Origin of the sequence: Bacillus sp. NEAU-242-2 (assembly GCF_027853835.1) — a bacterium.
In the GTDB taxonomy this organism is placed as follows: domain Bacteria; phylum Bacillota; class Bacilli; order Bacillales; family Bacillaceae; genus Bacillus; species Bacillus velezensis.
This window is the reverse complement of sequence record NZ_JAPNNY010000002.1, coordinates 115,343-228,585: the sequence shown is the minus strand read 5'-3', so window position 1 is coordinate 228,585 and position 113,243 is coordinate 115,343. Positions and strand designations below refer to the sequence as shown.

The 113,243-nt window shown below is 47.1% G+C and carries 122 protein-coding genes, 3 pseudogenes and 1 riboswitch (2 of these 126 running past the window's edge); of the genes and pseudogenes, 93 read left to right on the top strand and 32 right to left on the bottom strand.

Annotated features, from left to right (window positions below; translation table 11 throughout):
• The 3 genes from OWN49_RS06120 to OWN49_RS06110 all read left to right on the top strand — a co-directional run.
• Positions 1-594 carry the 3' portion of a response regulator transcription factor gene (locus tag OWN49_RS06120; RefSeq protein WP_071392261.1) on the top strand. Its footprint begins 126 nt before the window's first position, so 594 of the gene's 720 nt are visible here — the last part of the coding sequence; its start codon lies beyond the left edge, outside the window; its stop codon occupies positions 592-594.
• Positions 591-2,333 carry a HAMP domain-containing sensor histidine kinase gene (locus tag OWN49_RS06115; RefSeq protein ID WP_070082351.1) on the top strand — a complete coding sequence of 581 codons (1,743 nt, stop codon included), beginning with the start codon at positions 591-593 and terminating at the stop codon, positions 2,331-2,333. Before OWN49_RS06120 ends, OWN49_RS06115 begins: the two co-directional genes overlap by 4 nt.
• Before the next feature lie 63 nt (positions 2,334-2,396).
• Positions 2,397-3,275 (top strand): SMP-30/gluconolactonase/LRE family protein, encoded by an 879-nt coding sequence (locus OWN49_RS06110; RefSeq protein WP_077722823.1) that lies wholly within the window; start codon positions 2,397-2,399, stop codon positions 3,273-3,275.
• A 51-nt stretch (positions 3,276-3,326) separates the two neighbouring features.
• On the opposite strand, the gene OWN49_RS06105 is transcribed toward OWN49_RS06110, so the two are convergent.
• Positions 3,327-4,118, bottom strand: coding sequence for an SDR family NAD(P)-dependent oxidoreductase (locus tag OWN49_RS06105; protein WP_017418937.1), 792 nt, complete (start codon positions 4,116-4,118; stop codon positions 3,327-3,329).
• Positions 4,119-4,305: 187 nt separating this feature from the next.
• Here OWN49_RS06105 and OWN49_RS06100 point away from each other — a divergent pair, with 187 nt between their 5' ends.
• From OWN49_RS06100 to OWN49_RS06050, 11 genes are all read left to right on the top strand, one after another.
• Positions 4,306-5,250 (top strand): ABC transporter substrate-binding protein, encoded by a 945-nt coding sequence (locus OWN49_RS06100; RefSeq protein ID WP_017418938.1) that lies wholly within the window; start codon positions 4,306-4,308, stop codon positions 5,248-5,250.
• Positions 5,213-6,259: a FecCD family ABC transporter permease gene (locus OWN49_RS06095; RefSeq protein ID WP_077722821.1), complete on the top strand. Its 1,047-nt coding sequence runs from the start codon at positions 5,213-5,215 to the stop codon at positions 6,257-6,259. Before OWN49_RS06100 ends, OWN49_RS06095 begins: the two co-directional genes overlap by 38 nt.
• The gene (locus OWN49_RS06090) at positions 6,256-7,482 is read left to right on the top strand and encodes an ABC transporter ATP-binding protein (protein WP_077722820.1); all 1,227 of its coding nucleotides are present in this window, start codon (positions 6,256-6,258) and stop codon (positions 7,480-7,482) included. The genes OWN49_RS06095 and OWN49_RS06090 overlap by 4 nt, the downstream gene beginning before the upstream one ends.
• Positions 7,479-8,048, top strand: coding sequence for a cob(I)yrinic acid a,c-diamide adenosyltransferase (locus OWN49_RS06085; RefSeq protein WP_077722819.1), 570 nt, complete (start codon positions 7,479-7,481; stop codon positions 8,046-8,048). Before OWN49_RS06090 ends, OWN49_RS06085 begins: the two co-directional genes overlap by 4 nt.
• 163 nt (positions 8,049-8,211) lie before the next feature.
• Positions 8,212-9,480 carry an MFS transporter gene (locus OWN49_RS06080; protein ID WP_077722818.1) on the top strand — a complete coding sequence of 423 codons (1,269 nt, stop codon included), beginning with the start codon at positions 8,212-8,214 and terminating at the stop codon, positions 9,478-9,480.
• A 166-nt stretch (positions 9,481-9,646) separates the two neighbouring features.
• Positions 9,647-10,027 carry a protein liaI gene (locus OWN49_RS06075; RefSeq protein ID WP_015387734.1) on the top strand — a complete coding sequence of 127 codons (381 nt, stop codon included), beginning with the start codon at positions 9,647-9,649 and terminating at the stop codon, positions 10,025-10,027.
• 13 nt (positions 10,028-10,040) lie between these two features.
• Positions 10,041-10,718: a stress responsive protein LiaH gene (liaH, locus tag OWN49_RS06070; RefSeq protein WP_003151791.1), complete on the top strand. Its 678-nt coding sequence runs from the start codon at positions 10,041-10,043 to the stop codon at positions 10,716-10,718.
• Between the two features lie 105 nt (positions 10,719-10,823).
• On the top strand, positions 10,824-11,693 hold the full coding sequence (liaG, locus tag OWN49_RS06065) for a LiaG family protein (protein WP_077722817.1): 870 nt from the start codon (positions 10,824-10,826) through the stop codon (positions 11,691-11,693).
• 26 nt (positions 11,694-11,719) lie between these two features.
• The gene (gene liaF, locus OWN49_RS06060; protein ID WP_003151794.1) at positions 11,720-12,451 is read left to right on the top strand and encodes a cell wall-active antibiotics response protein LiaF; all 732 of its coding nucleotides are present in this window, start codon (positions 11,720-11,722) and stop codon (positions 12,449-12,451) included.
• A complete protein-coding gene (gene liaS, locus OWN49_RS06055) occupies positions 12,448-13,530 on the top strand; it encodes a two-component system sensor histidine kinase LiaS (RefSeq protein WP_003151796.1) in 1,083 nt (360 codons plus the stop codon). Before liaF ends, liaS begins: the two co-directional genes overlap by 4 nt.
• Positions 13,508-14,140 carry a response regulator transcription factor gene (locus tag OWN49_RS06050; protein ID WP_003151798.1) on the top strand — a complete coding sequence of 211 codons (633 nt, stop codon included), beginning with the start codon at positions 13,508-13,510 and terminating at the stop codon, positions 14,138-14,140. The genes liaS and OWN49_RS06050 overlap by 23 nt, the downstream gene beginning before the upstream one ends.
• A 42-nt stretch (positions 14,141-14,182) precedes the next feature.
• Here the strand turns inward: OWN49_RS06050 and OWN49_RS06045 are convergent, their stop codons facing one another.
• The 3 genes from OWN49_RS06045 to OWN49_RS06035 are packed head-to-tail and all read right to left on the bottom strand — an operon-like array spanning position 14,183 to position 17,809.
• On the bottom strand, positions 14,183-15,295 hold the full coding sequence (locus OWN49_RS06045; protein WP_077722816.1) for a Ger(x)C family spore germination protein: 1,113 nt from the start codon (positions 15,293-15,295) through the stop codon (positions 14,183-14,185).
• Positions 15,292-16,392 (bottom strand): spore germination protein, encoded by a 1,101-nt coding sequence (locus OWN49_RS06040; protein WP_070082343.1) that lies wholly within the window; start codon positions 16,390-16,392, stop codon positions 15,292-15,294. Before OWN49_RS06040 ends, OWN49_RS06045 begins: the two co-directional genes overlap by 4 nt.
• Entirely contained in the window at positions 16,367-17,809 is a 1,443-nt protein-coding gene (locus OWN49_RS06035) for a spore germination protein (RefSeq protein ID WP_039253912.1), read from the bottom strand. The genes OWN49_RS06040 and OWN49_RS06035 overlap by 26 nt, the downstream gene beginning before the upstream one ends.
• A 116-nt stretch (positions 17,810-17,925) precedes the next feature.
• Between OWN49_RS06035 and OWN49_RS06030 the strand changes: the two genes are divergently transcribed.
• Both OWN49_RS06030 and fumC read left to right on the top strand, forming a co-directional pair.
• Positions 17,926-18,111 (top strand): YvzF family protein, encoded by a 186-nt coding sequence (locus tag OWN49_RS06030; protein ID WP_003151806.1) that lies wholly within the window; start codon positions 17,926-17,928, stop codon positions 18,109-18,111.
• Positions 18,112-18,178: 67 nt separating this feature from the next.
• Positions 18,179-19,567, top strand: coding sequence for a class II fumarate hydratase (gene fumC, locus OWN49_RS06025; RefSeq protein ID WP_077722815.1), 1,389 nt, complete (start codon positions 18,179-18,181; stop codon positions 19,565-19,567).
• A 36-nt stretch (positions 19,568-19,603) separates the two neighbouring features.
• Here the strand turns inward: fumC and OWN49_RS06020 are convergent, their stop codons facing one another.
• Complete coding sequence (locus OWN49_RS06020; RefSeq protein WP_077722814.1) at positions 19,604-20,479, bottom strand: TetR/AcrR family transcriptional regulator; 876 nt, start codon at positions 20,477-20,479, stop codon at positions 19,604-19,606.
• Between the two features lie 178 nt (positions 20,480-20,657).
• On the opposite strand from OWN49_RS06020, the gene spxO reads away from it, so the two are divergent.
• A complete protein-coding gene (gene spxO / locus OWN49_RS06015) occupies positions 20,658-20,822 on the top strand; it encodes an anti-adapter protein SpxO (protein ID WP_003151811.1) in 165 nt (54 codons plus the stop codon).
• A 27-nt stretch (positions 20,823-20,849) separates the two neighbouring features.
• Here the strand turns inward: spxO and OWN49_RS06010 are convergent, their stop codons facing one another.
• The gene (locus OWN49_RS06010) at positions 20,850-22,205 is read right to left on the bottom strand and encodes a sensor histidine kinase (RefSeq protein WP_077722813.1); all 1,356 of its coding nucleotides are present in this window, start codon (positions 22,203-22,205) and stop codon (positions 20,850-20,852) included.
• Positions 22,202-22,879, bottom strand: coding sequence for a response regulator transcription factor (locus tag OWN49_RS06005; protein ID WP_007410069.1), 678 nt, complete (start codon positions 22,877-22,879; stop codon positions 22,202-22,204). The genes OWN49_RS06010 and OWN49_RS06005 overlap by 4 nt, the downstream gene beginning before the upstream one ends.
• 276 nt (positions 22,880-23,155) lie before the next feature.
• Here OWN49_RS06005 and OWN49_RS06000 point away from each other — a divergent pair, with 276 nt between their 5' ends.
• Positions 23,156-24,517 (top strand): S1C family serine protease, encoded by a 1,362-nt coding sequence (locus tag OWN49_RS06000; RefSeq protein WP_003151814.1) that lies wholly within the window; start codon positions 23,156-23,158, stop codon positions 24,515-24,517.
• 46 nt (positions 24,518-24,563) lie between these two features.
• Here the strand turns inward: OWN49_RS06000 and OWN49_RS05995 are convergent, their stop codons facing one another.
• Positions 24,564-25,028, bottom strand: coding sequence for a Dps family protein (locus OWN49_RS05995; protein WP_007410071.1), 465 nt, complete (start codon positions 25,026-25,028; stop codon positions 24,564-24,566).
• Positions 25,029-25,116: 88 nt separating this feature from the next.
• The gene (locus OWN49_RS05990; protein ID WP_173612825.1) at positions 25,117-25,959 is read right to left on the bottom strand and encodes an oxidoreductase; all 843 of its coding nucleotides are present in this window, start codon (positions 25,957-25,959) and stop codon (positions 25,117-25,119) included.
• Positions 25,960-26,091: 132 nt separating this feature from the next.
• Here OWN49_RS05990 and OWN49_RS05985 point away from each other — a divergent pair, with 132 nt between their 5' ends.
• The 4 genes and pseudogenes from OWN49_RS05985 to OWN49_RS05970 all read left to right on the top strand — a co-directional run bounded on the left by OWN49_RS05985 (position 26,092) and on the right by OWN49_RS05970 (position 29,680).
• Complete coding sequence (locus OWN49_RS05985; protein ID WP_173612826.1) at positions 26,092-27,873, top strand: M3 family oligoendopeptidase; 1,782 nt, start codon at positions 26,092-26,094, stop codon at positions 27,871-27,873.
• A 119-nt stretch (positions 27,874-27,992) separates the two neighbouring features.
• Entirely contained in the window at positions 27,993-28,430 is a 438-nt protein-coding gene (locus tag OWN49_RS05980; protein ID WP_070082336.1) for a YusW family protein, read from the top strand.
• Between the two features lie 155 nt (positions 28,431-28,585).
• The gene (locus OWN49_RS05975; protein WP_003151820.1) at positions 28,586-29,410 is read left to right on the top strand and encodes an ABC transporter ATP-binding protein; all 825 of its coding nucleotides are present in this window, start codon (positions 28,586-28,588) and stop codon (positions 29,408-29,410) included.
• 2 nt (positions 29,411-29,412) lie between these two features.
• Positions 29,413-29,680 (top strand): annotated as a pseudogene (locus tag OWN49_RS05970) (YusU family protein).
• Between the two features lie 176 nt (positions 29,681-29,856).
• On the opposite strand, the gene OWN49_RS05965 reads toward OWN49_RS05970, so the two are convergent.
• Together OWN49_RS05965 and OWN49_RS05960 are read right to left on the bottom strand one after the other, a co-directional pair.
• Positions 29,857-30,897: a ketopantoate reductase family protein gene (locus OWN49_RS05965; protein WP_146284091.1), complete on the bottom strand. Its 1,041-nt coding sequence runs from the start codon at positions 30,895-30,897 to the stop codon at positions 29,857-29,859.
• A gap of 13 nt (positions 30,898-30,910) precedes the next feature.
• The gene (locus OWN49_RS05960) at positions 30,911-31,657 is read right to left on the bottom strand and encodes an acetoacetate decarboxylase (protein WP_176283520.1); all 747 of its coding nucleotides are present in this window, start codon (positions 31,655-31,657) and stop codon (positions 30,911-30,913) included.
• A gap of 121 nt (positions 31,658-31,778) precedes the next feature.
• Here OWN49_RS05960 and OWN49_RS05955 point away from each other — a divergent pair, with 121 nt between their 5' ends.
• Positions 31,779-32,666 carry a LysR family transcriptional regulator gene (locus OWN49_RS05955; RefSeq protein ID WP_101562408.1) on the top strand — a complete coding sequence of 296 codons (888 nt, stop codon included), beginning with the start codon at positions 31,779-31,781 and terminating at the stop codon, positions 32,664-32,666.
• A gap of 108 nt (positions 32,667-32,774) precedes the next feature.
• Here OWN49_RS05955 and OWN49_RS05950 read toward each other — a convergent pair whose 3' ends face one another.
• The 5 genes from OWN49_RS05950 to OWN49_RS05930 form a co-directional block, all read right to left on the bottom strand.
• Complete coding sequence (locus tag OWN49_RS05950; protein WP_007410079.1) at positions 32,775-34,370, bottom strand: MDR family MFS transporter; 1,596 nt, start codon at positions 34,368-34,370, stop codon at positions 32,775-32,777.
• Positions 34,371-34,389: 19 nt separating this feature from the next.
• Positions 34,390-34,851: a MarR family winged helix-turn-helix transcriptional regulator gene (locus OWN49_RS05945; protein ID WP_003151828.1), complete on the bottom strand. Its 462-nt coding sequence runs from the start codon at positions 34,849-34,851 to the stop codon at positions 34,390-34,392.
• Positions 34,852-34,988: 137 nt separating this feature from the next.
• Entirely contained in the window at positions 34,989-35,321 is a 333-nt protein-coding gene (locus OWN49_RS05940; RefSeq protein ID WP_003151830.1) for a spore coat protein, read from the bottom strand.
• Positions 35,322-35,332: 11 nt separating this feature from the next.
• Positions 35,333-35,590 carry a hypothetical protein gene (locus OWN49_RS05935; protein ID WP_003151832.1) on the bottom strand — a complete coding sequence of 86 codons (258 nt, stop codon included), beginning with the start codon at positions 35,588-35,590 and terminating at the stop codon, positions 35,333-35,335.
• Positions 35,591-35,785: 195 nt separating this feature from the next.
• A complete protein-coding gene (locus tag OWN49_RS05930; protein ID WP_077722806.1) occupies positions 35,786-37,411 on the bottom strand; it encodes an MDR family MFS transporter in 1,626 nt (541 codons plus the stop codon).
• A 588-nt stretch (positions 37,412-37,999) separates the two neighbouring features.
• Between OWN49_RS05930 and OWN49_RS05925 the strand changes: the two genes are divergently transcribed.
• Complete coding sequence (locus OWN49_RS05925) at positions 38,000-38,908, top strand: proline dehydrogenase family protein (RefSeq protein WP_024085770.1); 909 nt, start codon at positions 38,000-38,002, stop codon at positions 38,906-38,908.
• Between the two features lie 29 nt (positions 38,909-38,937).
• Here OWN49_RS05925 and OWN49_RS05920 read toward each other — a convergent pair whose 3' ends face one another.
• Positions 38,938-39,078, bottom strand: a complete 141-nt coding sequence (locus tag OWN49_RS05920; protein ID WP_003151836.1) for a YuzL family protein — start codon at positions 39,076-39,078, stop codon at positions 38,938-38,940.
• Between the two features lie 190 nt (positions 39,079-39,268).
• Between OWN49_RS05920 and OWN49_RS05915 the strand changes: the two genes are divergently transcribed.
• The 19 genes from OWN49_RS05915 to sufB all read left to right on the top strand — a co-directional run bounded on the left by OWN49_RS05915 (position 39,269) and on the right by sufB (position 56,053).
• A complete protein-coding gene (locus OWN49_RS05915; RefSeq protein ID WP_015387743.1) occupies positions 39,269-41,638 on the top strand; it encodes a 3-hydroxyacyl-CoA dehydrogenase/enoyl-CoA hydratase family protein in 2,370 nt (789 codons plus the stop codon).
• A gap of 10 nt (positions 41,639-41,648) precedes the next feature.
• The gene (locus tag OWN49_RS05910) at positions 41,649-42,824 is read left to right on the top strand and encodes an acetyl-CoA C-acetyltransferase (protein ID WP_003151841.1); all 1,176 of its coding nucleotides are present in this window, start codon (positions 41,649-41,651) and stop codon (positions 42,822-42,824) included.
• A gap of 18 nt (positions 42,825-42,842) precedes the next feature.
• On the top strand, positions 42,843-44,627 hold the full coding sequence (locus OWN49_RS05905; protein ID WP_176283519.1) for an acyl-CoA dehydrogenase family protein: 1,785 nt from the start codon (positions 42,843-42,845) through the stop codon (positions 44,625-44,627).
• A 113-nt stretch (positions 44,628-44,740) separates the two neighbouring features.
• On the top strand, positions 44,741-45,097 hold the full coding sequence (locus tag OWN49_RS05900; RefSeq protein ID WP_070082331.1) for an arsenate reductase family protein: 357 nt from the start codon (positions 44,741-44,743) through the stop codon (positions 45,095-45,097).
• 59 nt (positions 45,098-45,156) lie between these two features.
• A complete protein-coding gene (gene gcvH, locus OWN49_RS05895) occupies positions 45,157-45,540 on the top strand; it encodes a glycine cleavage system protein GcvH (RefSeq protein WP_003151844.1) in 384 nt (127 codons plus the stop codon).
• Positions 45,541-45,594: 54 nt separating this feature from the next.
• Positions 45,595-45,831, top strand: coding sequence for a YusG family protein (locus OWN49_RS05890; protein ID WP_003151845.1), 237 nt, complete (start codon positions 45,595-45,597; stop codon positions 45,829-45,831).
• Positions 45,832-45,900: 69 nt separating this feature from the next.
• Positions 45,901-46,266 (top strand): toprim domain-containing protein, encoded by a 366-nt coding sequence (locus tag OWN49_RS05885; RefSeq protein ID WP_017418962.1) that lies wholly within the window; start codon positions 45,901-45,903, stop codon positions 46,264-46,266.
• 2 nt (positions 46,267-46,268) lie between these two features.
• A complete protein-coding gene (locus OWN49_RS05880) occupies positions 46,269-46,589 on the top strand; it encodes a thioredoxin family protein (RefSeq protein ID WP_003151847.1) in 321 nt (106 codons plus the stop codon).
• A 96-nt stretch (positions 46,590-46,685) separates the two neighbouring features.
• Positions 46,686-47,036, top strand: a complete 351-nt coding sequence (locus OWN49_RS05875) for an SCP2 sterol-binding domain-containing protein (protein ID WP_003151848.1) — start codon at positions 46,686-46,688, stop codon at positions 47,034-47,036.
• A 110-nt stretch (positions 47,037-47,146) separates the two neighbouring features.
• Positions 47,147-47,253: riboswitch (SAM riboswitch) on the top strand.
• A gap of 105 nt (positions 47,254-47,358) precedes the next feature.
• Positions 47,359-48,384: a methionine ABC transporter ATP-binding protein MetN gene (gene metN, locus OWN49_RS05870; protein ID WP_003151850.1), complete on the top strand. Its 1,026-nt coding sequence runs from the start codon at positions 47,359-47,361 to the stop codon at positions 48,382-48,384.
• Positions 48,377-49,045 (top strand): methionine ABC transporter permease, encoded by a 669-nt coding sequence (locus tag OWN49_RS05865; RefSeq protein WP_003151851.1) that lies wholly within the window; start codon positions 48,377-48,379, stop codon positions 49,043-49,045. The genes metN and OWN49_RS05865 overlap by 8 nt, the downstream gene beginning before the upstream one ends.
• Before the next feature lie 13 nt (positions 49,046-49,058).
• Positions 49,059-49,874 (top strand): methionine ABC transporter substrate-binding lipoprotein MetQ, encoded by an 816-nt coding sequence (gene metQ / locus OWN49_RS05860; RefSeq protein ID WP_003151853.1) that lies wholly within the window; start codon positions 49,059-49,061, stop codon positions 49,872-49,874.
• A gap of 93 nt (positions 49,875-49,967) precedes the next feature.
• Positions 49,968-50,345, top strand: a complete 378-nt coding sequence (locus tag OWN49_RS05855) for a carboxymuconolactone decarboxylase family protein (protein WP_370649024.1) — start codon at positions 49,968-49,970, stop codon at positions 50,343-50,345.
• 192 nt (positions 50,346-50,537) lie between these two features.
• Positions 50,538-50,690, top strand: a complete 153-nt coding sequence (locus OWN49_RS05850) for a hypothetical protein (protein WP_003151857.1) — start codon at positions 50,538-50,540, stop codon at positions 50,688-50,690.
• 176 nt (positions 50,691-50,866) lie between these two features.
• On the top strand, positions 50,867-51,652 hold the full coding sequence (gene sufC / locus OWN49_RS05845) for a Fe-S cluster assembly ATPase SufC (RefSeq protein ID WP_003151872.1): 786 nt from the start codon (positions 50,867-50,869) through the stop codon (positions 51,650-51,652).
• A gap of 17 nt (positions 51,653-51,669) precedes the next feature.
• The gene (gene sufD / locus OWN49_RS05840) at positions 51,670-52,983 is read left to right on the top strand and encodes a Fe-S cluster assembly protein SufD (protein ID WP_003151874.1); all 1,314 of its coding nucleotides are present in this window, start codon (positions 51,670-51,672) and stop codon (positions 52,981-52,983) included.
• Entirely contained in the window at positions 52,983-54,203 is a 1,221-nt protein-coding gene (sufS, locus tag OWN49_RS05835; RefSeq protein ID WP_007410089.1) for a cysteine desulfurase SufS, read from the top strand. The genes sufD and sufS overlap by 1 nt, the downstream gene beginning before the upstream one ends.
• The gene (sufU, locus tag OWN49_RS05830) at positions 54,193-54,636 is read left to right on the top strand and encodes a Fe-S cluster assembly sulfur transfer protein SufU (RefSeq protein ID WP_007613601.1); all 444 of its coding nucleotides are present in this window, start codon (positions 54,193-54,195) and stop codon (positions 54,634-54,636) included. Before sufS ends, sufU begins: the two co-directional genes overlap by 11 nt.
• A gap of 19 nt (positions 54,637-54,655) precedes the next feature.
• Positions 54,656-56,053, top strand: a complete 1,398-nt coding sequence (gene sufB, locus OWN49_RS05825; RefSeq protein ID WP_003151878.1) for a Fe-S cluster assembly protein SufB — start codon at positions 54,656-54,658, stop codon at positions 56,051-56,053.
• A gap of 35 nt (positions 56,054-56,088) precedes the next feature.
• On the opposite strand, the gene csn is transcribed toward sufB, so the two are convergent.
• Complete coding sequence (gene csn / locus OWN49_RS05820) at positions 56,089-56,925, bottom strand: chitosanase (RefSeq protein ID WP_176283518.1); 837 nt, start codon at positions 56,923-56,925, stop codon at positions 56,089-56,091.
• A 135-nt stretch (positions 56,926-57,060) separates the two neighbouring features.
• Positions 57,061-57,522, bottom strand: a complete 462-nt coding sequence (locus OWN49_RS05815) for a DUF2691 family protein (RefSeq protein WP_173612831.1) — start codon at positions 57,520-57,522, stop codon at positions 57,061-57,063.
• 77 nt (positions 57,523-57,599) lie between these two features.
• On the opposite strand from OWN49_RS05815, the gene OWN49_RS05810 reads away from it, so the two are divergent.
• The 3 genes from OWN49_RS05810 to OWN49_RS05800 all read left to right on the top strand — a co-directional run bounded on the left by OWN49_RS05810 (position 57,600) and on the right by OWN49_RS05800 (position 59,895).
• A complete protein-coding gene (locus OWN49_RS05810) occupies positions 57,600-58,301 on the top strand; it encodes a class I SAM-dependent methyltransferase (protein ID WP_094247516.1) in 702 nt (233 codons plus the stop codon).
• 37 nt (positions 58,302-58,338) lie between these two features.
• Positions 58,339-59,454, top strand: coding sequence for an NAD(P)/FAD-dependent oxidoreductase (locus OWN49_RS05805; RefSeq protein ID WP_077722798.1), 1,116 nt, complete (start codon positions 58,339-58,341; stop codon positions 59,452-59,454).
• 66 nt (positions 59,455-59,520) lie between these two features.
• A complete protein-coding gene (locus tag OWN49_RS05800) occupies positions 59,521-59,895 on the top strand; it encodes a nucleotide excision repair endonuclease (RefSeq protein WP_007410094.1) in 375 nt (124 codons plus the stop codon).
• Positions 59,896-59,933: 38 nt separating this feature from the next.
• Here OWN49_RS05800 and OWN49_RS05795 read toward each other — a convergent pair whose 3' ends face one another.
• Positions 59,934-60,206: a DUF1648 domain-containing protein gene (locus tag OWN49_RS05795; protein ID WP_077722797.1), complete on the bottom strand. Its 273-nt coding sequence runs from the start codon at positions 60,204-60,206 to the stop codon at positions 59,934-59,936.
• 125 nt (positions 60,207-60,331) lie between these two features.
• Here OWN49_RS05795 and OWN49_RS05790 point away from each other — a divergent pair, with 125 nt between their 5' ends.
• Genes OWN49_RS05790 through OWN49_RS05780 form a run of 3 tightly spaced genes read left to right on the top strand, consistent with a single transcriptional unit; the run spans position 60,332 to position 62,386 of the window.
• Positions 60,332-60,862, top strand: a complete 531-nt coding sequence (locus OWN49_RS05790; protein WP_077722796.1) for an SdpA family antimicrobial peptide system protein — start codon at positions 60,332-60,334, stop codon at positions 60,860-60,862.
• Positions 60,859-61,803 carry a sporulation-delaying protein SdpB family protein gene (locus tag OWN49_RS05785; RefSeq protein WP_058906331.1) on the top strand — a complete coding sequence of 315 codons (945 nt, stop codon included), beginning with the start codon at positions 60,859-60,861 and terminating at the stop codon, positions 61,801-61,803. Before OWN49_RS05790 ends, OWN49_RS05785 begins: the two co-directional genes overlap by 4 nt.
• A complete protein-coding gene (locus tag OWN49_RS05780) occupies positions 61,796-62,386 on the top strand; it encodes a sporulation delaying protein family toxin (protein WP_077722795.1) in 591 nt (196 codons plus the stop codon). Before OWN49_RS05785 ends, OWN49_RS05780 begins: the two co-directional genes overlap by 8 nt.
• 33 nt (positions 62,387-62,419) lie before the next feature.
• Here OWN49_RS05780 and OWN49_RS05775 read toward each other — a convergent pair whose 3' ends face one another.
• On the bottom strand, positions 62,420-63,346 hold the full coding sequence (locus OWN49_RS05775) for a MerR family transcriptional regulator (protein ID WP_071392251.1): 927 nt from the start codon (positions 63,344-63,346) through the stop codon (positions 62,420-62,422).
• Positions 63,347-63,542: 196 nt separating this feature from the next.
• Between OWN49_RS05775 and OWN49_RS05770 the strand changes: the two genes are divergently transcribed.
• The 5 genes from OWN49_RS05770 to OWN49_RS05750 all read left to right on the top strand — a co-directional run bounded on the left by OWN49_RS05770 (position 63,543) and on the right by OWN49_RS05750 (position 68,539).
• Positions 63,543-64,529, top strand: coding sequence for an SIS domain-containing protein (locus OWN49_RS05770; protein ID WP_071392250.1), 987 nt, complete (start codon positions 63,543-63,545; stop codon positions 64,527-64,529).
• A gap of 73 nt (positions 64,530-64,602) precedes the next feature.
• Positions 64,603-65,868: an ABC transporter substrate-binding protein gene (locus tag OWN49_RS05765; protein ID WP_154066756.1), complete on the top strand. Its 1,266-nt coding sequence runs from the start codon at positions 64,603-64,605 to the stop codon at positions 65,866-65,868.
• A gap of 24 nt (positions 65,869-65,892) precedes the next feature.
• Positions 65,893-66,783 carry a carbohydrate ABC transporter permease gene (locus OWN49_RS05760; RefSeq protein ID WP_370649023.1) on the top strand — a complete coding sequence of 297 codons (891 nt, stop codon included), beginning with the start codon at positions 65,893-65,895 and terminating at the stop codon, positions 66,781-66,783.
• Positions 66,784-66,786: 3 nt separating this feature from the next.
• Positions 66,787-67,671: a carbohydrate ABC transporter permease gene (locus tag OWN49_RS05755; RefSeq protein ID WP_003151895.1), complete on the top strand. Its 885-nt coding sequence runs from the start codon at positions 66,787-66,789 to the stop codon at positions 67,669-67,671.
• Positions 67,672-67,684: 13 nt separating this feature from the next.
• On the top strand, positions 67,685-68,539 hold the full coding sequence (locus OWN49_RS05750) for a PfkB family carbohydrate kinase (RefSeq protein WP_077722793.1): 855 nt from the start codon (positions 67,685-67,687) through the stop codon (positions 68,537-68,539).
• Positions 68,540-68,563: 24 nt separating this feature from the next.
• Here the strand turns inward: OWN49_RS05750 and OWN49_RS05745 are convergent, their stop codons facing one another.
• Positions 68,564-69,292 carry a GntR family transcriptional regulator gene (locus OWN49_RS05745; RefSeq protein ID WP_012118372.1) on the bottom strand — a complete coding sequence of 243 codons (729 nt, stop codon included), beginning with the start codon at positions 69,290-69,292 and terminating at the stop codon, positions 68,564-68,566.
• A gap of 155 nt (positions 69,293-69,447) precedes the next feature.
• Between OWN49_RS05745 and OWN49_RS05740 the strand changes: the two genes are divergently transcribed.
• Positions 69,448-70,554: an ABC transporter ATP-binding protein gene (locus OWN49_RS05740; RefSeq protein WP_077722792.1), complete on the top strand. Its 1,107-nt coding sequence runs from the start codon at positions 69,448-69,450 to the stop codon at positions 70,552-70,554.
• Positions 70,555-70,602: 48 nt separating this feature from the next.
• Here OWN49_RS05740 and OWN49_RS05735 read toward each other — a convergent pair whose 3' ends face one another.
• A complete protein-coding gene (locus OWN49_RS05735) occupies positions 70,603-71,472 on the bottom strand; it encodes an endonuclease I family protein (protein WP_077722791.1) in 870 nt (289 codons plus the stop codon).
• 219 nt (positions 71,473-71,691) lie between these two features.
• Here OWN49_RS05735 and allC point away from each other — a divergent pair, with 219 nt between their 5' ends.
• The 5 genes and pseudogenes from allC to OWN49_RS05710 all read left to right on the top strand — a co-directional run.
• Positions 71,692-72,933, top strand: a complete 1,242-nt coding sequence (gene allC, locus OWN49_RS05730; RefSeq protein ID WP_077722790.1) for an allantoate deiminase — start codon at positions 71,692-71,694, stop codon at positions 72,931-72,933.
• A 60-nt stretch (positions 72,934-72,993) separates the two neighbouring features.
• Positions 72,994-74,205 carry a pyridoxal-phosphate-dependent aminotransferase family protein gene (locus OWN49_RS05725; RefSeq protein ID WP_217904225.1) on the top strand — a complete coding sequence of 404 codons (1,212 nt, stop codon included), beginning with the start codon at positions 72,994-72,996 and terminating at the stop codon, positions 74,203-74,205.
• Positions 74,206-74,326: 121 nt separating this feature from the next.
• Entirely contained in the window at positions 74,327-75,523 is a 1,197-nt protein-coding gene (locus tag OWN49_RS05720; protein WP_102422539.1) for an MFS transporter, read from the top strand.
• Positions 75,524-76,806: 1,283 nt separating this feature from the next.
• A complete protein-coding gene (locus OWN49_RS05715) occupies positions 76,807-77,085 on the top strand; it encodes a hypothetical protein (RefSeq protein ID WP_077722787.1) in 279 nt (92 codons plus the stop codon).
• Between the two features lie 61 nt (positions 77,086-77,146).
• Positions 77,147-77,281 (top strand): annotated as a pseudogene (locus OWN49_RS05710) (XkdF-like putative serine protease domain-containing protein); the annotation flags it as partial.
• 108 nt (positions 77,282-77,389) lie between these two features.
• Here the strand turns inward: OWN49_RS05710 and OWN49_RS05705 are convergent.
• Positions 77,390-78,985 carry a PucR family transcriptional regulator gene (locus OWN49_RS05705; protein ID WP_039253981.1) on the bottom strand — a complete coding sequence of 532 codons (1,596 nt, stop codon included), beginning with the start codon at positions 78,983-78,985 and terminating at the stop codon, positions 77,390-77,392.
• A gap of 179 nt (positions 78,986-79,164) precedes the next feature.
• Between OWN49_RS05705 and OWN49_RS05700 the strand changes: the two genes are divergently transcribed.
• The 6 genes from OWN49_RS05700 to yunB all read left to right on the top strand — a co-directional run bounded on the left by OWN49_RS05700 (position 79,165) and on the right by yunB (position 84,968).
• Entirely contained in the window at positions 79,165-80,526 is a 1,362-nt protein-coding gene (locus tag OWN49_RS05700) for an allantoinase (protein ID WP_176283517.1), read from the top strand.
• 72 nt (positions 80,527-80,598) lie between these two features.
• Positions 80,599-80,952: a YunG family protein gene (locus tag OWN49_RS05695; protein WP_039253986.1), complete on the top strand. Its 354-nt coding sequence runs from the start codon at positions 80,599-80,601 to the stop codon at positions 80,950-80,952.
• 26 nt (positions 80,953-80,978) lie between these two features.
• A complete protein-coding gene (locus tag OWN49_RS05690) occupies positions 80,979-81,830 on the top strand; it encodes a DUF72 domain-containing protein (protein WP_039253989.1) in 852 nt (283 codons plus the stop codon).
• Positions 81,831-81,849: 19 nt separating this feature from the next.
• Entirely contained in the window at positions 81,850-82,671 is an 822-nt protein-coding gene (locus tag OWN49_RS05685) for a sulfite exporter TauE/SafE family protein (RefSeq protein WP_003151913.1), read from the top strand.
• A gap of 17 nt (positions 82,672-82,688) precedes the next feature.
• On the top strand, positions 82,689-84,083 hold the full coding sequence (locus OWN49_RS05680) for a bifunctional metallophosphatase/5'-nucleotidase (RefSeq protein ID WP_077722785.1): 1,395 nt from the start codon (positions 82,689-82,691) through the stop codon (positions 84,081-84,083).
• Between the two features lie 126 nt (positions 84,084-84,209).
• Positions 84,210-84,968, top strand: coding sequence for a sporulation protein YunB (gene yunB / locus OWN49_RS05675; protein WP_014305752.1), 759 nt, complete (start codon positions 84,210-84,212; stop codon positions 84,966-84,968).
• 37 nt (positions 84,969-85,005) lie between these two features.
• Here the strand turns inward: yunB and lytH are convergent, their stop codons facing one another.
• Positions 85,006-85,983, bottom strand: coding sequence for an L-Ala--D-Glu endopeptidase (gene lytH / locus OWN49_RS05670; RefSeq protein WP_003151918.1), 978 nt, complete (start codon positions 85,981-85,983; stop codon positions 85,006-85,008).
• Between the two features lie 201 nt (positions 85,984-86,184).
• Between lytH and lipA the strand changes: the two genes are divergently transcribed.
• The 4 genes from lipA to OWN49_RS05650 all read left to right on the top strand — a co-directional run bounded on the left by lipA (position 86,185) and on the right by OWN49_RS05650 (position 88,839).
• Positions 86,185-87,081: a lipoyl synthase gene (gene lipA / locus OWN49_RS05665; protein ID WP_003151923.1), complete on the top strand. Its 897-nt coding sequence runs from the start codon at positions 86,185-86,187 to the stop codon at positions 87,079-87,081.
• A 218-nt stretch (positions 87,082-87,299) separates the two neighbouring features.
• Positions 87,300-87,575 (top strand): YutD family protein, encoded by a 276-nt coding sequence (locus OWN49_RS05660; RefSeq protein WP_003151928.1) that lies wholly within the window; start codon positions 87,300-87,302, stop codon positions 87,573-87,575.
• Between the two features lie 25 nt (positions 87,576-87,600).
• Complete coding sequence (locus OWN49_RS05655) at positions 87,601-88,035, top strand: DUF86 domain-containing protein (protein WP_003151930.1); 435 nt, start codon at positions 87,601-87,603, stop codon at positions 88,033-88,035.
• Between the two features lie 33 nt (positions 88,036-88,068).
• Complete coding sequence (locus OWN49_RS05650) at positions 88,069-88,839, top strand: TIGR01457 family HAD-type hydrolase (protein WP_070082312.1); 771 nt, start codon at positions 88,069-88,071, stop codon at positions 88,837-88,839.
• Positions 88,840-88,865: 26 nt separating this feature from the next.
• Here OWN49_RS05650 and OWN49_RS05645 read toward each other — a convergent pair whose 3' ends face one another.
• On the bottom strand, positions 88,866-89,366 hold the full coding sequence (locus OWN49_RS05645; RefSeq protein ID WP_070082311.1) for a phosphatidylglycerophosphatase A family protein: 501 nt from the start codon (positions 89,364-89,366) through the stop codon (positions 88,866-88,868).
• 154 nt (positions 89,367-89,520) lie between these two features.
• Between OWN49_RS05645 and yutH the strand changes: the two genes are divergently transcribed.
• The 5 genes from yutH to OWN49_RS05620 all read left to right on the top strand — a co-directional run bounded on the left by yutH (position 89,521) and on the right by OWN49_RS05620 (position 96,098).
• Positions 89,521-90,537, top strand: a complete 1,017-nt coding sequence (gene yutH / locus OWN49_RS05640; RefSeq protein ID WP_162008369.1) for a spore coat putative kinase YutH — start codon at positions 89,521-89,523, stop codon at positions 90,535-90,537.
• A 201-nt stretch (positions 90,538-90,738) separates the two neighbouring features.
• Positions 90,739-92,040: a homoserine dehydrogenase gene (locus OWN49_RS05635; protein ID WP_003151938.1), complete on the top strand. Its 1,302-nt coding sequence runs from the start codon at positions 90,739-90,741 to the stop codon at positions 92,038-92,040.
• Complete coding sequence (gene thrC, locus OWN49_RS05630) at positions 92,040-93,098, top strand: threonine synthase (protein WP_176283647.1); 1,059 nt, start codon at positions 92,040-92,042, stop codon at positions 93,096-93,098. Before OWN49_RS05635 ends, thrC begins: the two co-directional genes overlap by 1 nt.
• On the top strand, positions 93,095-94,024 hold the full coding sequence (gene thrB / locus OWN49_RS05625; RefSeq protein ID WP_077722782.1) for a homoserine kinase: 930 nt from the start codon (positions 93,095-93,097) through the stop codon (positions 94,022-94,024). The genes thrC and thrB overlap by 4 nt, the downstream gene beginning before the upstream one ends.
• 103 nt (positions 94,025-94,127) lie before the next feature.
• A complete protein-coding gene (locus OWN49_RS05620; RefSeq protein ID WP_077722781.1) occupies positions 94,128-96,098 on the top strand; it encodes a S9 family peptidase in 1,971 nt (656 codons plus the stop codon).
• Between the two features lie 40 nt (positions 96,099-96,138).
• Here OWN49_RS05620 and OWN49_RS05615 read toward each other — a convergent pair whose 3' ends face one another.
• A complete protein-coding gene (locus OWN49_RS05615) occupies positions 96,139-96,474 on the bottom strand; it encodes a NifU family protein (protein ID WP_169510385.1) in 336 nt (111 codons plus the stop codon).
• 79 nt (positions 96,475-96,553) lie between these two features.
• Here OWN49_RS05615 and OWN49_RS05610 point away from each other — a divergent pair, with 79 nt between their 5' ends.
• Positions 96,554-96,880, top strand: a complete 327-nt coding sequence (locus tag OWN49_RS05610; protein WP_044052935.1) for a YuzD family protein — start codon at positions 96,554-96,556, stop codon at positions 96,878-96,880.
• Between the two features lie 37 nt (positions 96,881-96,917).
• Here OWN49_RS05610 and OWN49_RS05605 read toward each other — a convergent pair whose 3' ends face one another.
• A complete protein-coding gene (locus OWN49_RS05605; RefSeq protein WP_007613539.1) occupies positions 96,918-97,985 on the bottom strand; it encodes an NAD(P)/FAD-dependent oxidoreductase in 1,068 nt (355 codons plus the stop codon).
• Positions 97,986-98,251: 266 nt separating this feature from the next.
• On the opposite strand from OWN49_RS05605, the gene OWN49_RS05600 reads away from it, so the two are divergent.
• The 6 genes and pseudogenes from OWN49_RS05600 to OWN49_RS19505 all read left to right on the top strand — a co-directional run.
• Complete coding sequence (locus OWN49_RS05600; RefSeq protein ID WP_007408721.1) at positions 98,252-98,488, top strand: YuzB family protein; 237 nt, start codon at positions 98,252-98,254, stop codon at positions 98,486-98,488.
• 134 nt (positions 98,489-98,622) lie between these two features.
• Complete coding sequence (locus tag OWN49_RS05595) at positions 98,623-99,840, top strand: NupC/NupG family nucleoside CNT transporter (RefSeq protein ID WP_024085753.1); 1,218 nt, start codon at positions 98,623-98,625, stop codon at positions 99,838-99,840.
• Between the two features lie 123 nt (positions 99,841-99,963).
• The gene (gene dapF, locus OWN49_RS05590; protein WP_077722780.1) at positions 99,964-100,818 is read left to right on the top strand and encodes a diaminopimelate epimerase; all 855 of its coding nucleotides are present in this window, start codon (positions 99,964-99,966) and stop codon (positions 100,816-100,818) included.
• 77 nt (positions 100,819-100,895) lie between these two features.
• Entirely contained in the window at positions 100,896-101,258 is a 363-nt protein-coding gene (locus tag OWN49_RS05585) for a HesB/IscA family protein (RefSeq protein WP_003151967.1), read from the top strand.
• Positions 101,259-101,707: 449 nt separating this feature from the next.
• Positions 101,708-102,073: a hypothetical protein gene (locus OWN49_RS05580; RefSeq protein WP_176283516.1), complete on the top strand. Its 366-nt coding sequence runs from the start codon at positions 101,708-101,710 to the stop codon at positions 102,071-102,073.
• Positions 102,052-102,192 (top strand): annotated as a pseudogene (locus OWN49_RS19505) (iron-sulfur cluster assembly accessory protein); the annotation flags it as partial. The gene OWN49_RS05580 and the pseudogene OWN49_RS19505, both read left to right, overlap by 22 nt.
• A 143-nt stretch (positions 102,193-102,335) precedes the next feature.
• Here the strand turns inward: OWN49_RS19505 and OWN49_RS05570 are convergent.
• Positions 102,336-103,097 carry an SDR family oxidoreductase gene (locus tag OWN49_RS05570; RefSeq protein ID WP_176283515.1) on the bottom strand — a complete coding sequence of 254 codons (762 nt, stop codon included), beginning with the start codon at positions 103,095-103,097 and terminating at the stop codon, positions 102,336-102,338.
• Between the two features lie 283 nt (positions 103,098-103,380).
• Complete coding sequence (locus OWN49_RS05565; protein ID WP_232213124.1) at positions 103,381-103,437, bottom strand: hypothetical protein; 57 nt, start codon at positions 103,435-103,437, stop codon at positions 103,381-103,383.
• Positions 103,438-103,845: 408 nt separating this feature from the next.
• Between OWN49_RS05565 and OWN49_RS05560 the strand changes: the two genes are divergently transcribed.
• The 6 genes from OWN49_RS05560 to OWN49_RS05535 all read left to right on the top strand — a co-directional run bounded on the left by OWN49_RS05560 (position 103,846) and on the right by OWN49_RS05535 (position 108,017).
• A complete protein-coding gene (locus OWN49_RS05560) occupies positions 103,846-104,418 on the top strand; it encodes a hypothetical protein (RefSeq protein ID WP_017419448.1) in 573 nt (190 codons plus the stop codon).
• 66 nt (positions 104,419-104,484) lie between these two features.
• Positions 104,485-104,820 (top strand): uberolysin/carnocyclin family circular bacteriocin, encoded by a 336-nt coding sequence (locus OWN49_RS05555; protein WP_003151973.1) that lies wholly within the window; start codon positions 104,485-104,487, stop codon positions 104,818-104,820.
• Positions 104,821-104,902: 82 nt separating this feature from the next.
• Positions 104,903-106,558, top strand: coding sequence for a hypothetical protein (locus OWN49_RS05550; RefSeq protein ID WP_003151974.1), 1,656 nt, complete (start codon positions 104,903-104,905; stop codon positions 106,556-106,558).
• Positions 106,551-107,255 carry an ABC transporter ATP-binding protein gene (locus OWN49_RS05545; RefSeq protein ID WP_003151975.1) on the top strand — a complete coding sequence of 235 codons (705 nt, stop codon included), beginning with the start codon at positions 106,551-106,553 and terminating at the stop codon, positions 107,253-107,255. Before OWN49_RS05550 ends, OWN49_RS05545 begins: the two co-directional genes overlap by 8 nt.
• Positions 107,252-107,779 carry a stage II sporulation protein M gene (locus OWN49_RS05540; RefSeq protein WP_176283514.1) on the top strand — a complete coding sequence of 176 codons (528 nt, stop codon included), beginning with the start codon at positions 107,252-107,254 and terminating at the stop codon, positions 107,777-107,779. Before OWN49_RS05545 ends, OWN49_RS05540 begins: the two co-directional genes overlap by 4 nt.
• Before the next feature lie 16 nt (positions 107,780-107,795).
• Positions 107,796-108,017, top strand: coding sequence for a DUF5970 family protein (locus tag OWN49_RS05535; protein ID WP_003151978.1), 222 nt, complete (start codon positions 107,796-107,798; stop codon positions 108,015-108,017).
• A gap of 62 nt (positions 108,018-108,079) precedes the next feature.
• Here the strand turns inward: OWN49_RS05535 and guaC are convergent, their stop codons facing one another.
• A complete protein-coding gene (gene guaC / locus OWN49_RS05530; RefSeq protein ID WP_102422009.1) occupies positions 108,080-109,060 on the bottom strand; it encodes a GMP reductase in 981 nt (326 codons plus the stop codon).
• 217 nt (positions 109,061-109,277) lie between these two features.
• On the opposite strand from guaC, the gene OWN49_RS05525 reads away from it, so the two are divergent.
• Complete coding sequence (locus tag OWN49_RS05525; protein WP_003151982.1) at positions 109,278-109,421, top strand: hypothetical protein; 144 nt, start codon at positions 109,278-109,280, stop codon at positions 109,419-109,421.
• A 40-nt stretch (positions 109,422-109,461) separates the two neighbouring features.
• On the opposite strand, the gene yumC is transcribed toward OWN49_RS05525, so the two are convergent.
• Positions 109,462-110,457 carry a ferredoxin--NADP reductase 2 gene (gene yumC / locus OWN49_RS05520; protein WP_031378399.1) on the bottom strand — a complete coding sequence of 332 codons (996 nt, stop codon included), beginning with the start codon at positions 110,455-110,457 and terminating at the stop codon, positions 109,462-109,464.
• A 311-nt stretch (positions 110,458-110,768) separates the two neighbouring features.
• Between yumC and OWN49_RS05515 the strand changes: the two genes are divergently transcribed.
• The 4 genes from OWN49_RS05515 to OWN49_RS05500 all read left to right on the top strand — a co-directional run.
• Positions 110,769-111,989 carry an NAD(P)/FAD-dependent oxidoreductase gene (locus OWN49_RS05515; protein ID WP_176283513.1) on the top strand — a complete coding sequence of 407 codons (1,221 nt, stop codon included), beginning with the start codon at positions 110,769-110,771 and terminating at the stop codon, positions 111,987-111,989.
• A 174-nt stretch (positions 111,990-112,163) separates the two neighbouring features.
• Positions 112,164-112,289 carry a YuiA family protein gene (locus tag OWN49_RS05510; protein ID WP_007408708.1) on the top strand — a complete coding sequence of 42 codons (126 nt, stop codon included), beginning with the start codon at positions 112,164-112,166 and terminating at the stop codon, positions 112,287-112,289.
• A gap of 68 nt (positions 112,290-112,357) precedes the next feature.
• Positions 112,358-112,678 carry a YuiB family protein gene (locus OWN49_RS05505; RefSeq protein ID WP_003151989.1) on the top strand — a complete coding sequence of 107 codons (321 nt, stop codon included), beginning with the start codon at positions 112,358-112,360 and terminating at the stop codon, positions 112,676-112,678.
• 100 nt (positions 112,679-112,778) lie between these two features.
• Positions 112,779-113,243: the 5' portion of a 3D domain-containing protein gene (locus OWN49_RS05500; RefSeq protein WP_003151990.1), read on the top strand. Its footprint extends 177 nt past the window's final position; only the first 465 of its 642 coding nucleotides appear in the window; the start codon lies at positions 112,779-112,781; its stop codon lies off the right edge, out of view.

Sequence of the window (113,243 nt, the reverse complement as noted above, 5' to 3'; positions counted from 1 at the left end):
TTTGTTAAACATGAATCCGCGGATCTGCTCGTGCTGGATGTGATGATGGAAGGCATGTCCGGTTTTGAAGCATGCACCGAAATCCGGAACTATACCGACGCTCCGATCTTTTTTCTGACTGCCCGTTCTTCTGATGCGGATAAGCTGTCAGGATTTGCATTGGGAGCTGACGATTATATAACAAAGCCGTTTAATCCGCTCGAATTGGCGGCGCGGATCAGAGCGACGTTAAAGAGAACCTATAAGCGCGAAGAGAAAGCGGCGGTAAAAACGTATTCATACAGCCATTTTTCCTATTCGCCGCAAAACGCCGAGCTGATCGTCGGGGGCGAGCCCGTCAGCTGCTCCGCACAGCTTCTGCAATTGCTTCAATATTTCTGTGAACACCCTGATGTGGTGCTCTCAAAAGATCAGATCTATGAAAAAGTGTGGGGATATCCGTCTTACGGCGATAACAACACCGTCATGGTGCATATCCGCAAGCTCAGAGAAAAGATTGAAAAAGACCCCAGCAATCCGTCTTATATTGTAACGGTGCGCGGCCTCGGCTATCGGTTTATTCCCGATCAAGGAGAAAAAGGAACCCGCTCATGAGAATGCGCGGAAAATTTCTGCTCCACTTTTTCGGACAGCTTCTGCTTGTCATCCTGCTGATGTCCGTTTTGGCCGTCGCTTCTTTCTTCTATTTGGATTGGCGTTTCAGCGAAGCGGAAGCCAATGCGGGACTGACCAAAGCGACGGCAGACTCGTTTGAAGCGTGGCTTGATAAAAACGAAGACGGCACATGGGATGTCGATGAATTTTTAAAGATGTCGGTCAGAAAGCAGAAGGGCTGGCTGCAGATCATTAATGACAAAGAAAAAACGGACTACGCGTACAGAGTGCCGAAAGACGTCCCGAGCCATTACAGCAGAAAAGACCTCTTATCCATTTACCAGTACCGGAATTTTGACAACTACAAGCTGAATTACTGGACGGTCACGATAAATGATGAGACCTATTTGATTCTGTTCGGCTGGAAATCCGCCAGTGAGCAGCTTCTCACTTACATCGAATCACAGGAGCCATCCCTCGCTTCCCTTTCTCAATATAAAAAAAGCACGGTTGATTATATTAAACGGGAAAAAGGGGCGGTCTACCTTCTCGAAGACAGCGGCAGACTGCTCGGGGATATCAACAGCACGAAAAAAGAACGGAACACCGTCAATGAGCTTGAATTGCTGAAATACAGTTCCAAGCCGTGGAATTACAAACGGGAAATTTCTTTTAAAAGACTCGATAAAACGAAATGGATGGTCGCGTCGGTGCCGAACCCCGTGTACATCCCCGATCACGAGTTTAACAAATCATTTTTGAGAAATGTGATGAAAACCCTCTTCCTCTTGATCGGAATCCTGGTATTTATGATCTGCATCCTGACCATTTGGTACTCTTTCCGTTTCGGCTGGCCGCTGTTTCATACCATCAAATGGCTTGTCAATTTATCAAAGGGCCGGCTTGAAGAGCCGAAGAACCGCAAAGGACAGCCGGTCAGCAAAAACAAAAAAGGCAAAACAAAACAGCCGTTCCGCTTTTTCGCCGAGATTTTCGAATCGATGGATCAGCTGACCGACACGCTGAAGCGGGATAAGAAAAACAGAGAAAAAATCCAGGCGACAAGGGAAGAATGGATCGCCGGGCTGAGCCATGACTTAAAAACCCCGCTGAGCACGATTTACGGCTACAGCATGATGCTTGAATCGAAGCAATACGACTGGACACCGGAAGAAGTCAAAGAAATGGGGCAGATCGTCCGGGAAAAATCAGAATATATGTCGAAGCTGATTGAGGACTTAAACTTAACATACCGCCTCAAAAACGCGGCCCTCCCGATCGAACGGCGGCTGATCAACGTCGTGCCGTTTATCAGAAACGTCACGAACGATTTCACGAAAAACACGTTCTCGGAAGGCTATGACATCGCCTTTGAAACCAAAAAGGAAGACATTCTTTTCGCCATTGATGAAGCGTGGTTCCGCCGTATTCTGGAGAATCTGCTGGCAAACGCGGTTAAGCATAATAAGAAAGGGACCGCCATTCGGGTCGTGCTTGAAGAATCAGCCGAACAGCTCATTCTGAAGGTGAAAGATAACGGAAGAGGAATGGACGATGAAACGATTCACCAGCTGTTTAACCGTTATTACCGGGGAACGAATACGAAGGGGCCGTCAGAAGGAACTGGACTCGGGCTCGCCATTGCCAAAGAGCTGGTTCACCTTCATAACGGAACCATCCATGTCAACAGCAGAATCAGCGCCGGAACGGTGATTACGATTCTTTTTAAAAAAGATTGAGTTTGGACGCCGCTTTGTCGGGAATAACAATAGAAGACTGACAAGCAAAAGAGGTGTTCACACATGGAAGCAGCATTACGAGCAGATACGAGAGCAGTTATCGGAGAAGGCCCTTTATGGGATAAGGATAAGGAATGCCTGTACTGGGTGGATATACTGGGCAGCCAGCTCCATATCTTCACTCCGGCTGACGGAATCAACCGTTCCGTTAAATTCAAATCATTTGTCACGGCTCTGGCCTTGTATTCAAAAGAAGAGCTGGTGATGACGATGAAAGACGGGTTTTACCTGTACAATCTGCGGGAAGACACATTGACGAAGATGAAGCAGCCGAAAGACATGCGGGAAGATATCCGTTTCAATGACGCAAAATGCGACCCGTCCGGCAGATTATGGGCGGGAACGACGAGCATGGAAGGCAAAGAAGAGGAGGCTTCGCTGTACCGTCTGAATACGGACGGCAGCCTTGCCAAAATAAAAGACCAGGTCTCTACCTCGAACGGTTTGGATTGGGATCGGGACCGAAACCTGATGTACTATATTGATACTCCGACGCAGGAAATCGTTTGTTATGCATATTATCCTGAAACCGGAGCCGTATCAGATCCGAAAACGGTCTACCGCTTTCCGGAGTCGCAAGGATCTCCCGACGGAATGACCATTGACCGTGACGGAATGCTGTGGGTGGCTCTGTTCGGAGGCGGCCGTGCCGTCCGGATTGACCCGTTTTTGCATAAGGAAATTGCATCTATCGAAGTTCCGGCGAAATACGTCACCTGCTGCGCGTTCGGAGGCAGAGATTTGAACACGTTATACATTACGACCGCGACGGAAAAATTGACGGAAGCCGAAAGACTTGAGCAGCCGCATGCGGGCGGCCTGTTTTCAGCAGAGCTTGAGACGGGCGGCTGGGAGCCGGTTCCGTTTGCAGGCATGATGTAAAAAAAAGCCCTGGCATATGGGGAAGTTCCCATTGTGCCGGGCTTTTTTGTGTTAAATGGAGCGGATGATGCCGCCTTCAACCCGCTGTGCGGTGCCGTTAATGGCAGAAGCAGCTGATGAAGCGAGAAATACAATCGTATTGGCGACTTCTTCCGGGGTTGCATAGCGCTGAATCAAAGATGTCGGTTCATTCACTTTAAAATAATCCCGGACGAAGCTGTCCGTGTCTTCTCCGGCAGCCTTTGCGGCTCCTTCCATGTAAGAAGCGACGCCTTCGGTCCATGTCGGTCCCGGCAGCACGGAGTTGACCGTGACATTTGTGCCTTTCGTCATTTCCGCCATTCCCCGGGACAAGCTGATTAACGCCGTTTTCGTCATTGAATACGGAATCATTTGCGCAAGCGGTTTGACTCCGGCTTCACTGGAAATGTTCAAAATCCGTCCGCTGTTTCTTTCAAGCATTTGCGGCAGAAAACGCCGGCACAGGCGCACGGCGCTCATAACATTCACTTCAAAATACCGAGTCCATTCATCATCAGACACCTCAGCGAAGTCCTTTACTTCAAAAAAACCGAGATTATTGACGAGAACATCGACTTCCCCGATTCCGCCGGCGCGCTTGATCAAGTCATCCGCCTCATCCTGACGCGATAAATCCGCAGCGATGCCGTGAACCGTTCCGTAAGCGGAAAGCTCCTCAACCGTCCGTTCCACGGTTTCTTTTTTTCTTCCGTTTACAATCACCTCGGCGCCTTCGGCTAAAAAGCTTTTTGCCGCGGCTTTTCCGATCCCTGAAGTTGATCCTGTAATCAACACGAGCTTTCGTTCAAGCTGTAATTCCATGATAATCCTCCTTTTTACACCATTGTGTAACAGTATACATGATGAATTTTAGTGTGTACGAACAATTTGCTTTCATGCAAAAAGGGCGGATATACAAGCCTTAAAGACTTATAGTATAATTACTGCGAAAAAAGGATACGAATGTCAAAGAGACAATCGTTTACCATAATCAGGGGGAGTTAAAAGAATGAAGAAGATCACTGCCGTCTGGGCGGCGCTCTTGGTCACCGCCTTTGTGATCGCCGGCTGTTCCGGCGCACAGGGAGAAGGAAGCGCGGCCAAACAAAAAGCCGTCTCAACCGAAGCATTCCCGGTAACCATTAAGGATGCCGCGAACGAAAAAGTAACCATAAAGCAGGCACCGGAAAAAATCGTTTCCCTCATGCCGAGCAATACGGAAATTACATACGCGCTCGGACTGGGAGATAAGGTCGCAGGCGTCACGACAAATGATACATATCCGAAAGAAGCCGTAAAAAAACCGAAAGTCGGAGATATGAATGTGAACGCTGAAAAAGTCATCGCGCTGAAGCCGGATCTCGTGCTTGCCCACGCGTCCTCTATGTCCGCTTCCGCCGATGCGATGAAGCAGCTGAAAGATGCGGGCATCACCGTCTTAACGGTCAATGATGCGCAATCGTTCCAAGATGTGTACAAATCAATCAGCATGATCGGAAAAGCGGCCGGCAAAGAAAAGCAGGCGGATCAGCTGATCCAATCGATGAAATCCGACCTTTCCGGCATAGAAAAGAAAGCGGCTGCCATTTCTGAAAAAGACGAAAAGAAAGTATTCGTCGAAGTGTCTCCTGACGGCTACACGACGGGGAAAGGCACGTTTATGAACGAAATGCTTGAAGATATACATGCGAAAAACGCCGCCGGCAGCCAGACCGGCTGGGTGCAGCTGACGGATGAAGCGATTGTCAAAATGAATCCGGACGTCATCATTACGACAGACGGCGTAAAGGCCGCTGAAGTGGAAAAACGCGCCGGCTGGGGTGCCGTCAATGCGGTCAAACACCACAATGTCTATTCTGTTGATCCTGACCTTGTCACACGCTCAGGCCCGCGCCTTGTCAAAGGGGTCGAGAAGCTTGCAGAAAGCGTTTATCCTGAAACGTTTAAAAAGTAACCGCCCGCTGGCCTACACGGTCAGCCTGCTGTTTTTAGCCGTTTGTACGGCACTCGGCATTTCAATCGGCAGTCTGCATATTCCTTTATCCGACGTTTTTTGGATCGGGATCGGCCGGACATCCTCTGTTGATCCCATGAATGTAAATATTATGATCAATATCCGCCTGCCGAGAGTCGTTCTGGCCGCTCTGGTCGGAGCCGCGTTATCCATTGCGGGGGCGGCGTTTCAGGGACTTCTGAAAAATCCGCTCGCCGATCCTTATACACTCGGGGTATCTTCGGGAGCCTCGGCGGGAGCTGTTATCACCTTGTTTTTCGGCATTCAGATTCCCGTCATCGGCCGGTTCACACTTCCGGTTGTCAGCATCGCCGCTGCCATTGCGGTTATGGCGGCGGTTCTGTTTTTCAGCCGCCTCGTTCATACGTCGATGTCGGTTTCGACGCTCATTTTGACAGGCATCATTATGAATTCTTTTCTCGGGGCTCTCATTTCGCTTGTGATTGCTTTAACGGGAAATGATCTGCTCCCGATTGTCCGCTGGCTGTTGGGAAGCGTGTCAATGAGGGGCTGGGGCTATGTCGCGCTGTTTCTGCCTTTTTTTCTGGCCGGGACGGCGCTTCTGCTTATCAATGGCAGAGAATTAAACATTATGACTTATGGAGAAGAAAAGGCAAGGCTGTTAGGCGTCAGTACGGGAAAAAGAAAACTGCTGATGATCGCCGCCGGATCTCTGCTGACGGGAGGCGCGGTTGCCGTCTCGGGGACGATCGGGTTTGTCGGCCTTGTCATTCCCCATGTGACTCGGCTTTTGTGGGGGACGGATCATCGCCATTTACTGCCGCTGTCAGCATTGACGGGCGCCGGATTTCTCATTTTGGCGGATTTGTTTTCCCGCACCGTCATTGAGCCTGTCGAATTGCCGATCGGCATTATGACGGCCTTGGCGGGATCGCCTGTTTTTGCCTTGATTCTGCTTCGCCAGCATCATGGAGGGAACCGCTTATGATCAGAGTGAGCAGCCTGTCCGGCGGGTACGGAGGCCGGATGATTGTAGAAGATGTCAGTTTTACCGCCGGAAAAGGTGAATTTGTCGGCATACTCGGTCCGAACGGCTCGGGAAAAACAACGCTGATGAAATTGCTGACGGGAATGCTCTCTCCCTCAAAGGGCGAGGTGCTCGTCGCAGGCAGGCCCGCGGGCAGATACAAGCCGCGTGAGCTTGCGAAAATTATGGCCGTTTTGCCGCAGCATACGGAGCAAGCTTTTACATTTACCGTTAAGGAAACAGTGTCCTTCGGCAGATACCCGTATCAAAAAGGACTCTTCAGACAGATGGATCAACATGACGAAGACATTGTCCGGGAAGCAATGGAAATGACGGGCATCGACCGATATGCGCAGCAATCCGTCCGCAATCTGAGCGGAGGGGAGCGGCAGCGCGTCTATCTGGCGCAGGCGCTGGCTCAGCAGCCTGAGGTGCTCTGTCTGGATGAGCCGACGACTTTTCTTGATCTCAAATATCAAAAAGACCTGCTTGATACGGTGAAGCGGCTGACGAGAGAAAGAGGCCTGACGGTCATCAGTATTTTTCACGACCTCAACGCCGCAAGCCAATATTGTGATCAGCTCCTGATGATGAAAAACGGACGCGCTTTTCCGAAGCAGCCGCCGGATCAGGCTTTGAAAAAAGAGACGATTGAAGACATTTACGGCATCACCGTCAGCGCTGTTGCCCTGCAATCGTCGCCGAAACCGCTGATCGCTTTCATGCCGGAAGCGCGGGAGGAAAGAGAGCCCGCCTGCGTTCCGTTCGCCTCTCTGATAAACAAAAGCGGAAATACCGTAACGCTTCATACAGAACGGCCTTTCAGAATGCTGTCAACCGCATCTGACGGCCCGGGCTTTTCGTGGAGCCGCCGGCTTTCCGGCTCAGCGGCAGCTGGTTTGATCTGCCGTACGTTTGATTCGGTTACGATAGCCGTGACTGCGCAGTATACCGTTTGGGTGCTGATCAGCGGACGTTTATCGGAACAGGGATTTGTTCGGCTGTTAACGGCAGCGGCTGAAGCGAGAATGCAGGCCCTTTCCGGCAGACAGGCAAAAGGCGACATTGTCATTTGTGCCTTGCAGACAGGAGAGACAATGGACGTCCCTCACGCGGAAAGAGCCGTCAGAAGAGGAACCGCGGCATGTGTAAAAGCGGCGGAAGAAGGAGGAATACAACGATGAAGCTGTATACGAAAACCGGCGATCAAGGACAGACAAGCCTGATCGGCGGCAGAACGGATAAAGACAGTCTGCGGGTTGAAAGCTACGGGACGATCGATGAGCTGAACAGCTTTATCGGGCTTGCGCTTGCGGAGCTAGATGATTGTGAGAATTGCGGTGATGTGAAAGCCGAACTCCGAAACATTCAGCATGAGCTGTTTGACTGCGGCGGCGACTTGGCGACGGTCACTGAACATAGAAACTATACATTAAGAGAGACATCTATTTCCGTATTGGAAGACTGCATAGACCGTTACACGGCTGAAGCGCCCCCGCTTGAGAAATTTATTCTTCCGGGCGGGCATAAGGCGGCTGCTCAGCTTCATATCGCGCGGACCGTCACAAGACGGGCTGAGCGTCTCGTCGTGAAACTGGGCAAAACAGAAGAGATAAACGATACAGTGATGCGTTACTTGAACCGCCTGTCTGATTATTTTTTCGCGGCGGCAAGAGCAGTTAACGCAAGACAGGGCGTTCAGGATATAGAGTATGAAAGAAGCGCCGCGGTATTCCGTGATGATGAATAACGTTTTGTTCAGCCGGCAGCAGCAAGCCGGCTGTTTTTTATAGAGATATCCATCAATTGAACCTTTATTGACAGAAGGAAAATGTATCTTATGCATTATTGACTGAAAAATTAAAAAATGAGATATTATAAGAAACATTGTAAAATAATGGGGGATTTGATAGATGGATACATATAATAAGAGCGAGAGCATCTGGAATAAAAATTTCACCCTTCTGTTTATCTCGAGGCTTGTTAAATTGTCGGGCGACGGTTTTGCCTTTAATTCCATTATGTGGTTTTTGATTTTTGACGGGGAAGGCGCGATCGGCACGTCCCTGCTCATTGCGGTCACGTTCCTTCCGGAGGCGATGCTGGCGCCGATTACCGGGCCTTTTATGAAGCAGCATACGCTGAAATTCTGGATGTATTTCTCCGATCTCACGCGCGCGGCGGTCGTGTTGATCATTCCGGTCTGTTACTTTAACGGTTTTTCTCCTTTATGGTTTGTCATGCTTCTCATGATTTTGCATTCAGCCACGGGAGCCGCTTATAATCCTGCATCTATCTCATTAATCCCCAATATTGTCGGAGAAAACAGCCTGCAGAAAGCGAATGCGGTCATCCAGTCATCAGGCCAGATCGTCAGACTTGCCGCCATTACGCTGAGCGGGGTGTTCTTAACATTTATCAGTCCCGCTTATTCTTTGTTTATCGCTCTTATATTCTATCTTCTATCAGGTTTTCTCGTACTCTTTATGTCATACCAAGTCCAGCATGCCAAAGAGGATGCCGTCGCCGTCAGACAGCGTGGGACGTATTTCGGAAGGCTCAAACGGGGTTTCGTTCTTGTCAGGAAACACCAGATTTTATACCCGCTCGCCATCTATTGTATCTTCATGAATTTTGCGGCCGCTCCGTGGGAGGCGCTCTCTGCCGTTTATGTCGCCGAAGATTTAAACATGCCGCCGATCATCTACTCGCTTTTGAAAGCGACAGGCACGGGCGGAGCCTTTTTAATGGGTTTTATTTTGGCTAAGGTGAAGGTGAACAAATACGGTCTCCTGTTTGTGTCAGCGGGAATCATAGAAGGGGCGGCATTTTTCATCACCGGCCTCAACACTTTTCTGCCGCTCGTCTTCCTCGCCGCGTTTGCGTTCGGATCTGCCGTCAGCGCGATTAATGTGCCGGAATATACGATTATTCAGACGTCTGTGGACCATGATGACCAGCCGCAAGTCTATGCCGTCATCCACATGATCTCAAACATATCCATTCCGCTCGGCGCGGTTCTTTGCGGATACGCGGCTAATGCCTTCGGTCCCGGAAAAGTCATTGCCGCCGGCGGTCTCGTTGAAGTCCTGTCCGGTCTCGGAATATTGATCTTTACGAAGCTGGCCAAAGCTGAACGCTCAGATCTCATCAGGGAAAAAGAAGCGAGCATCAGAATATAGATTTTTCGTGAAACGCCCTGCGCCGTCCGGTGCAGCGGCGTTTTTTTATGCGAAGGTCCGGGGGGTTATACGACTCCGGTCTGATATGAAAATCAATCTCTGACTCGTTTTGCCGGCCGCGGGATTTGTTTATAGTAAAGACAAGGAAAACGAAAGGAGGATCTGCATGAATATAAATGTAAAAACGGCAGGCGGCTTTCTGCTGATTGTGTTCGGACTTTCTGTCTTTTTCGGAGGAGGCCATTTCGCATTTATCATCCCGCTGGCGATCGGAGGCCTGATGCTTTACTGGGGAATCAAACGTTTTTCAAAAGGCCGGGCGGTATCGGGTATCATCGCGGGCTTCATCGGAGCTATGATTCTCGTCGGTTCTCTTCCATTTATCGTTGCCATCGGACTGGCCGGCGCCATGGTGTATTTCGGGTGGAAGATGATGAAGCAGGGCGGCTCAGACACCGCTTCCCGCCAGTATGAACCGGAAGCGGCGTCACCGGGCTATCAATCCGGATTTGACTCTGAATGGGAAGAATTTCTGAAGAAAAAATAAGGAGGAAGACAAAATGGTCTTAAAAAGAATAAGAAATATGTTCGTCGCATCTGTTAACGAAGGGCTTGATAAATTAGAAAATCCGAAAGTCATGCTGAATCAATATGTGCGTGATATGGAAAGTGACATCGCTAAGGCGAAACAAACAATTGTCAAACAGCACACGATCGTCCATCAGTTTAAGAAAAAACAGGAAGACGCCTCCGAAACGGCGGCAAAACGGAAAAATCAGGCTCAGCTTGCTTTTGATGCCGGGGAAGAGGAGCTTGCGAAAAAGGCGCTGACTGAAATGAAATACCTTGAGGGAAAAGCGGCCGAACATGAAAAAGCGTATGAACAGGCGAAAACACAGCTGGCAGAGCTGAAAGAGCAGCTGGAAACTTTAGAAACGCGCCTCCGCGACGTAAAGGATAAAAAACAGGCGCTCATCGCCCGTGCCAACGCGGCAAAAGCGAAGGAACATATGAACGCTTCTTTCGACAAAATTGACAGTGAAAGCGCCTATAGAGAGTTCCTTCGAATGGAAAGCCGCATTGAAGAAATGGAAGTCCGCGTCAAATACGGCACTTCAGCTGAGGCGAACACAGAATACAGCCGCTCCCAATATTCAGATGAGGTGGAAGCCGAGATCGAAAAAATGCGCTCGCTTTCTCTGGAGAAAACAGAGCATCAAAAAGCGGCTCATGAATAATGTGCACAAGGGAAGATCGGCGCTTTTACGCCTCTTCCCTATACGCACGTATCAATTCTCCGGCTTTTCCTTTATAATAAAATGAATGAAAAAGGATGGAACGTAATGAAGCGTAAGATGGCCAAAGGACTGATGGCGGCGTCCGTTCTGATCTGCTGTCTGTTTTTGGTGAAAGAAGTGTTTGCCGGGCGTTTTTTTCCGCTGTACGAAACAGAAGCGGAATCGGCAAGCATACCGCCGCGTGCCGTCAACAGCCTGTCGGTTTCATCGGAACAGACGGATGTAAAAATCATCGCGGAAGCGCGGAATGATATCGCGGCAAACATGGCGGGACCGGCGGGGAAAATGTTTGTCCAAAGCAGGGGAAAAACCCTCAATCTCAAAGCGAAGGAGAAAGGGTTCCAATTTCTGAATCTCTTTCAGCGTCCTCTGCTGATTGTCCGCATTCCGTATGATTATCATCGGGACATCACCGTCCATACGTCAAGCGGCACCATTGCCGTTGACGGAAACAAGGGGCTGTCTCTTGCGTACCTCGGCGTCCGTTCTGTAAGCGGGAATATGTCGCTGAAGCACGTGAAGACGGATGTGTTTGAAGCGAAGGGGCTGTCGGGCAACCTCACAGCATCAGGCCTTGCGGCGAAAACGGGGGATATCCGCTTATCCTCCGGACATGTCGGGCTTCAACATGCGGCGGGCGCCCTTGACGTGCGGGTCGCTTCCGGCAGTGTCGACGCCTCGCTTGAGACGGCGGATGCTCCCGTATCCGTCAGGCTTGCGAGCGGCAGCGCAGCGATCAGCCTGCCGAAAGACGGAAGTTTTACGGTGAACGCCGAGACGGCAAGCGGAAGGATTCAGCCGTCTTATTCCTTTGAGAAAACGAGTAAGGACGGCGGGGCATTCACCGGTATGAAGGGCAGCGGCGCCAGGCCGATTGATATAAAAGTGACGAGCGGCAATATTGCACTGCAATAGTCAAGGAAAGGAGGGGCAGGCAGCTGATGGCAAAAAAACAGATTCTCGGACTTATCATCGCCTTATTAGGCGTCAGCATGTTTTTGCGTATTATCGGCATCGGCGACTTCTTGTTTTGGCCGCTCTTTTTTCTGATTACAGGCTATATTTTTAATAAATATTCCCGCGGCTGGCTCGGCTCCGTCCTGTATATCTTCGCCGCTTTTTTATTTTTGAGGAACCTGTTCAGCGCCACCTTTAACCTGTTCGGCTATGCCTTCGCCGCCTTTCTCATATACGCGGGCTACAGGCTCCTGAAAGGAAAGCGCGTGTATGAACATAAAGAGAAGAAAATCAATCTTGAAAAAGAAGAGCAGCCAAAGCCTTCCGCCCAGACGGAAAGCAGACAGCCGGATCTCCGCAGCTTTTTTATCGGCGAGCTGCGGATGATGAAGGACCCATTTGAGCTGAATGATTTAAATGTTTCCGGATTCATCGGCGATGTGAAAATTGATTTGTCAAAAGCGATGATTCCCGAAGGAGAAAGCACGATGACCATCAGCGGTGTCATCGGCAATGTCGATGTGTACGTCCCGCCGGATATCGAAGTGTCCGTCAGTTCATCGGCTTTTATCGGCGATATGAACCTGCTCGGCTCTAAGAAAAGCGGCATGAGCCCGAATCTTTATAAAGTATCGTCTGAGTACGGCGACTCGCCGCGGCGGATTAAAATTTCAATTTCGTTATTCATCGGCGATGTGGATGTGAAGTATTTATGAGGAAAAAATTACTCGCCAATATTCAGTGGCGCGCCATGCGGATGACCGCGGGGCTCAGTCTGCTCCTTTGCGCGGTGTTTATTACGCTGATGCTGCTGTATTACGGGCTTGACCCGATGCTGCTGTTTTCTTCCGGCTGGTTCGGTATTCCGTTTGTGGTCATCCTGCTTCTGGCGTCACTTTCGGCCGGATTGATTTCCGGTTATGTATACGGAGGCCGCCTGAAAACAAGAATGGATACACTGATTGAAGCGGTTTTGAAATTTGAAAACGGCAATTTTGCTTATCGGGTGCCGCCGCTCGGCGATGATGAAATCGGTCTGGCGGCAGATCAGCTCAACGAAATGGCCAAGCGGGTCGAGCTCCAAGTCACATCGCTGCAAAAGCTCTCCAACGAGCGGGCGGAATGGCAGGATCAAATGAAAAAATCGGTCATCACTGAAGAACGCCAGCGGCTGGCGCGCGATCTGCACGATGCCGTCAGCCAGCAGCTCTTTGCCATTTCTATGATGACATCCGCCGTCTTAGAGCAGGTGAAAGATGCGGATGACAAAATCGTCAAACGGATTCGCATGGTTGAACATATGGCGGGGGAAGCGCAAAACGAGATGAGAGCGCTGCTATTGCATCTGCGGCCCGTCACTTTAGAAGGAAAAGGCTTAAAAGAAGGGCTGATTGAGCTGTTAAAAGAGTTCAAAGCGAAGCAGCCGCTGGATATTGAGTGGGACATCAGCGATACGGGTGTGTCAAAAGGCGTTGAAGACCATCTGTTCCGCATCGTGCAGGAGGCGCTTTCCAACGTTTTCAGACATTCAAAGGCGACCAAGGTCACCGTCAGACTCGGCGCGAAACATCAAAAGCTGCAGCTTAAAGTCATTGATAACGGGGCGGGTTTTACGATGGATCAAGTGAAAGCATCCTCATACGGCCTGCATTCCATCAAGGAAAGAGCGAGTGAAATCGGCGGCATAGCGGAAATTATCTCCGTAAAGGGAAAAGGCACGCAGATCGACGTGAAAGTCCCGATTTATCAGAAAACAAAAGGAGAGAACGACAGTGATTCGAGTGTTACTGATTGATGATCATGAGATGGTCAGGATGGGTCTGGCCGCATTTTTAGAAGCACAGCCGGACATTGAAGTCGCCGGTGAAGCATCAGACGGGCAGCAGGGCGTCGATCTGGCCGCAGAGCTTTTGCCGGATGTGATTTTAATGGACCTTGTCATGGACGGCATGGACGGCATCGAAGCGACAAAACAGATCTGCGCGAAACTCAATGACCCGAAAATCATCGTGCTGACGAGCTTTATTGATGACGACAAAGTGTATCCGGTGATCGAAGCGGGAGCGCTCAGCTATTTGCTGAAAACGTCCAAGGCGGCAGAAATAGCCGAAGCCATCAGAGCGGCTGCCAAGGGTGAACCGAAGCTTGAATCGAAAGTGGCGGGAAAAGTGCTGTCAAGGCTGCGCCATTCAGAGAATCAGCTTCCGCATGAAACGCTGACGAAAAGAGAACTGGAAATCCTCTGTCTCGTCGCGGAAGGCAAGACGAATAAAGAGATTGGTGAAGAGCTCTTCATTACGATTAAAACAGTGAAAACCCACATTACGAATATATTGTCAAAGCTTGATGTCAGTGACCGCACGCAGGCAGCCGTATATGCCCACCGCAATCATCTCGTGACATAAGAAAAGGAGAGCGGCGCCGGCACACTCTCCCGAGGGACGGGGTCATTGGGACATTCCCTTTGTTCCGAAATCCCTGATGGCGACTTTGACTTTATATTCAATATCCGATTCACTGAAATGATGATCCCAGTCAGAGGATATCTTTTTCCATTTATCGGGATAATGAATCCGGACTTGATCGCCTAACCCGGTAATATCCACTTTCAAGTCATGCTGCATGTAATCAATGAATGCCATAACATCTGAATGAATGCGGTGTTTTACCGCGTTTTTGATTTCATTTATATAGGACTCCTTGAAAGAATCTTCTTTCGGGTTCCAATCCTCAGACAGACGGCCTTCAACAAACCGGGTGACGATAAACTTGAATTTTCCGTTTTTATATTGTGTTTTCACATCATATTTGCTGGAAAATACCTCGAAGGATAAATAATAATTGTCATGCTTTGCAAACGTGACGCCTCCCTTTACCGTGCCTGTGAACAGGTTCATATTCTGGACTTGTAAAGGCGTTAAATTCGCATACCAGAATTTATTTTTAATAATGGTAGCGCCCCAGATTTCCAGTCTGCTGCCCACTTTGCGCACTTGAGGAAGGGCAAAGGTCTCGCCTTTGGCGATTTTCTCTGATATTTCCCCCAATGTCACGGGCTCCATCATCCGGATGGTGACCGCATTGTTCTCCGTTAAGTCATAGATCGTATTTGACGCAGGCTCTCCCTGATCACTGATATTGAAAATATCTTTCGTTTTATCCGGCACCGTCATCACATTGCAGCTTCTTCTTGTACCGTTGTCCCTGATAAATTGGTTCATCAATGCGTCAAGCGGGATGTGATCCTTTAACAGCGCTTCGGAAAACAGCATGATACGCAAGTGCTGGGAGAAGGCGGGGTGATTTTTTAACGATGCCGTTCGTAATGCTTGATGGACGGTTTCCCCTGGAGTGGAAGTCACCTTTGTCGTGTCACCTGACGACGACTGCTGGGCACTTGCTTTTTGCGGAACCAGAATCTGCTGTGTCACTTCCACATTTTCTTCCGCGGGTTTATCGAGCCCGACTCCGATAACGAGGCTCAAGTCTTCTAAATTGCGGCTGTCCCAGCACCCGGCCAAAAGCAATGTGCAAAATATGATTACGATGTATTTCTTCATTGCGCTTTTTTCACCTTCCTTTTCACAGCGACGACTGCAAATATCAGTAAAGGCAGCAAAAAGAAAACCAAGAAGATATAGCCGAGAATATCACTGAACAGCATCAGCTTGTTCGCATCCTTTGGCATCAATGACCCCAAGAATGTCGCAATCCCGACGAAGATGACGCCCTTTTTCTGCTTCAGCCCGAAAATTTTATGAAGGCCTGATGTCGCGAAATATCCGTATGATACATAGGTGGCGAAAAATTGGATAATCCAGACAACAAGCAAAAAGGACTCGAACCTTTCAATAAAAAGCCCTTTGATTTCAAATGATTGAAAGAGCGCGATCGTAGGCCAGATCATTGTTTTGACATCCTGGGTGGTTAAGGCGCCGACGACGAGCACGTAGGTAATAATGTATAAAATAATCGGGATGCCAAAGCCCATGGCCGACATGCCGAACGTGTGCTTTTTATTTTTGAGGTACTCGGGGAGAAACAGCATAATCTCAATCCCCAAAAAGGAAACAGAAACGACGGTCAAGGAGGCCATAACGGGAGAAAACCCCTGTCCGAGCACCGGCCGCAGGTTGTCGATATCAAATATTTTAAAGCTGAAGGAAAACACCACCAGCAAAATAATGATCGTAATCGTTAAATAGAAAGGAAAGAGCCTGCCGATATCGCTCATGCCGCCGATAATTAAATAAACGGAACAGGCGATAAAGATAAACAGCGTGACCGGCACGGGCGTTCTTTCCAATAAAAAGAACTTGACCATTTCCGCCATCGCCCGGGCTTCGAAGCTGGCGACTCCTATAAAATAGAGACAGATCATCAGATTGACGATATTTCCCGCCCATTTGCCGAGTCCTTCATTCATATAATCAAATAATGATCCGTACTGATGCTTTTTCATAATGAGCGTATTGAGATAAATCAAAAAGATAAAGATGACGCCTTCCAGACATAACGCGATCCAGCCGTCCGGCGAATTTGCCCTGGATGACAGCGCCCGCGGCATGGTGAGAAGCCCCGCGCCGAGCATCGTGTTTGCAATCAATGCTGTCCCTTGATAGCTTGTAAGCTTATTGTGAGTTGTTTTCTGGCTCATTTATGTTTTTCGCCTCTTTTGGTTGATTTTTAATAGGGAGACGGAGAATAGAGTCGTTTGCGTTTTTTAAGCTGAAAAATCCATTCGGCGAGAAATACGGAGAACCGAAGCTTCGCTGTCTCGATAAATGAGTGTAGATCGCCAGCATAAATAAAATCATGCCGTACAGCCCGAAAGCTGCCGCGGTAAACATCGAAATAAAACGGAGCACACGGAACGACAGACCCATCCCGTACTGCGGCACCGTAAATGAAGCGAGCGCGACAATGCTGACCACGATGACCATGATGGAGCTGACAATATTCGCTTCAACGGCTGCCTGGCCGATGACGACTCCGCCCACCAATCCGATCGTCTGGCCGAGCGGGCTGGGAAGCCTCAAGCCCGCTTCCCTCAGCAGCTCGATCGTAATTTCCATCACCATCGCTTCAATGATAGGCGGGAAGGGGACGTTTTCTCTGTTCGCCGCGATGGTGACTGCAAGCGACGTCGGCAGCAGCCCTTGGTGAAACGAAACGAGGGCGATATAAATGGACGAAAAAAACAGCGTAATAAAAATAGACGTAAACCTGAGCGCCCGGATGAGCGAGGCGGAAATCCACCGTTCATAATAATCATCGGGAGACTGCATTAAAATTCCTAAAGAAGCCGGAACCACCAGCGCAAACGGCGAGTTGTCGACAAGGATGGCGACGCGGCCGTTGAACAAGGCGGAAGACACTTTATCAGGCCGTTCCGTATTTTGTATTTGCGGAAAGGGCGAATACTTATTATCCTCAATAAGCTCCTCAAGCGTTCCGGAATCCTGGATGTCGTCCATCTTCACTTCGCTGAGGCGCTTTACAACATCGCTGACGACAGACGGGTCCGCCTTATCATCTATGTACATGACCGTGGCGTATTTTAACTTGTTTTCTCCGATCGGAACCTTTTTCGTTTTCAGCTTCGGATGGTTCGTGCGCTGCCTGATCATGGCGATGTTTGTATCAGAATCTTCTATGAAGGCGATTTTCGGACCTCTTACGACCTTTTCGGATGTGGGTTCATTCACGCTTCTTTTTTCTCTTTTTCCCGTGGACAAAATGTATACGCTGTCAAGTCCGTTAATAAACACGGCGCATTTTCCCCGCAGAATGGAGATGACGGCTTCCTTCGACGTAAAGACGGGACGGGCGTCGATCTTATCAAGACGTTTCGTCACCGTATCCAGCGTCAGAGTGTCTTCCTCACGAAGCAGCGTTTCAATCGCTTCTTTTATTTTGTCTTCGTCGTTCATTTCACTCAGATACATATAATAAAAAACAAGCCCGTTCGGAAGCATCTTTTTATTTTGAACCAGGTCATCATTCTGCTCTACGTGGGGAAGCACCAGTGCCAGATTAACGTGTATGTATTCCTTGAATTCCGATTGCGCCATCGACAGTCACCCGCCTTCCAATCCTTAATTGAGGTTATCTTTTCCTGTTAAAAAAATGATATACTATGATAAAGTATTTAATGGTACAAGTTTTTTTATGAAAGCGGAGGAGAGATGTGGCACAAGTCAGACTGGCAGGGAATGCCGAAGAAATTGAACAGCTCATCAAATCATTTGAAGCGCATTACGAAGTGGCTTACACGTCGAAAGAATACCGTAAAACAAATCCGAAGTATAAATATTCTAAGGATTCGCGCGTCTATCTTGAGCTGAAATTAAAAACGGCCAAGGCCGAAAAATAAAAAGGGTTTCATCTGTTACTGGCGAATAATACTCAGGGTGAAGCAACTGTTATGGAGGGATACATAAATGGACTACAGAATTGAAAAAGACACCATGGGAGAAGTTAAAGTTCCGGCAGATAAATTTTGGGGCGCTCAGACACAGCGCAGCAAGGAGAACTTCAAAATCGGTTCAGAAAAAATGCCTCAGCGTGTTGTGAAGGCGTTTGCAATATTGAAAAGAAGCACAGCGATCGCCAACGAACGCCTCGGCAACTTAGAGTCTGAAAAAGCACAAGCGATTGCCGCTGTATGTGACGATGTTTTAAACGGCAAACACGACGATAACTTTCCGCTCGTTGTCTGGCAGACGGGAAGCGGCACGCAAAGCAACATGAACATGAATGAAGTGGTGGCCAACCGCGCGACTGCTTTATTGAAAGAAAAAAATTCCGAGCTGAAGATTCATCCGAATGATGACGTCAACCGCAGCCAAAGCTCAAATGATACATTCCCGACGGCGATGCACGTTGCGGCGGTTCTTGCCGTATATGAGCAGCTCGTTCCGGCGCTTGATCAGCTGCGCGCGACGCTTGATGAAAAAGCGAAAGCTTATCAGGATATTGTGAAAATCGGACGCACGCATTTGCAGGACGCCACTCCGCTGACGCTCGGACAGGAAATCAGCGGCTGGGTATACATGCTTGACCGTTCGAAAGAAATGATTCTTGAGTCAACGGAAAAAATCCGCGCGCTTGCCATCGGAGGCACGGCAGTCGGCACGGGAATCAACGCCCATCCGCAGTTCGGTGAATACGTCGCGGAAGAAATCACAAAAGTAACGGGGCAGACATTCAAAAGTTCGCCTAACAAATTCCACGCGCTCACAAGCCATGATGAAATCACTCACGTTCACGGCGCGTTAAAAGCATTGGCTGCCGACCTGATGAAGATTGCCAACGATGTCAGATGGCTGGCTAGCGGCCCGCGCTGCGGAATCGGCGAAATCGTCATTCCTGAAAATGAGCCGGGAAGCTCTATCATGCCGGGCAAAGTCAACCCGACGCAAAGTGAGGCGCTGACAATGATCGCCGCGCAAGTGATGGGAAATGACGCGACAATCGGATTTGCGGCCAGCCAAGGAAACTTCGAGCTGAATGTCTTCAAACCGGTTATTATTTATAACTTCCTGCAGACCGTGCAGCTGCTCAGTGACGGAATGAATTCCTTCCATGACAAATGCGCTGTCGGTATTGAGCCGAACCAAGAGACGATTCAGGAAAATCTCTCTAACTCATTAATGCTTGTTACGGCGCTTAACCCGCACATCGGTTATGAAAACGCCGCGAAAATCGCCAAGCTTGCCCACAAAGAAGGCCTGACACTGAAAGAAGCGGCATTACAGCTGAACCTTCTGACAGAAGAACAATTTAATGAAATGGTGCGTCCGGAAGATATGGTGCACCCGAAAGCATAAAAAGAAAGAACGGCTGCAGTTATTGCGGCCGTTCTTCTAAATAAACTGCTGTTTCAGTAAAAATCTGAGCTGTTCTGCATCTTCAGCCAGCAGATCGGATTCCTTCAAATTCAAAATCATTCCTTTGATGATTGCCGGTTTCGGTGACTTTTTCTTCATTTCCGCTTCCAGAATATCCAAGCTCTCGGTGAATTCAGATGCTTGCCCCTTGTCCATCGTGCCGATGCGCGTGCGGAGGGTCTGCAAGATCGATTGACTTAAAGGATCGGGCTGCCCGTTATGAAGGGGCCCAAACAGTGAGCTTGCCTCATCAAGAGAAATAAACGCTTCATCATGTCTGTCCGCCATTCCGTTTACGATGTCATCAATTCTGTGAATCACGGTATTTGCCAGAAGCGAAGGCTGTACGGACCGGCCGGTCAGAATCAGATACTCAAGATACATCTGACTGATTCCTTCTATTAAAAAACAAAGCTCGGCTGTGTATGGTTCAGCTTTTTCTCCGTAAATAGCAAGAAGACTGTCGATATGAAACTGCAGGATCGACCGGCGGATTCTCTTTCCGCACTGCGCCGCTTCTTCGGTATAAGGAAGTGAACCGTCTTTCATCTGCACGGTAATAAAATCCTGATGGGCGAGAATCGATTCGTAAAATACCGCAAGCTGTTTTTGGTAAGCGGCTCTCGGACTGTCACCCTCCGTTTGGATCGTCGTGATTCGGGTAAACGTTTTATCATAGTAGTAATTCAGCATGGATAGGAGCAGTGCTTCTTTGGAAGGAAAGTAAAGATAAAAAGCGCCTTTTGAGATTTTGCATTCATCGGCGATTTCCTGAACCGATGTAGATTTGTACCCTTTTCGGGCAAACAGTTTGATTGCTGCTTCAATGATCAGCTTTTCTTTTTCCTTCAATGGTTCCACCCTTTCGGAGCCAGGAGGCTGGCTTGTGCTTCTCATGTATGACTATATGGTCATATTGATATTCCGTAAATTTAACCTGATTGTAACTTGTTTTTTTGTTTTGTTTTATTTATATTATAAAGTGAGCTGACCGAATGGTCAAAGTTCTGGCGAAAGGGTGAATCTGAAAATGAAAGAATTAGATGAAATGATCAGCCGCTTGCGAAACAGAGGAATTAAAGTCGAAAAGGTGAAATATCCGAAAAAGACAATTTGTGAAAAGAAATGGGTTCATCAATGCCAAAAACCGCTGAAAGCAAACTACAGAGATTTTAACGGCTATTCCTTCACATAAAAAAAGACTGCAATGAAACACTACAGTCTACTTTGGTATGATAATTCGGTAGATTACACCCGATTGGTCATTTTCAATTGAAATTGATGCTTTATGCAGGGTTAAAATCCGTTTTACGATGCTGAGTCCTATGCCGAACTCGCCTTTCTTCCCTTTATTAAAAGGCTCGTACAAGCTGGATAGCATCTCATCCTCAATCGGAGGCCCGTCATTTTTAACCGTCATGACAATCTGCTGCTGATTTTGGCTGATCTGAATGTGAATCGCCGTTTCTGCATAGCGGATTTGATTTTCGAGAATGTTTTCAAGAAGTTTGCTCCATTGTTCCGGATCACCGGGCATCATTAATGCATCTTCTGTATCAACGCTCCACAATAATTCCTTCCGGGCCCATTTGAGCCGTTCAATGACTTCTTCCGTGACCTTCACAATGTCAAATGTCTCATGGTGCACCCGCTGCTTCATTAAATAATCAAGCTTCGTTAAATATAATAAATCCTTAATTTTCTTCTCAAGTTTTTCTGCTTCGCCTTCAATGACATCAATTGTGGTTTCCAGATCCCCCTTAGGAAAAATCCCGTCCTTTATTGATTGAGTATAGCCTCTTATCACCATGACAGGCGTTTTTAAATCATGAGAGATATTTTGCAGGAGCGTTCTTTCCGTTTCATCCTTTTGTACCAGCTTGCTCCGCATGTCTTCAATGGTATGGCCTAATTTTCCGATTTCGTCTTTTCTGTCGACGATGACCGGATCATCCCAGTCCTGTTTGGAAATCCGTTTGACATGCTTCTCTAAGGAAACGAGCGGGCGCGAGAGATATTTGGCAAGCCAAATCGCCGGAATCCAGCTTAACAAAATCACGCCGGCAATGATAAAGAGAAGCTGCTTGAACAGGGTGAATGCCAGATCATCACGATAAGAATCAAGGGCGTAAGACAGCATCATCGCATCCTGGCCGTTAATGGTGAGGCCTTTTTTAATGACGAAAAATACTTTTTCACCGCTGATGTCCGCGCTGTATCGTTTCGTGACGCTGTGCTGGCGGCCCGCGAGCTTGTACACCTTATGGATAAAGGAAGAAGAAAAGTAGTTCAAGTCTTTGTCACTGGCCGATTCCTCCCGTTCCGGCAGAAGAACGTGCTGAACGGATCGGAAAGTCGTCGGAGCGGTCGCATCCTCGCTGTAATATCCCCGCTCGATCGATCCAGGCAGCCGGTACTCCGTCAGTACATGCTGTTCATTTTCAATGGTCGTATACGTTTCATCCGTGAAAAAATGACGCAGCGTATTTGAGAACAGCACGAGAAGCAGAATCGAAATGGCTAAGAGGATGCCTGAGATGACCACCCATATTTGAAAAGCAAGCGGCTTATTTTTCATGACGTCATCATCCTGTAGCCGAATCCGTAAATGGTCTCAACCTTTAACCCGGGCATTTTTTTTCTCAGCCTCCGCACAAGGTCATCGACCACCCGGTCAGTGCCGAAATAATCATGGCCCCATATTTTCAGCAGGATATCTTCTCTGGAAAAGGGGTGTCCTTTATGGTGAAGAAATAAAAGCAGCAGATCAAATTCCTTAGACGTCAAATTGACCAGGCTGCCGGTTTCATCATAAACCTCTCGGGCATCTTCGATCACATTGTAGGAAGAAACGGTGATGCCGGTTTTCTTTGCGGCGGGCTGTTCTTTATACACGAGCTCGAGCAGTTTCTGGACCCGTATAATAAGCTCTCTCGGCAAAAAAGGCTTGGCGATATAATCATTGCTTCCAAGCTCTAACCCGAGGACTCTGTCAATATCGGCATCCCGCGCGGAAATGAAAATGACCGGCACATCGGGATCTTTTTCTTTTATTTCTTTTATCAATGTATAGCCGTCCGTATCCGGAAGCATGATGTCAAGAATCCACAAGTGGGGAGACGGCTGCATCTGCTTTCTGGCATCTTCGCCTTTTGTGAAAGATGTAATGTTCCAGCCTTCATTCTCTAAATATTTTGTGAGCAGTTCATTCAGGTTATCCTCATCTTCAACTAGATAAATGGTGTATGACAAGGCATTTCACATCCTTTCAACGTCATTATACTAGTTTTAACATACTCAAGCCGCATTTTCATAATTTCACATATTCTTTTCATTTTTATCCCACAATGTTTGTTTATGATGTGTATAAGGGAAGAAAGGAAGAAAAAAAGCGGGGAAGATAACATGTTCAAACACATTTTGTTTTGGAGCTTTGCTTTTCTCCTTATTATTGGGACAATAGAACTTGTACATGCGATGAATATGTAATCGATAGAATGAAAACATGCTGAAGGAGTGTGCGCGAATATGAACGATCATCGAGATGACGGCAGAAGCCGCGATCAGTCAGATCTTTCACATACGGAACAAAACAGAAATGAACAGCAGCAGATCAGCCATCAGGAGCCCGAGCTGCTTGAAGGGACCGTCTCGAAAGAACCGGAAAACGAGACGGCTGCCGGTACGGAATTTGAAAAAACGGCTGCCGTGAAAAAAGAAAAAAAACGGAGAGCCGCTTGGCTGAGCCCGATTTTAGGCGGCATTATCGGCGGAGGCCTCGTGCTTGGCATTGTGCCGAACCTGCCGGGTGAGCAGCATAAGACAGAAGCCGTTTCTGATACGAAACAAGTCCAGTCTTCGAATTTTACGTCAACGCCGTTGAAAAATACCTCAAGCGTAGCGGATATGGTAGAAGAGTTGGAGCCTGCGATTGTCGGAGTGTCCAACTACCAAGCTTCGCAAAGCAGCCAGTTCGGACTTGACGGCGGTTCAAGCTCTGAAACGGAAAGCGGCACGGGGTCAGGCGTCATCTTCAAAAAAGACGGCGAAAAAGCGTACATCATTACAAACAATCATGTCGTAGAAGGGGCGAACAAACTGTCGGTCACTCTTTACAATGGGAAAACCGAAACGGCAAAGCTTGTCGGAAAGGATGCCATCAGTGACTTGGCTGTATTGGAAATCAGCTCGTCCAATGTCAAAAAAGCCGCTAGCTTCGGGGATTCCTCCAAGCTCCGCATTGCCGATAAAGTGATTGCCATCGGCAACCCGCTCGGCCAGCAGTTTTCCGGCACCGTTACACAAGGTGTCATCAGCGGGCTGAACAGAACGGTGGACGCCGATACATCCCAAGGCACGGTGGAAATGAACGTGATTCAGACGGATGCGGCCATTAACCCCGGAAACAGCGGCGGCCCGTTAATCAACTCAAGCGGCCAGGTTATCGGGATCAACAGCATGAAAGTCAGTGAAAACGGCGTGGAGTCACTCGGCTTTGCCATTCCGAGCAATGATGTAGAACCGATAGTCGACCAGCTGCTTGCAAAAGGAAAAGTGGAGCGCCCATTTTTAGGTGTGCAGATGATTGACATGGCGCAAGTGCCGGAAACCTATCAGGAAAACACGCTCGGACTGTTCGGCGACCAGCTGTCTAAGGGTGTTTATGTAAAAGAAGTGCAATCCGGCTCACCGGCTGCGAAAGCGGGCATCAAATCAAATGACGTCATTGTACAATTGAACGGCAAAGATGTCGACAGCAGCGCCGATATCAGACAGATCTTATATAACCAGCTGAAAATCGGCGATAAAACGACTGTTCAAGTGCTCAGAAGCGGAAGCAAAAAGACGCTGAACGTCACATTAACGAAACAAACTGAAAGCGCAAGCTGAACGCATAAAAAAAGCTGAACCTTCAACTGAGGTTCAGCTTTTTTCGTCATTCTCCCAAGTAGGCTGACAGCATCCACACATGCTTGTCCGCTTCTTCAACTAATCCGACAAACAGGTCGGCAGTTGACGGGTCATTTTGTTCCTCGGCGATGCCGATGACAAATTTTGATTCGCGGCTGATTTGTTTATAGTCTTGAACCAGTGATTCCACCATTTCAGAAGCCGTTTTTTCCTGACCTTCATCCGTAATGGAAGCTTGTTCAAGGTAAGTGTGCAAAGTCGCCGCAGGCTGTCCGCCGATGGCCAGAAGACGCTCTGCGATGGCATCCGCCGTTTCCGCCGCTTCGTTATACAGTTCTTCAAATTTTTCATGAAGCGTAAAGAAGTGAGGGCCTTTTACATACCAATGGAAGCGGTGCAGCTTAGAGTAAAGGATAAACCAGTTTGATAATTGTGTGTTCATTGATTTCTCAACAAGAGTTTCAGTTTTTTTCGCGTTTTGTGTATTCATATTCATCGTCCTCCCTGTGATCTGTTAATTTAATTATATCACGTATCAAATAAAAATCAATACTAAATTATAATTATTATAATTTAGTTTAAGTGAACAGCTTTTTCTTTATAATCGATTCCCAAGCGGACCACGGAAAGAGTGAGCGGAAAGCCAATGTCAGCTTAACGCCCCTGCCGATGGGATACCGCAGTTTCTTCAGCCGTTTCCTTTGTGCCAATTGATAAATCAGCTCCGCTACGTCATCAGGATTGCCGCTTTTGGATGCGTTGGCTTTGAAGTAAGCTTCAAGGGGCTGATAAAAGCGATAATAAGGCGTGTCTTTGCCGGGCGCCGTAATATGGCTGGAGAGAGACGTCTCCCAAATAGACGTTTTATAGGAGCCCGGTTCTATTAAAGCGGCATCAATTCCTAAAGGCAGAAGCTCAAGGCGCAGACACTCTGTAAACCCTTCAACCGCGAACTTGGAAGAGACATACGGAGATAGAGCCGGGAAACCGGTCAGTCCGCTGATACTGCTGATATTGAAGATTTTCGCCCCGCCATGTTTTCGCATATAAGGCAGCACGGTTTTCGTGACATGAATCAGACCGAATACATTTGTTTCATACTGCTGTCTGTAATGTTCCATCAGCACATCTTCAATAAACCCCCCGTACGCAGTGCCGGCGTTATTGACAAGCAAGTCAATCGGTCCGAAACCGCTGATGGTGTTCCCGAAGTCAGACACCGACTGCTTATTTGTCACATCTAAAGAAACGACCGTAATATGTTCGGATGCACCCGCTTGAGCAGCGGCCTCTTTCAGTATTACAGCTTTCTCCGGCTGTCTGGCTGTTGCGATGACGTGATAAGACCGGGTGAGCTTCAGCGCTGTCAGCATCCCGAATCCGCTCGTCGCGCCGGTTACAATGGCAACTTTTCTGTTCATCTTATAATCCTCCCCGTTTGTTCTTATCTCATAGTGTATAACATCTCGCGGAAAGAAGGAGAAATCGTTCGGAAATATGTCAGAATTGTTTTATAATAGAGTCAGCTTCGGGTAGAAAGGGGTAAAGAAAAGATGGTATTAGAGGGATTGAAGGAAACATGGGATTTAAACTCCATTTTTGAGGGCGGGAGCCGGTCGGAAGAGTTTCAGCAATACATACAAGAGCTCAAAAAGCATCTAAGCGCTTTTCAACATGCGGTTGAAGCATTTACAGTTCCGACGCACGCGGATGAAAGCCGGGAGCTGATCAATCTGATTGATAGGTTTGAACGGTCAGCGATCATGATCAGGCAGGCGGGAGCGTTCGTCGGCTGTCTTCAGGCTCAGAACACTCATGATCAGAAAGCGAATGAATGGAGGGCGCGGATTAATCAGCTGAGCAGTGATTTTAAATCCGCTCTGGTGACCCTTGACGATACACTTGCCCGGATTGACGAGCGGGTCTGGGAGGAGCTGCTGCAAAAACCGGAACTTCAGGATCTCACATATGTCTTAAATGAGAGAAGAGACCGTGTCAGAGAGAAGCTCAGCGCTTCAGAAGAAAGGCTGATTGAAGGCCTGGCCGTTGACGGCTACCACGCATGGGGCGACCTGTATAATGCGGCTGTCGGCAGAATGAAGATTCCGTTTGAGAATAAAGAGCTGTCGGTCGGCCAAGCGGAAAATATGATGGCGCACCCGGATCGCCGCATCAGACGTCAAGTGTTCAAAGAGCTTAATGAAGCCTGGAAAGGAGAAGAGGAGCTTTTCAGCAGCACGCTGAACCATCTGGCCGGCTTCCGAACGGAAATCTATAAAGCGCGGGGCTGGAAAAGCGCTTTGGAAGAGCCGCTTGCGATCAATCGGATGAAAAAAGAAACGCTGGATGTCATGTGGCAGGTCATTACCGATCATAAAAAGCCTTTTGCCGAATACCTGAATCGAAAGGCGTCTCTTTTAGGGCTTGAGCGGCTGAACTGGTATGATGTGGACGCGCCGATCGGCGAAGCTCCGAAAGAATACACATATGATGAAGCGGCTAATCTGATCGTCAGCCAATTTTCGACGTTTGGCAAAAAGCTGTCCGCATTCACGGAAAAAGCGTTCCGCGATCGGTGGATAGAAGCGGAAGACCGCAGCGGCAAACGGGTCGGCGGTTTCTGCACCAGCTTTCCCGACAGCGGAGAATCCCGGATTTTTATGACGTTTTCCGGAAGCGCTTCGAATGTATCGACGCTGGCGCATGAGCTCGGTCACGCGTTCCATCAGGAGGCCATGCTTCAAGTGCGGCAGCTGAACAGAGCCTACGCCATGAATGTGGCTGAAACAGCCTCGACCTTTGCGGAAATGATCGTCGCCGACGCCGCTTTGAAACAAGCGGAGACAAAGGATGAAAAGCTGTTCTTGCTTGAAGATAAAATTCAAAGAAGCGTAGCCATGTTTATGAATATTCATGCGAGATTTTTATTTGAAACGCGTTTTTATGAAGAGCGGAAGCAGGGCGTCGTTCCGGCTGATAAATTGAATGAATTGATGGAAGCGGCGCAGAAAGAAGCATTTTGCGATTCATTAGGGGAATACCATCCTCATTTCTGGGCGTCAAAACTGCATTTTCATATTACGGGAGTGCCGTTCTACAATTTTCCGTACACGTTCGGTTATTTATTTTCGCTTGGAATATACGCAAGAGCTCTTCGGGAAAAAGCGGATTTTGAAGAAAAATATATCGCGCTTTTGTGTGACACGGCTTCGATGACCGTTGAGGATTTGGCGATGAAGCACCTTGGAGCGGATCTCACGGAACGGTCGTTTTGGGAAGACGCGGTCCGCCTTGCCGTACAGGATGTGCAGGAATTTTTAGAGCTGACTGAATGATAATCTGGAGATGAACCGGCCGGAGCTGTTACCGCTCCGGTTCTTTTTTGTTCCGTGAATGACAGCCGTCTCCCTTGGAAATACCTAAAAACGATCGGAATGGAATGGGAGTGAATCGCATGAAATGGATCAGAACGGCGGGCGTTTTATGTCTTACGCTGATGCTGATTGCCGGCTGCCGATTGAATGAAGAAAAACGGGAAGCGGAACAAGACAGCACACCCGTGTCATCCGCAAAGCCGGTTCCTTACAGCAGCTTTTCCCTTCGCGTCAGCTACGGAGCCGGAGAGCATAACCGCTATGAAGGTTTGTATGAAAGAAAAAGCGGTCATGAAAAGGCGGACATCCGGGACAAGCTCTCAGGGGTTCACAGAGAGGGCGAGGAAGCGCTTGATGAAATGAAGATGATCCTCGGAGAACTTGCCGTAAACGGCCGGATGCAGGAAAGCGAGGTCGTCCGGCAGGTGCTCTCGGCTTTTAATTTAGACAGCCGCTATGACCATTTTTATCTGAAACTGAAAAAGAACGACGGAGAAATGACGGAAATAAAAAAATAACCGCCTCCCGCTGCTTTTTTGCCCAAAACTAATTGATAATGATATTCAGAGTCATTAATTTCTGTTACAATATAATCATGATCTCACGTTGAATGTTTAGGCAATTTGTTTATATACATAGTGTTGGGAAACTCAAAAAAGGAGCGGTTAGCGGTATGAGTGCAATTTCTACAGAGACGCTGAGCTTAGGGTACGGAGAGACTGTTATCATTGACGAATTGGATGTCGCGATTCCAAAAGGCGAAATCACTGTATTGATCGGAAGCAACGGCTGCGGAAAATCGACGCTTTTACGTTCATTGGCCCGGCTGATGAAACCGAGGGGCGGTTCTGTTCTTTTAGAAGGAAAAGCGATCGCTAAGCTTCCGACGAAGGAAGTGGCAAGAGAGCTCGCTATTTTGCCGCAGAGTCCGTCAGCTCCCGAAGGCCTGACGGTGCATCAGCTTGTGAAGCAGGGAAGATACCCTTATCAAAGCTGGCTGAAGCAATGGTCCAAAGAGGACGAAGACGCAGTCACAAAAGCGCTAAAAGCGACGAAGCTTGAGGAAATGGCCGACCGTCCTGTGGATTCCTTGTCAGGCGGACAGCGCCAGCGTGCATGGATTGCGATGACACTCGCTCAGGATACGGATATCATTCTGCTTGACGAGCCGACAACTTATCTCGACATGACGCATCAAATTGAAATTCTTGATTTGCTGTTTGAATTAAATGAAAAAGAAAAACGCACAATCGTCATGGTGCTGCACGACCTCAATCTGGCATGCCGTTATGCCCATTATCTGGTCGCCATTAAGGATAAACAGATTTACGCAGAGGGCCGTCCCGAAGAAGTCATCACTTGCGAGCTTGTACAGCAGGTCTTTGCGATGAACTGCCAGGTAACGCAAGATCCGCTGTTCGGCACGCCGCTTTGCATTCCGCACGGACGCGGCAGATGTATCGTGCAGGAAGCGGCCCTCACCGCCCGATTGTCATAATCATGAAAAAGGGAAGGAAACGGTATGGAAGAGAAACTGCAGCAGCAGCTGGACGGCCTGCTTGAGAAATACACGGAACTATTGCTTGGCGAAACAAACCCGGATGTAAAGGAAGAAGTCAGGCAGTGGATTTTGTATACACATATCGCAAAAAGCATGCCTCCGCTCGTCAAACATTGGAATCAATCCTACCCGGACGCCAAAGAGGGCATCAAAGCTGCGATACAGCACATTAAACAGCTCAATGAAGCTCACAGAAAAAAACAATAAAAAGCTTTCGGCATCAAAGAGAGGTGCCGGAAGCTTTTTTTGCTGAAAAGGAATCAATAAAGGCGCCGTTCAATTCATAACGAAGAACTTTTATGTAACTAACACACCCATTTGTTTACTTGCTGAACCAAGAAAAAAGGACTGCCGCAGCAATCCCTTTCTCTCTTTCCTATATATCACATTTCCTTTCGGATACGTAATAACTCTTCATAGGCTTTTATATTTGTATCAAAATTGGGCACTGTTTGAGATTCCTCGGCACATTTGACTTGTGCTACAACCAAATCATGAAAAGGTGTTGAAATTCCAGTACCTTCTGCCATTTTGGGAATAACTCCATTAATATAATCAATTTCAGTTTTACGTTTTTTCTCAAGATCCTGAAGCATACTTGCTCTTAAAAGCCTGGATGGTTCCATGGCTGCCCTAAATGTTTGAATACGTTCAGGAATCTCATTTTCACTTCTTAATTCCAAAGATTCTAAATCAAGGCCGCCCATTTTCGCAAATTTGACACCATTGGCGTGTCCAACCTTAATCGTCTCATCTGCGATATGAACTGCGCTGACAATGCCGATTTCATGGTCAAGAATGTCTCCGTATTCTCCGTTTAATGCTGCCGATAAACCACTGAACGCATTATTGATAAGTAATTTTGACCACTTCGTTCCAACTAAATTATCGGAAATATGTGTTCCGCCGATAAGGTCTAAAACCGATTTAATACGCTGGATTCTTTCTGTTGTTTCACCATTTAATTCTCCAATTTGAAAAGCGTACTCTTTAAATTGAGTATACTCAGTTGTAAGTCTGGATACGCCTGGTTCAATAAACGTAGCACCAAATTCAACAGAACCCGCAATAACACGTTCATCACCAACGATCGAAGCAACTTTCTGTTCAGGTATACCGTTTTGCAAGGAACATACTACACTGTCATCCTTTAAAAAAGGCAGTAACTCTTTAAGAATGGAGTCATTATATAATTGTTTCGTCAGAAGTAATATGAAATCATACTTGCCTGACTTGTTTTCAGGGGTAATGGCTTTTACCTTTGCCTGAAATGCCGTTGTACCAACTACTTTAGCACCTATTTGATTTAAAGTATCTACATGTTCTTTGTATGAATCAATCAATTCGACATCCATTCCGCCAGCAGACAGATATGCTCCAACTATGGTTCCTAAAGAACCTGCTCCTAAAATTGCAATTCTCATTGTAAACGTCTCCTTATTTTTCCTCTAAGTAGTTATAAACCGGCTGTGCTGCATTTAAGGTTAAATCCGTAATAATATGAGATGCTGAAACGACTTCTAATACAGGCAAATCTGCAAGAGGCGCCAGAGCATGTTCAAATAATTGAAGCCGCGCCGGTCCAGACCAGGCACCTTTAACTTCTATATTCGTTATTTGCGTCCGCACCAAATCGCAAACCCTTAAATCACCATTGTAATCAGTAGCAATCTTAACCATAAAATTAGGTCGGCAAATTTCCCTTTTCGCTTTTTCCTTGTCCATTTCGAAATGTTTATATCCCATAGTCGCAGCTGCCACACGAAGACTGCCATAATCTAATGTGCCAACGAGAGTATCAGAGTCTATATACAGCTTAGGGGCGCCCAATTTCTTTGGATATGCAGTAAGTTCCCGTCCGCTTGCAATAGCCGGGAAATTGTCTACATACATAGAGTGTACATAATCTCCTTCTTCACCATTAAAGCTGACAGGGATGACTTGTCCCGCCTCTGTATAGGCACCAAGTCCGGAAACATCGGGCATCCGCATCACTTCGAATTTCACAAAAGGTTCAGTAATTTCAAGAGGTTCTGGCACTGTCGCACGTAAAGCTTTTTCATCCGTTCGGTAAATAATATTTAAATATTCACGGTTAACAAATTTATAATTTGGGATAGGATAAGCAGGAGCCGTTAGTGGCGTATTTAAATTTTTTGCTATATCTTTCACATCAATTTTCATTGCATGACACCCTTTCCTTTTCTTTAACTATGCTATTATCTTACATCCGCATTTACATTTAATCTAATACATAATAAGTTATATATATATTTATTGAAATAAATGAGGAGGATGCAGACAGATGGAATTGCTGCAGCTAAAATACTTTCAGACAGTTGCCTATACTGAGCATATTTCTAAAGCAGCAGAACAATTAAAGATTGCCCAGCCTTCTTTAAGTCTCACTATAAAAAGACTTGAGAATGAACTGGGAACAGCTTTGTTTGAGAGAAAAGGCAGAAATATTAAGCTGAGTTCATCAGGGAAGATTCTTTTAAAACATGTAAACAGGATTTTTACTGAGATTGAAAATGCACAAACGGAGATTCAATTGGAGGAACATCAAATGTCTGACACCATAAGAATATCTATTTCTAATCCAAGATTCCTTGCAGGACTGATGAGTGAATATATCAACCGCTCCCCTCAATCAAAAATTCTCCAAGCCATCGGAGTTAAAAGCGGGATCATAACAAGTTTAAAGAAAGGGGACATTGATTTAGGAATAACAGGTCATCCGATTCAAGATGAAGAAATAGAGAGTTGTGTGCTGGTAAATGAAGATATTGTTCTGGCTTTGCCCTCAAACCACCGATTTACGGGTAAAACCGAAATTTCTTTACGTCTTGTCGCCGATGAACCATTTATTACCCTTGCTAATAATGAGGAGTATAGCGGTTTTACAGCCTCGCTTTGTGAAAAAGCCGGTTTCACCCCAAATATTGCATTTGAGGCGGATTCTCATTTACTTGTCGAGATTATAAAGCTGGATCGAGGTGTTGCGTTGCTTCCTATTTCAGTTTGCAGAACATTGGGGCTGAATTTTATAAAAGTGACTGATCACTCTGCTTCATATCCAGTCGGCTTATCTTGGATGAGACATAGGCTGTTGTCTTCTTCGGTAAGAAATTTTCGTGACTTTATTATGTCGTACTATAAAGATAACGATGAAATGTTTAAGGTTTATTAAATAATTTTCACCCCCCGATTTCCAATGAGGCGGAAGACTGGTCATTTGGAAACGGAGAGGCCCAGATGATATAAAAAAATCCCGCGGCATCCGCGGGATTTTTCTTTGTTAAACGGCTTTCGCCTTTTCTTCTTGTTTGCCTGTCTTTTTGTTTGTCAGCTTAATTGATTTAACAAACAGCGTGAGGATCAATCCGGCAGCGATAAAGGCCAGGCCTGTGAAAAACACGCTGTGAAGCGAATCCATCAGTGACGTTTTCAAAACCGGCACGATATGGGAAGAAAATGCGGCCGGAATCTGCTTAATCGATTCCTGACTGAACAAGGATTGAAGCAGCCCTTCAGGATTCTTGTCAATCATACCTTTAAACTGGGCGGCAAAGGCACTTGCCTGTTTCGGGAGTGAGTCTAAGTAAGGCACCAGTCTGTCGGTTAAAAGGCTTCCTGATCTGGCATTCATGACAGCGCCGAGCACCGTAATGCCGAACGTTCCCCCGATCATCCGGAAAAATTGGCTTGATGAAGTCACAACGCCCAGCTCTTCTTTTGAAAACGTTTCTTGCAGAGCGAGTGTGAGAAGCGGCATGACGAGCCCCATTCCCAGACCGATCACGGCCATATAGCACGTAGCCGCGAGCTTGCTTGTATCCAGCTGTAAGGTCGTTAATAAGAAGAAGCCGACGGCCATGATCAGCATGCCGATCATGATTTGCGGTTTAATACCGATCTTATAAACCAGCTGGCCTCCGATAATACTTGTGATAATCATAGATACCATCATCGGCGTCATAATCGTGCCGGACGCGGTGGCGCTGACTCCGATAATTCCCTGCATAAAGAAAGGAACGAACGTAACGGCGCCGAACATGCCGATACTCATGAAAAACCCGATCAGATTCAGTACGGTAAACGTTCTGTTTTTAAACAGGTACATCGGCAGAATCGGCTCTTTTGCTTTGATTTCAGCGAAAATGAATCCGACAATCCCGGCAAGCGCAAGCGCAAAGAGACCGAGAATCTGCCAAGAGCCCCATGCGTAATCCTTTCCTCCGAAGCTGAGCGCGAGAAGGAGGCTGACGATTCCGACAATCATTGTGAAAATGCCGGCGATGTCAAAGTTAATCGGCCCAGTCTGTTTTCTGCCTTGAAGTCCTCTTGCGATAAAGATCACGGCTAAGATTCCGACTGGCAGGTTGATATAGAAAACCCATTTCCAATTTAAAGAGTCAACAATCCAGCCCCCGATTTGCGGGCCGATAACGGAAGCAAGGCCGTAAATCGCTCCGAAAAGCCCTTGGAACTTAGCACGCTGTTTCCCTGTGAACAAATCCCCGATGACGATCATGGCCATCGGCATCATGACACCGCCGCCGATTCCCTGAAGTCCGCGGAAAATGATCAATTCCGTCATGTTGCTGGCCATTCCGCACAGGGCGGAAGCTCCCATAAAAATCAATAAACCTGACACATAGACGACGCGGCGCCCCAATAAATCTGCAAGTTTCCCCGCAATCGGAACGATCGTCGTCGAAGTTAAAAGATATGCCGTGGTCAGCCACGTCATCATGCTTAATCCCCCGAGGTCACCCACGATTTTAGGAATCGCCGTTCCTACGATGGTGCCGTCAAGGGCTGAGAAAAACATGGCGATGATTAAGCCTGTTATTAATAATGTGCGTTTTGGATCTTTCTTTTCAATGCTCATGTTTCGGCAGCTCCTCTTTCTATTCGTTTTCTTTTTGATCAGCCGCGTATTTCTCGGCGGCTTCCGCTACTTTGCGGATGATGTTCACGGACTGAATCAGTTCGTCGTCAGTCAGAACGGACAGGTTTCGCGCCAGTATCGCTTTCCGTCCTTCCACAACATCTTCGAATTTTGTTTCGCCTTTTTTGGTGAGGCTGATGTCGATGACGCGTCTGTCCTGCTGGTTATGTTTGCGGACGATAAGTCCTTTTTGTTCGAGGCGGTCGGCCATCAGCGTAACCGCGCTCGGCTTTACCTCCATGCGTTCCGCAATTTCGGAAACTTTGCAGCTCCCGTGTTTTTTCAGGCTGGCTAAAACAAATAATTGGGCAGGCGTCACCTCGTGTTTTGCCATGCTTTCCACCATTTCAGGCTGTATGTTTTGCAGCAGCGTCTGAAGAGATTTCTGGATGTCAGACACATATTGATCCGCGTTTTTCATAACTCCTCCTCATCTTGTTCCTCGAGAAAATAATTAACATTAGTTAAATATAAATAAGGATTAATGATAAGTCAATCTTTTTGTGCAAAAATAAAAAAGGATTGATGCTTGGCGAAAACATCAAATCCTTCTTCGTTTTACTGCTGGTAGGGAGACTGCTGCTGAATGGTCTGCCGGAACTTCTGATACGATTGCTGAAGCTTTTGGGTATCGGCTGCTTCAATGGAATACCAGCCATTTTGAAACATCACATCGTATAATCTTCTTTGCGCTTTTTGTGACTCATCGAAAATCGCCTGAATATCTTGATAAAGAGACTCGTGGCTGAACTCGTGCAGGGCTGTGCAATATGAAGCCGTGATGTATTTTTCCGTCGTCAGCAGCTCATTGACCAAGTCTCTGTCATTCATTTGCGCCGTATTGGGCACGGGCGTTTGCGGATTCGTGATTTTTTGATTTTGCTGTTCCATGTATTGTCCTCCTATTGCATGTAGCCTGTTGTTGTCTGTCCGCCTTGATCGGGGTTCAAGCGGCCCAATATGTGCTGATAATGCTTCTCATGCATCCGGCCGATCTGATCAAGCTCTTGTTTTAACGTCTGATTCTGGCAGTGTTCCGCCATAAAATGCGCTTTTTTCATGGCAAGCAGATTCCAGTTCAGCATGTCCTCAAGATACAAATGGTCTTTCGTTGAGATGACGGCAGGCGGCAAGTTTCCGTGCTGCTCTTGGTTGTTCATATAAACGCCTCCTTCAATTCTGTTCTTTTTAGCTTTCTCTGCGACCGGGATTTCATACAGATAAATTAAAATAACCACGATTTGCAGGAGAGACATCAATATTTACAATAAAAAAAGACACTATCAGAAGAAAAAACCTTCGGATAATGTCTGTTAATGTTAACAGTTCGATATATGCGAAAGTCAGCAGCGGCACTAGGATTGGACTTCAGCTGCCGGTTTATTGTCTAGATCAGTGCCGGCTTTTCTTTCAGTTATTTTTATTTTTGGTAAAAGAAAAGCAGAAAATACTCCGGCAATTAATAGTATAAGCCCTGCGAAAAATACACTGCGAAGAGAGTCCATTAACGCTGTCTTCATTATCGGTATGATGTGCTTTGCTATAGAATGCGGAAATTGTTCGAATGAATCAGAACTGAATAGCCTCTGTAGCAGGACTTGAGGATTGCTGCTGATCAAGTCTTTGAGATGAGCTGCCAATGCGTTTTCTTGTTTTGGGAAATTGTCTAAAAAAGGAACTAATTTATCGGTTAATATATTTCCTGACTTGGCATTCATCACTGCTCCCAGAATCGTAATTCCAAACGTACCTCCGATAGAGCGGAAAAATTGGCTTGACGAAGTAACCACGCCGAGCGTTTCTTTAGAGAAACTCTCTTGAAGTGCCAGAGTAATAATGGGCATAACAAGGCCCATACCGAAGCCGATGATAGCTACATAAGTAGTTGCAGTTAATTTGCTGGTGTCAGCTTCTAATGTGGATAATAAAAAATAGGCAAAGGATATGATTGCCATCCCCGTGATAATCTGCGCTTTAATGCCGATTTTAAAGACCAGCTGCCCGCCTATAATACTGGAGATAATCATTGCGACCATCATCGGCATCATGATTGTCCCGGACTCTGATGCACTCATGCCGATTATTCCTTGCATGAAGAAAGGGACGAAGGTGATTGCTGCAAACATCCCAATACTCATAAAGAACCCTATTAAATTTAGGAAGATAAAAGTTCTGCTTTTTAGAAGATGTATAGGCAGAATTGGTTCTGCAGCTTTTTTTTCTGCAAATACAAAACTAATAATACTTATAGTGGCCAAAGCTAACAGACAAAATGTCTGCCATGATAACCAGTCAAATTCTTTTCCGCCGAAACTGAGTGTAAGCAGCAAACAGACTACACCCGTAATCATTGTAAACATCCCGATGAAATCAAAATGAATCGGACCCGTGTATTTTCTGGCCTGCAATCCCATCGCAATAAAGAACACAGCTACCATTCCCACGGGTAAATTGATAAAAAATACCCAATGCCAGCTGAAAGAATCTACAATCCATCCCCCAATTTGCGGACCGATTACAGAAGCAAGAGCGTAAATACCGCCAAATACGCCTTGAAATCTGGCACGCTGTTTGCCTGTGAATAAATCTCCAATGACAATCATAGCCATCGGCATCATAATGCCTCCGCCAAGACCTTGTAAACCTCGAAACACAATTAATTCTTTCATGTTATCAGCCAGGCCGCACAGTGAAGAGCCAATCATGAATATAATCAGCCCGGCCACATATACTGCCCGGCGCCCTAATAGATCTGCAAGTTTTCCAGCGATCGGAACGATGGAGGTAGATGTTAATAGGTAGGCCGTAGTCAGCCAAGTCATCATGCTCAGGCCGCCGAGATCTCCTACAATCTTAGGCATAACCGTTCCTACGATTGTCCCGTCCAGAGCAGAAAAAAACATAGCTATAATAAGTCCAATTAATAAAAGTGTACGTTTAGATTTTCCTGTTGAATCCACTTGAAGGTTCCCTCTTTTCATATGTTTCGAGCTTAGTGATTCTTCAAAATAAGGTGAATGGATAACTCAGACAGGTCCCTTCTTTAAATTCCGTTAGGGAAGAGAAGCCATCTTTAAGATGAAGGATCGTAAAGCTATTAGAAAGAAATAATAATGCTTTGGAGGTATGTTTGTGAGGCAAAGATAAATTCAGCAGAATTATCATTTTGAAATTCTGCTTTTCCTTCTTAATAGATACGTTCAATAAACTGAATTATCAATTTTAAATATAAGCCATTGTAAATTATAAATCAATTATCTTTTAAGGAATATTTTCAAATTATAAGGGGATAAAGAAATATAAATTAAAAGTTTTTTTGGGCGAAATGTAACGAAGAAGCGGAATTATAGCTCGGAAACTCAATTGAAGGAGTAGTGATTTTTATTGATCCTTTTTGTGACTCATTAAAACCGTTTGAATATCTTGATAATATAATACATTGCTTTGACATCAGAGTCTGTATGGATATATGAACTGATATCTTGGCAATCTGCATGGCTTTTGTGTTTTAGCTTTCTCTGCGACCGGAAATTCATACACGAATAAAAGAAAAAGGAGGGAGTTCATCCTTGCTGCGGAGCATATGTTTATTTTTGTCGAAAAATAAAATGCTTACAAAATTCGCCCAGGCTTACGGAATCCGCTTCGGTGCGGGAAGGTTCGTTGCAGGGGAAACGCTCACGGAAGCTGTGAAAACGGTAAAGCGGCTGAACCAAAAAGGGCTGTCGGCTTCGATTGATTATCTAGGTGAATATGCGGGTTCAGAGAAGGATGCGAAAAGGACGGCGGAAGAATGTAAAAAAGCAATCAGGGCGATTGCCGAGAATCAACTGGATTGTGAGCTGTCGCTGAAATTAACATCCATCGGTCTGGATATTTCCGAGGAACTCGCGGAACAGCATGTCAGAGACATATTGACGGAGGCAAAAGAACGCGGCGTGCCTGTAACGATTGATATGGAGGACTATTCAAGATGCGGCCGTACGCTTGAGCTGTATAAGCGGTGCAAGCCGGATTTTCCGATGCTCGGCACCGTCATTCAGGCTTATTTGTACCGCGCAGCTGAAGACATCAGCGGTCTGATGCCATATAAGCCGCGGCTCAGGCTTGTAAAAGGCGCTTATAAAGAACCGGCGGCCGTTGCGTTCCCTGATAAAAAAGCAACCGATCTTCATTTTCAGCAGCTGATTAAGCTGCAGCTTTTGAGCGGCCATGAAACGGCGGTGGCAACACATGATGATGACATCATTTCTTATACGAAAACACTCATCAGCGAGCATCAGATTCCACGGGAGCAGTTTGAATTCCAAATGCTGTACGGCATCAGAACGGAGCGCCAGAAGGAGCTTGCCGAAGAAGGATACAGGATGAGGGTGTATGTCCCGTACGGAACCGATTGGTACGGGTACTTGATGAGAAGAATTGCCGAGCGCCCGGCAAATGCGGCGTTTGTGCTGAAAGGGATCTTCAAAAAATAACGGCTGCTCCAAAAAGCAGCCGCAGTATGTTATTCCATGTTGTCTTTTTTATATTGCTGATTTTGGCTCGTCCGTTTGCCGCCGCCGTATTTTTGCTTCGGTCCCGCATTTCCTTTCATGCTGGCCGCGCTCACTGCGGCAGAAGACGGATCTTTTCTCCCTCGCACCATTCCCTTCACCTCCGGGTTTAAGTTTCCCGCCCGCGCCATGGAACATGCGGAAGCCGAAAAATTTAAAAAAATTCCATATTTGCTATTGAAGTCATCCTGAAAATCTTTTAAGATGAAAGAAGAAAAGGGTTTCATTTTTTTTGCCGAAAAAATGAATGACTATTCATTCAAAGTTCAAGGGGGATGACTCATGCACAAGTTTATAAAGAAAGCAGCCGTTCTCGGATCAGGCGTCATGGGATCCGGAATTGCCGCGCACTTGGCTAACATCGGAATTCCCGTCCTGCTGCTTGATATTGTGCCAAACGAGCTGACAAAGGATGAGATGAAAAAAGGGCTGACATTAGAAAGCCCGGAGGTCCGCAGCAGACTGAGCCGATCGGCCATGCAAAAGCTGCTGAAGCAAAAACCGGCGCCGCTGACTTCGGCTGCCAATCTCGACTATATAACGGCGGGGAATTTGGAAGATGACGCAGCTCAATTGAAGGATGCTGATTGGATTATTGAAGTCGTCGTCGAAAATCTTGACGTAAAAAAACAGATTTTCTCACTCGTTGATGAATACCGGAAACCGGGAAGCATCGTGTCGAGCAATACGTCCGGTATCTCCGTCACAAAAATGGCGGAAGGCCGATCTGCCGATTTTAAAGCTCATTTCTTAGGAACCCATTTCTTTAATCCGGCCCGCTACTTGAAGCTTCTGGAAATCATTCCGATTCAGGAAACAGATCCTGACGTGCTGGAGTTTATGACTTCATTTGCAGAAAACACGCTTGGGAAAGGTGTCGTCATCGCAAAAGACACGCCTAACTTTATCGCCAACCGCATCGGTACGTACGGCCTGCTGGTCACGGTAAGAGAAATGCTTTCTTCCGGCTGCCGCATCGGCGAGGTGGACACGGTGACCGGGCCTTTGATCGGCAGACCGAAAAGCGCGACCTTCAGAACCCTTGACGTTGTGGGGCTTGATACTTTCGCTCATGTGGCAAAAAATGTGTATGATAAAGCCGACGGCGCTGAAAAAGACATGTTTAAGCTTCCTGAATTTATGAATGACATGCTGAAAAACAATTGGCTGGGCAGCAAATCAGGCCAAGGATTTTACAAAAAAGAAGGTAAAACAATATATGAACTCGATCCGCTGACCATGACATACGGTGAGCGCTCGAAAATGAAGACGCCCGCTTTAGAAGCCGCCAAACAGGCAAAGGGTGCCAAAGGCAAAATGAAAGCGCTTGTATATTCCGATGACCGCGCCGGACGCCTGCTTTGGAATATCACATCGCAAACACTCTTATACTCAGCCCGGCTTTTAGGTGAGATCGCTGATGATATCAAAGCAATTGATGACGCCATGAAATGGGGCTTCGGATGGGAGCTCGGACCGTTTGAGATGTGGGATGCCATCGGCGTCAGAAAATCAGCGGAGCGGCTCGAAGAAGAAGGCGCAGCACTCCCCGGCTGGGTGAAAGAGATGCTTGATCAGGGCCATGAAACATTTTATATGAAGGAAAACGGAACACAATTTTATTATTCAGACGGCCAATACAGGGCTGTGAAAGAAAATCCGAAACGGATCAGCCTGCAGACGTTAAAAGAAACAAAAGGCGTTATCACTAAAAACAGCGGCGCAAGTCTGATTGATCTCGGCGATGATGTCGCGCTGCTGGAATTTCATACGAAAAGCAACGCGATCGGCTTAGACATTATTCAGATGATTGACAATGCGCTTGAGGAAACGGAGCGGAATTATAAAGGTCTTGTCATCGGTAACCAAGGCAGACATTTCTGCGCGGGAGCAAACCTTGCGATGATTTTAATGGAAGCCCAGGATGATAACTTCATGGAAGTCGATTTTGTCATCCGCCGTTTTCAGCAGACGATGCTGAACATCAAATACAGCGCTAAACCCGTTGTAGCGGCGCCATTCGGGATGACACTCGGCGGCGGCACGGAAGTCTGTCTCCCGGCGGCACGCGTTCAGGCGGCGAGCGAATCGTATATGGGTCTCGTTGAAACCGGCGTCGGCCTTATTCCGGGCGGCGGAGGAAACAAAGAGCTGTACATGAATTATTTGGACGGCGGAAGTGAACTCATGGACGCAGCGATTAAAACCTTCGAAACAATCGCGCTTGCCAAGGTGTCCGGTTCGGCACACGAAGCCCGTGACATGAAGATTTTGTCCGCGGCAGACCGTATCAGCATGAATCAGGATCACCTGCTGCACGATGCGAAACAGCTGGCTGCTTCCTTATATGACAGCGGATACCGTCCGCCTGCCCGCAAAAAAGTGAAAGTCACCGGAGAAACCGGCTGTGCGGCATTACTGCTCGGAGCAGACCAAATGAGACGGTCGGGTTATTTATCCGATCACGATATGAAGATTGCGAAGAAGCTGGCCCATGTCATTGCCGGCGGAAGAGTCCCGTTCGGCACGGAGGTTTCAGAAGAATATTTACTCGAGATTGAAAGAGAAGCCTTTTTAAGCCTCGCTGGCGAGGCGAAATCTCAAGCGAGAATGCAGCATATGCTCGTCAAAGGCAAACCTTTACGGAACTAGGAGGGTGTTTATGAGAGAAGCAGTCATTGTGGCCGGTGCGAGAACCCCGGTCGGTAAAGCGAAAAAAGGATCGCTTGCAGCCGTTCGTCCTGATGATTTAGGCGCGCTTTGTGTAAAAGAAACGCTGAAACGGGCAGGCGGCTATGAAGGAAATATCGATGACTTAATTATCGGATGTGCAACACCTGAAGCCGAACAAGGATTAAATATGGCGCGGAATATCGGTGCGCTGGCGGGGCTTCCTCATACGGTGCCGGCCATTACGGTGAACCGCTACTGCTCTTCCGGACTCCAGTCCATCGCTTACGGTGCGGAAAAAATTATGATCGGCGCGGGTGACACCGTCATTGCGGGCGGTGCGGAATCCATGTCGCAAGTTCCGATGATGGGGCATGTGACACGGCCGAATATCGCTTTGGCGGAGCATGCGCCTGAGTATTACATGAGCATGGGGCACACAGCGGAGCAAGTCGCCGAAACGTACGGGGTATCCAGAGAAGATCAGGATGCATTTGCAGTCCGCAGCCATCAGAATGCCGCAAAAGCCCTTAAGGAAGGGAAATTCAATGACGAAATCGTGCCGGTTGAAGTATCGCTGACAGAAGTCGGGGATGACCATAAGCCGCGGAAAAAACAATTTACGTTTTCTCAGGATGAAGGCGTGCGCCCCGGCACATCGGCTGACGTCTTGGCGAAGCTCCGCCCGGCTTTTTCTAAAACGGGAACCGTGACGGCCGGGAACTCTTCACAAACAAGTGACGGCGCGGCGGCTGTCATGCTGATGGATCGCGAAAAAGCTTCGTCGCTCGGATTGGCGCCGCTAGTCAAATTCCGTTCCTTTGCCGTAGGCGGCGTTCCCCCTGAGGTAATGGGGATCGGTCCGATTGAAGCCATTCCGCGGGCGCTCAAGCTTGCCGGACTCGAATTACAGGATATCGGGCTTTTTGAATTGAATGAGGCCTTTGCTTCACAGGCCATTCAAGTCATCAGGTCGCTCGGGATAGATGAAGAAAAGGTGAACGTCAACGGAGGCGCCATCGCGCTCGGACATCCGCTCGGATGCACGGGGACGAAGCTGACCCTGTCACTCATTCATGAAATGAAACGGAGAAACGAGCAATTCGGCGTGGTGACGATGTGCATCGGAGGCGGCATGGGCGCTGCCGGCGTATTTGAACTCATTTAAACAAAGGGGGAAACGAACATGAAACAGGAAACGGTCAACGTCAAAAAAGGCGGCAGCTTTCTGATTGAAGAGACGGGATATGATCAAATATTCACTCCGGAGGACTTTACAGACGAACATAAAATGATCGGCAAAACGACAGAAGACTATGTCGTAAACGATGTGCTTCCTTATATAGATGAAATTGAAAACCATCAGTTTGAGCATTCGGTCAGACTGCTGAAAAAAGCCGGGGATCTCGGCCTCCTCGGAGCAGACGTGCCTGAAGAGTATGGCGGAATCGGCCTGGATAAAATCAGTTCAGCCTTCATTACGGAAAAGTTTTCACGTGCCGGCAGCTTTTCGCTATCTTACGGCGCTCACGTCGGTATCGGCTCATTGCCGATCGTGTTCTTCGGAACGGAAGAACAGAAAAAAACCTATTTGCCGGACTTGGCTTCAGGACAAAGAATCGCGGCATACGCCTTAACTGAGCCCGGTTCAGGTTCAGATGCCCTCGGCGCGAAAACGACGGCTGTTTTGAATGAAGCGGGCACACACTATATTCTTAACGGGGAAAAGCAATGGATTACAAACTCCGCCTTTGCAGATGTCTTTGTCGTCTACGCTAAAGTGGACGGAGATAAATTTTCCGCATTTATCGTAGAAAAGAACTATCCGGGCGTATCAACGGGACCGGAAGAGAAAAAAATGGGGATTAAGGGTTCATCGACAAGAACGCTGATTTTAGATCAGGCGGAAGTCCCGAAAGAAAATCTTCTCGGCGAAATCGGAAAAGGCCATGTCATCGCCTTTAATATTCTGAATATCGGGCGCTACAAGCTTGCCGTCGGCACAATCGGCGCTTCAAAACGGGTGATTGAGCTGTCTGCCGCTTATGCAAACCAGCGCCGGCAATTTAAAACGCCGATCTCAAGCTTCACGCTCACTCAGGAAAAGCTTGCGACGATGTCAGCCCGGCTTTACGCCATGGAGAGCTCTGTATACAGAACAGTAGGCTTATTCGAAGATAATATGAGCAGACTGACGGAAGAGGAGCAAAAAGACGGACGCGAAGTCGCGAAGTCCATCGCCGAGTACGCGATTGAATGCTCGCTCAACAAAATGTGCGGTTCTGAAACGCTTGATTACATTGCCGACGAAGGCGTTCAAATTCACGGCGGTTACGGGTTTATGCAGGAATATGAAGTGGAGCGCGCCTATCGCGACTCAAGAATCAACAGGATTTTTGAAGGCACAAATGAAATCAACCGCCTGATCGTAACGAGCACGTTTCTGAAAAAAGCCGTAAAAGGTCAGCTGCCGCTCTTTGAAAAAGCAAAAGCGCTCCAAGATGAACTCATGATGCTGATGCCTGAAGAGCCGGGCTCAGAACCTCTTGAACAGGAAAAATACATTGTCAGACAGGCGAAAAAAATCGCCCTCTTGACAGCGGGCCTCGCGGCGCAGAAATACGGCAAAGAGATTGAAGGCGAGCAGGAAATCATGGTGAACATTGCCGATATTGTCAGCGCGCTGTATGCTTTGGAATCTGCCGTCCTCAGAACGGAAAAAGCAATTGCGGCGGACGGTGCCGAAAAAGCCGCGCAGAAGCTGTTATATACGGAAATCTTTGCCCAGGAAGCCCTTCAGAACATTGAAGCGCACGCCAAAGAATCACTGATCGCCATGGAGGAAGGAGATTCCCTCCGCATGATGCTTTCCGTGCTGCGCAAACTGACGCGCCTGACGCCGAAAAACCTCATTCAGAAAAAACGTGAAGCGGCAGCAGCCGTCTTCCGTGAAGAAAAATATACAGTCTGATCACATGCTGAAAGCGCTCCTTCATCAGGGGCGCTTTTTCATGAAGCAACGTTATAGGTTTTTACAAGTGATTGTGTTAAAATAACGACGATCATTTACAAGGGGTGAAGAAGATGTCGATAAATTTTTACTGGTACCCTAAATGCGGAACGTGCCGTAATGCGAAAAAATGGCTGGAAAACCGTGGTAAGGAAATAAACGAAATACATATCGCGGAGGAAACTCCGTCGAAAGAAGAAATTAAAGACCTCTATGAAAAGAGCGGTCTTGAGCTCAAAAAGTTTTTCAACACGAGCGGAATGAAATACCGCGAGCTGAACTTAAAGGAAAAACTGTATCATATGTCAGAGGATGAACAGCTTGAACTCCTGGCATCAGACGGTATGCTCCTGAAACGCCCGATTACGACAGACGGCGAAAAAGTCACTGTCGGCTTTAAAGAAGACCAATTCGAAAAATATTGGATGTAATGCCAGGTTCAAAGAATTATGGTATCTTCTTATTATAAGAAAAAAATGGAGGGATTTAGATGAGCACACCGAAAGATATGCGTTATTCCAAAGAGCACGAATGGGTCAAAGTTGAGGACGGAAAAGCCCGTATCGGGATTACACATTTCGCGCAAGCTGAACTTGGCGACATCGTATTTGTCGAGCTTCCGGAAGTCGGCGCCGAAATTAAAGCGGACGAGCCATTCGGCAGCGTGGAATCCGTCAAAACCGTATCCGAACTGTACGCACCGATTAACGGAACGGTGACGGAAGTGAACGAAGACCTTGATGACAGTCCGGAATTCGTAAACGAGTCTCCGTATGAAAAAGCGTGGATGATCGTCGTGGAACCGGCTGATGCTGAAGAAATCGAAAACCTCATGACTTCTGAGCAATATGACGAAATGACACAGGAAGACTGATCGGATAGCAAAGGGGCCATTTGGACACTCTATCTGTAACGGGAGGTGTCTAAAATGGCTTTTGATAAACAAAAGGTCGATGTGACGGAGAACGTCACGGGCCGCTTTCAAAACGGCCGGTTTTCCTTGTTTCATGAAAATGAAGCCATCGGCGAGATGACAGGCATGGACCAGTACGAGCTCAAACAGGGCTTTTCATTTGAAAATCAAAAATTTTATAAAACAGCCGATGTCATAAACGGCAGCGATCCGAAATATGTCGATTGCGATTATGAGAATGGCTGGTGTTAACAGTTGGCGGTGAATTTCACTGCCTTCTTTTTCAATCTGACGCTAAAACAATCGGCAGGTGACGCGCTTATGTACAACGGAGATGAAAAGGTCATTATCGTAGAAGGAAAATCTGATAAAATCAAAGTCAGGGAAGTGCTCATCGAACCCGCGGAAATCGTCTGTACAAACGGGACAATCGGCCAAACCGAACTGGAAGATTTGGCGGACCGCCTGTTTGACAGAGACGTCTATATTTTAACGGACGCAGATGACTCGGGAGATAAACTAAGAAAACAGCTGAAACGGGAGCTTCCCGAAGCGCGCCATATTTATATAGACAGAACATACAGGCAAGTCGAGTCGTGCCCGGGCCATCATCTCGCATCTGTGCTGATCAGAGCCGGATTTGATGCTGACACTGTATTTTTGAAAAAGAACGACCTGAGGTGGTAATCATGAAAGAACTCCAAGAAAATGAACTCGAATCGATTCAGGATGACGTTTATCTCCTGTATTTGTACACCCCGTTTTGCGGCACATGCCAGCTGGCGTCCAAAATGCTTACTGTCGTCGAAGAAATGCTGCCCGGCGCCGCCTTCTATAAAAACAACGTGAATTATTCCCCCGCATTCGCCAAAGCCTATCAGATTGAAAGCGTTCCGTGCTTTTTGCTGTTTAAAGGCGGAGAGCTTGTTGAGAAAGGATACGCCTTCCGCTCCGTTTCCTATTTATATGAGCTGATTAAACAAAAAACATCGCAAACGTTCCCGATGTGACAATATTTACAGGAAAATGTCGTGCGGTTTATAAAGGGTTCTGTCCGTTAAAAAGAGAAAGTGTATGTATGGCCATTAAAACGGGAGGTTATACGAGTGGAGAAAATAGAAGTTTCAGAGAATGACGGACAGCATCTGTTTTTGAAACCGCTATTAAACGCCTCAACGCTGCTGATTACATTCCAAGGAGAAACAGAAGCCTTAACGGTCTCAATTAACGGACAGGGAGAAATGAGAAAAACGTCGGCTTCAAAGGAAAAATCTAATTTGACCTTTTACGGAAACCAGACGGAAATCATCCATCTCCTGCATGGTGATGTCTCTTTGCAAAAGCTTATCCAAAGCGGAAAACTCAAAGTGAAAGGATCATTCAGAGCCCTGCTGAAGCTGGAGGCCATCCTCTGGCTGACAAACGGATTTTTTCAGGCGATCAGTAAACGGCCGTAACTGCCAATCTACTATGTGACAATAGCTTCCAATATTTATTTTATTGACTTTTTATCATTCGCCGTGCTATTCTACAGTAAGAATTTCCGGACGAAAATACGATATGTTTTCTCTTATCAAGAGAGGTGGAGGGAAGTGCCCTATGAAGCCCGGCAACCATCAACAATGTTGAAATGGTGCCAATTCACTCGAAGCGGTCTGCTTTGAAAGATGAGAGAAAGGCCTTTTTCAATAAGCCTTTCTGCTCATTTTTGCAGAAAGGCTTTTCTTTTGCGGAGAAACCCGGAAGATTTCTTAGAATAGTGTAAGGCGGGTGATTGCTTTGATCCATCTTCAAAATGTTTCAAAAATTTACAAAGCGAAGCATGGGGATGTCAATGCTGTCCAAGATGTCACTCTTGATATCAAAAAGGGCGAAATATTTGGAATTATAGGATATAGCGGAGCTGGTAAAAGTTCCTTAATCCGTCTCCTGAACGGCCTTGAAAAGCCGACGTCGGGAACCGTGGAAGTCGCGGGGACGGAATTAAATAAAGTAAGCAGCCGCGGGCTGAGAAAAGCGCGCCAGGAAATCAGCATGATCTTCCAGCATTTTAACCTTCTGTGGTCGCGCACCGTCCGGGAGAACATTATGTTCCCGCTGGAAATCGCCGGCGTGAAAAAAAGCGAACGGGTCCGCCGCGCTGATGAATTGATTAAACTGGTCGGATTAGAGGGGAAAGAAAAATCTTATCCGTCGCAGCTGAGCGGCGGTCAAAAGCAGCGTGTCGGCATCGCCCGGGCGCTCGCCAATAATCCGAAAGTCCTTCTGTGCGATGAAGCGACATCAGCGCTCGATCCGCAGACGACCGATTCAATTTTGGATCTTTTATCCGATATAAATGACAGACTCGGTCTGACGATCGTGCTCATTACCCATGAAATGCACGTCATCCGAAAAATCTGCAACAGAGTCGCCGTCATGGAAAACGGGAAAGTCGTTGAAGAAGGCGAAGTACTCCAAGTTTTCAGAAACCCGCGCGAACCGATGACCAAGCGTTTCGTTCAGCAGGTGACAGAACCGGAAGAGACGAAAGAAACCATCCAGCATTTTCTGCAGGAAACAGCGACAGGGAAAACGATTCAGCTTTCATTTGTCGGGCAGGCCGCCGAGCAGCCCCTCATTACGGAAATGATCCGAAACTTTGATGTGGACGTCAATATTCTGCAGGGGAAAATTTCACAGACGAAGGACGGAGCCTACGGTTCATTATTCATTCATATTGACGGTCAGGAAAAAGAAGTAGAAAACGTGATCCGGTTCATCAAAGACAAACAGGTAGAAGCAGAGGTGATCACAAATGTTTGAAAAATGGTTCCCGAACGTTGATATAACCGAGCTGTGGACGGCCACATACGAGACCCTTTATATGACGGTCATCGCTTTAGTTTTTTCATTTATCATCGGAGCGATTCTCGGTCTTCTGCTCTTTTTAACGGGCAAGGGAAGCTTATGGGAAAATAAAATCATTAACACCGTGATTGCGGCGGTCGTTAATATTTTCAGGTCTATTCCGTTTCTTATTTTAATTATTCTGCTTCTCGGCTTTACTAAGATTTTGGTCGGGTCGATTTTAGGACCGAACGCCGCATTGCCGGCGCTGATTATCGGCTCCGCGCCGTTTTACGCCCGTCTTGCGGAAATTGCGCTCCGGGAAGTCGATAAAGGAGTCATCGAAGCTGCCAGATCAATGGGAGCAAAGACATCGACGATTATCTTCAAAGTGCTGATTCCTGAATCAATGCCTGCGTTAATTTCAGGCATCACCGTTACGGCCATCGCCCTGATCGGATCTACCGCCATTGCCGGCGCTATCGGTTCAGGCGGACTCGGAAACCTTGCATATGTAGAAGGCTACCAGTCCAATAATACGGATGTAACGTTTGTAGCGACAGTATTTATACTCATCATCGTCTTTATCATTCAGATTATCGGTGATGTAATTACAAATATAATAGACAAAAGATAAGGGAGGATTTACATTGAAAAAGATTGTATTAAGTGCGCTGCTGCTTGTGTTCGCGGGAGTTTTAGCCGCCTGCGGATCAAACGGCTCGAATAAAAAGGAAATCGTCGTCGCCGCGACAAAAACACCGCATGCTGAAATCTTAAAAGAAGCGGAACCGCTCTTGAAGGAAAAAGGCTACACATTAAAAGTAAAAGTGCTGAACGATTACAAAATGTACAACAAAGCGTTAGCTGATAATGAAGTGGATGCGAACTACTTCCAGCACGTTCCTTACCTTGAACAGGAAATGAAAGAAAATAAAGATTACAAACTCGTGAATGCCGGAGCCGTTCACCTTGAGCCATTCGGAGTTTACACGAAAAAATACAAATCACTGAAAGACCTGCCTAAAGGCGCGACCATCATCATGACTAACAATGTCGCTGAACAAGGCCGTATGCTGGCGATGCTTGAAAAAGCCGGACTGATCACACTTGATCCGAAGGTAAAAACGATTGAAGCGACGACGAAAAACATTACGAAAAACCCGAAAAACCTGACATTCAAAAAAATCGCCCCTGAATTAACGGCGAAAGCATATAATGAAGAAGAAGGCGATGCAGTCTTCATTAACGTCAACTATGCGATTCAAAACAAACTGAATCCGTTAAAAGATGCGATTCAAGTGGAATCAACGAAAAACAACCCGTACGCAAACATCATCGCCGTACGCAAAGGTGACGAAAAATCAGAGAAAATCAAAGCGCTTATGGAAGTGCTTCACTCTAAGAAAATCAAAGACTTTATTGAGAAAAAATACGACGGAGCCGTGCTTCCCGTATCTGAATAAAGCGAAAAACCCCGGATGATCCATCCGGGGTTTTTTTCGGGTATTAATCGGAGAACTGTCCATAATAAAAAGGAAGGTTAACGATTGGAGGGAATGGCAGTGGCTCAATACCAGGATAACGGAAAAAGCGTGCATGACGCATTGAAACAATATAAAGAAGGTTTAGGCATATTCGAGCAAAAAATGCCGATGATGGGGCGGAAGTTTAATGAATTTACTGAGCAGTGTTTCTCAGCGGATTCATTAACTGAAAAAGAGAAACAATTAGTCGCTCTGGGCATCAGCATCAGCGCTCAAGATGAATTTTGCATGATTTATCATACGAAGGGCTGCCTTGACCAAGGGGCCACAGAAGAAAACATCCTTGAGGTCATCAGCGTCGCGGCGGCATTCGGGGGCGGCGCGGCTCTCAGTCAGGGAGTGACCCTCGTGCAGCAGTGCATTCAGGAATTCGGACATACGACGCATTAGAATGAGCAATCGTGTGAATACCGTTTTTCAGATAAAGCGAGCGCCGGTTTCCGGCACATTCGAAAGGATTCAGGGGCACACACTCTTTGGCCGGAGCAGCGGATCATTGTTACAATAGAAACAAATATATGAAGGGATTGATTCATTATCTGCACCAGCCACGAGAGACTGGACCTTGACTATACGCCTGAAATGGAAAAAGCGATGCAGAAGTCACACGGCATCGGCTACGAGGAATACGGACGGCGTCTTTCAAAAAGGATGGAAGTCGAACGGCAGAGGGAGCTTGAATATCAAAAAAGCAAGTTCCTCGCAGCGCAGCTTAATGAGAAAATCGGTCAGTGAAAAAGGGTGGATTTCCGCCCTTTTTCTGTTTCAAACAGCTTTAATTACGCCTTGATCTTTGATAAACTTTAGGAATGTTCCGGGTAATATAAAAAGTTGTATTTACTTTTCATTTGTTATAAAATTAGAATGAGAATAAATTGAGAATAATGATTATATATTTTGGAGGTATAGATATGGCTGCTTCAACATTAACGATCAAGGATCTTCACGTTGAAATCGAAGGAAAAGAGATCTTAAAAGGTGTAAACCTTGAAATAAAAGGCGGCGAATTCCACGCTGTCATGGGGCCGAACGGTACCGGTAAATCCACGCTCTCAGCAGCGATTATGGGACACCCGAAATACGAAGTTACAAAAGGCAGCATCACGCTTGACGGCAAAGATGTACTGGAAATGGAAGTGGACGAGCGCGCTCAGGCGGGTCTTTTCCTTGCGATGCAGTATCCAAGCGAAATCAGCGGTGTGACAAATGCCGATTTCCTTCGCTCTGCGATTAACGCACGCCGTGAAGAAGGCGATGAAATTTCACTTATGAAATTCATCCGCAAAATGGACGAAAACATGGAGTTCCTTGAAATGGACCCTGAAATGGCGCAGCGTTACCTGAACGAAGGTTTCTCAGGCGGGGAGAAAAAACGCAACGAAATCCTTCAGCTTATGATGATCGAGCCGAAAATCGCCATTCTTGACGAGATCGATTCAGGTCTTGATATCGATGCGCTTAAAGTCGTTTCTAAAGGAATCAACAAAATGCGCAGCGAAAACTTCGGCTGCTTAATGATCACTCACTATCAGCGCCTTCTGAACTACATCACGCCTGATGTCGTTCACGTTATGATGCAGGGACGCGTAGTGAAATCCGGCGGCGCGGAGCTTGCACAGCGCCTTGAAGCGGAAGGTTATGACTGGATTAAACAAGAACTAGGCATTGAAGACGAAACTGTAGGCCAAGAAGCGTAAGCGTTAGGGGGATAATCATGACATTGGAAACGAAACTATCCGTAGATCAGGAATATGTCAAAGGCTTTTCCGAAAAGCATCAAGAACCTGCCTGGCTGAAAAACCTGCGCTTACAGGCTCTTGAAAAAGCTGAAGATCTGCCGCTGCCTAAGCCTGATAAAACAAAAATCACAAATTGGAACTTTACAAAGTTCAACAAGCATACAGTAGAAAACGCGCCGCTTGCTTCTTTAGAAGATTTAGCTGATGAAGCAAAAGCGCTGATCGATATCGAAAACGAAGACAAAACGTTATATGTGCAGCGTGATCAAACGCCTGCTTTCCTTTCTCTTTCCAAAGAACTGAAAGACAAAGGCGTCATTTTCACGGACATCTTAACGGCTGCCCGTGAGCACAGCGACCTCGTTGAGAAATACTTCATGAAAGACGGCGTAAAGGTCGACGAACATAAACTGACTGCGCTTCATGCGGCATTAATGAACGGCGGGGCATTCCTTTATGTTCCTAAAAACGTTCAGGTGGAGACGCCTGTTCAGGCCGTTTACGTTCATGAAAGCAATGACACGGCATTGTTCAACCACGTGCTGATCGTCGCTGAAGACCACAGCTCCGTCACTTACGTTGAGAACTACATCAGCACGGTGAATCCGAAAGAAGCGGTATTCAACATTATCAGTGAAGTGGTCACAGGTGATAATGCCAGCGTGACGTACGGCGCCGTTGACAACCTGTCAGCAGGTGTCACAACATACGTCAACCGCCGCGGAGCCGCGCGCGGACGCGACAGCAAAATCGAGTGGGCGCTCGGACTGATGAACGACGGCGACACGATTTCTGAAAATACGACAAACCTTTACGGAGACGGCACATACGGCGATACGAAAACCGTAGTTGTCGGAAGAGGAGAACAGACGGAAAACTTTACGACGCAGATCATCCACTTCGGTAAGGCTTCTGAAGGCTATATCCTGAAGCACGGAGTCATGAAAGATGCCGCATCTTCCATCTTTAACGGAATCGGCAAAATCGAGCACGGCGCGTCTAAAGCAAACGCTGAACAGGAATCCCGCGTCCTGATGCTGAGTGAAAAAGCACGCGGAGATGCAAACCCGATTCTCTTAATTGATGAAGACGATGTAACTGCAGGACATGCGGCATCTGTCGGCCGTGTGGACCCGATCCAGCTTTACTACTTAATGAGCCGCGGAATTCCGAAAGAAGAAGCGGAGCGCTTAGTCATTTACGGATTCCTTGCTCCGGTGGTAAAAGAGCTTCCGATTGAAGGAGTTAAGAAACAGCTCGTCTCCGTCATCGAAAGGAAAGTAAAATAATGAATATCACCGATATTCGTGAACAGTTCCCGATCCTTCATCAGCAAGTGAACGGACATGACCTCGTGTACCTTGACAGCGCGGCGACTTCCCAGAAGCCGCGTGCTGTCATTGAAGCAGTGGATCAGTATTACAGCAAATACAATTCCAATGTCCACAGAGGCGTTCATACTCTTGGCACGAGAGCGACAGACGGCTATGAAGGTGCGCGTGAAAAAGTCCGTAAGTTTATCAATGCGAAGTCAATGGCTGAGGTCATTTTCACAAAAGGCACGACAACTTCACTGAATATGGTGGCGCTGAGCTATGCCCGCGCCAGCTTAAAACCCGGTGATGAAGTGGTCATCACCCAAATGGAGCATCATGCGAATATCATTCCGTGGCAGCAGGCAGTAAAAGCTACCGGCGCGACTTTAAAATATATCCCGATGCAGGAAGACGGCACGCTTTCGCTGGACGACGTCCGGCAGACTGTCACAAGCCATACGAAGATCGTGGCAGTCGCTCATGTGTCAAACGTGCTCGGCACGATTAACCCGATTAAAGAGATCGCCAAAATCGCTCATGACAATGGCGCTGTCATCGTGGTGGACGGGGCGCAGAGCACACCGCACATGAAAATTGACGTTCAGGACCTGGATTGCGACTTCTTCGCGCTTTCTTCCCATAAAATGTGCGGCCCGACGGGAATCGGCGTGCTGTACGGCAAGAAAGAACTGCTTGAGAATATGGAGCCGGCCGAATTTGGCGGCGAAATGATCGACTTTGTAGGGCTTTATGAATCAACTTGGAAAGAGCTTCCGTGGAAATTTGAAGCAGGCACGCCGATTATCGCAGGCGCGATCGGATTGGGAGCCGCGATTGATTTTCTTGAAGAGATCGGACTCGACGAGATTTCCCGGCATGAGCATAAGCTTGCAGCCTATGCGCTTGACCGTTTCGAGCAGCTAGACGGCGTGACGGTATACGGTCCGAAAGAGCGGGCGGGACTTGTGACATTTAATCTTGATGAGGTTCACCCTCATGATGTCGCGACTGTCCTCGATGCTGAGGGCATTGCGGTCAGAGCCGGCCATCACTGCGCCCAGCCGCTCATGAAATGGCTGGATGTATCTGCTACTGCGAGAGCGAGTTTTTATCTGTATAATACAGAGGAAGAGATCGATAAGCTCGCGGAAGCCCTCCAAAAGACAAAGGAGTACTTTACAAATGTCTTTTAATGCAAATTTAGATACATTATACAGACAAGTGATCATGGATCATTACAAAAATCCGCGCAACAAAGGGGTTTTGGATGACAGCATCGTCGTCGATATGAACAACCCGACTTGCGGCGACCGGATCAGACTGACAATGAAGCTTGACGGCGATACCGTTCAGGAAGCGAAGTTTGAAGGGGAAGGCTGCTCCATCTCCATGGCTTCAGCTTCCATGATGACGCAGGCGATTAAAGGAAAAGATATTGATACCGCCCTTTCCATGTCTAAGGTTTTCTCAGACATGATGCAAGGGAAAGAGTATGACGACTCGATAGATCTCGGGGATATTGAAGCTCTTCAAGGCGTTTCGAAATTCCCGGCCCGGATTAAATGTGCCACCCTTTCATGGAAAGCACTTGAAAAAGGAGTCGCTGGCGAAAAAGGCGGCAATTAAAAGATTGGAGTGAAAATGGATGGCTAAAAAAATGCCTGAAATTGGTGAATACAAGTACGGTTTTCACGATAAGGACGTTTCCATTTTCCGTTCAGAGCGCGGATTGACAAAAGAAATCGTAGAAGAAATTTCACGCATGAAAGAAGAGCCTCAATGGATGCTTGATTTCCGCCTGAAATCTCTTGAGCATTTCTACAACATGCCGATGCCGCAGTGGGGCGGGGATTTAAACTCTTTAAACTTTGACGAAATTACGTACTACGTAAAACCGTCTGAGCGTTCAGAGCGTTCTTGGGATGAAGTGCCTGAGGAAATTAAACAGACATTCGACAAACTCGGTATTCCTGAAGCTGAGCAAAAATACCTTGCCGGTGTTTCTGCACAGTACGAATCTGAGGTTGTGTACCACAACATGAAAGAAGATCTTGAAGCGCAAGGCATTGTTTTCAAAGACACAGACAGCGCGCTGAAAGAAAATGAAGACATTTTCCGCGAGCACTGGGCGAAAGTCATTCCGCCGACTGATAACAAGTTTGCGGCGCTGAACTCAGCTGTTTGGTCCGGCGGATCTTTCATCTACGTGCCTAAAGGCGTGAAGGTTGAAACACCGCTTCAAGCTTACTTCCGCATCAACTCTGAAAACATGGGTCAGTTCGAACGTACGCTGATCATCGTTGACGAAGAAGCAAGCGTTCATTACGTAGAGGGCTGTACGGCTCCTGTGTACACAACAAACTCGCTTCACAGCGCGGTTGTTGAAATCATCGTCAAAAAAGGCGGCTACTGCCGTTATACAACAATTCAAAACTGGGCGAACAACGTTTACAACTTAGTAACGAAACGTACGGTTTGTGAAGAAAACGCGACGATGGAATGGGTTGACGGAAACATCGGTTCTAAATTGACAATGAAATATCCGGCTGTCATTCTGAAAGGTGAAGGCGCGCGCGGCATGACGCTCTCTATCGCTCTTGCGGGCAAAGGACAGCATCAGGACGCAGGTGCGAAAATGATTCACCTTGCACCGAATACGTCATCCACAATCGTATCAAAATCGATTTCGAAACAGGGCGGAAAAGTAACATACCGCGGTATCGTCCACTTCGGACGGAAAGCGGACGGCGCCCGTTCAAACATCGAGTGTGATACGCTCATTATGGATAACAAATCAACTTCTGATACAATCCCTTACAATGAAATCCTGAACGACAACATTTCATTGGAGCACGAAGCGAAAGTATCAAAAGTTTCTGAAGAACAGCTTTTCTACTTGATGAGCCGCGGTATTTCTGAAGAAGAAGCAACAGAAATGATCGTTATGGGCTTCATCGAGCCGTTCACAAAAGAACTTCCGATGGAATACGCAGTTGAAATGAACCGTTTGATCAAGTTCGAAATGGAAGGCTCCATCGGTTAATAGTAAAACCCCGCCATATGGCGGGGTTTTTTTATTTATTGAATAGTGAAATTTCCGTATTCGCTTGACCGGACATGAATCGGCCCGTTTAAATTGTAGTTCTTCTCTTTGACAATATCGCGGAAAACGTCGACTCGGGCAACCGATTCTCTCCATTCATCCTGGGTGTCCTCATCTGATGGATTCATCAGATCGTCATAGCGCACATCCAAGAATTTATTGAGCCATTTCTTCTCGTCCGTTCCGTCTTTCGGTGACCCGCCCATTTTTTTGTTCGTGCGTTTAATCAGGGCATAAAAGGAGTCTGGATCATCGCCGTCGCCATGCTGAATCACCGTATCGTACATCACCGCTTTGGCCAAGGCCGTTTTCAGTCCGGCATTTTCTGAACGTTTCATCGCCGGCTGATAATACAAGCTGTCATTTACCTTATCCTGAGCAGCGCGGAAGGCTTTATCATTGCCAAGTGAGCGCCAGGCAGAAGCGAATCCTTTCAGATTGCTGATGTCATCGCTTTCGTCCTTCGCAAGACGGCGCAATTCAGGCAAATACTTTTTCAATTTGTTATTCGGCACCGCTTTCGTGTATACTTCGACTACTTCCAGCGCATCTCCGGTAGCCGTCGTAAAGCCGGCCCGCCCGCAGGTGTAACCTCTTCCGTCATCCAATGCTTCAACATATCCGTATTGGATTTCCGTCTTTCCGTTTTCAAAGATGCTGGTCAGCTGTTCCGCCCGGCGCTTCTGATCCTTATTCAGCCCGGCCGCAAAAACCGTACCGCTCATCATCAGGGCAAAAAACAGGGTGAAAATAAGAGATGAAACCGCCGTCTTCTTCCAAAAACCTGCTTTTTTCTTCAAACTGATTTTCATTGCCATACCCCTTTCATATGTAAGTTACACACTCAGTATACATGAGGGGTTGTTTTTTTGTTGAAAACACATGAATTTGTCAATATTTTGAATCCTAAGCCCTATCAGGCGCTTCATAAAAAGAACGCACCTTCATCAGACAGACAATCCCGTTCTCGCGTCATTCTCATCTGTAACATAGTCAACGCGGTGAAACCCGCATTGTACAGCCTGCTGAAAAAGGGCTTCGAGCATGTCCGGATCTTTGCAATATAACGTTACATACGAGCAATCTGCAATGAGAAGCACAAGTTCACAGGAACTATCCAAATATTCCTCATACGTATTGATTTCCGTTACCATCCTGCTCGGGAAAGCTTTCAATTCAGCAAAAATCATATAATAAGGGTCTCCTTCCAGACGCTGACGGAGTTCTTGGCCCTGAATGATGCGCTGATTTTGCGGAAACAGGTCTGTATCGGTGTCTTCATTGAATTCAGTATACGCCTCTCCATCACCGATAAACCATGTATAGGAAGAGATGGGGAACGGTTGTAATATATCTGCCGCAAACCGTCCGATTTCATTTGGGATGTCAAAAGTAATGCCGCGTTTCATATGGTCGTATCTCCTTTCGGCTTTTGCTAGAATAATATGGTATGCCATTTGGATAAATATTGAAAGGGGTGAGTGTTATGACAACAAGATACGGAATTGATGCGCCTTATGGAGCGTTTGGATTTATCTTTCTTGCGCTCCTTTATGCCGCAGGCACATTATACGGCATGATTCCTCTTTTCTGGGGCTGGCTGACGGGTGCCTTGTTTTTAGTGCTCGGTCTTTGGATGCTCTTGTATTCAACGGCCATTAAACTTTCACACCGCCATCGCATTCTTGCGCTTTCCGGGTTAAAGCCGGACATGAAAGTGCTTGATATTGGGACGGGACGGGGGCTGCTAGCCATCGCCGCGGCTCAAAAAGGCGCTGACGTCTCAGCGATTGACAAATGGTCAAGCTGGGATCTGGGCGGAAACGGAAGAGACGCATTTGAAAAGAACAGACGGGCAGAAGGAGCGCTGGAAATTGATTTGTATGACGGACTCGCGCAAGCCATGCCGTTTCCTGATAAATCGTTTGACCTTGTCATTTCGCATTTTGTCGTACACAACATTTCAGGCAGAAAAGAGAGGGAACGGGCGATCACGGAAATGGTGAGGGTGCTGAAGCCTGGCGGCACATTGGCCGTGTCAGATATAAAAAATACATCACAATACAGAGCAATTCTTGAGGAAAACGGCTTTCACACAAGAACATATTCCTTTTATTATACGTTTCCGTTTTCAAAACTCATTGTCGCCGTCAGGACTCCGGTAGGAACCGGGCGCTCCATTTGTTAAAATAAATAAGACAAAACAGATAGAAAAGGTGTTACACATGAAGTCTTATATAATTATCGGAGCCGGCATTCTCGGTGCGTCCGCGGCTTATCATCTCGCAAAGGCCGGTGCGGATGTAACGGTCTTTGACAGGAAACACCCGGGGCAGGCGACTGACGCCGCGGCAGGGATCGTCTGCCCGTGGCTGTCGCAGCGCCGCAATCAGGCATGGTATGCGATCGCAAAAGGCGGAGCCCGCTATTATAACCAATTGATACAGCAGCTTGAAGCTGACGGAGAAACGGACACCGGTTATCAAAAGGTCGGTGCCGTCAGCCTCCATACGGATGAAAAAAAGCTCAGCCAAATGGAGGAAAGGGCTTATAAAAGAAGAGAGGACGCCCCTGAAATCGGTGACATTACAAGACTGACACCGGCAGAAACGAAGGCATTGTTTCCCGCGCTGTCGGAGGAATACGGTGCGGTTCATGTCAGCGGCGCGGCCCGGGTGAACGGGAGGGCGCTTCGTAAGGCGCTGTTAAACGCGGCCGTTAAGCACGGAGCTGCTGTTTACAATGAAGAAACGTCAATATTGACAGAGGACGGTGCCGTCATCGGTGTGAAAACCGCAGAACGCACGCTTACTGCCGACCAGGTTCTCGTAACGGCCGGCGCTTGGGCGAGAGAGCTGCTTGAACCGCTCGGCATCCGTTTTTCAGTATCATACCAAAAGGCGCAGATCGTTCATTTAGAGCTTCAGGGAGAGGAGACGGGCGGCTGGCCCGTCGTCATGCCCCCAAACGATCAATACATTCTCGCCTTTGACAGCGGCAGAATCATAGCGGGTGCGACTCATGAAAACGATACCGGCATGGATTTGCGGGTGACGGCCGGCGGCCTCCGCGAGATTTTTGACAAAGCATTAACCGTGGCGCCGGGGCTTTCAGACAGTACTATGATAGAGACAAGAGTCGGTTTCAGGCCGTTTACTCCCGGTTTTCTTCCCGTCATCGGCAAAGTGCCGAATATCAGCGGACTCCTCGTTGCCAACGGGCTGGGCGCCTCAGGACTGACGAGCGGGCCGTATCTGGGGGCTGAACTGGCGAAACTCGCGCTCGGGCAGCAGACGGAAATTGATTTGAGCCTTTATGATCCGGCCGGGGCGCTTGAATAAAAAATAGCTTTTGGCGCATTCTTATGATAGGATGGAGCTTTAATGAATAAGAGGACGTGACCCATTTTGATAAAAATAAACCTTCCTGCTCCTGATGTAACCATTACGGAACGGCAGCAGTCACCGTCGGAAAATGAACCGGCGATTAAAGCGATTTACGGTTTCATTGATTTTCACCAAATTCCGAGAGACAAAGGCGGCATCTTTATGTTTTATAACATTCATGATGAGCTGCTGTTTGTCGGGAAAGCCCGTAAATTAAGACAAAGAATCAAAAAGCATTTTGAAGACAATGTGTCGCCTGTTAAACATCACAGGGACGAAGTGTATAAAATTGAAGTATGTGTCGTCAATGATCCGATGGAAAGGGAGATTTACGAAACGTACGCGATCAATACCCTTCAGTCGAAATACAACATTGAGAAAGTATTTTATAAATAAGGAAAACCGGAGCTTAAGGGCTCCGGTTTTCTTTATGTTTACAGTGCCAGCCACATCACTGCAATATGCACGATCAGCAGACAGTAAACGACGAGGAACAGCTGGACGACCTTTTTTCTGAATAACATGCAGATCATCATGAGCACAGGAAAAATCAGGACGCCGGCCGTTTTATTGATTGATGTATTCGGACGGTTCGACACGTCATAGTGAATGGCCATATCAGCAGGAAGAAACGGATAAAACACAATCGACAGAATAAAGGCGAGAATCACAGCTCCCCACAGCACCTTATCATTCATCAAAAACATATGAACACTCCCTTTTTTTACATATAATAGTATATTAGTCTGAAAAATCTAATTTATCAATATTTTACCTGTTGGATGGTGTATAATCATGTCAATGAAATTTCCATACGCTAGGAGGGTTTCAATTGACTGACAAGAAGCAAACCAGCATGTTTTCATTCTTTCTTTTTATCATGGCCGTCTGGATCATCGTTTTGTTTTTTACCATCATTGCGGCACTGCCAAGCTCCGCCATCCAATTAACCAAGCACCAATCCAAAACCGTTTCCATGATTTATCCGCAAAGCTGGGGATTTTTCAGTAAAGATCCGAGAGAAGACAGCTTGAACATCTATCTTCTTGATGCCGATGAGGAGCTCAGATGGCCGAATAATTCTCTGAAAAATGTGATCGGCTTAAACCGTTACGGCCGGACGCAAGGGATAGAGCTCGGCCTTATGCTGGAAAAGCTGCCTTCCAAAGAGAAGTGGGAAGACTTCACGACTGGCCAAGACATTAAGGATACCACATTTTTGAAAATGAAAAATGAGTCTCCCTCCCCAAGGCTGAAAGGGAAAATGATCATTACATATGAACGCATTACCCCATGGGCATGGAGCCAGCATACCGAAACGAAAAGAACCATCAAAAAATACATCGGAGTGGATGTCAATTGATTCAGGATGCAAAAAAGCAGCTCACCTTATGGATGATGAAGAATCCGCCTTGGACAAATGTGTACGGGCTTGCCAGAAGCTTAATCGCGCTCGGCACGCTGCTGACATTGCTGTTCAATCCGGCGTCTGTCTTCTTCAAAACGCAAAATCAAATGCTCAGCTTTTCCGACACGTTCAGCCTGTTTCTGCTGTTTCCCGATTTCCGTTACATTGAGATCGTCAAAGCCGTCTGTATCTGTATGTTAATCCTTGTCGTCATTGGCTGGCGGCCCCGCCTCACCGGTTTTTTTCACTGGTGGATTTCGTACAGCTTCCAAAACTCCGCCGTTACCCTTGACGGGGGAGATCAAGTAGCTGCCGTTTTTACGCTGCTGCTGCTCCCGCTGACATTAACCGATCCGCGGAAATGGCACTGGTCTCCGTACGAGGCGTCTTTTGAGAAAAGGCCGCTTGAGCCTTATTACCGCTCCTTATGCTGGGCCACACTGACAATCATCAGAATACAGGTCGCGATGCTGTACTTTAACTCTGTCATTGCCAAACTGATGGAAGAAGAGTGGCAGAACGGGACCGCCGTTTATTACTATTTGAATGATCCGATGCTGGGTCTGCCGGATGCGCTTCACGGTCTGTTTGACTTTATCCTGCAGTCCAAGCTTGTCATCATCCCGACTTGGGGCACGCTCATTGTGCAAACCATTATGTTCTGCGCTTTGTTCGCTCCGAAAACATATTGGCGTCCGATATTGTTTATATCCATTTTTATGCACGAAATCTTTGCCGTTATGCTGGGACTGACCTCGTTTTCCATTACGGTGGCTGGTATTTTGGTCCTGTTTTTGGTGCCGGCAGAGAAAACAGTAGCTTTGAACCATTACAATCCCCTTTTTATCAGATACAATTTTTTCAATAAAAGGAAAAGGAGGAAATTATATGGTTAAAAGCAAGAAGTCCGCAGCTGCCATGATGCTGGTGTTTGTTTTAATGGTCGCATTAGCCGGCCCGCATGCCGCGGCAAAAACTGAGCCGTCCGTCTCTTATTCGGGTGAAGACATTTTTTCCGGCATCTTTTTCGGACAAGGTGAGGTCGCAAAGCTCCTTCCTGAAGTATGGGATACCAAGGCTGTTAAAAAGATTGATCAGGATGAATTAAAGCAAGTTTCCGATCAGGTGATTGCTGATATTAAAAAGTCATCGCCGGATTATTTTAAAGAGTTAAAAGCGGCGGTCTACAGCGGCGATTATGAGAAAGTGAACAGCGTCATTGATCAAGGTTCGCAGATTATGGCGAAAGTGCTGAAAGAAGAGTTTGACAAAAAGAGCATGGATAAAGGAAAATCAACGGCCATCGGCCAATGCGCAACGGCTGTATGGGTATTTTTAAACGCGGCGGCCGCCATTGAGACGATCGCTCTTGCGGTAGCGGCTATCATTTTGACAGTAGCAAGCGTTGACGAAGATTCCGACTTAGGAAAAGAGCAGCTCATCGCTAATGTCGTTGACCGCATTAACGCGCAGCACTGAGGCTGAAGAAAGAAAACGCTAAGGAGACGAACCTTAGCGTTTTTTTGATTGAAGCATCTGTTTTAAATATGCTTCTGAATCAAAGCCGAGTTCCTCGTCGGCTTCTTTTTTCAGTTCAAGCTGAAGTCGCACATACGTGTCATATTTCGGGCTGAGCTTTTGAAGTAGATTGCTGAAAGGCGATCCTTCCTTCAGCGCGGGCAGATCAGAAGCGGATTCTCCGACCTTGATCAGGCTTTCTCTGTATTCTTCATCTGTCTGCACTCTTTTCACAAGCTGAATGATGATGTTTTTATGAGTGTCCCAAGTGGCGGGGTCTCTCTCCAAAATCCGCTCGATAAATTGGTCATGCTGGACTTTGTGCTGCTGGAGCTGAGCCGGGTCCTCCCTGCCGACCAGCTGCATCATCGGGTGTGCAGCCGGAACTTCTTCCATATCATCCAATACTTTAATAAGCTTTGCCCATATCGTTTTTTTCTCATCTGTATCAATAGAAAAGTCGAGGAACGGTTCAAACAGCGCGGCGATAAATTCTCCGAAATCTCCCGGGAACAGTTTTTTCAGCTGAAGTCCCATATACTTCGGTTCATCTATTTTGACCTCGCCGATATCATGCAGAATTGAATCGACATTTTCCGCATCTTCCACGCGCTTGATCAGCATTTCAGTCAGTTTCCGTTCCTGCTCAAGCTCTTCAATCTGCCGGCTGAGCTTTTGATGCTGCTGGCGCAGTATATCATGCAGACTGCTGCCCTCTAAGAGGAACGCTTTAATATCGCTTACAGACAGTGCCAGCATTCGGAGGGCGGCAATCATTTTCAGCGTATTCACGTTCTGAGCGGAATACTCACGGTATCCGTTATCAGGGTTTTTGCTGACGGTGATTAAACCTTCCTGCTCATAATATTTGATGGCTTTTTTCGTGAGACCCGTCTGCCTGGCTGCTTCTTTTATATTCATTCTGAATCACTCCCTGCTTTTCATTCTAAACGTGTCTCTAAGGGTCAGGTCAAGAGAGGGCGGGAAATAAGACGGTTTTATATTATATTTTAGAAATTTCAGAAAATATGATTGACAACGCACCTTTGTTGCGATTAATATAACGTTATATAATGTTATATAACATTATATAATAAAACACTGAGGAGTGAAGGATTTGAGTCAAACTGCCGCACAAGTGAATCACAAGGTTCAGGCTTTCTTGGATGATCTGAAAGGAAAAACGATTGACCACGTCTTTTTCGTCGCTTGCGGGGGTTCTTCAGCCATTATGTATCCGAGCAAGTACGTGTTTGACAGAGAGGCGAAAGCCATCAGCTCTGATCTCTACAGTTCAAATGAATTTATTCAGCGCAATCCCATTCAGCTCGGAGAGAACTCTCTCGTGATTTTATGTTCTCAGTCAGGCAATACGCCGGAAACGGTGAAAGCCGCCGGTTTCGCCAGAAAAAAAGGCGCGCTTACGATTGCGATGACCTTTGAGCCTGATTCGCCGTTAGCGAAAGAAGCCGAATATGTCGCGGTGTATGACTGGGGTGAGAACGCACAGGCGATAAATACGAATTACGGGGTTCTGTATCAAATCGTGTTCGGCGCTTTACACGTGCTGGAAAACCATCCCGCGTTTGAGCAGGCGATCGACGGACTCAATAAGCTCCAGACCGTATATGACAAAGCGCTTAAACAAGAAGCGGATCACGCAAAGGCATTCGCGAAAGCCCACGAAAAAGAAGATATCATTTACACGATGGCAAGCGGTGCGAACTACGGCGTCGCTTACTCCTACAGCATCTGCATTCTCATGGAAATGCAATGGATTCATTCCCACGCCATTCATGCCGGAGAATATTTTCACGGACCGTTCGAAATCATTGATGAATCCGTTCCATTTATTATCCTGCTCGGCTTAGACGAAACAAGACCCCTTGAAGAGCGGGCGCTTTCCTTCTCAAAAAGATACGGCAAAAAACTGACTGTGCTTGATGCGGCAGCATATGATTTTTCCGAAATTGACGATTCTGTAAAAGGCTATCTGGCTCCTCTCGTATTAAACCGGGTGCTCAGAAGCTATGCGGATGCGCTGGCGGAAGCAAGGAACCATCCGTTAAGCCAGCGGCGTTACATGTGGAAAGTCGAATATTAAGAACGCGCATTATATTTCACCGGACTATAATGATATATAACGTTATAGTCCGGTGACAAAGGAGGAAAAGCATCTGAAAAAGCTCATCTGCCTGTTCGTTCTGTTAGCTGTATGTCTGTCAGCCGCCGCCTGTTCAAGCCAAAGCAGTTCCTCTGACGGAAAAGTGACCCTGAAGTTTTTTCACAGGTGGCCGAAGGAGCCGGAAAAAAGCTATTTTGAAGAAGCGGTCAAAGAATTTGAAGCCGCTCATCCGGATATTCATATCCAAACGGAGGCGGTCTTGAACGATTCTTATAAAGACAAGGTGAAAGTCATGCTCGGAACAACGAGCCCCCCTGATATTTTCTTTTCTTGGAGCGACCGGTTTGCTTATAAATTCATCAAAGGAGATAAAGCCCTCGATCTGTCGTCTTACTATCAGCAGGATAAAGATTGGTCCTCACAGCTTGTGCAGTCACAAATCAAACCCTTTACGCATGACGGAAAACAGTACGGTGTTCCGTGGCAAATGGACGCTAAATCATTCTTTTATAATAAGGACATTTTTAATACATTACATTTGAAGCCCCCGGCGACATGGGATGAACTGATCACAGTCTGTGAGAAATTGAAAGAGAACGGATATATTCCGATCAGTTTCGGCACAAAAGCGCCTTGGACCATTTCTCATTATATCGGGACGCTGAACCAGCGTATGGTGGATGAAAAAACGCGGGCGAAGGATTACAGCCCGGAAACCGGGGAGTTTACGGACGAAGGCTATGTCAAAGCGCTTGAAAAGCTTCAGGAACTTCTGCCGTACTTTACAAAGCACGTGAACTCCGTTGATCACGAATACGTGCGCCAGCAGTTTACGAGCGGCAAAGCGGCGATGATTTATGCGGAAACGGCAGAAATTAAGCTCGTCGAACCGGTCAATCTGGGCTTGTTTCCTTTCCCGAAAATCAGCGGCGAAAAGGGATCTCCCCGTGCACTGACCGGATCTCCCGAAGGATTTATGATTTCCTCAAAAACGAAGCACCCGAAAGAAGCCATGGAATTTCTTCAGTTTTTAACCTCGAAAAAAATGGGAGAGAAGCTGATAAAAGACGTCGGTAAATACAGCGCGGTTCAGGGAACGGCGACAGAAAACAATTCCACCCCGATCCAGCGCGAAGCCGTGCAGGATATCATCCGCGCCGAAACAATGGTGCCGTGGTTTGATATGGATGTTGACGTTGAAATCGCCGATGTGTATGCGGCAGGCGTTCAGCAGATGCTCGGCGGCACAATGACACCGCGCGAGGTGATGAATTCCGTGCAAAAAGCGGCGCGTCAGGTCAAAGCGTTATCTGAATAGAACAGATTTCTTTGGAGAAAGGAGATGAGGATTTCCTTGGTCAGCCGAAAACGTTTCGTTCCGTATTTGTTTCTCGCGCCCGCGCTGGTTTTTCTGCTGTTCGTTTACATTCCGATTATTGAGAATGTGTTTTTCAGTCTGTTTGAATGGAGCTCATTTCAACCCGAAAAGACGTTTATCGGTTTGAAAAATTATATTGACCTGTTCCACGATCCCGTGTTTTTTACAGCACTCCGCAACAATGTGCTATATGCGGTCATATCGCTGATTTGCCAGGTTGGCGGCGGCTTAATTCTGGCGGCCGTGCTGGAAGACAGATTGGTAAGAAAATGGTCGCCGTTTTTCCGTACGGTATTTTTTCTTCCGGTCGTCATTTCCATGACCGTCATTGCGCTGTTGTTTGATTTTATTTATAACCCGGAAATCGGGCTTTTGAATCAGCTGCTGGAAGCCGTCGGACTTGATGAACTGACCCGGGCGTGGCTGGGCGATGAAAACACCGCTATGCTGTCTGTCATTTTTGTGTCTCAATGGCAGTCTGTCGGTTACATCGCCATGCTGTACATTGTCTCGATTCAGAGCATTCCCGCTGAATTATATGAATCGGCGCAGCTGGACGGAGCCGGAAAAATCCAGCAGTTTTTTCACATTACGGTGCCGCAGACGAAAGAAATGTCGTTTGTTGCCGTAGTGATGACGCTGACCGGCGCATTTACCGTATTTAATGAACCGTATATTCTGACCGGCGGAGGACCGGGCAATGCTTCAGAAGTACTGAGCACATTTTTGTATAAGAGCGCTTTTACAAAGGATATGATGGGCTACGCTTCTGCGATCGCGACGGTGGTGCTTTTGCTGACGCTTGCTCTGTCGCTTATTCAGATGAAATTCTTTAAGACCGGAAAGGAGGAGTAGCCGATGCTTCCTGAAAAGACGGACTTGCGTCATGCCCGTCAGGCCGTCAGAACAGGCGGGAAACCGAGAAAATGGTATGTCGGGGAAACGTCTGTGTGGCTGTTTCTCTTTATCTACCTCATTGCCGTTGCTTATCCGCTGTTATGGATGGCGGTCAGCGCCTTTAAAAGCTCGGATGAGATTTTTGAGCACAGCTGGTCGCTGCCCTCTGTCTGGCATCCCGAAAACTTCGTATCCGCATGGAACCAAGGGATTTCCGCTTATTTTATGAACAGCGTCATTGTGACCGTGCTGACTTGTCTAATCACCGTATTTGTGAGTGCCTGGGCGGCATACGGGCTGGCCCGTTTTCAATTTAAAGGAAAAGGGTTTGTGCTGATCATTTGTCTTGGCGGCTTGATGCTGACGCCGCAGGTCAGTCTTGTGCCGCTGTACTCCATTATCCAGTCATTGGGACTGTACAATACGTATTGGGCATTGATTCTTCCGTACGCAGCCTACCGTATTCCGTTTACCGTGATTCTGATCCGTTCCTATTTTTTGTCGATTTCCAAAGAGCTTGAGGAAGCGGCCTATCTGGATGGATGTACAAGTTTCGGAATATTTTTCAGAATATTCTTACCTATGAGCGTGCCGATTCTGGTGACATCAGGCATTTTGACGGCTTACCATACATGGAATGAGTTTATGTTTGCGATTATTTTTATCGATGATGAAAATTTACGGACGATTCCGGCCGGGCTGATGCAGTTCAGAGATGCGCTGCAGACGGATTGGGGCGTGCTGCTGGCCGGGCTGACGATTTCTGCTGCTCCGATCATCGCGCTGTTTTTATTGATGCAGAGATATTTTATCCGCGGCATTGCAGCGGGAAGCGTGAAAGGATAAGGGGGATGAAAAGATGAAACTGATAGCGGCCGGAGATAATGTAGTAGATTATTATCAGGATCAGGAGACGTTTTACCCGGGCGGAAATGCGTTAAATGTAGCCGTGCTTGCCCGGCGCTTAGGCCACGAAACTTCTTATATCGGGATTCTCGGCAGTGATGAAGCGGCGGATCACGTATTGAATGTGCTGAAACTGGAAAAGGTGAATGCCGATCTGATCCGCCGGGCATACGGAGAAAACGGGATGGCGGTCGTCACGCTTGATGAAAAAGGGGACAGGATATTTGCCGGATCAAATAAAGGCGGCGTGCAATCGCGTCTGACGCTCGCTTTTCAGGAGAATGACATCTCATTTATCGCCGGACATGATCTGCTGCATACGAGCGTATACAGCAGGATAGAACGTGACCTTCCGATGCTGAGCGGCCATGTGCCGATTTCCTTTGACTTCTCTGTAAAACGTGACGAAGCCTATTTAGAAGCGGTCTGTCCGTACGTAACGTATGCGTTTTTTTCCGGGAGTGATTTGACTGAAAGTGAATGTGTGCGGCTTGCCGAAAAAGCCCGCGGTTTCGGAGCGAAAATCGTCTGTCTGACAAGGGGAGAACATGGCGCGGTGTTATCGGATGGGGAACGCGTCTATCATCAGCCGGTGGTAAGAGCTGATATAATAGATACATTGGGCGCGGGTGATTCTTTTATTGCCGGGTTTCTTACCGATTTCTTCGAGCATCAGGATATTCGGCGAGCGCTTACTGCGGCCGCCGGGACGGCTGCCAAAACATGCGGAGGGTTCGGAGCGTTCGGTTACGGGCATCCCTACAGGCCGGACGGCGGGAAAAGCAGTGAAAAAACGAGAATACGATAAGCATTGTCTCGTTTTTTATACTTGTTACGCATAGGGGCTGTTAATGGTAAACGTAACGCGGTCGGTATGCATTAAAAACAGCGAGCTGTATATCGGCTGGTCTTTTGACATAAAAGCGGTTTTGTCAATTTCAAAAAGCGCATCCCCGATATCACAAGCCAGATAGCGGCTTTCTTCCTGCTTGGCGTATACGACATTTAACAGCTTCGTATTATGGGTGGGCACCACCTGATAGTGCTGTTTCAAAATGTCATGCATCGACACGCCGCCTTTAATATGCTTGCCGATGTCGGGAAATAAACTGAGCGGATAGTGGGCGATTTCGAATGAGAGCGGCTGGTCGTCGTGAAATAAAATGCGTTTTAATTCAAGAACGGGACTTTCGGAAGCGACGCGAAGTTTTTGAGCGATGGATTTAGGCGCTTCAATGATTTCATGGGAAAGGATCTGGTGTTTCGGTTTTTTTCCCGTTGATTCCATAAATTCAGAGTAGCCGTTGACCGCGATGAGCTCCCGCTTCAGTTTAGGGCTTTTAACGAACGTTCCCTTTCCCTGCTGCCGGACGAGCCAGCCTTCTTCCACAAGATCAAGGATGGCCTTCCTGACCGTTATGCGGCTGACGTTGTACGTTTCGCACAGCTCATTTTCAGTCGGCAGTTTTACGGACGGCGAATAAACGCCCTTCTTGATATCGTCCGCGATAATTTGTTTCAGCTGAATATATAAAGGTTTCGAGCTCCCGTTATTTAACAATGGGACGGACCTCCTTTGTCAAGTAGTAGTACTATTATACGTATTATGACGTTATAATACAAATTTGCTTTTCATTTATGAATCTGTCAGAAACCCCGAACATTTTTAACATAACAGAAAGATGTGGCGGTTTCCAGTATTGGAGGAGGTTTCGAATGGCATCATTAACATTTGACCATATCAAAAAAACATACGGCGCCCAATCGGCGGCAGTGAAGGATTTTCACTTAGATGTAAAGGATGAGGAGCTGCTGGTGCTTGTCGGTCCCTCCGGCTGCGGCAAATCTACGACACTCAGAATGATTGCCGGACTGGAGAGCATTTCTGAAGGGAAGCTTTATATCGATGGAGACGCGGTGAACGATCTGCCCCCGAAGGATCGTGATATCGCAATGGTTTTTCAGAATTACGCGCTGTATCCCCACATGACGGTGTTTGATAATATGGCGTTCGGTTTGAAGCTCAGAAAGCTGCCGAAAAAAGAAATCACAAAGCGAGTCCGGACGGCCGCTGATATTTTGGAAATCGGGCATCTGCTCAAGCGGAAACCGAAGGCTCTTTCAGGCGGGCAGCGGCAGCGGGTTGCGCTCGGCCGGTCGATCGTGCGGGAGCCGAAAGTGTTTCTGATGGACGAGCCGCTTTCCAACTTAGACGCGAAATTGCGTGTGACGATGCGCGCCGAAATCAGCAAGCTCCATCAGCGTTTGAAAGCGACCATCGTTTATGTGACGCATGATCAGACGGAAGCGATGACAATGGGCGACCGGATTGTCGTGATGAATGAAGGAGATATTCAGCAGGCCGCAAGCCCCCATGAGATTTATCATTATCCGGCGAATATGTTTGTGGCGGGTTTTATCGGTTCTCCGAGTATGAATTTTATAAAAGGCGTCATAGAAGAAAGTCACGGGCAATGGTATTTTGCCGGTTCGTCCGTTCGTCTGCCCATTCCGAAAGAAAAAGCGGCTGTTCTTGTGCAGAAAGGATACAGCGGTAAGGAGATGACTGCGGGGCTGCGTCCGGAGCATTTGACGCTTGCCGGACAATCAGAGCACCCGCCTGAAGCGGTGTGCCGCGCTGTGGCGGAAGTATGTGAGAACTTAGGCGCGGAGATGTACGTTCATGCGGTGAGCGGAGATAACCGCATGACGATCCGTCTTGACGGCGCTTCAGAGGTGAAACCCGGCGATGCCATTCTGCTTGCGGTCAATATGAACCGGGCCGTCTTTTTTGATGCCGACACTGAAAACGCCGTATATTGAAAAAGGGAGCCTGATGATGGGGCTCCCTTATCACTTCTTATGATACGATTACCAGATTTCGTCCGCCCATTCCGGGTGGTCGATAAACGGATTGCGGTTATGCTGATAGTCTTCGTAAATGATTTCGTTCCGCCGTTTTTCCTTACTGTCGACGGGGTCTTGTTTATTCCATTTGAGCAAAACGGACAGTTTTCCCATGTAAGGAGCTGAGCCGTTTCCGGTTTTATCATTCAGCTCAAGGTCGGGATACCCGTCGCCGCCTTCATAACGCACCGCCATGTAAAACAGCATGCGGGCGACGTCTCCTTTGACCTCATCGCGCGGCTCCCAGGAATCACCGTCGTAATAATTGCCCGGCGCTTTCGGGTATTCTGTGCCGCCGTTATCAAAATCCATGTTTCCTCTGGCGCTGTTCACCTGGACGTCTGCAGGGCGCAGATGATGAATGTCCGTCCCGGGGCCGGCAGCTGTTCCGAAGTTTCCGTGTGACTTTGCCCACACGTGTTCACGGTTCCAGTCCCCGACGCTGCCGCCGTTTTTACTTTTGGCCCGTGATTCCTGGGTGTAGAGCAAGATGACATTGTTCGGATTTGCCGGATCTTCGTCAGTTTCCTTCAATGCATTCCATACTTGGCTGTAAGACAGCTTAGTATGTCCGCTGATGATGCGGTGCAGGGCGCTCTTTAAGGCTGTTCCGCTTTTTCCGGAAGCTTCTTTGTAATATGTGTCCGTATCCGCAGACGGAGTGATGACAGCTGAGGCAGTTTGCGGAAAAAGAGTTGTGCCGCCGGAAGTTGAAACCGCGAGCCGGCTGTACAGATTTGTGTCAGCCGGCGCGCCCGCAGAGGCTGACGGCGCGGCCCATCCAAAAATGAAAAACAGGCAGACAATCGGCAGAAACCAAAGTTTTTTTGTCATGACTTGCCCTCCTTTACCTCTATTATCCAAAAAATAAATCTAATATTCTATCTTTTTTGAAAAATGGTTCCTTCGGCTTATGGGACAGAGGGGCGGTTTCTTGGTCAAAGTATCCGGAAAATCATTGATTTTTTAGAGGATATGATAATGAACTCATAATGCGCTCCTTCTATAATGAAGATCATCTTGTCAGTTTTTCAGTTTAAAAGGAGGGCGTGTATGGAACATCAGCAGCTTTCGGCGGCGAATATCGGGATTTCCGACGACATACAATGGCTGTCTCAATTCGGCGCTTCCGCTTCCGGCGGAGTGACGAGGCTTTTATATACGAAAGAATGGATGAACGCCCAGCTTGCCGTCAAAAAGAAAATGGAGGCGTTCGGGCTGGAAACGGCATTTGACGATGTCGGTAACGTATTCGGCCGGCTGAACGGCACAGAATCGCCTGATGAGGTGATTCTGACCGGGTCGCATATTGACACCGTTATTGACGGCGGCAAATATGACGGTGCGTTCGGCGTGCTGGCGGGCATGCTGGCGATCCGGCATTTGCATGAGACGTGCGGGCGTCCGAAAAAAACGCTGGAGGCTGTGTCGCTCTGTGAAGAGGAAGGGAGCCGTTTTCCCATCACCTATTGGGGCTCAGGCAATATCACCGGTGCTTTCTCGCTTTCAGATGCGGAAACGCCGAAAGACGCGTCCGGCATTTCTCTGAAAGAAGCCATGCGGCAGAACGGCTTCGGTGCAGGCCGTTATCCGGCGCCGCTGCGCACTGATATTAGTGCCTTTCTGGAAATTCATATAGAACAGGGGCAAACGCTTGAACGATCGGGAAAGGATATCGGGATTGTCACCGGGATTGCCGGACAGAGGCGCTATACCGTTACGCTTGACGGTGAATGCAACCATGCGGGGACCACTTCAATGAAATGGCGGAAAGATCCGCTCGCGGCGGGAAGCAGCATCATCCATGAACTCATGCTCTCAGCGGAAAGACAGCCGGAAGAGCTCCGCCTGACGTGCGGGAAAATGACGGTTGAGCCGAATATGGCGAATGTCATTCCGGGCCGTATCCAGTTTTCCGTTGATATTCGCCACCAGCAGGAAGACGTGCTGGCAGCCTTCCGTCAGAAACTGGTGTCGATTATTGAAAACATCAGCCGCAGCAAAGGAGTCAGACCTGTTATTGATGAATATATGAGGATAGAGCCGGTTCAAATGGATCAGACACTGACACGAACCGCAGCAGAGGCTGCAAAAGAGCAGGGGGCGGACCCGGAGAAGATCGTAAGCGGAGCGGGACATGACGCCCAGATGCTCGGCAGAACCTTTCCGGCCTGCATGCTGTTTGTGCCGAGCTGTGGCGGGATCAGCCACTCGCCGCTTGAATTCACACCCGCACATCAGCTTGAAACCGGCGTCCTTACGCTGGCGAATGTATTACATAAACTTGCCTATTAACGTAAAGGGGGAATCGGCGTGCCGACCAGAAAAGAATTGTGCATTCCGCAAAGAACGATTATGACACCGGGACCGACAGAAGCTGAACCGAGAGTGCTGAGGGCGATGGGCGCTCCGATCCTCGGCCAGTTTGACCCGGCATTTACCGGCATCATGAACGAAACGATGCAAATGCTCCGTGAATTGTTTCAAACGGAAAACCGCTGGGCCTATCCGATTGACGGCACATCAAGAGCGGGGATTGAGGCTGTTCTCGCAAGTGTGATAGAACCGGGCGACAGCGTGCTCGTTCCGATATACGGACGCTTCGGATACCTGCTGACTGAAATCGCCGAGCGGTACGGAGCGGACGTTCATACGATCGAGTGTGAATGGGGAACGGTCTTCCGGCCTGAAGAGATTATCAGCGAGATGAAAAAGATTTCCCCGAAAATCGTCGCTATGGTGCACGGAGAAACATCAACGGGGCGGATTCACCCGCTGAAAGAAATCGGGGAAGCGTGCCGCGCCCAAGACGCACTCTTTATCGTGGATGCCGTAGCCACGATTGGCGGATGCGCCGTAAAAACGGATGAATGGAAGATTGACGCAGTCATCGGGGGAACGCAAAAATGCCTATCGGTCCCTTCCGGAATGGCGCCGATTACTTATAATGACCGGACGGCAGCTGTCATTGCCGCGCGTAAAAAGGTAGAACGTGGCATTGCGACGGCAGCTGACGGTAAAATGCTGTCCGGTCATCGGCCGGTTACGAGCAACTATTTTGATCTGAGCCAGCTCGAAGATTATTGGAGTGAAAGAAGGCTGAATCACCATACAGAAGCGACAGCAATGCTTTATGCGCTGCGGGAGGGTGTGCGCCTTGTCCTGGAAGAAGGACTTGAAGAACGGTTCCGCAGGCATCAGCGTCATGAAAAAGCGCTTACGGCGGGACTTGCAGCGATGGGCCTTGATTTATTCGGCGATCCGGAGGCGAAGCTGCCTGTCGTCACATGTGTGAAGATTCCGCCGGAAGCAGACGGCGAATCGATCAGGAGTATGCTTTTGTCTCAATTCGGAATTGAAATCGCCAGCTCGTTCGGTCCGCTGCAGGGGAAAATTTGGCGAATCGGAACGATGGGCTACAGCTGCAGAAAGGAAAATGTGCTGTTTGTGCTGGCCGGACTTGAAGCGGTTCTGATCAGACACGGAGTTGCAGTTAAAGCCGGGGAAGCGCTGCAGGCGGCCCTTAACATATATGATCTGCCGGCTGAAACCGGTGTGCTGTCATGAGATATGAAAACGAGATTGAAATCATCTGGACTTTTTTCCCTTTTCCCCGTTATACTGAATGGTATAAAAAATGACAAATATGGAATGATCATCTGTTTGTCTGGGGAGAAGGTAAGAAATCATGGCGTACATAGGCCGATTGTCAATTTTAATGCTGAATATGTTTATTGCGATGCTTGGAATCGGATTGATTATTCCGATTATGCCCGCATATATTACCGAATTCGGAGCGACGGGGAGCACGATGGGTCTGCTTGTTGCAGCGGCGGGGCTTACACAGCTTTTATTTGCGCCTATTGCCGGGGAAATAACCGACAAATACGGACGGCGGAAACTGATTATTTTCGGCATTGCCGCCTTTGCCGTGTCACAATTGATCTTCGCCTTTGCCGGAAGCCTGTGGCAATTGTTCGCATCCCGGCTTTTGGGCGGGATGGGCGCGGCGTTTTTAATGCCGTCAATGTTCGCTTACATTGCGGATATTACGACCGAAGAAGAACGCGGGAAAGGAATGGGGCTGTTCAGCGCGGCGATGACGCTCGGTGTCGTCATCGGGCCCGGTGTCGGAGGCTATTTGGTTCATTACGGCATGTCTGTGCCGTTTATCGTGTCCGCAAGTCTCGCCTGCTTTTCAACGGTGCTTTCATTTTTCTTTCTGCCCGAAACGCTTGGACGTGAAAAGCAGCTGGAAGCCCGGGCAAAAACGGAAAAACGTGAGCATCTGTTTAAGCAAATGTCACGCGCGCTCAAATCGCGGATCGCGTTTATGCTGATTCTGGTTTTTGTGCTGAACTTCGGAATTATGAACTTTGAATCCGTTTTCGGCCTTTACGTTGACCATAAACACGGATTTAAAGCCTCTGATATTGCCTTTATTATTACGGCTGCGGGTCTCATCGGCGTGTTTGTGCAGGCGGTCGGCGTCAGTTATCTCGTCCGCAGGTTCGGGGAAAAGCGCGTCATTAACGTGACGTTGATCGGGGCTGCTGCAGGACTTGTGTGGTGCCGGTTTGCGGGTTCATATTGGGCCGTTTTTGCCGCGGCAATCTTTTTCCTGACGCTGACATCGCTGCTCCGGCCGGCCGTTAATACGATGCTGTCGAAGCTCGCCGGTGACCAGCAGGGGTTTGCCGGCGGGATGAACACCTCATTCATCAGCTTAGCGAATATCGCCGGACCGTCAGCCGCCGGTTTTCTCTTTGATGTAAATATGGAATTTCCGTATATGCTGGGAGCGGCCATTCTCGCCATCAGTTTTCTGGCCGCGCTTGGCTGGGGCAAAAAGACACAGACCCGGCCGTTCACGCAGCAAGGATAAGAATCAAAAGCCTCCGGGTATCCGGAGGCTTTTTGTTGATTGTCGTTTATTCTGCGGCGGTCTGCATCTCTGAAATTGCAGGGATGCGCATAGAGGGAAAATCATATCGAACCAGTTGTTTCGTATGCAGGGGGAGAGCATTCTGATAAAACGGGTCATTGAAATAATACGAACTGTTCAGTAGGGGGCGATTGGTGACAACAAGGAGAGGTTATCTTATAACCTCTCACGGAAGATGTTGTGATGGTTCTCCTGCACGAATTTTGCAGATTAAAACCCGCAATTAGGCCAACACACAATTATGCAAGAGACAATCATCTAAAAAGGGTGTCGGTAAGTACAATATGGTGTACGGAAAAGGAGTTGAAAATGTTGTATTATTACCCGTCATTCCATTTGTATCAGCGGCAAGAATTTAATTATTATCCATGGGCCCATCAATTGACTCATTCAGGGAGCTCTCCCTATGTTTCCGCGCGCCCTCCTTTTTATAATTCTCCATGTTACAGAGAGTGCATAAGAAGCGGAGCGGATAGTTATTTCTGCTGCTATATCTGCGGTTTCTGTTAAAAAGAAAGACTTATAGAAGTAAGTGATCTTTCCAAGATGACAGTGAGACCATTATCCAGACAGCCATTAGTCAACACACGAAGCTTTATTACGGTTCACGGAGGGGAAGCGCCCCTCCTTTTTTGGAGAGATTTTTTCCGCTGTGAACGGAGAATGTATCAGCGTAGCCAAAACTCCGCGTGAAAAAGGAAAAGAGCATTTCCTCTTTCCTTTAGGAGGAAGTCATTTCTGCGTATCAAAATTTAAACAATGAAAGTGCCTTCTCGGGAGGGCGACTGAAGTATGCAGTATTGTGCGCGGATAGTCACGGGGAACACAAGCAGTGAAATCTCATTGCAAGGAAAGTCTTTTTAAACCGGCTCTTCATTTTCTTTGCTTACCTTCTGAGGAATAAAGCGGCGGGCCGCAAATAAATAAAAGCGAATAGCGTAAGGCGGTGCTTATTCGGCAAGGAGAAATGAAAGAAAGATGAAGATGAGAGACGTTTTATCTGCTGACACGAAACAGCAGCTTAAAAAAGTGTTAAGTCCTTCTACAAAGGCAGATGAACAGGAATTGGGAAGAAATCATGGGAACGAGACGTGACACCTCAGACGTATAGGCGGCTGTATACGTAGGAAATGAGCCTTTTGTTCCACACACGAATTTTAAATATATGGAATATACAATTATTGTAAGGTGAATTCATTATATAGGAAAGAGGTAAATGTTCAATGTATCCAAATTATTATTACCCATATTTTGGGGAAAGTCGTGCTTTTGAAGGTTTAATTGGTCAATTTCACACTCTCCTTTTTAATCTAACTTTGCCAAATGGACGGTTGCTTACTGCTGGTACACGTGTGTTTATACACAGGTCTGAGTATACACCAGCAGGTCAAGAATTTGTTACTATAGTATTTCCTTTGTCTATTGGCGGAAACTGTATAGCTGGTTCAGCTGTAGTTTCGGCTAGTCAACTCACTCCTGGAGGAATCCAAACAGTTAGATAAAATACTAATTTAAGTATCATCTTTTGAGATGATACTTATTTATTTTGAGGAAGAGAGGTAAGTGAAGATCCTTGCGAAAGAAGCAGACGCACAAAAACTTGTTTACGGTATCGTTTATGAGCCGGACACCGTGGATGCTCACGAGGATTTCATGACAGCTGCAGAAATTGAGAAGGCCGCTCACGGCTTCCTGAAAGGATACTCGTCAGGGTTTTGATGGCAGCATTTTTTGAGGATTTAGCTGAATGATTCACCTTAAATAGGATGCGGGAGAACACCCCGCATCCCTGTCTCTAACGATTCCTTAACCGATCAGCCGCTGCATTCTCAGCGCGAGCCGCAGGCGCATCGTCGTCTCCGGATCTTTTAAGCTTTTGCCGAGCAGTTCCTCGCATTTTTCTAAACGATAGATCACCGTATTTCGATGGACGTACAGGCGCTTAGCCGTTTCTGAAATCTGGCAGTGGGTCTCCAGGTAAACAGACAGCGTATGAAGCAGGCTCTGATCTTCCTTTTGCCGGTCGGCCAGGCTTTGGAGGGTGGCTTCGTAAAACTTCTTCACATCTTCCGCCGGAAGCAGGCGGAGCAGCTCCGGCACGTCTTTGGCATGATAGATTTGAATAAACTCCGCGCTTCTGGACAAATGCCCGGATGAAATGGCGTCTGAAGCTTCAGTAAAAGCGTCAGGGACGTCGATCAGCTTTTGGCATATGTTTGAGATGCCAAAGGAGACAGTCCGTTTAAACTGCGTCCGGACCTGCTTTTGAAACTGCTCCAAAAAGCTGATGACAGACGCGTGCATTTCATTCCAGCTGTCTGTCGCTTCAATTAAAAGAATACCGACATTTCCTTTAATAAAGAGATGAGGGGGAAACGGAAAGGATGACAGCTCCCCTTCAAGCAGATCAAATACATGATCGGAAACGAGCTGATTTTCGGTAAAGCTGATCGTTTTCTCATTTCGGTCGAGTTTTCCGCAAATGCACATGTATTTCTGATCCCAGCGGAGCCGGAATTCTTTGGCACGGCTTTTGATTTCTTCATGGCCTGTAAACGAGCGGTCGATGAAATTGCTGAAAAATTCATTGCGCGCCCGTCTGCCGAATTGTTTGACGGCATTTTCTTTCAGCAGTTCAAAGGAAATGACGTTGGCCGCCTGTTCAATTGTCAAAATCATGCCTTTATCAGCGGTCTGCACCAGCTCCGGAATCACCAGATAACCGCAGTTTTTTTCAACATTCAGAATCGGCAGGACAGAATACGCCTTTCTGTCGGAGAGCATGGAAAAGCAGGTGAAATAAGGACCGGAAAGGGAATAACAGATGTTTTTCAATAAAGACGTGTCAATGGGTATGCTGTGGGACGATGATAAGAGTTTTGTATGCTGATCCAAAAGCAGCACGGGAAGCCGGAGAATGTCTGAGAGCTTCTTAAGCAGGGATTGCAGCCCTTTGCCGCTCATGATGTGGTTTGTGAATTTTTTATGGGTGTAAATGGCCTGCTGCAGCTCATTTGAACGCATATCAAGAATATGGCTCAGTGTGGCGTTGACGATATCTCCCAGCCTGATGTCTTCCGGCAGCTCAATAATCGGAAATTCATACCGGTCGGCAAGCTCCGCGGCATCTTTCGGAATGACATTAAGATAACGCTTCGTTTTGATCCCCAGTCCCGCGCAGCCCCGTTTTGCCATGAGGCGGATCAAATCTTTCAACAGCTGCGGGCGGTCCTTCAAGTGGTAAGCCGTCGTGACGAGCAGTTCATTTTTATGTAAAAAATCAGCGATGTCCGGCGCATCCATCATGTTGACGTGCTGCACCTCCCTCCAGCCGCCGGATCTGCCTGCGATTAATGCCGCCCGCTCATAAGCGGGAATCTTCATCACATCATAAATGTTCATCAGTCAATCTCCTTTCAGGTTCTAAAGACAACCATTAGTTAATATGAATAAAAATCATCAAAAAATATAGCGGTTTTGCTGATGTATTACGATCATAGTAGCAGTAAACTGGCAATCATAGACGCATGTTGTGATAAAAACTGACAGAAAATCGTCATCCTTACAGGGAGGAAGATAAAATGGCCTATGACGTAATTGTAAAGGGTGCGAAAGCTGTGCGAAAAGGCGGGACAGAGCGGGCCGATATCGCCGTCAAGGACGGGAAAATCGCATTGATCGAGCCCGGCATTGACGAAAACGCGGACCAAGTGGTGCAGGCAGACGGCATGTATGTGTTTCCAGGCGCGGTCGATTGTCACGTGCATTTCAATGAACCCGGACGCGAAGAATGGGAAGGCATTGAAACCGGCTCAAACATGCTTGCTGCCGGCGGCTGTACGGCATATTTTGACATGCCGCTTAACTGCATTCCTTCGACGGTAACTGCTGAAAACCTGCTGGCAAAGGCGGAAATCGCCGAACGGAAGTCAGCGGTTGATTTTGCGCTTTGGGGCGGTTTGATGCCCGGGTATACCGAACATATCCGGCCGATGGCAGAAGCGGGAGCGATCGGGTTTAAAGCGTTTCTGTCTAAATCGGGAACGGATGAATTTCAATCAGCCGATGAACGGACTCTTTTAAAGGGAATGAAGGAAATCGCGGCGTGCGGCAAGATTTTGGCCCTGCACGCAGAAAGCGACGCCCTCACCCGATTCCTTGAAGCCGAGTACGCGCTCCAAGGGAAAATTGATGCCCGCGCTTACGCTTCCTCCCGTCCGGAAGAAGCCGAATGCGAGGCTGTGCAGCGGGCGATTGAATATGCAAGAGCGACGGGATGCGCGCTTCATTTTGTACATATCAGCACGAAACGGGCCGTGCTCTCCATTCAGCAGGCGAAAAAAGACGGATTGGATGTCACCGTTGAAACGTGTCCGCACTACTTATTATTCAGCTTTGAAGACTTCCTCAAAAAAGGGGCGGCCGCCAAATGCGCTCCGCCGCTCCGCTCAGAGGCTGATAAAGAGGGATTGATCGGGGTTTTGGCTGAGGGCCTGATTGATATGGTGTCTTCGGATCATTCTCCCTGTCATCCGTCTTTGAAACGCGAGGATAATATGTTCCTGTCGTGGGGCGGGATCAGCGGAGGCCAATTTACGCTTCTCGGCATGATTCAATTAGCGATCGATCATGGGATTCCGTTTGAACATGTGGCCCGATGGACGGCCGAAGCACCTGCCAAGCGCTTCGGTTTAACGAATAAAGGCCGGCTTGAAGAAGGATTTGACGCTGATTTTGCCATTGTCCGGCCGGAACCTTTTACCGTCACAAAAGAAACGATGTTTTCCAAACATAAGCAAAGCTTGTATGAAGGCCGCACCTTTCCATACCGAATTGCTGCGACCTACAGCAAGGGACGCTGTGTGTACCAAGATGGTCGTAAGCAGAGCGGGGCTTTCGGAACATTTCTGAAGCCTTCTGAAATAAAAGAGCCGATTCTCTGATGAGAATCGGCTTTTTTTGTCGTTTGGAGAGCGGGTCTCGTGGTATCTTTTTATAAAAAGGAGTAAAACACATTGTATAATCAAATCTTGAACATATTAACGGCATCCTGGTCGCGCAAGACCAGTACAAAATGGACGGAAGATTGCCCGGCCAAAGGCCAGTGCGGCGTGACGGCTTTAGTCATCCAAGATGTTTACGGCGGTGACATTCTCAAAACAAAAACGGGCACAAGCTGGCATTTTTATAATCGAATAGACGGGGAGATATATGATTTCACGAACAGTCAGTTTTCAGAGCCGATCGTCTATCAGCACATTCTTTCTTCCAGAGATGAGGCATTTTCGGACACCAATGAACATCAGTACCGGTTCCTGAAAAGTGCATTCAGAAAAAACATGGAAACGGAAAGAGAAAAACACCTGTGATAAACTAGAATGAGAGGTGAAGGATTGTGATTTATATCGGACTGACGGGGTGGGGGGATCATGACAGCATCTATCCGCCTAAAACAGCGGGCCCGCAAAAACTGCAGGCGTATTCCTCCCATTTTCCCATCGTTGAGCTGGACGCGAGCTTTTACGCGATACAGCCCGCCCGCAATAACGAAAGATGGGTCAAAGAGACGCCGGAATCTTTTCAATTTGTCATTAAGGCATATCAAGGAATGACGGGTCATCAGCGCGGCGATATTCCCTTTGAATCGAAGGAAGAAATGTTTGAGGCGTTTAAGCTGTCATTATCGCCTTATATAGAGCATGGAAAGCTTGCCATGGTGCTGTTCCAATTCCCGCCGTGGTTTGACTGCAAGAAAGAAAACGTCGCATATTTAAGATGGTGCAGGCAGCAGATGGGCGATATCCCGTGCGCGCTTGAATTCCGCAACCGGTCTTGGTTTTCCCCGCCATTTTACGAACAGACCCTTTCCTTTATGAAGGAGGAAGGCTGGATTCACAGCATATGTGACGAGCCGCAGATCGGCGAGGGCAGCATTCCAACCGTCCTGAAAGCAACGGATGAAGAAAAAACGCTTGTCCGTTTTCACGGACGGAACAAGCAGGGCTGGATTAAACCTGACGGCGGACAAAACTGGCGTGAGGTCAGATATTTATACCGCTATAACAAACAGGAGCTCAAAGATTGGAAAAACAATCTTCAGGAGCTGAAAAAGCAGTCGCGCAATGTGTATGTGCTCTTCAACAATAACTCAGGCGGAGACGCCGCCGATAACGGGCTTGAGATGCTTGAAATGTTAGATATCTCATATACCGGGCTTGCTCCGAAGCAGCTCGACCTATTCAGCTAGAAAAGAGGTTTCAAGACACATGTCTTATCTTATTTTGATCATATTGGGATTTATCGCGGGAACGGTCGGCAGCCTGATCGGGCTTGGGGGAGGAATTATCATCGTGCCGGCGATGCTCTATTTAAGCACGATGACTCCGTTTTTCCATGACGTAACACCACAGACTGCCATCGGCACGTCCCTTTTGGTGATTATTTTTACGGGCCTGTCATCAACTCTGGCCTATATGAAATATAAAACCGTTGACTACAAAAGCGGACTGATCTTTTTTATCGGTTCCGGCCCGGGAAGCATCATCGGCGCGTATTTGTCTAAACTTTTTAATGCGCATACGTTTTCCGTCTGGTTCGGACTTTTTATGATTTTGATTTCTATTACATTAATGCTGAAGGCGAAAGCAAAACCGGTCAATAAAGCGCATAAAGGCATGATCCGGACTTATGAGGATGAATCGGGTGAGCTTTATACATATTCGTACCGTATTTTTACCGGTATCGCCATTGCCTTTTTCGTCGGTTTATTGGGCGGTCTTTTCGGCATCGGCGGCGGCTCTCTTATGGTTCCGGCCATGATGCTGTTATTTTTGTTCCCGCCGAAAGTGGCTGTGGCGACGTCAATGCTCATCATTTTCTTATCCTCCGTGACGGGTTCCGTGTCACATATCGCAGAGGGCCATGTCAATTGGCTGTATGCGCTGTGCCTCGTTCCGGGCGCGTGGTTCGGCGGCAAAATGGGCGCGTGGGTCAATAAGCGGGTGCAGACGAAAACGATCGTGCTTTTCATGCGGGTCGTCTTGATTTTGATCGGCTGTGAATTGATTTATCAAGGGATATTCAGCTAAAAGGTAGGAGAGATGGTATGTTAGAGAAGCTCCGTTTATATCATACGAATGATTTGCACAGCCATTTCGAAAATTGGCCGAAAATCGTACATTATATTGAGCAGAAGAGAAGTGAGCATGAAAAAAACGGGGAGGAAACACTCGTATTCGACATCGGCGATCATATGGACCGATTCCAAATGATAACGGAAGCGACCTTCGGCAAAGCGAATGTCGACTTGTTAAACCGTCTTGAGATTGATGCGGCTGCCGTCGGGAATAATGAAGGGATTACGCTGCCTCACGATGAGCTGGCGGATTTATATACTCATGCCGCGTTTCCCGTCATTGTGTCCAACCTGTTTGACGAGGACGGACATCGGCCGGAATGGGCCAAGCCCTATGTGATCAAAACGCTGAAAAACGGGATGACCGCCGGCATACTAGGCGTCACGGTGCCGTATTATCCCGTCTATCAGAAACTCGGCTGGACAGTGACGGATGCGGAAAAAAGCATTCAAGAATCACTTGACGATATCAAGGGCAAAGCGGACATCATCATTCTGCTTTCTCATTTAGGCCTGATCGATGACCGGGCCGCAGCGGAAAAATTTCCCGATATCGATGTCATTCTTGAATCACATACGCACCACCTTCTTGAGGACGGACAGGACATAAACGGCGTATTGCTTGCATGTGCGGAGAAATACGGGAACTATGTCGGCTGTGTCGAGCTCACGATAGAAAGTGAATCACGAACCATTGTCAGCAAACAGGCATCTGTACAGAAAATGGCTGATTGGCACGGAGAATCTGAAGATACGGCGGCTTTTCTGAAAGAGAAAGAACGGGAAGCGGAAAACCTGCTCTCCGTACAAGTCGCCAATCTGAATGAAGAAGCCGGCGTGAAGTGGTTTGAGGAATCGCCGCTGCCGCTTCTATTAGCCGAAGCGCTGAAAAGCTGGTGCGGCTGTGAAGTCAGCATGGTGAATTCAGGCGTCATTTTGGGGCCTTTACAGAAGGGGCCTGTCACAAAGCTTGACCTGCACCGCATCTGCCCTCATCCGATCAATCCGGTCGCCGTTCGTCTTTCAGGCAGGGAACTCCAGGAAACAATCAGCCAGGCCGCCTCGGAACAAATGGAGCAGCTGCGGATTAAAGGCCTCGGCTTCCGCGGGGAAGTGATGGGCAGGATGGTATATGCCGGAGCGGAGGCAGAGGCCGGCATTCTTGAAGACGGTGTGACGCATCTCCTCAATGTGAAAGTGAACGGAGAAGAGGTGGATCCGGAGCGGATATACTCGGTTGCCGTTCTCGACATGTTTACACTCGGAAAGCTGTTCCCTTACATCCGCGATTCAAAAGAAAAACAATACTTTATGCCGGAGTTTTTAAGAGATCTGCTCGCCTGGGAGCTCGCGCGGCAGCCGTAATGTCAAATAGCTGCCCGCCGTTCCATCTCATTTGAGTGAAGGTAAGCTTGACTTTTTAAGAGTAAAAATAAAATACTATGTCCCCCCTTACAAGCATACATTGTGATATGTAAGGGGGGATTTTTCTTGCCTAGATACCGGAGCGCTCTTCGCAAGAGAGGGCCTTTGCCTTTTCGATATGTGCTTCTTCTGTCGTTTGCTTTTTTTATCATATCGACGGTCATCAGCCTCTGGATGATCAACTCCTCAATCAAACCGGTGCTGATGAACATAGGAGAAATGGAAACCAAACGGGTGGCGACAGAGGTCATTACGGAATCCATTGAAGAATACATGTCTCACAGCGACAATGTGAAAGATATGGTCGATATGAAAACGGATGAAAACGGAAAAGTCACAACGATGGATTTTAATACACAAATGGTCAACAGTATGAAGGCGAAAGTGACAAAGCAGCTTCAGGCTCATTTGAAGGAAGCGGAGTCTAACAATAAGCAGCATGAAACGGAAAAAGGCGCGAAAACGGCCGATGAAATTATGATTAACATCCCTTTAGGGCAGGTCACGGGAAACAGCATTCTCGGAAATCTGGGGCCGAAAATCCCCGTGCGCTTTAACCTGATCGGTGATGCGTTAACTGATGTAAAAACAAAAATAAAGCCGTACGGCATTAACAATGCCCTGATCGATATCAGTATTTTTGTGGAAATTAAAGTGAAGGTCATTATTCCGTTTGCCAGTAAGACATCAGTCGTCACAAATAATATTCCGGTCTCCATTAAAGCGATTCAAGGAGAGGTGCCGCAGTTTTATAACGGAAGCGGCGGATCAGGTGTGACGCCTTCTGTCCAGCTGCCGAGTGAAAAACAGAAGAAAGATAAATAAAAACACACAGCCGCAATCTTTCCTGGCGGCTGTGTGTTTACTTTTTCCTGCGGATTTCTTTTCGCTCCCATGCCCTTAAATGGGGATACGGGTCAAAAGACCATTCCGATCTGCCGTTATCTTTATACATCCCGTAGTGAAGATGCGGCGGGAATTTTCCCGCGGTGCCCGGCGGTCCGTATCCGGAACTGCCGACAGAGCCGATCACCTCTCCGGGTTTGACGATCTGGCCTTTATGCACACCTTTTGCAAAGCCGTTCAGGTGAGCGAAGTAGTGATACGTATTATTGATATCCCTGATGCCGATTCTCCAGCCGCCGAAACGGTTCCAGCCCTTCATTTCAACAATACCGTAGCAGGTCGATCTGACGGGAAGTCCGTAATGAGCGAACAGATCCGTTCCTTCGTGAATCCGGCGCCCGCCGAAACCCCGTGCGGCGCCCCATGTGCTGCGGTAGCTGTAATCCGTCTTCACGGGAAGCGGAAAAGCGTGCTCTCCGAGATCAAGGCGGCCGAACGTTTTAAACAGTGTCATGAATTCGGTGATAATGCCGACCGTCTGATCACGTCGGTAATAATTCCAGAGGCCGATGCGGATATGGTCAAGATCCGTTCCGAATCCCGCTAAATACTGTGCAAATGTATAAAGGATATCCTCATCATTGCTGACCTCGGCTTTTCCGTCGCCGTCGCCGTCCAGGCCGATCCCGTCAAATACTTTAATGCTGAGGGGCGCCTCGTCCTTAGGATTTGGATTTTCAGGCCCGCTCCACAAATGATCCGGAATATAAATGCTGATGATTCCCGCTTTTTCCGGCAGATCCTTTCGGTTCGAGCGGACATTTTCTTCATATTGATCAACCGCCGCAAGTACATACCAAGGAATCTGCGTGACTGCTTCGGCTTTGCGGTACAACTGCATCCGTTCGCCGTAAACAGGAGCCGATTGTTCTTTCCCGCTTGCAGCCGGACAGAAAAATGATAAAAGGAGAAGAGCAGATAACAGAACTTTCACAACATGATCTCCTTTCAGGATTAATACAAATAGTTTGCGGCAACAATCCGAGAAAATGTAAGTAATTCTCTTCCCTTGTCGAGAAATTTTTCCTATGTTAAAGTGACTATTGAATAGAAATCTGCAAGTTTTATATCCATCGTGAAATAGAAATTTTTCGCACACGAACATGAATAAAGGGATAATGGAGATGATGGGGAAATGGCAAAGAAAGACGAGCATCTGAGAAAGCCGGAATGGCTCAAAATAAAGCTGAACACGAATGAAAACTATACGGGTCTGAAAAAATTAATGCGTGAAAATAATCTGCATACCGTATGTGAAGAAGCAAAATGCCCGAACATCCATGAATGCTGGGCTGTCAGACGTACGGCGACGTTCATGATTCTCGGTTCCGTCTGTACGAGAGCATGCCGCTTCTGCGCTGTCAAAACGGGTCTGCCGACTGAGCTGGATCTGCAGGAACCGGAACGCGTAGCTGATTCGGTTGCACTGATGAACTTAAAACACGCCGTCATCACGGCCGTGGCGCGTGATGATCAGAAAGACGGCGGAGCAGGCGTCTTTGCGGAAACGGTCCGGGCGATCCGCAGAAAAAGCCCGTTCACGACAATTGAAGTGCTGCCATCCGATATGGGCGGAAATTACGACAACCTGAAAACATTAATGGATACCCGTCCTGATATTCTGAACCACAACATTGAAACCGTGCGCCGCCTGACACCGAGAGTCCGCGCCCGTGCAACATATGACCGTTCTTTGGAATTCTTGCGCCGTGCGAAAGAAATGCAGCCTGACATCCCGACGAAATCAAGCATTATGATCGGTCTCGGCGAAACGAAGGAAGAAATTATTGAAGTGATGGACGACCTGCTTGCGAACAATGTCGACATCATGGCGATCGGCCAATACCTGCAGCCGTCGAAAAAACATTTAAAAGTCCAAAAATATTATCATCCGGACGAATTTGCCGAACTGAAAGAAATCGCGATGCAAAAAGGCTTCAGCCACTGTGAAGCAGGCCCGCTTGTCCGTTCTTCCTACCATGCGGATGAACAAGTGAACGAAGCGTCTAAAAAACGCCAGGCCCAAGCATAAGATAAGCCGAAAAAACCCAAAACGCCGCAGGTTTTGGGTTTTTTGTGATGGAGCCGTCTGTGCAGGGAAAAAGTCATTCTTGAATAAGGATCGTCAGAACCGCTACACTGGATATAAAAGGGGAAAATTTTTCCGTCCGTCAGAACCGTCTCATTTTGCAATTGATGGACAGAAGTCAATGAATTATGATAGTAAAGAGTGATAAAAGAGGTGAAGACATGATTCTTATTCAAAATGCCGAGTTTGAACTCGTACACGATTTTAAAAACGGCTTTAATGAAGAAGCGTTCAAAGCCCGCTATTCGGACATATTAAATAAATATGATTACATTGTGGGAGACTGGGGATACAGTCAGCTGCGGCTCAAAGGCTTCTTTGATGACCAGAATCAAAAAGCAACCTTTGAAACGAAAATCAGCACATTGGACGAATACATTTATGAATACTGCAATTTCGGCTGCGCGTATTTTGTTTTAAAACGAATCAGAAAATAATTGATGCAGAAGGGGATGCTGTCACGTGTATTTTGTTGACAGAAATAATATCGAACAAACACTCCGTTTTTTTGAGACCCAGCTGGCGCTGTTTGACAGCACGCCTGCATGGCAGAGCGAAATCGAAAAAAGGGCGCTTGAGCGGATCAGCCATCTTATGATCGAATGCATTCTCGATGTCGGAAATGATATGATTGACGGCTTTATCATGCGCGATCCGGGGAGTTATGACGACATCATGGATATTCTGACGGATGAAAAGGTGGTAGCTGAGGATGAAGCGAATAAGCTCAAGCAGCTGATCTCTTCCAGAAAGCGGCTTGTTCAGGAATATCAGCAAGCCGATCATCAGGAACTGTTTACGCTGATCACGTCAAACAGGGATGTGCTGAAAGCCTTTCCGGCCCGTGTAAGAACCTACCTGGAAACAGAATTAGGGCCTGTTTCCGCATTTAAATAACAACGAGTGAGAAAATCCACAGGAGTGTTGAGTATGAAGGATTATAAAGGATATTTGATAGATTTGGACGGCACAATGTACAACGGGACGGAAAAAATCGAAGAAGCGTGTGAATTCGTGAGAACGCTTAAAGCGCGCGGCATTCCGTATTTATTCGTGACGAACAATTCTTCCCGGACGCCGAAGCAGGTGGCGGACAAGCTGATGAGCTTTGACATTCCGGCATCTGAAGAGCAGGTCTTCACGACGAGCATGGCGACTGCGCAGCATATCGCCCAGCAGAAAAAAGACGCGTCGGTGTATGTGATCGGCGAAGAAGGCATCCGTCAGGCCATTGAAGAAAACGGGCTGAGCTTCGGAGAAGAAAACGCGGACTTTGTCGTTGTGGGAATCGACCGCGGCATTACATATGAAAAGTTGGCAACGGGATGCCTTGCGATCAGAAACGGCGCCCGGTTCATTTCAACAAACGGCGACGTCGCCATTCCGACTGAAAGAGGGCTTTTACCAGGGAACGGTTCGCTCACATCCGTTTTGACGGTGTCAACGGGCGTTGAGCCTGTCTTTATCGGCAAGCCTGAATCGATTATTATGGAACAGGCGATGCGTGTGCTCGGAACGGATATTTCCGAAACACTCATGGTCGGCGATAACTATGCAACGGATATTATGGCCGGCATCAATGCGGGCATGGATACGCTGCTGGTTCATACCGGAGTGACAAAGCGTGAGCATATGGCAGATTACGACCGGAAGCCGACATATGCGATTGACTCTTTAACCGAATGGATTGAATATCTATAAAAAAGGGACGGCCATGACGGCCGTCCTTATTCTGTATTTCTGGCGCTGTGGGCAAGCCGGCTTGAAGCCGCTGCTGCGATTGCGCCGACGATATCATCAAGAAACGTATGGCATTCGCCCGTAGATTTATCATTTAAACGCCCGAGAATGCCGGGTTTTTCTTTGTCAATGTAGCCGTAATTCGTAAAGCCGATTGAGCCGTATATATTCACGATAGAGAAGGCGAGCACCTCGTCAACCCCATACAGGCTTTCATCAATCGCCAGAATGGTCTGAAGCGGTTCAGACAGCTTTTTTTGTTCGGCGAGCACATCTAATTCTATTCCCGTTAAAATGGCGTTTTGCACCTCGCGTTTTGCGATGACACGGTCCACATTGAGCCTGCATACTTCCATCGTCAAATCAGGATGATATTTTTTCTGAAGGAAATACACCAGCTCGGCAATATCGTCCGTCTCAACCCCCCGTTCTTTTAAACGCGTTCTGGCGACAGCTTCCACGTGATTCAGTTGTTCCTTTTCTGACATTTGCTTCACCCAATCTTTTTTTACTAGTTTATACAACACCCTTCCGATGTGTACGATGTTTCTCCACTTGATTCAAAGGATTACAATATGTATTCATAATTCCGCCGGCGTATGACTACGATGTGAATAGCTCTAATTTTTCAGGCAGGTGATTATGATGAAAAGCATCATTAAAGAAAAGTACGGCATCCACGTCAGACAGCTTTCCGTTTATCAGAAATACCAATGCTTCCAGACGCCTAATTCCTTCTTTCTTATTATTCCCGTTTCCGGATTTTCGCAATCAGAGCTGACGGAGCTTTACTACATGAGTCAGTATTTACAAGAACAAAGTGACCCATACGTTTCAGTGTTTATCTTTACGAAGGAAGGAGAACTGACCTTTGAGGACGAAGGCAAAACGTATGCGCTCTTAAAAGCGCCGATCCCCGTCGCAAACCGGTCGTTTTCTGTCGGAGGGGAGCTTGCCGAATTTCACAGAAAAGGGCGGGGTTTTCCGTACGAAGTGAAAGAAGCGGGCAGGATCGGCCAATGGAAGGACTTATGGGGAAAACGGGTGGATCAGCTGGAATCATTCTGGATGCAGAAAATTCATATGTCTCCGCTCGAACCGTTCGAAAAGAAAATGATCGAAGCATTTCCTTATTATTCAGGCTTAGCGGAAAATGCGATTCAATATTTAGTGGATACGGAGCTGGATGACAATCCCGGCGCAGAAGACTCGGGGACAATCTGCCATCAGCGGATGGAACGGGATACCTGGTCGGAGGAATCATTGATCCGCATTCCGGGCGATTGGGTATTCGACCATGCCGCCCGTGATATTGCGGAATATATGCGCAGCACATATTTGTATCATCGTGACGACTTGCTTAACGAAGGGTTTTCGTTTTTGCAGGAATATGAGCAAGTTACGCCGTTATCCTCCTTTTCCAAGCGCCTGTTTTACAGCCGCCTGCTGTTTCCGCTTCATTTCTTTGAGACGGTGGAGAGCTATTACATTTCTCATGATTCTGAAAAACAGTTTTACGAAGAGCAGCTTGACTACATTCTTGCAGACTGCACCCGCTATGAACAGTTTTTGCAGACATGTCACGACATGCTGAATGTCAGAGCGGCGCAGGTTTTTGTCCCGCCTGTGGCGTGGCTCGGAAAAGGAATCAGTTCGTAAGAAAATATGACGTAAAAATATTTAGAAAATAGGGAATCTTGTCATATCAGTGTGTTAAGCGTTTTCATAGCCGCAGAAACAATATTCAGCCGCTTGTCAAAACAAATGCGGGCTTATATAATATTTGTAACTTAAATGTCTGTGAAGGGTTAACAATTGTCCTTTTCTAGTGGACAAAAGGAAGAAAGGTGGAGTTTCTCTTTGGAAGCGATTCGTATTGGACTGTTAGGACTGGGAACCGTGGGAAGCGGAGTCGTCAAAATTATACAAGATCATCAGGATAAGCTTATGCACCAGGTCGGCTGTCCGGTGACGATCAAAAAAGTGCTGGTTAAAGATATTGATAAAAAACGAGACGCAGACCTGCCGAAAGAAGTGCTGACGACAGAAGTCTATGATGTGATCGATGACCCTGAGGTCGACGTGATTATTGAAGTCATCGGCGGTGTCGAACAGACGAAGCAATATCTTCTTGATGCCTTGAAAGCGAAAAAACATGTTGTGACCGCAAATAAAGATCTGATCGCCGTATACGGGTCAGAGCTTTTAGCCGCCGCAAAGGAAAATGGCTGTGACTTGTATTATGAAGCGAGTGTCGCCGGCGGAATCCCGATTTTACGCACGCTCGAAGAAGGCCTTTCCTCTGACCGGATCACAAAAATGATGGGAATCGTCAACGGAACGACGAACTTCATCTTAACGAAAATGATTAAAGAAAAAAGCCCGTATGAAGAAGTGCTGAAGGAAGCGCAGGATCTCGGATTCGCGGAAGCGGACCCGACCGCCGATGTAGAAGGACTCGATGCCGCACGCAAGATGGCGATTTTAGCCCGTCTCGGCTTCTCTATGAACGTCGATCTGGACGATGTCAAAGTAAAAGGAATTTCCCGGATTACGGATGAAGACATCAGCTTCAGCAAACGGCTCGGCTATACGATGAAGCTGATCGGCATCGCCCAGCGTGATGACAATAAAATCGAAGTCAGCGTTCAGCCGACACTGCTCCCGGATCATCATCCGCTCTCTGCGGTGCATAACGAGTTTAATGCCGTTTACGTGTACGGAGAAGCCGTAGGCGAAACGATGTTTTACGGCCCCGGAGCCGGAAGCATGCCGACTGCGACATCAGTCGTTTCCGATCTGGTCGCGGTCATGAAAAACATGCGTCTCGGCGTAAACGGAAACAGCTTTGTCGCCCCGCAGTTTGAAAGAAATCTGAAGCAGCCGTCTGATATCTACGCCCAGCAGTTTTTAAGAATTCATGTCAAAGACCAGGTCGGCTCTTTTTCAAAAATCACATCAGCCTTCTCAGAGCGCGGCGTCAGCTTTGAAAAAATTCTGCAGCTGCCGATCAAAGGCCATGACGATCTCGCGGAAATCGTGATCGTCACGCATCATACATCGGAAGAAGATTTCAGTGACATTCTGCAAAACTTAAATGACCTCGAAGTTGTACAAGAAGTAAAAAGCACATATCGTGTAGAAGGGAACGGTTGGAGCTAATGTGGAAAGGACTCATCCATCAATATAAAGAATTTCTGCCGGTGACGGATCGGACGCCGGCCCTGACATTGCATGAAGGCAACACGCCGCTGATTCACCTCCCGAAGCTTTCTGAAAAGCTCGGAATTGAACTGCATGTGAAAACAGAGGGCGTTAATCCGACGGGATCCTTTAAAGACCGCGGCATGGTCATGGCGGTCGCCAAAGCGAAAGAAGAAGGCAATGATACCATCATGTGCGCCTCAACAGGCAACACATCCGCGGCGGCTGCGGCATACGCGGCGAGAGCCGGCATGAAATGCATCGTCATCATCCCGGACGGGAAAATCGCCTTCGGAAAGCTTGCGCAAGCCGTCATGTACGGTGCGGAAATCATCGCGATTGACGGAAACTTTGACGACGCGCTGGCCATCGTCCGGTCGATTTGTGAAAAATCACCGATTGCATTAGTGAATTCAGTAAACCCTTACCGGATTGAAGGGCAAAAAACAGCGGCCTTTGAAGTATGCGAACAGCTCGGCGAAGCGCCGGACATTCTGGCGATCCCGGTAGGAAATGCCGGGAATATCACGGCCTACTGGAAAGGGTTCAAAGAATATCATGAGAAAAACGGCACCGGACTTCCGAAGATGCGCGGTTTTGAAGCGGAAGGTTCTGCGGCCATCGTTCGCGGCGAGGTCATTAAAAATCCCGAAACCGTTGCGACAGCAATCCGGATCGGGAACCCTGCCAGCTGGGACAAAGCTGTGCTTGCAGCGGAAGAGTCAGCCGGAAAAATTGATGAAGTCACAGATGGAGAAATCCTTCACGCTTATCAGCTGATTGCCCGTGAAGAAGGCGTATTTGCCGAGCCGGGCTCCTGTGCATCCATCGCCGGTATTTTAAAACAGGTGAAATCCGGTGAAATTCCAAAAGGAAGCAAGGTTGTCGCAGTCTTGACCGGAAACGGCCTGAAAGATCCGAACACGGCTGTGGACGTATCTGACATAAAACCGATCACGCTGCCGACAAATGAGGACAGTATTCTGGAATACTTAAATGGAGCGGCGCGTGTATGAATGAGGCGGAGATGCTGTTTTCCATTACGGTTCCGGGAAGCACCGCCAACTTAGGGCCTGGGTTTGATTCCATCGGGATGGCGCTCAGCAGATATTTGAAGCTTTCCGTTTTCCGAAACGATGAATGGCAGTTCTCGGCGGAAACCGAAACTGTCGCGGGCATCCCTCAAGGAACGGACAACCTCATCTACCAAGTCGCCAAACGGACGGCTGACCGCTATCAGAAAGAGCTGCCGCCCGCCCATGTCAAAGTTTGGAGTGACATCCCCCTTGCACGGGGGCTCGGAAGCAGCGCGGCCGCTATCGTCGCCGCCATTGAGCTTGCGGATGAGTTATGCGACCTGCAGCTGTCGGAAAGCGACAAGCTGCACTTAGCCAGTCTTGAAGAGGGACACCCTGATAATGCCGCTGCTTCCCTTGCAGGAGGGCTTGTGATCGGCCTTCACGAAGAAGATGAAACACATATCGTGCGTGTTGCCGAAGCGGATATCGACGTTGTGGCAGTGATTCCGTTTTACGAAGTTCTGACCAGGGACGCAAGAGACGTGCTCCCGAAAGAGCTGCCGTACCGACGCGCCGTTAAAGCAAGCGCCGTCAGCAACCTTCTCGTTGCTGCGATCATGTCAAATGACTGGGCGCTCGCCGGGAAAATGATGAGAAAAGACATCCTCCATCAGCCGTACCGCGCCATGCTTGTTCCTGAGCTTTCAAAGGTGGAACATGCGGCCGAAATGAAAGGCGCTTACGGAACGGCGCTGAGCGGAGCGGGACCGACGATTCTTGTCCTGATTGAAAAAGGAAAGGGAGAAGAGCTGAGAAAGCAGCTTTCTGAGCATTTCCCTCACTGTGAGATTGCGGCGCTTACTGTCCCGTCAGAAGGAAGCGTAATTGAACGGAATCCTTTAGAACAGGTGAAAAGTGTATAATGATAAAAAAGCGTTCTTCCCATCAGAGAAGGACGCTTTCTTTTTCTGGAGAAGGATTTTTATTTAGGGAAGCGAAATAAAAAAGAAAAGGAGGAGAAACGATTTGAAAAAACTCATAACCGAGGAGGACATTGCGTCTCTCGTATCCGTGACAGACCCGCAATATGCCCCTGACGGCAGAAGAGCCGCTTACGTCCGGACAACAGTCAATCAGGATTCCTATTCCTCAGCCATTATGGTATATGACACAGAATCCGGCATCTCAAACCCATGGACTTTCGGGGACGATAAAAATACAAGTCCGCGGTGGTCGCCTGACGGACGGCGCCTCGCCTTTGTTTCTGACAGGGAGGACGGCATCCCTCAGCTGTACATCATCGACGCTGCCGGCGGAGAGGCGGAACAGGCGGCCGATATTCCTTGGGGCGTATCAGATCCGATATGGGCGCCCGACGGCAGATCCGTGCTTGTGTCCGTCAGTCTGACATCAGCGGAGCGCGCCGAGGAGAAAGAAAAAAAGAAGCATGACGAGTATGAGCCGGTTGAGATTCAATCATTAACATATAAACGTGACGGGAAAGGCCTGCTGAACGGAAGCTGGGCCCAGCTTGTGCTGATTCATCTTGAAACGGGTGAGATTCAGCAGCTGACGGATCATGAAGCGGATCATTATGGCGCGGCCTTTTCACCGGATGGCAGGCAGCTTGCGTTTACCGCCAATTTATGCGAGCCGGGTGACGCCGGAAAGCCGAGCGATGTCTATCTGATGAATCTGGCGGACGGAAGCCTGAAGCAGATTACGCCGCACCACGGTTCTTTCGGTTCCTGCGTGTTTTCACCGGACGGTTCTTATATCGCGATGCTGGGCCATGAGAATGAATTTCGCAATGCGACTTTAGAGAAAGCGTGGCTGTACGACGTGAAAACTGAGCGGCTGTCCTGCCTGACCGATATGCTGGATGTTCATTTGAGCGATGCGCTGATTGCGGATTCAATCATAGGAGGAGTGACGCCCCGGCCGGTATGGACAAACGACGGGCAGGGCTTTTACGTTCTCGGGAGCGAGCAGGGAAGCACCGGTATTTATTATATCTCGATTGACGGCCTCGTATATCCGATCCGATTAGAAGAAGAGTACGTGAACGGTTTTGCTTTTCATCCTGATCAGAAAAGCTGTATCGCTGTCATTGCCAAACCCGCACAGCCTTCCGAGCTTTACAGCATTTCACTTGAAAATGGGGAAGAGAGGCAATTGACATTTTACAATGATCGGTTTATAGAGGAGCGTATCATATCCGTGCCGGAAAAGCTGCAATATGAAACAAAGGACGGGCTGACGGTAAACGGCTGGTTTTTAAAGCCTGCCGTTTTTGAAGAGGATCAAACATATCCCCTCATTCTATACATACACGGCGGGCCTCACATGATGTACGGCCATACGTATTTTCACGAATTCCAAGTACTGGCCGCACAAGGATATGCTGTCGTGTATGTCAACCCGAGAGGAAGCCACGGCTACGGACAGGATTTTGTCAATCGTGTCAGGGGTGATTACGGAGGCGGAGATTACCGTGATGTCATGCAGGCGGTGGATGAAGCCGTTCAGGCGTATCCGTTTATAGACAGCGGCCGTCTCGGTGTGACGGGCGGAAGCTACGGAGGGTTTATGACGAATTGGATTGTCGGACAGACAGGCCGTTTTAAAGCTGCCGTCACGCAGCGTTCTATTTCAAATTGGTTCAGCTTCCACGGTGTCAGCGATATCGGCTTCTTTTTTACCGACTGGCAGCTCGGACATGATTTGTTTGAGGAAGCGGATAAGCTTTGGGATCGTTCTCCTGTAAAATATGCATCCCGCGTTTCGACGCCGCTTTTGATCCTGCACGGTGAGCGAGATGACCGCTGTCCGATAGAGCAGGCGGAGCAGCTCTTTACCGCGTTGAAGAAACTGAACAAAACGACGTCGTTCATCCGATTTCCGAAAGCTACGCATGAGCTGTCGAGAAGCGGCCATCCCGAACAGCGGATGAAACGCATCCGTTATATTTGTTCATGGTTTGATGACTATTTGTAAAAATAAAAAAACCAGGCTGTCATGCAGCCTGGTTTTATGATTAAAATACTTGTTCTACTTCAACGACACCCGGTACTTCTTCAAGAAGGGCGCGTTCAATTCCGGCTTTCAGCGTAATCGTTGAACTTGGGCAGCTGCCGCATGCGCCAAGGAGGCGAAGCTTTACAATGCCTTCGTCTACATCAACAAGCTCACAGTCACCGCCGTCACGAAGCAGAAACGGACGTAATTTATCCAATACTTCCTGTACTTGCTCTTTCATTTCAACCTCAGTCATGAGATTCGCTCCTTTCATATACATAAAACCATTATATTCACAGTAACGGTAAAAATCTAATGTTTGGTTTGCAAAGCTGCTTTCTCCATTATAGCATATTTAAACTTGAACATAAAAACCGTTTTTTATACAAAAGCTGCCCCGTCCTTTGTATACTGGTGTAAAGGGGATGATATACATGACAAAGCCGGTTACGCTCAGTGTTTACGGCGCTGAAACGCTTTGCGCAAGCTGCGTGAATATGCCGAGCGCCAAAGATACGTTTGAATGGCTGGAGGCGGCGCTGAAACGGAAATACCCAGAGCAGCCTTTTAACATGCGGTATATTGATATTGACGCACCGCCTCAGCAAAAGGAGACAGAAGAGCTTGCGGAGCGCATCAAGAACGATGAATTTTTCTATCCGCTCGTGTTGGTGGAGGATGTCATTGTGGGGGAAGGGAATCCGCATTTAAAAGATATATATGAAGAAATGGAAAAGCGCGGCTATGTTGCGGGCTCTTAAAAATGGCCGCTGATCGCAATCAGCGGCTTTTTTCTTATCAGCCGTTATGATGCTTGTACATCCATAAAAGGCCTGATTTTAATAAACGGGGCACACGCCCGATGAGCGGACGGTCGTTGACAAGACCGAAGCCCGCTTTTTTTCCGAGTGAACCGAGAACGCCTTTCAGCTTAAATTGCGGCATTGTTTCCGGCAGCTCTTCGTTGTTCCAGCGTTTCAGGAGGATCTGCACAATTTGTTCCGCCTGTGCTTCGGCCAGCTGGGCGCTCGGCGCATGCGGCAGGCTCGCGCAATCACCGACGACGTAAACATGCTCATCGCCCGGAAGGTTGTGATGCGGTGTTAAAACGATGCGGCCTTGCGGGTCTTTTTCAGCGTCCAGTTCTCTGACGGCTTTATTCGGCTGAATTCCCGCCGTCCACACGATGGCATCGGCCGGTATTCCTTCATCATGATTATAAACGATGCCGTCTTCCACTTTTGTAATATTCGCATTATTGATAATGGTGACGCCGTGTTCTTCAAACCATTTCTGAACGTACTTGCTGAGTCTTTTCGGAAAGCTTGATAAAATCAGGTCGCCCCGGTCAAATAACATAATCTTCAGGTCGTCACGGCTCTCTCTTAATTCACTGGCAAGCTCCACGCCGCTTAATCCCGCTCCGACGATAGCGACAGATGCATTGGCGCCGAGGTTGTTCAGCTTTTGATAGGCTTCGCGTGACTGATCAATGGTCTGAATGCTGTAAGTATGTTCCGGCGCGCCGGGCACGTTATGATACTTATCCTCGCAGCCCAGTCCGATCACCGCGTCATCGTAAGAAATCGGTTCGCGGTCATGAAACAGAACCTGTTTGTTTTTCGTGTCGACGGAAGCCACCTCACCGTATTGAACATCCAGATTCGGATGCTCAGGAAAAGACACCCTGATATGATGATCAGAAATCGTGCCGGCTGCGAGCGCATAATATTCTGTTTTTAAGCAGTGATACGGGTTTCTGTCAATCAGCGTGATGGATATATCTGACGGAAGCTGGTTCGGCAGTAAGCGGTGCAGCACCCTCATGTTTCCGTAACCCCCGCCGATCAAGACCAATTTTTTCATAATGATTCCCCTTTTGCCCGAAAAATATGGTAGTCAATGTTGTTACAAAATAACGAACTATGTAAAATAACATCTAGAATTATATCGAATTTGATCTAAAACCACAATAATAGTTTTAAAATAACCTACAAATTGACCAGAAAACACGTAATAGTAAAACCTTTAACCTGAATTAATATGTTACGATAACATTGAGCGTGAAACTGGATCTTTGACGAATAGAGGAAATTCCGTTAGGATAAGGTACATATGTGAGGTGAAACCGCATGAATCCGATGATTGAATTCTGTGTCAGCAATTTAGCGCGCGGTTCCCAGGAAGCACTTGAGATCTTAGAGAAGGATCCGAACTTGGACGTGCTTGAGTACGGCTGTTTAAGCTACTGCGGAAAATGCATGGAGTCCCTGTTCGCCTTGGTTAACGGCGAAGTGGTCACGGGGGGCACGCCTGCTGAATTGGTTGACAACATATATACATTCATAGAAGAAAATCCGATGTTTTAATCAGAGGCTCCGAACGGGGTCTCTTTTTTATTGCGCCCCGGGTTTTGGCAAAATAAAAAATTTGTAGACAGCAAAAATAAATATTGTTATCTTAATAAAGACTTTTTTTAAATAAAATTTTAGAGGTGGATTCATTGAATATCGTTTGGGGGCTGCTCGGGGCAGTTGCTATATTAGCCATTGCTTTTTTGTTATCAGAGAAGAAAAGCAAAATTAACCTGCGAACCGTCATTGTCGGTTTATGTTTACAAATGGCCTTCGGATTCATCGTATTAAAGTGGGACGCCGGCCGGGCCGTATTTTTATGGTTCTCAAGCCGTGTGCAGCTTCTCATTGATTATGCGAACGAAGGCATCAGCTTTATTTTTGGCCCGCTGTTAAAAGTGGGCAGCAGCCCGGCTTTCGCGCTGAGCGTTCTGCCGGTCATTATCTTTTTCTCAGCGCTGATTGCCGTTTTGTATCACTTGAAAATCATGCAGCTCATCTTTCGCGTTATCGGAGGCGGACTGTCAAAACTTCTTGGGACAAGCAGAACGGAATCGCTTGCGGCGGCTGCGAATATTTTTGTCGGACAGTCTGAATCACCGCTTGCCATTAAACCGCTGATTGCGGGATTGACCCGTTCCGAGCTGTTTACGATTATGACGAGCGGCCTTTCGGCTGTAGCGGGTTCGACGCTTTTCGGTTACGCCCTGTTAGGCATTCCGATCGAATACTTGCTGGCGGCCAGCTTTATGGCGGCTCCCGCCGGTCTCGTGTTCGGAAAAATGTTAATACCTGAAACAGAAAAAACGCAGACGATAAAAGGCGATTTTAATATGGACGAAGAAGGCGAAGGCGCCGCTAATGTGATTGATGCAGCGGCAAAAGGCGCGTCCACGGGCCTTCAGATTGCTCTGAATGTCGGCGCCATGCTTCTTGCGTTTGTCGCGCTCATCGCCGTAGTGAACGGAATTCTCGGCGGAATCGGCGGCTGGTTCGGTTTCAAACATATTACATTAGAATCCATTCTCGGTTACGTGTTTTCACCGATCGCATTTGTAATCGGCGTTCCTTGGCATGAGGCGCTCGGAGCGGGAAGCTATATCGGACAGAAACTTGTGCTGAATGAGTTTGTCGCTTATTCAAACTTCGGTCCGCATATTGCGGACTTTTCTAAAAAAACGTCTACGATTATCAGCTTTGCGCTGTGCGGATTTGCCAACTTCTCTTCGATTGCGATTATGCTCGGCACACTGGGCGGTTTGGCCCCAAGCCGCCGTTCGGACATTGCGCGCCTCGGATTAAGAGCGGTTATTGCGGGAACACTCGCAAACCTTCTCAGTGCGGCGATTGCCGGCATGTTTATTTAGTAAACGATAAAAGCTCCCTGCATATGCAGGGAGCTTTTATGTATGAAAAACGGGGGATATTTGTATTGTGTCCGAGCAGAAGAGCTTTTATACTAAGTAAAAGAAAAAAAGTTGGAGGCCGATATGAATTCATTCCGTTTTACCAAGATGCACGGTCTTGGAAACAGTTATATATATGTAAATCAATTTGAAGAACAGCTGCCGGAAGAACGGCTGGCTGAGATTGCCGTTAAAGTGTCCAGCATTCACACGGGCATCGGCTCTGACGGAATGATCCTCATCTGTCCGTCTGAAAAAGCGCCGGTCAAAATGCGGATTTTTAATAATGACGGCTCAGAAGGGAAAAATTGCGGCAACGGCCTTCGCTGTGTGGCAAAGTACGCATACGAACATAAGCTGACAGAAGAAACGTCCTTTTACATTGAGACGCTTTCAGGTCTTGTGAAAGCAGACATTACGGAAGACAACGGGATTGTGCGTGAAGTCGCCGTCGATATGGGCGAACCGCGCCTCACCAAAAAAGAGCTGCCGATGCTCGGCAATGAAGATGAACGGACGATCGATGAAACCTTTGTTTTTGGAGAAACGGAGCTTTCCGGAACAGCCGTATCAATGGGAAACCCCCATATTGTTTTTCCGGTTGCGGATATCAATCAAGCGCCTCTTACAACGCTCGGTCCCGTCATTGAAAAAGACCCGAGATTTCCGGAAGGCGTCAATGTCGAATTTGTGGAAACCGTCAGCGCCGATGAACTTCATTTCCGCGTATGGGAACGCGGCTCCGGCATTACACAGGCTTGCGGAACGGGCGCCTGTGCGGCGGCTGTCGCATCCGTATTGAACGGTGTTTCCGAACGAAACCGGGATATCACCGTTCATTTAGCGGGGGGCGATCTTGTGATTAATTGGCGGGACAACGGGCACGTGCTGATGACGGGACCCGCCGAAACCGTATGCAGCGGCGTCTATTATTTGTAAACAGCTCGTTTGAGAAATACGCTCCTCAAGGTTTATAATAGATATCAGCATCCGTTTTTAAAAAAGGAGGTCTACCTATGAGTGTTCCAGTAACTATTACTGAAGCAGCGGCTTTGCATATAAAAGATATGATGAAAGAGCATGAAGAAGAAAACGCGTTTCTCCGTGTGGGCGTAAAAGGCGGCGGCTGCAGCGGCCTGTCTTACGGAATGGGATTTGAGCACGAAAAAGGCGAAAAAGACAGCATGTTTGAACAGCACGGAATCACCGTTTTGGTTGACAGCGAAAGCCTTGATATTATGACCGGCACGATCATTGACTTCAAACAGTCCATGATGGGCGGCGGTTTCACCATTGACAACCCGAATGCCATCGCTTCCTGCGGCTGCGGATCTTCTTTCCGCACGGCCAAAAACGCCGGCACGCCGGAAGAGTGCTAAGGGTCAGCCCGCCATTCTCAGGATGAAAAAATAGGACGTCTTTCTTTTCGATGGCGCTTGCACCATTGTTAAGAAAGGCGTTTTTATTATGGGTATAAACCAAAAACGGGGGAGAGTTGCGGGCGTTTTCAAGAGAAAGTTGTTACTCAGTGAAGCAATAGAAATTATTTTGAGCGAAAAAAGGTCGGGAGAACTGCGTGAAGTGATTAATAAAAAAATCGCACGTTTTCTAAGATTGTAAATTACATCTAATTAACGCAGTGTGGTTGATACATAGAAGAAATATAAGAATGTTGCAAATGGTATATGTAATGTAAACATGATAACGAAGAGCTTTACGGGCACTTGCGCATGAATACGTAGGTGTCCGTGTTACATAACGAACAGGTGTTGTGGAAAATGGTAGGTTTCTGGTATAATTTTACTATAAATAGGGGAGGTGTGGAATTTTGGAGAAGATTACTGTTAAAGTGCTCATGTATTTGAGCGTTATTTGTGTAATAGTGGGGATTATTGCGGGTTTCGTAATATATGATAGGGACGTAGCAGAAGATGCAAAAACGAGTAAGAAGGTAAGCGAGGAGCTATACGATAATTCTGTCGCGCAAGCGCAATATAAAACGGACAAAGCATTAGCGAACAGTATGCAGTTTTCCGTATTCTTTAGCGTCTTGGCCGGTGTAGTATCCGGCGCCATCCTTTTCGGGCTAGCAATTATTATCCGAATCTTAGATGAAGCGAATAGTAGAGCGTATGATTCAGCGAGTGATCTACGATTAATAAAAAACGTTATTCAGGAACAAACCGCGAAATAAAAAGCAGCCCGAGTGCAGGTAGATCATTTATCGTAACTGAAGTAAATGCCATCGCTTCCTGCGGCTGCGGATCTTCTTTCCGCACGGCCAAAAACGCCGGTACGCCGGAAGAGTGCTAAGGATCAGCCCGCCATTCTCAGGATGAAAAAATAGGACGTCTTTCTTTTCGATGGCGCTTGCACCATTGTTAAGAAAGGCGTTTATCTGTTTAATAAAAGCCAAAACCCGCTCAACAGCAGCGGGTTTTGCTTTTTCAAAGATGTTATTCAATTGTATGTTTCATCGCATTGTACATATTTGCCGTATGTTCATCGGCTTTATCCCGGGACATGCGCAGCCGTTCTGCTGAAGAACCATAGCCGATTTCTAGTTTGCCCTCTTTCAGTCCTTTAAAAATCCCCTCAGCGAATTCATCCAGCGGTTCTCCTTGAGTATGCAGCCCTGCTCCGCCTAAATCTGTATTCACCGCCGGAGGCGCAACTTCAATCACTTCTACAGATGAATCAGAAAGCTGATGTCTCAGACTCATTGTAAATGAATGAAGCGCCGCTTTCGTTGCTGAATAGATCGGTGCAATAGCAAGCGGTGTAAAAGCCAATCCCGAAGAGACGTTAATGACAGCCGCATCTTCTTTTCCGGCAAAAAACGGAGCGAACAGCATAGACAGGTGGAAGGGAGCTTCAATGTTCGTTGTGATTTCTTTATTAAAATAGTCCCAATTGTCCTTCGCATCCGCTTTCAGCACATGAAAACGTTGTTGAATCCCCGCGTTGTTTACTAACACATTCACTTCCGGATAATTTTCTTTCACCCAATCAAACAGTGATATACGTTCAGATGGAATGCTCAAATCACTGACATAGGTAATAAGATCCGGGAATATTTCCTTTGCTTTTTGAAGAGCGTGCTCACGCCGTCCGGTCACGATGACTTTATTTCCCGCTTTTAAAAACCGTTCTGCGAAAGCCAATCCTATTCCGGCATTTCCGCCTGTAATCAGTATTGTATTTCCCGTCAGTTTCATATTAACTCCTCTTTTCCGATTGTTTTTACTTCAAAAAACTTACGTCTCTTGAACAGAGCTTTTGATATAAGCCTTTGTCATTGACGACATTTCATCCAGTACTGACCGCTTGTGTCTCCTCATCATGTCAAGCCGGAGTTTAATAGGACTCTCTCCTTCAATTACCCAATCAATATATTGCTTAAAGCCTTTGATGGTCATGTGGGTATTTTTTAAACAAATCACGATTTCAAGGAGCGGCATTTGATCTTCTGAAAATAACCGCCGGCTGGCTTCATCACATTCAATCAGCGGCAGGCAGTCCCTTTTTTTCATAATAACGTAACGTTGATTCTGTCATATTACACTTTGCTGCTGCTTCACGAATTGAACAACATGTCTTCGAAAGACCTCCAACAGTATTTTTTCCTTGTCACTGGGTGATGATACGACTTAAACCATGTTTTAAGTCAATAAAAAAAATGTGATGAATTCAGACATATGTCACAAAAAGGAAATGGGCAGATTTTCAATAGGTTTAGGAGTGACGGCCTTCACAAAAATCCTCAAATCAACGGTTCAAATCATACTATTTGCAAATTCGGAAAAAAATAAAGGGTATATAGAACTAAAAAATCTGAAAGATGTGCTCTTAGTCAACACGTTCTAAAGTCATATTTTTCGAAAGGATATTGATTTTTTGATAGGAATAAACTAAATTGTAAAAGTATAGAATAGTTAATTTATTTTGTAAGAAAAGGATGATAATATGATAGGTCAATTGAGCAATAAAAAAATATTTTTAAGTTCTTTTTTCATCATTTTGATCTGTTCATTACTCTTCCAATTCAGTATTTCCGATAAAGTTCTGCAGTCGTATTATTCTTCTGTCGGAGAAAGTACCTACGATATCGGGGAGAAAAGTGTTCGTACGATTGTCATGTTTCTCCAAGGGTTTATGATCTTCACAACTTTTGTGGAAATTCTGATAGGCGGATTTCTATTATTCGTTGCCGCTTTTATTCTCGGTACAAAAAAACCGAAAAAAATATATTTGCTTCTATATACACTGACTTCTTTAATCTCGGCATTTAAAATGTTGATTCTTTCAGTTGTTAACTACTTAACGGCTGATTCCTCGCTTATATATTCTGCCGGCGGCACCAGCTTGAGTCTGCAGCTGCTGGATCCATTTCTGCTCATATCAATTGCGGCTCTTTATGCTGCCGCAGGAAAACTGACCGATCTCAGTAAAGGCAAGAGAATCATTTTGACTGGATGTTTTATTTTATTAAAACTCTTTACTATTTTCTTTAATTATTTTATGGCGGATAAAATTTAGCTCGGGAGAGAGTCAATTAAGCTGAATTTTATTATAAATTAAAAAACAGAGTAGGGAGATGTTATGATGAACTTAGTAAAATCTAATAAAAAGTCTTTCATTTTGTTTGGCGCGGCTCTTGCTGCAGCAACATTGGTTTATGCACTATTATTAACGGGAACTGAATTAAACGTGGCGGCGGCTCATGCATTCTCAGCCAATGCTGAATTAGCTTCGACTCTGGGCATCTCTACAGCAGCAGCTAAAAAAGCAATTGATATTATTGATGCGGCATCAACAATTGCTTCTATCATTTCTCTCATCGGTATCGTTACAGGCGCAGGCGCAATTTCTTATGCAATCGTTGCAACAGCAAAAACAATGATTAAGAAATACGGCAAAAAATACGCAGCTGCTTGGTAAAATCGACCAATAAATAATTGCTCTTTTTGTACAAGCTGCAAAAAGAGCCTCTCTCCCAAATACATATGTAAGGATTGAAAGTATGATAGTCAAACAAATTGCGGCTCTTATCAAATATAATACCCTGTCATCGTTTCGAAAAAGAAAGGAAGATTGGGGCATTCCTCAACTCAACAGCAAACTGCTGTCTGCCATTATTATTTCTCTGTTATGTTTATATCTCGTTTTCCTGGGATGCGGTGTTGTATTCGGGACAAAACTGATTCAGCTGCCCCTCAGCGCATGGGGGCAATTTGTTTTAATCGCCGTTTCACTTGAGCAGCTTTTTTGGGCTGCCGGCTTCTTTAAAGAACATCACAATGCCTTTCTGCTGGATACGCGCAAGGTCATTCATCAATTAAAAAAGGTGCGTTTTTTACAGCTGTTTTCTGTTTTTGCCGGCCAGGCGATCAAAAAAACCATTTTCGTATGGTATCTTTTTGTTTTTCCGGTCTTTTTGTTTTTATCAAGCGCAGGCATGACCGGGTCTGCGGCGATCATCGTATTTTTCTTGGGCTTCGTTTATTTTCTTCTCAATTTATTTTTATCTATGCTGTTTTCTTATGTTGTTTATCTTCTTACAAATATATGGAGCAAATTGTTTTACTTGAAAATCCTGAAAGGCATTTTATTCAGCGTCAGCCTGCTGGTTCCGCTTGCAGTCGGGTATGCCGTTTATCTTCTCGTGTTTGGGGAGTATACCGCAAAGGATATTTCAAGCTTTACGGAGTCACCGGCTTTCCGGAACATCCTCATGAATACGCCGTATGTATGGTTAGCATTCCGCTCACATTCCGTGCTCGTTTTCGCTGCGGTGTTTGCGGCCGCCGTCCTTTTAACGGCGGGGATGTTTAAACTGTGGTCGGCCACGCTGAAGAAAATGGACCTTATTCCTTATATGTTTTTGACAAACGCTGATTTTGCGCCAAAGCTGAAATTATATAGGAATAACAAAATATTTCATGCCGTTTTTCAAAAGGATCTGCTGTTTTTATCGAGAATTGACGGGTTTTTTATCAGAAACTTCGGCAGTATGCTGTATTTGTTCATGCTGTTTTTAGGTTTTTGTATTCCGCTTCTATCGCATCACTTTATCGGGTATTCGGCAGCCGCCATCGTGTCTGCGGCGGTTATCATTGCGAACTTTTCGTATCAGCTCGTCGGAGATGCGCTCAAAACAGTATTATCAGTTGACGGGGAAATAAAAAATCAGCATCTGTTTCACCGGAATATCAAACATGCGTGGCAGCTGGTGTTTCCGAAAGTATGTATTTATAATCTCGCCGCTCTTATCTATTCGTTCATCATCACCATTTTGATTACGGTGTTTTTTCCGTCTTCCGCGGCGCTGACGATCTACTTGTTTATTGTGTTTTTATGTTCGGGTTTTTTATACAGTCTTGTCCAGATTTCAAGCACCGCCCTGTATCCTAAGAAAAACTGGGAGCATCTGTACGAAATTGGAGAAGCGGGGAAAGCAAAGACGTATAACAACTTATACAGTTCTTTCATTTTCATTGTGTCGCTTCAAATCGCTGCGATCACGTCCTATTTTATCTATAAAAAGCCGGAACTTGAAACGATGCTTATTCATTCTGCATCAGGTATTTTTGTCCTGTTCACACTATTAAACTATGGAGTCATGTTTCTGTTTCTTCGCAGAATCAATATGGCGGAAAGGTTTGCGAACAATGATTAAATTAGTGAATATACAAAAAAACTATAGTGAAAAACAGGTATTGAAAGATATTTCGTTTGAGGTGAAAAAAGGCTCAATCTATGCTTTGCTGGGGACTAATGGAGTCGGGAAAACAACGACTTTGAAAATCATTTCGGGCCTGCTTAAACCGACTTCAGGACGCGTCATGATTGACGGCAAGGAACTGGATTCAGAAGAGGGGGGGCAAATATCGGCTGATATCGGTTTTGTGCCCGACCATGCCTTTTTGTATGATTATTTAACGGGAGTCGAATACTTGCGCTTTACAGCGGAGATGTTTCAAGTTCCGTCTCAGCGGACAAATGATTATATAAAGAATATGTTGGAGACGCTGAAGCTTTCTCAAGACGGAAATCAGCTGATTAAAACTTATTCACATGGAATGAAACAAAAATTATCAATTGCGGCAGCGCTCATTCATCAGCCAAAGATATTAATTCTTGATGAGCCGCTGACGGGCATTGATTTAATCAGCGGTAAAACGATACGGACGTTATTAAAGGAGTACGTCAAGCAGGGAAATACAGTCCTGTTATCGACTCACCTGCTGGAGCTGGCGCATTCGCTGTGCGATACGATCGGTATTATACATGAAGGCGTTTTTGCGGCGGAGTATCAGTCATCTGAGCATTCATTAGAAGAGATTGAAGAATTGGCTGAGCGTATCTATACATGATGAACCGCATGTTGCCGGCAATCAGAACGTCCGCCATTCCGTTAATCGCGTCAGTGCTGTTTTTTTCAGGCGGTGTGGTCGCTGCGTTTTTTTTCGATCACTTTGTTTCATCAGCGGCTTACAACGGCTCGTCAGGCGCGGTTGAACTGCTGAAAAATAATGCAATCGCTTGTCTGTTTTTAGCCGCGGGTTTTCTTACCTTTGGGTTGACCTCTATCTTTTATTTATTCACTAATGGGTTTATTTTAAGCGGCTCTATTATAGAAAATCTGCATAGCGGGGTTCCTTTTTATCAGATTTTTTTACTGCTAATTCCTCATGGTATATTTGAAGTTCCCGCGTTATTATTAAGTGGCGCCATTGGTTTTAAGGGCGTTGAATTGGTCATCAGGCTGTGTTTTTCTAAGGAAAAAAAGATAATGGCTTCAATGTTCAGGCATATTGGAATATTGGTGCTGCTTATTATTTGTCTGCTGATCGCCGCTGCCATTATTGAAGCTTACATCACACCAATTTTTAAGTAAAAGGGGCAGAAATCATATGAGAAGTAAATTATCATTAATCGGTGTGCCGATTGTTATGATTATCGGTTATATCATTTCTTTATCCTTTGAGTGGCTGTTTCCTGTTCTTACTTTTGGGGTTGCAGGACTATATCTCTTTATATTTGCTCCGGTGCAAAATAAATTCATTCGTTACATCTTTTTGTTTATTTTTGTGATTAATCTGTTAGCCAGTGCGGCTCTTTATTTCGGTATTTAATGAAAAAAATGACATTCATATTGAATGTCATTTTTTTTATCTTCGATCGGCTCTGCTGCGTGTTAAAATCTGTCGCCGTTGAAAATAGAGTTTTTTACGATTACATAGTCGACATTACGGATGGCTTCGAGTGTATTGCCGCCTGCGTAAGAGATGGAAGATTGCAGATCCTGCTCCATTTCAACCAGCGTGTCCTGCAAAGACCCTTTATGTTCGACATGCATTTTTTTGCCCTCGACGTTTTTCTTTTCGCCTTTTTGAAATTCAGAAGCGGAGCCGAAATATTCTTTGTACAGCTTTCCGTCGATTTCAATCGTTTGTCCCGGTGATTCTTCGTGGCCGGCGAATAATGATCCGATCATGACCATAGACGCGCCGAATCGGATGGATTTCGCGATATCGCCGTGCGTGCGGATGCCGCCGTCAGCAATGATCGGTTTGCTCGCCGCTTTTGCGCACCAGCGAAGCGCGGCTAATTGCCACCCGCCGGTTCCGAAGCCGGTTTTAATTTTTGTGATGCAGACTTTCCCGGGGCCGATTCCCACTTTTGTCGCGTCAGCGCCCGCGCGTTCCAGCTCCCTTACGGCTTCAGGCGTCCCGACATTCCCTGCGATGACAAAGCTTTCCGGGACATGTTCTTTAATAAATTGAATCATGCTGATCACGGCATTGGAATGGCCGTGCGCGATATCAATGGTAATATAATCCGGCACCAGCTCCTGTTCTTTCAGCTCCTGGATGAATTCATAGTCATTTTCCTTCACGCCGACACTGATGGAAGAAATCAGTCCGCGCGCTTTCATATCCCGGACAAAAGCCAGGCGTTTTTCCGGCTCGAAGCGGTGCATGATATAAAAATACCCGTTTTCCGCGAGCCAGGCCGCGATGTTTTCATCTATAATCGTCTGCATGTTGGCCGGTACGACCGGAAGTTTAAACGTGTGTCCGCCCAACGTAACTGATGTATCACATTCAGATCGGCTTTCAACAATGCATTTTGCAGGAATCAGCTGAATATCTTCGTAATCAAATACATTTTCCATATATAACACCCCTAAAAGCGAATAATATAATTAAATAAAATTAAAATGTTCGTCTTTTTATAATGTACTTCGTTTTGTCAGGAATGTCAAATGATTTCATGCTGCCTCATATGCGGTCAGCTTGTCATCCATTTGCAGTTTGGTTATCATAGTAGTATTGGTTGTTGTAAGACATTTGTTACGATAGATAGATTTGCAGAAGAAGGGAGGGGCCGGTGTGGAACAAAAACAGCCCGGGCACAGCCCGAAAGCCCAGAAAATTCAGGACCGGATTATTTTAGGCACGATTTGGGTCGTGTCAGCGCTTGTCATTGCGCTCGTTGTCGGAACCGTCATGAATTATATTTGGATGTTTAAATAAAAAAGAGTCTGTGCCGGTATGACACAGACTCTTTTTTATATTATTTTTCAAACATGCTTGTAGAATGCAGTGGCTGGACGCGCGCTTTCGGGTCCATGTAAGCCTTCGCGTTGTTCACGGCTGTCGGAGCTTCGCCGAAACCGCTGGCGATCAGCTTGACTTTGCCTTCATATGTGCAGATATCTCCGGCGGCAAAGAAGCCTTCAATATTCGTTTCCATCGTGCTTTTGACGACGATGGAATTTTTCTCGATGTCAAGGCCCCAGTTTTTAATCGGGCCGAGAGAAGAAACAAAGCCGTAGTTTACGATCAGGTCATCAATTTCAATGATTTCTTTACGGTCGCCTTTCACTTCTTCGAGAACGAGCTGTTCGATCCGGTCTTCACCGACAAGTTCAGCGGGAACAAACGGTGTCAGCACGTTGACTTTAGAATTATGCAGGTTTTCGACACTGTGCTCATGCGCGCGGAATTTATCACGGCGGTGGATGATGCTGACTTCTTTAGCAATCGGCTCAAGCATGAGCGCCCAGTCAACAGCGGAATCGCCGCCGCCCAGAACGGCAACGCGTCTGCCTGCGAATTGATTGAGGTCGTCAATGAAGTAGTGCAGGTTTTTGCTTTCATATTGTTCCGCTGATTCCAGCTCAAGCTTTCTCGGCTTAAATGCGCCGTTTCCCGCGGTGATAATGACCGTTTTTGAATAATGCGTTTCTGAATTCGTGACAAGCTTAAACACACCGTCCGCCTGTTTTTCAACAGATTCGACGGCCTGCTCTAAGCAGATGGTCTGATCGAACTTTGCCATTTGCTCTTTTAAGTTATTCACAAGTTCCTGGGCGCGGATTTTCGGGAATCCGGCTACATCATAAATATATTTTTCAGGGTACAGCGCGCTGAGCTGGCCGCCAAGCTGAGGCAGGCTCTCGATGATTTTGACGCTCGCCTGTCTCATTCCCCCGTAAAAAGCGGTAAACAGGCCGACCGGGCCGCCGCCGATGACCGTAATATCATAAACCTTTGAATCCTCTTGCATACCAAATTGCCTCCTAATTGAAAATTGTTATTAATTATAACATAGAATTTGAAAGGATGACGAGTGCCGAAAACCGCCCGGCCGCTTCATTCTTGAAAAAAATTGCGGCCGCCGCTAAGATGGGGACAAATTCCAATCTGTTTTTTCCTGAATGTTTTCCGATTCTTCCGGATAGTATGGTGATATGCAGACATGTGCGGTTTTCTAAAAAATTTTATATTTCATTTCATAAAATCCCGCCAATAAGCTGAAGCTAATACAAATGTTGATTTGATTATGCGTCTAACAGCAAAAAAAAGAAGGTGGATGTGATGGCATTGAATAAACCCAAAATCGTGGTTTTAGGTGCAGGTTATGGTGGATTAATGACAGTAACAAGGCTTCCGAAGCATATCGGGGCAAATGACGCCGACATTACTTTGGTCAATAAACACAATTATCATTATGAAACGACATGGATGCATGAAGCGAGCGCAGGAACGCTGCATCATGACCGCTGCAGATATCAAATAAAAGATGTAATCAATGAATCACGGGTCAAATTTGTGCAGGATACCGTAAAAGCGATAGATGTGCAAAATAAAAAGGTGACGCTTTCACAAGGGGACATCCCTTATGATTATCTCGTCATCGGGCTTGGCGCCGTCCCTGAAACATTCGGGATTAAAGGCTTAAAAGAGTTCGCCTTTCCGATCGCTAATATTAATACGTCACGTCAGCTGAAAGAGCATATTGAGCTCCAATTTGCGACATACAATACGGAGGCCGAAAAACGCCCTGACCGCTTAACCATCGTCGTCGGCGGAGCGGGCTTTACGGGAATTGAATTTCTCGGCGAACTTGCGAACCGCAAGCCGGAGTTATGCAGAAATTATGATATAGATGAAAGTCTCGTCCGGATCGTCTGCGTCGAAGCCGCTCCGACGGTTCTGCCGGGATTTGACCCGGAGCTTGTCGATTACGCCGTTCAATACCTTGAGAGCAAGGGTGTTGAGTTTAAAATCGGCACGGCGGTTCAAGAATGCCGCGCGGACGGTGTCACAGTCGGCAAGAAGGATGAAGAGCCTGAAGAAATCAAATCGCAGACCGTTGTCTGGGCCGCAGGCGTACGCGGACATCCGATCGTGGAGGAAGCGGGTTTTGAAAATATGCGCGGCCGCGTCAAAGTCAATCCCGATCTTCGGGCGCCCGGCCATGATAACGTTTTTATTCTCGGCGACAGCTCGCTCTTTATTAATGAAGAGACGGAACGGCCGTACCCGCCGACTGCTCAGATCGCGATGCAGCAAGGAGAAACCGTGGCCAAAAACCTGGGCCGTCTGATTAAAGGAGGCCAGCTTGAAGAGTTCAAGCCTGACATTAAAGGAACGGTCGCCTCCCTCGGTGAGCATAACGCTGTCGGAGTCGTATACGGCAGGAAGCTTAAAGGCACGCCGGCGTCCTTTATGAAAAAGGTCATTGATAACCGCTCGCTCTTTATGATCGGCGGGCTGGGCCTGACGCTGAAAAAAGGGAAGTTTAAATTCTTCTGAAAACCCGCAGCCGCGGGTTTTCTCTTCTTTTAAAAAAGAGCGCTATAAAAAGCATGTAAAAGAAAAAAATGAATGTTTCCGCTTACATGAGTTGTTATGTTACATATTCTGACTTGTTGCTTGACAAGTAAATATGATATATTATCAGAAAATTAAGAAAAAAAGGTGATCCGCATGAAAACGACAGCAAAAAGCACGGCGGCGTGTCCGTTCTGCTCAGGTAAAGGGTATTTTCAATTGCTTCTTGGCGGCTCCGAAACATGTCCCTCCTGCCAGGGAAGCGGCAAAGAGAGACGCTGATTTTTCCAGACGTTGACTTTTTTACCGCCCCCGAGGTACACTGAAAGTGCTGTAGGGGGTGGATGTTTGTGATTAGTTTGCCGGTTGTCCTGATCTCAATCGTACTATTTTTTGTACTGTTTTTCGGCATAGGCTTTCTGTTGAACATGCTGCTTAGAATGTCGTGGATTATGGCTGTTGTCTATCCGATTGTATGCCTTTTCATTATCAGCAATAAAAAGATGATCAGTTACGTGCAGGCGCCGGGGGAATCCTTTCAAAGCCTGTTTCAGCGCATCATGTCATTAGCGGTTGCGGATGTCGTGATTTTGGCGGGCGGACTGGCGGGAGCCATCATGTCAGGCATTGCCATAAAGGCGCTCAGAAAAAGAGGATATCAAATGTTTTAAGCCGCTTTCTTATTCAAGAAAGCTTTTTTTGTGTCGCGGCGCTTTTTGTATAGCACCTCACCGAGTTGGGAACAATGACTCGGAGGAGAGTGATTTCAGATTGACGATAATCAGACGCGTATTCATGATCGTGCTCTTTTTGGGCGCATGCCATGCGACATACTTTTCCATAACCGGTGTTGAAGCAAAGGATCTGACAAATTGGATGACGGAACATCGCGGCGCCGTTTTGAAAAACATCGGCACTCCGTTTCAATCCTTACAGAATCAGCCGGAAAAGAAGGCATCAGGCAGGGTAAAGCCGCTGGAAGAAGCTTTTGACTGGGAACGCTATCCGTCACAAAAGGTGACGGCCACCGGTTATACCGCCGGAGCGGAATCTACCGGAAAATCTCCGGGTCATCCGCAGTACGGAATTACATATTCAGGCGTGAAGGTCAAACGCGATTTATATTCAACTGTTGCGGCCGATCCGTCTGTTTTCCCGATCGGGACGATTCTTTTTATACCGAATTACGGTTACGGGGTTGTCGCCGATACCGGCTCAAAAATTAAAGGCAGCCGC

Excerpts from the sequence above, each read along its gene's own strand:
- OWN49_RS05795 (WP_077722797.1), bottom strand. The coding sequence starts at position 60,206 with ATGTTTTTGATGAATGATAAGGTGCTGTGGGGAGCTGTGATTCTCGCC.
- OWN49_RS06105 (WP_017418937.1), bottom strand. The coding sequence starts at position 4,118 with ATGGAATTACAGCTTGAACGAAAGCTCGTGTTGATTACAGGATCAACT.
- yutH (WP_162008369.1), top strand. The coding sequence starts at position 89,521 with ATGATGAAAAGCATCATTAAAGAAAAGTACGGCATCCACGTCAGACAG.
- yumC (WP_031378399.1), bottom strand. The coding sequence starts at position 110,457 with ATGCAAGAGGATTCAAAGGTTTATGATATTACGGTCATCGGCGGCGGC.
- liaS (WP_003151796.1), top strand. The coding sequence starts at position 12,448 with ATGAGGAAAAAATTACTCGCCAATATTCAGTGGCGCGCCATGCGGATG.
- OWN49_RS05680 (WP_077722785.1), top strand. The coding sequence starts at position 82,689 with ATGTTAGAGAAGCTCCGTTTATATCATACGAATGATTTGCACAGCCAT.
- OWN49_RS05600 (WP_007408721.1), top strand. The coding sequence starts at position 98,252 with ATGAATCCGATGATTGAATTCTGTGTCAGCAATTTAGCGCGCGGTTCC.
- OWN49_RS05760 (WP_370649023.1), top strand. The coding sequence starts at position 65,893 with ATGAGGATTTCCTTGGTCAGCCGAAAACGTTTCGTTCCGTATTTGTTT.
- dapF (WP_077722780.1), top strand. The coding sequence starts at position 99,964 with ATGAATTCATTCCGTTTTACCAAGATGCACGGTCTTGGAAACAGTTAT.
- OWN49_RS05610 (WP_044052935.1), top strand. The coding sequence starts at position 96,554 with ATGACAAAGCCGGTTACGCTCAGTGTTTACGGCGCTGAAACGCTTTGC.
- sufC (WP_003151872.1), top strand. The coding sequence starts at position 50,867 with ATGGCTGCTTCAACATTAACGATCAAGGATCTTCACGTTGAAATCGAA.
- OWN49_RS06115 (WP_070082351.1), top strand. The coding sequence starts at position 591 with ATGAGAATGCGCGGAAAATTTCTGCTCCACTTTTTCGGACAGCTTCTG.
- OWN49_RS05605 (WP_007613539.1), bottom strand. The coding sequence starts at position 97,985 with ATGAAAAAATTGGTCTTGATCGGCGGGGGTTACGGAAACATGAGGGTG.
- OWN49_RS06035 (WP_039253912.1), bottom strand. The coding sequence starts at position 17,809 with ATGGCGCAATCGGAATTCAAGGAATACATACACGTTAATCTGGCACTG.
- OWN49_RS05750 (WP_077722793.1), top strand. The coding sequence starts at position 67,685 with ATGAAACTGATAGCGGCCGGAGATAATGTAGTAGATTATTATCAGGAT.
- OWN49_RS05645 (WP_070082311.1), bottom strand. The coding sequence starts at position 89,366 with ATGTCAGAAAAGGAACAACTGAATCACGTGGAAGCTGTCGCCAGAACG.
- OWN49_RS05990 (WP_173612825.1), bottom strand. The coding sequence starts at position 25,959 with ATGAACAGAAAAGTTGCCATTGTAACCGGCGCGACGAGCGGATTCGGG.
- sufD (WP_003151874.1), top strand. The coding sequence starts at position 51,670 with ATGACATTGGAAACGAAACTATCCGTAGATCAGGAATATGTCAAAGGC.
- OWN49_RS05560 (WP_017419448.1), top strand. The coding sequence starts at position 103,846 with ATGATAGGTCAATTGAGCAATAAAAAAATATTTTTAAGTTCTTTTTTC.
- thrC (WP_176283647.1), top strand. The coding sequence starts at position 92,040 with ATGTGGAAAGGACTCATCCATCAATATAAAGAATTTCTGCCGGTGACG.
- OWN49_RS05965 (WP_146284091.1), bottom strand. The coding sequence starts at position 30,897 with ATGAGAATTGCAATTTTAGGAGCAGGTTCTTTAGGAACCATAGTTGGA.
- OWN49_RS05735 (WP_077722791.1), bottom strand. The coding sequence starts at position 71,472 with ATGACAAAAAAACTTTGGTTTCTGCCGATTGTCTGCCTGTTTTTCATT.
- OWN49_RS05805 (WP_077722798.1), top strand. The coding sequence starts at position 58,339 with ATGAAGTCTTATATAATTATCGGAGCCGGCATTCTCGGTGCGTCCGCG.
- OWN49_RS05850 (WP_003151857.1), top strand. The coding sequence starts at position 50,538 with ATGGAAAAAGCGATGCAGAAGTCACACGGCATCGGCTACGAGGAATAC.
- lipA (WP_003151923.1), top strand. The coding sequence starts at position 86,185 with ATGGCAAAGAAAGACGAGCATCTGAGAAAGCCGGAATGGCTCAAAATA.
- OWN49_RS05940 (WP_003151830.1), bottom strand. The coding sequence starts at position 35,321 with ATGGAACAGCAAAATCAAAAAATCACGAATCCGCAAACGCCCGTGCCC.
- OWN49_RS05725 (WP_217904225.1), top strand. The coding sequence starts at position 72,994 with ATGACACCGGGACCGACAGAAGCTGAACCGAGAGTGCTGAGGGCGATG.
- OWN49_RS05910 (WP_003151841.1), top strand. The coding sequence starts at position 41,649 with ATGAGAGAAGCAGTCATTGTGGCCGGTGCGAGAACCCCGGTCGGTAAA.
- OWN49_RS05890 (WP_003151845.1), top strand. The coding sequence starts at position 45,595 with ATGGCTTTTGATAAACAAAAGGTCGATGTGACGGAGAACGTCACGGGC.
- OWN49_RS06000 (WP_003151814.1), top strand. The coding sequence starts at position 23,156 with ATGAACGATCATCGAGATGACGGCAGAAGCCGCGATCAGTCAGATCTT.
- OWN49_RS05955 (WP_101562408.1), top strand. The coding sequence starts at position 31,779 with ATGGAATTGCTGCAGCTAAAATACTTTCAGACAGTTGCCTATACTGAG.
- OWN49_RS05660 (WP_003151928.1), top strand. The coding sequence starts at position 87,300 with ATGATTCTTATTCAAAATGCCGAGTTTGAACTCGTACACGATTTTAAA.
- OWN49_RS06075 (WP_015387734.1), top strand. The coding sequence starts at position 9,647 with ATGAATATAAATGTAAAAACGGCAGGCGGCTTTCTGCTGATTGTGTTC.
- OWN49_RS05915 (WP_015387743.1), top strand. The coding sequence starts at position 39,269 with ATGCACAAGTTTATAAAGAAAGCAGCCGTTCTCGGATCAGGCGTCATG.
- OWN49_RS05985 (WP_173612826.1), top strand. The coding sequence starts at position 26,092 with ATGGTATTAGAGGGATTGAAGGAAACATGGGATTTAAACTCCATTTTT.
- OWN49_RS06045 (WP_077722816.1), bottom strand. The coding sequence starts at position 15,295 with ATGAAGAAATACATCGTAATCATATTTTGCACATTGCTTTTGGCCGGG.
- OWN49_RS05570 (WP_176283515.1), bottom strand. The coding sequence starts at position 103,097 with ATGAAACTGACGGGAAATACAATACTGATTACAGGCGGAAATGCCGGA.
- OWN49_RS05930 (WP_077722806.1), bottom strand. The coding sequence starts at position 37,411 with ATGAAAAGAGGGAACCTTCAAGTGGATTCAACAGGAAAATCTAAACGT.
- OWN49_RS05550 (WP_003151974.1), top strand. The coding sequence starts at position 104,903 with ATGATAGTCAAACAAATTGCGGCTCTTATCAAATATAATACCCTGTCA.
- OWN49_RS05755 (WP_003151895.1), top strand. The coding sequence starts at position 66,787 with ATGCTTCCTGAAAAGACGGACTTGCGTCATGCCCGTCAGGCCGTCAGA.
- OWN49_RS05960 (WP_176283520.1), bottom strand. The coding sequence starts at position 31,657 with ATGAAAATTGATGTGAAAGATATAGCAAAAAATTTAAATACGCCACTA.
- OWN49_RS05555 (WP_003151973.1), top strand. The coding sequence starts at position 104,485 with ATGAACTTAGTAAAATCTAATAAAAAGTCTTTCATTTTGTTTGGCGCG.
- OWN49_RS05900 (WP_070082331.1), top strand. The coding sequence starts at position 44,741 with ATGTCGATAAATTTTTACTGGTACCCTAAATGCGGAACGTGCCGTAAT.
- fumC (WP_077722815.1), top strand. The coding sequence starts at position 18,179 with ATGGACTACAGAATTGAAAAAGACACCATGGGAGAAGTTAAAGTTCCG.
- OWN49_RS06090 (WP_077722820.1), top strand. The coding sequence starts at position 6,256 with ATGATCAGAGTGAGCAGCCTGTCCGGCGGGTACGGAGGCCGGATGATT.
- OWN49_RS05775 (WP_071392251.1), bottom strand. The coding sequence starts at position 63,346 with ATGAATATAAAAGAAGCAGCCAGGCAGACGGGTCTCACGAAAAAAGCC.
- OWN49_RS05715 (WP_077722787.1), top strand. The coding sequence starts at position 76,807 with ATGTATCCAAATTATTATTACCCATATTTTGGGGAAAGTCGTGCTTTT.
- OWN49_RS05975 (WP_003151820.1), top strand. The coding sequence starts at position 28,586 with ATGAGTGCAATTTCTACAGAGACGCTGAGCTTAGGGTACGGAGAGACT.
- OWN49_RS06085 (WP_077722819.1), top strand. The coding sequence starts at position 7,479 with ATGAAGCTGTATACGAAAACCGGCGATCAAGGACAGACAAGCCTGATC.
- OWN49_RS06080 (WP_077722818.1), top strand. The coding sequence starts at position 8,212 with ATGGATACATATAATAAGAGCGAGAGCATCTGGAATAAAAATTTCACC.
- sufU (WP_007613601.1), top strand. The coding sequence starts at position 54,193 with ATGTCTTTTAATGCAAATTTAGATACATTATACAGACAAGTGATCATG.
- OWN49_RS05585 (WP_003151967.1), top strand. The coding sequence starts at position 100,896 with ATGAGTGTTCCAGTAACTATTACTGAAGCAGCGGCTTTGCATATAAAA.
- OWN49_RS05700 (WP_176283517.1), top strand. The coding sequence starts at position 79,165 with ATGGCCTATGACGTAATTGTAAAGGGTGCGAAAGCTGTGCGAAAAGGC.
- OWN49_RS05720 (WP_102422539.1), top strand. The coding sequence starts at position 74,327 with ATGGCGTACATAGGCCGATTGTCAATTTTAATGCTGAATATGTTTATT.
- OWN49_RS05810 (WP_094247516.1), top strand. The coding sequence starts at position 57,600 with ATGACAACAAGATACGGAATTGATGCGCCTTATGGAGCGTTTGGATTT.
- OWN49_RS05510 (WP_007408708.1), top strand. The coding sequence starts at position 112,164 with ATGAAAACGACAGCAAAAAGCACGGCGGCGTGTCCGTTCTGCTCAGGT.
- OWN49_RS05885 (WP_017418962.1), top strand. The coding sequence starts at position 45,901 with ATGTACAACGGAGATGAAAAGGTCATTATCGTAGAAGGAAAATCTGAT.
- OWN49_RS05950 (WP_007410079.1), bottom strand. The coding sequence starts at position 34,370 with ATGAGCATTGAAAAGAAAGATCCAAAACGCACATTATTAATAACAGGC.
- OWN49_RS05540 (WP_176283514.1), top strand. The coding sequence starts at position 107,252 with ATGATGAACCGCATGTTGCCGGCAATCAGAACGTCCGCCATTCCGTTA.
- OWN49_RS05905 (WP_176283519.1), top strand. The coding sequence starts at position 42,843 with ATGAAACAGGAAACGGTCAACGTCAAAAAAGGCGGCAGCTTTCTGATT.
- OWN49_RS05780 (WP_077722795.1), top strand. The coding sequence starts at position 61,796 with ATGGTTAAAAGCAAGAAGTCCGCAGCTGCCATGATGCTGGTGTTTGTT.
- OWN49_RS05705 (WP_039253981.1), bottom strand. The coding sequence starts at position 78,985 with ATGAACATTTATGATGTGATGAAGATTCCCGCTTATGAGCGGGCGGCA.
- OWN49_RS06010 (WP_077722813.1), bottom strand. The coding sequence starts at position 22,205 with ATGAAAAATAAGCCGCTTGCTTTTCAAATATGGGTGGTCATCTCAGGC.
- OWN49_RS05855 (WP_370649024.1), top strand. The coding sequence starts at position 49,968 with ATGGCAGTGGCTCAATACCAGGATAACGGAAAAAGCGTGCATGACGCA.
- OWN49_RS05545 (WP_003151975.1), top strand. The coding sequence starts at position 106,551 with ATGATTAAATTAGTGAATATACAAAAAAACTATAGTGAAAAACAGGTA.
- liaG (WP_077722817.1), top strand. The coding sequence starts at position 10,824 with ATGAAGCGTAAGATGGCCAAAGGACTGATGGCGGCGTCCGTTCTGATC.
- sufB (WP_003151878.1), top strand. The coding sequence starts at position 54,656 with ATGGCTAAAAAAATGCCTGAAATTGGTGAATACAAGTACGGTTTTCAC.
- OWN49_RS05880 (WP_003151847.1), top strand. The coding sequence starts at position 46,269 with ATGAAAGAACTCCAAGAAAATGAACTCGAATCGATTCAGGATGACGTT.
- allC (WP_077722790.1), top strand. The coding sequence starts at position 71,692 with ATGGAACATCAGCAGCTTTCGGCGGCGAATATCGGGATTTCCGACGAC.
- OWN49_RS05650 (WP_070082312.1), top strand. The coding sequence starts at position 88,069 with ATGAAGGATTATAAAGGATATTTGATAGATTTGGACGGCACAATGTAC.
- OWN49_RS05945 (WP_003151828.1), bottom strand. The coding sequence starts at position 34,851 with ATGAAAAACGCGGATCAATATGTGTCTGACATCCAGAAATCTCTTCAG.
- OWN49_RS05920 (WP_003151836.1), bottom strand. The coding sequence starts at position 39,078 with ATGGTGCGAGGGAGAAAAGATCCGTCTTCTGCCGCAGTGAGCGCGGCC.
- OWN49_RS06040 (WP_070082343.1), bottom strand. The coding sequence starts at position 16,392 with ATGAGCCAGAAAACAACTCACAATAAGCTTACAAGCTATCAAGGGACA.
- OWN49_RS05865 (WP_003151851.1), top strand. The coding sequence starts at position 48,377 with ATGTTTGAAAAATGGTTCCCGAACGTTGATATAACCGAGCTGTGGACG.
- csn (WP_176283518.1), bottom strand. The coding sequence starts at position 56,925 with ATGAAAATCAGTTTGAAGAAAAAAGCAGGTTTTTGGAAGAAGACGGCG.
- liaH (WP_003151791.1), top strand. The coding sequence starts at position 10,041 with ATGGTCTTAAAAAGAATAAGAAATATGTTCGTCGCATCTGTTAACGAA.
- OWN49_RS05995 (WP_007410071.1), bottom strand. The coding sequence starts at position 25,028 with ATGAATACACAAAACGCGAAAAAAACTGAAACTCTTGTTGAGAAATCA.
- spxO (WP_003151811.1), top strand. The coding sequence starts at position 20,658 with ATGAAAGAATTAGATGAAATGATCAGCCGCTTGCGAAACAGAGGAATT.
- OWN49_RS06110 (WP_077722823.1), top strand. The coding sequence starts at position 2,397 with ATGGAAGCAGCATTACGAGCAGATACGAGAGCAGTTATCGGAGAAGGC.
- OWN49_RS05815 (WP_173612831.1), bottom strand. The coding sequence starts at position 57,522 with ATGAAACGCGGCATTACTTTTGACATCCCAAATGAAATCGGACGGTTT.
- liaF (WP_003151794.1), top strand. The coding sequence starts at position 11,720 with ATGGCAAAAAAACAGATTCTCGGACTTATCATCGCCTTATTAGGCGTC.
- sufS (WP_007410089.1), top strand. The coding sequence starts at position 52,983 with ATGAATATCACCGATATTCGTGAACAGTTCCCGATCCTTCATCAGCAA.
- gcvH (WP_003151844.1), top strand. The coding sequence starts at position 45,157 with ATGAGCACACCGAAAGATATGCGTTATTCCAAAGAGCACGAATGGGTC.
- thrB (WP_077722782.1), top strand. The coding sequence starts at position 93,095 with ATGAATGAGGCGGAGATGCTGTTTTCCATTACGGTTCCGGGAAGCACC.
- OWN49_RS05740 (WP_077722792.1), top strand. The coding sequence starts at position 69,448 with ATGGCATCATTAACATTTGACCATATCAAAAAAACATACGGCGCCCAA.
- guaC (WP_102422009.1), bottom strand. The coding sequence starts at position 109,060 with ATGGAAAATGTATTTGATTACGAAGATATTCAGCTGATTCCTGCAAAA.
- OWN49_RS05935 (WP_003151832.1), bottom strand. The coding sequence starts at position 35,590 with ATGAACAACCAAGAGCAGCACGGAAACTTGCCGCCTGCCGTCATCTCA.
- OWN49_RS05515 (WP_176283513.1), top strand. The coding sequence starts at position 110,769 with ATGGCATTGAATAAACCCAAAATCGTGGTTTTAGGTGCAGGTTATGGT.
- OWN49_RS05535 (WP_003151978.1), top strand. The coding sequence starts at position 107,796 with ATGAGAAGTAAATTATCATTAATCGGTGTGCCGATTGTTATGATTATC.
- OWN49_RS06100 (WP_017418938.1), top strand. The coding sequence starts at position 4,306 with ATGAAGAAGATCACTGCCGTCTGGGCGGCGCTCTTGGTCACCGCCTTT.
- OWN49_RS05685 (WP_003151913.1), top strand. The coding sequence starts at position 81,850 with ATGTCTTATCTTATTTTGATCATATTGGGATTTATCGCGGGAACGGTC.
- OWN49_RS05980 (WP_070082336.1), top strand. The coding sequence starts at position 27,993 with ATGAAATGGATCAGAACGGCGGGCGTTTTATGTCTTACGCTGATGCTG.